The sequence below is a fragment of the Enterobacter sp. SLBN-59 genome (genome assembly GCF_024807915.1).
GTDB lineage: Bacteria > Pseudomonadota > Gammaproteobacteria > Enterobacterales > Enterobacteriaceae > Enterobacter > Enterobacter asburiae_B.
Genome location: NZ_JANUFI010000001.1, coordinates 1,834,424 through 1,947,088, shown reverse-complemented (window position 1 = coordinate 1,947,088; position 112,665 = coordinate 1,834,424). Strand labels below are relative to the sequence as shown.

At 53.0% G+C, this 112,665-nt stretch carries 119 protein-coding genes and 4 tRNA genes (2 of these 123 only partly in view); 79 read left to right on the top strand and 44 right to left on the bottom strand.

The window, feature by feature from the left end:
- Positions 1 to 1,274, top strand: partial view of an inosine/guanosine kinase gene (locus tag M2422_RS09350; protein ID WP_029741032.1) — the 3' portion only. Its footprint begins 31 nt before the window's first position; the window shows 1,274 of its 1,305 coding nt (coding positions 32–1,305); its start codon lies beyond the left edge, outside the window; its stop codon occupies positions 1,272 to 1,274.
- Between the two features lie 119 nt (positions 1,275 to 1,393).
- Here the strand turns inward: M2422_RS09350 and ybaL are convergent, their stop codons facing one another.
- The gene (ybaL, locus tag M2422_RS09345) at positions 1,394 to 3,070 is read right to left on the bottom strand and encodes a YbaL family putative K(+) efflux transporter (RefSeq protein WP_047061258.1); all 1,677 of its coding nucleotides are present in this window, start codon (positions 3,068 to 3,070) and stop codon (positions 1,394 to 1,396) included.
- A gap of 229 nt (positions 3,071 to 3,299) precedes the next feature.
- Positions 3,300 to 4,508: an MFS transporter gene (locus M2422_RS09340; protein ID WP_064673428.1), complete on the bottom strand. Its 1,209-nt coding sequence runs from the start codon at positions 4,506 to 4,508 to the stop codon at positions 3,300 to 3,302.
- Between the two features lie 169 nt (positions 4,509 to 4,677).
- On the opposite strand from M2422_RS09340, the gene ushA reads away from it, so the two are divergent.
- Entirely contained in the window at positions 4,678 to 6,330 is a 1,653-nt protein-coding gene (gene ushA / locus M2422_RS09335) for a bifunctional UDP-sugar hydrolase/5'-nucleotidase UshA (RefSeq protein ID WP_064673427.1), read from the top strand.
- Between the two features lie 121 nt (positions 6,331 to 6,451).
- On the opposite strand, the gene ybaK is transcribed toward ushA, so the two are convergent.
- From ybaK to copA, 3 genes are all read right to left on the bottom strand, one after another.
- On the bottom strand, positions 6,452 to 6,931 hold the full coding sequence (ybaK, locus tag M2422_RS09330) for a Cys-tRNA(Pro)/Cys-tRNA(Cys) deacylase YbaK (protein ID WP_023310615.1): 480 nt from the start codon (positions 6,929 to 6,931) through the stop codon (positions 6,452 to 6,454).
- Between the two features lie 199 nt (positions 6,932 to 7,130).
- On the bottom strand, positions 7,131 to 7,925 hold the full coding sequence (locus tag M2422_RS09325) for a TraB/GumN family protein (RefSeq protein ID WP_064673426.1): 795 nt from the start codon (positions 7,923 to 7,925) through the stop codon (positions 7,131 to 7,133).
- Positions 7,926 to 7,975: 50 nt separating this feature from the next.
- Positions 7,976 to 10,474, bottom strand: a complete 2,499-nt coding sequence (gene copA, locus M2422_RS09320) for a copper-exporting P-type ATPase CopA (RefSeq protein ID WP_064673425.1) — start codon at positions 10,472 to 10,474, stop codon at positions 7,976 to 7,978.
- Positions 10,475 to 10,582: 108 nt separating this feature from the next.
- Between copA and cueR the strand changes: the two genes are divergently transcribed.
- Positions 10,583 to 10,993: a Cu(I)-responsive transcriptional regulator gene (cueR, locus tag M2422_RS09315; protein ID WP_032661458.1), complete on the top strand. Its 411-nt coding sequence runs from the start codon at positions 10,583 to 10,585 to the stop codon at positions 10,991 to 10,993.
- Here cueR and M2422_RS09310 read toward each other — a convergent pair.
- From M2422_RS09310 to M2422_RS09300, 3 genes are read right to left on the bottom strand one after another with little or no spacing between them, the layout of a single operon-like run.
- Complete coding sequence (locus M2422_RS09310; RefSeq protein ID WP_023310619.1) at positions 10,990 to 11,442, bottom strand: NfeD family protein; 453 nt, start codon at positions 11,440 to 11,442, stop codon at positions 10,990 to 10,992. The two genes, cueR and M2422_RS09310, sit on opposite strands and share 4 nt — an antisense overlap.
- The gene (locus M2422_RS09305) at positions 11,439 to 12,353 is read right to left on the bottom strand and encodes an SPFH domain-containing protein (RefSeq protein ID WP_023310620.1); all 915 of its coding nucleotides are present in this window, start codon (positions 12,351 to 12,353) and stop codon (positions 11,439 to 11,441) included. The genes M2422_RS09310 and M2422_RS09305 overlap by 4 nt, the downstream gene beginning before the upstream one ends.
- A 44-nt stretch (positions 12,354 to 12,397) precedes the next feature.
- Positions 12,398 to 13,249: a hypothetical protein gene (locus M2422_RS09300; protein ID WP_033144808.1), complete on the bottom strand. Its 852-nt coding sequence runs from the start codon at positions 13,247 to 13,249 to the stop codon at positions 12,398 to 12,400.
- A 143-nt stretch (positions 13,250 to 13,392) separates the two neighbouring features.
- On the opposite strand from M2422_RS09300, the gene fetA reads away from it, so the two are divergent.
- Both fetA and fetB read left to right on the top strand, forming a co-directional pair.
- Positions 13,393 to 14,064, top strand: coding sequence for an iron efflux ABC transporter ATP-binding subunit FetA (gene fetA / locus M2422_RS09295; protein ID WP_045887951.1), 672 nt, complete (start codon positions 13,393 to 13,395; stop codon positions 14,062 to 14,064).
- Positions 14,057 to 14,839 (top strand): iron efflux ABC transporter permease subunit FetB, encoded by a 783-nt coding sequence (gene fetB, locus M2422_RS09290; RefSeq protein ID WP_064673424.1) that lies wholly within the window; start codon positions 14,057 to 14,059, stop codon positions 14,837 to 14,839. Before fetA ends, fetB begins: the two co-directional genes overlap by 8 nt.
- Before the next feature lie 49 nt (positions 14,840 to 14,888).
- Here fetB and M2422_RS09285 read toward each other — a convergent pair whose 3' ends face one another.
- From M2422_RS09285 to tesA, 3 genes are read right to left on the bottom strand one after another with little or no spacing between them, the layout of a single operon-like run.
- Complete coding sequence (locus M2422_RS09285) at positions 14,889 to 15,743, bottom strand: co-chaperone YbbN (protein ID WP_045887953.1); 855 nt, start codon at positions 15,741 to 15,743, stop codon at positions 14,889 to 14,891.
- Positions 15,744 to 15,801: 58 nt separating this feature from the next.
- Positions 15,802 to 16,572 carry an SDR family oxidoreductase gene (locus tag M2422_RS09280; protein WP_014882827.1) on the bottom strand — a complete coding sequence of 257 codons (771 nt, stop codon included), beginning with the start codon at positions 16,570 to 16,572 and terminating at the stop codon, positions 15,802 to 15,804.
- A 28-nt stretch (positions 16,573 to 16,600) separates the two neighbouring features.
- On the bottom strand, positions 16,601 to 17,224 hold the full coding sequence (gene tesA / locus M2422_RS09275; protein WP_032661743.1) for a multifunctional acyl-CoA thioesterase I/protease I/lysophospholipase L1: 624 nt from the start codon (positions 17,222 to 17,224) through the stop codon (positions 16,601 to 16,603).
- Here tesA and ybbA point away from each other — a divergent pair.
- From ybbA to M2422_RS09260, 3 genes are all read left to right on the top strand, one after another.
- A complete protein-coding gene (ybbA, locus tag M2422_RS09270; protein WP_023617272.1) occupies positions 17,195 to 17,881 on the top strand; it encodes a putative ABC transporter ATP-binding protein YbbA in 687 nt (228 codons plus the stop codon). The two genes, tesA and ybbA, sit on opposite strands and share 30 nt — an antisense overlap.
- Positions 17,878 to 20,292 carry a putative ABC transporter permease subunit YbbP gene (ybbP, locus tag M2422_RS09265; RefSeq protein ID WP_064673423.1) on the top strand — a complete coding sequence of 805 codons (2,415 nt, stop codon included), beginning with the start codon at positions 17,878 to 17,880 and terminating at the stop codon, positions 20,290 to 20,292. The genes ybbA and ybbP overlap by 4 nt, the downstream gene beginning before the upstream one ends.
- Before the next feature lie 183 nt (positions 20,293 to 20,475).
- The gene (locus M2422_RS09260) at positions 20,476 to 21,621 is read left to right on the top strand and encodes a porin (RefSeq protein ID WP_064673422.1); all 1,146 of its coding nucleotides are present in this window, start codon (positions 20,476 to 20,478) and stop codon (positions 21,619 to 21,621) included.
- 125 nt (positions 21,622 to 21,746) lie between these two features.
- Here M2422_RS09260 and mnmH read toward each other — a convergent pair whose 3' ends face one another.
- The 7 genes from mnmH to ppiB form a co-directional block, all read right to left on the bottom strand.
- Complete coding sequence (gene mnmH / locus M2422_RS09255) at positions 21,747 to 22,817, bottom strand: tRNA 2-selenouridine(34) synthase MnmH (protein ID WP_064673421.1); 1,071 nt, start codon at positions 22,815 to 22,817, stop codon at positions 21,747 to 21,749.
- 84 nt (positions 22,818 to 22,901) lie between these two features.
- Entirely contained in the window at positions 22,902 to 23,969 is a 1,068-nt protein-coding gene (gene purK, locus M2422_RS09250; RefSeq protein ID WP_064673420.1) for a 5-(carboxyamino)imidazole ribonucleotide synthase, read from the bottom strand.
- Positions 23,966 to 24,475: a 5-(carboxyamino)imidazole ribonucleotide mutase gene (purE, locus tag M2422_RS09245; RefSeq protein ID WP_023310631.1), complete on the bottom strand. Its 510-nt coding sequence runs from the start codon at positions 24,473 to 24,475 to the stop codon at positions 23,966 to 23,968. Before purE ends, purK begins: the two co-directional genes overlap by 4 nt.
- A gap of 161 nt (positions 24,476 to 24,636) precedes the next feature.
- Positions 24,637 to 24,822: a hypothetical protein gene (locus M2422_RS09240; protein ID WP_064673419.1), complete on the bottom strand. Its 186-nt coding sequence runs from the start codon at positions 24,820 to 24,822 to the stop codon at positions 24,637 to 24,639.
- A gap of 68 nt (positions 24,823 to 24,890) precedes the next feature.
- The gene (locus tag M2422_RS09235) at positions 24,891 to 25,100 is read right to left on the bottom strand and encodes a YdgH/BhsA/McbA-like domain containing protein (RefSeq protein ID WP_023310633.1); all 210 of its coding nucleotides are present in this window, start codon (positions 25,098 to 25,100) and stop codon (positions 24,891 to 24,893) included.
- A 137-nt stretch (positions 25,101 to 25,237) separates the two neighbouring features.
- On the bottom strand, positions 25,238 to 25,960 hold the full coding sequence (gene lpxH / locus M2422_RS09230) for a UDP-2,3-diacylglucosamine diphosphatase (protein WP_045887961.1): 723 nt from the start codon (positions 25,958 to 25,960) through the stop codon (positions 25,238 to 25,240).
- A 3-nt stretch (positions 25,961 to 25,963) separates the two neighbouring features.
- On the bottom strand, positions 25,964 to 26,458 hold the full coding sequence (ppiB, locus tag M2422_RS09225) for a peptidylprolyl isomerase B (RefSeq protein WP_023310635.1): 495 nt from the start codon (positions 26,456 to 26,458) through the stop codon (positions 25,964 to 25,966).
- 174 nt (positions 26,459 to 26,632) lie between these two features.
- Here ppiB and cysS point away from each other — a divergent pair, with 174 nt between their 5' ends.
- Positions 26,633 to 28,018, top strand: coding sequence for a cysteine--tRNA ligase (cysS, locus tag M2422_RS09220; protein WP_029741052.1), 1,386 nt, complete (start codon positions 26,633 to 26,635; stop codon positions 28,016 to 28,018).
- Positions 28,019 to 28,107: 89 nt separating this feature from the next.
- Here the strand turns inward: cysS and M2422_RS09215 are convergent, their stop codons facing one another.
- From M2422_RS09215 to folD, 5 genes are all read right to left on the bottom strand, one after another.
- On the bottom strand, positions 28,108 to 28,635 hold the full coding sequence (locus M2422_RS09215) for a metal-dependent hydrolase (RefSeq protein WP_039263988.1): 528 nt from the start codon (positions 28,633 to 28,635) through the stop codon (positions 28,108 to 28,110).
- 74 nt (positions 28,636 to 28,709) lie between these two features.
- Positions 28,710 to 29,726 carry a Mal regulon transcriptional regulator MalI gene (malI, locus tag M2422_RS09210; protein WP_023310638.1) on the bottom strand — a complete coding sequence of 339 codons (1,017 nt, stop codon included), beginning with the start codon at positions 29,724 to 29,726 and terminating at the stop codon, positions 28,710 to 28,712.
- A gap of 86 nt (positions 29,727 to 29,812) precedes the next feature.
- Positions 29,813 to 31,312, bottom strand: a complete 1,500-nt coding sequence (locus M2422_RS09205) for a PTS transporter subunit EIIC (protein ID WP_029741054.1) — start codon at positions 31,310 to 31,312, stop codon at positions 29,813 to 29,815.
- Between the two features lie 233 nt (positions 31,313 to 31,545).
- Positions 31,546 to 31,758 carry a ribosome-associated protein YbcJ gene (gene ybcJ / locus M2422_RS09200; RefSeq protein WP_023334767.1) on the bottom strand — a complete coding sequence of 71 codons (213 nt, stop codon included), beginning with the start codon at positions 31,756 to 31,758 and terminating at the stop codon, positions 31,546 to 31,548.
- A gap of 1 nt (position 31,759) precedes the next feature.
- Complete coding sequence (gene folD, locus M2422_RS09195; RefSeq protein WP_008499332.1) at positions 31,760 to 32,626, bottom strand: bifunctional methylenetetrahydrofolate dehydrogenase/methenyltetrahydrofolate cyclohydrolase FolD; 867 nt, start codon at positions 32,624 to 32,626, stop codon at positions 31,760 to 31,762.
- Between the two features lie 310 nt (positions 32,627 to 32,936).
- On the opposite strand from folD, the gene fimA reads away from it, so the two are divergent.
- The 6 genes from fimA (at position 32,937) to sfmF (ending at position 38,948) form a co-directional block, all read left to right on the top strand.
- Positions 32,937 to 33,500 (top strand): type 1 fimbrial major subunit FimA, encoded by a 564-nt coding sequence (fimA, locus tag M2422_RS09190; protein WP_023310641.1) that lies wholly within the window; start codon positions 32,937 to 32,939, stop codon positions 33,498 to 33,500.
- Between the two features lie 68 nt (positions 33,501 to 33,568).
- On the top strand, positions 33,569 to 34,114 hold the full coding sequence (gene fimI, locus M2422_RS09185) for a type 1 fimbrial protein subunit FimI (protein WP_023310642.1): 546 nt from the start codon (positions 33,569 to 33,571) through the stop codon (positions 34,112 to 34,114).
- Between the two features lie 34 nt (positions 34,115 to 34,148).
- Positions 34,149 to 34,841 carry a type 1 fimbria chaperone FimC gene (gene fimC, locus M2422_RS09180; RefSeq protein WP_033144824.1) on the top strand — a complete coding sequence of 231 codons (693 nt, stop codon included), beginning with the start codon at positions 34,149 to 34,151 and terminating at the stop codon, positions 34,839 to 34,841.
- Between the two features lie 14 nt (positions 34,842 to 34,855).
- A complete protein-coding gene (locus M2422_RS09175) occupies positions 34,856 to 37,417 on the top strand; it encodes a fimbrial biogenesis usher protein (RefSeq protein WP_064673418.1) in 2,562 nt (853 codons plus the stop codon).
- Positions 37,410 to 38,417, top strand: a complete 1,008-nt coding sequence (gene fimH, locus M2422_RS09170; protein ID WP_064673417.1) for a type 1 fimbria D-mannose specific adhesin FimH — start codon at positions 37,410 to 37,412, stop codon at positions 38,415 to 38,417. The genes M2422_RS09175 and fimH overlap by 8 nt, the downstream gene beginning before the upstream one ends.
- Before the next feature lie 9 nt (positions 38,418 to 38,426).
- Positions 38,427 to 38,948 carry a fimbria assembly protein gene (sfmF, locus tag M2422_RS09165; protein WP_045620360.1) on the top strand — a complete coding sequence of 174 codons (522 nt, stop codon included), beginning with the start codon at positions 38,427 to 38,429 and terminating at the stop codon, positions 38,946 to 38,948.
- A gap of 51 nt (positions 38,949 to 38,999) precedes the next feature.
- Here the strand turns inward: sfmF and fimZ are convergent, their stop codons facing one another.
- From fimZ to M2422_RS09150, 3 genes are all read right to left on the bottom strand, one after another.
- Positions 39,000 to 39,632 (bottom strand): fimbria biosynthesis transcriptional regulator FimZ, encoded by a 633-nt coding sequence (gene fimZ / locus M2422_RS09160; protein ID WP_033144828.1) that lies wholly within the window; start codon positions 39,630 to 39,632, stop codon positions 39,000 to 39,002.
- An 800-nt stretch (positions 39,633 to 40,432) separates the two neighbouring features.
- On the bottom strand, positions 40,433 to 41,161 hold the full coding sequence (locus M2422_RS09155) for a response regulator transcription factor (RefSeq protein WP_048975481.1): 729 nt from the start codon (positions 41,159 to 41,161) through the stop codon (positions 40,433 to 40,435).
- A 24-nt stretch (positions 41,162 to 41,185) separates the two neighbouring features.
- A complete protein-coding gene (locus M2422_RS09150; protein ID WP_048978911.1) occupies positions 41,186 to 41,884 on the bottom strand; it encodes an EAL domain-containing protein in 699 nt (232 codons plus the stop codon).
- A gap of 278 nt (positions 41,885 to 42,162) precedes the next feature.
- On the opposite strand from M2422_RS09150, the gene M2422_RS09145 reads away from it, so the two are divergent.
- The 5 genes from M2422_RS09145 to M2422_RS09125 all read left to right on the top strand — a co-directional run bounded on the left by M2422_RS09145 (position 42,163) and on the right by M2422_RS09125 (position 46,517).
- A tRNA-Arg gene (locus M2422_RS09145) sits at positions 42,163 to 42,239 on the top strand.
- Between the two features lie 164 nt (positions 42,240 to 42,403).
- A complete protein-coding gene (locus M2422_RS09140) occupies positions 42,404 to 43,591 on the top strand; it encodes a phage integrase central domain-containing protein (protein WP_064673416.1) in 1,188 nt (395 codons plus the stop codon).
- Positions 43,592 to 44,530: 939 nt separating this feature from the next.
- On the top strand, positions 44,531 to 45,463 hold the full coding sequence (locus tag M2422_RS09135) for a hypothetical protein (protein WP_064673415.1): 933 nt from the start codon (positions 44,531 to 44,533) through the stop codon (positions 45,461 to 45,463).
- A gap of 155 nt (positions 45,464 to 45,618) precedes the next feature.
- On the top strand, positions 45,619 to 45,816 hold the full coding sequence (locus M2422_RS09130) for an AlpA family transcriptional regulator (RefSeq protein WP_064673414.1): 198 nt from the start codon (positions 45,619 to 45,621) through the stop codon (positions 45,814 to 45,816).
- Between the two features lie 104 nt (positions 45,817 to 45,920).
- Complete coding sequence (locus tag M2422_RS09125) at positions 45,921 to 46,517, top strand: hypothetical protein (RefSeq protein ID WP_064673413.1); 597 nt, start codon at positions 45,921 to 45,923, stop codon at positions 46,515 to 46,517.
- A gap of 70 nt (positions 46,518 to 46,587) precedes the next feature.
- Here M2422_RS09125 and M2422_RS09120 read toward each other — a convergent pair whose 3' ends face one another.
- Positions 46,588 to 46,773 (bottom strand): YlcI/YnfO family protein, encoded by a 186-nt coding sequence (locus M2422_RS09120; RefSeq protein ID WP_064673412.1) that lies wholly within the window; start codon positions 46,771 to 46,773, stop codon positions 46,588 to 46,590.
- Between the two features lie 192 nt (positions 46,774 to 46,965).
- Between M2422_RS09120 and M2422_RS09115 the strand changes: the two genes are divergently transcribed.
- The 7 genes from M2422_RS09115 to M2422_RS09085 all read left to right on the top strand — a co-directional run bounded on the left by M2422_RS09115 (position 46,966) and on the right by M2422_RS09085 (position 52,319).
- Complete coding sequence (locus tag M2422_RS09115; RefSeq protein ID WP_155739953.1) at positions 46,966 to 47,172, top strand: hypothetical protein; 207 nt, start codon at positions 46,966 to 46,968, stop codon at positions 47,170 to 47,172.
- Entirely contained in the window at positions 47,165 to 47,617 is a 453-nt protein-coding gene (locus tag M2422_RS09110) for a hypothetical protein (RefSeq protein WP_141240646.1), read from the top strand. Before M2422_RS09115 ends, M2422_RS09110 begins: the two co-directional genes overlap by 8 nt.
- The gene (locus M2422_RS09105; protein WP_064673411.1) at positions 47,604 to 47,906 is read left to right on the top strand and encodes a hypothetical protein; all 303 of its coding nucleotides are present in this window, start codon (positions 47,604 to 47,606) and stop codon (positions 47,904 to 47,906) included. The genes M2422_RS09110 and M2422_RS09105 overlap by 14 nt, the downstream gene beginning before the upstream one ends.
- Positions 47,907 to 48,081: 175 nt before the next feature.
- Positions 48,082 to 49,047, top strand: coding sequence for a hypothetical protein (locus M2422_RS09100; protein ID WP_064673410.1), 966 nt, complete (start codon positions 48,082 to 48,084; stop codon positions 49,045 to 49,047).
- Positions 49,048 to 49,150: 103 nt separating this feature from the next.
- Positions 49,151 to 51,022, top strand: a complete 1,872-nt coding sequence (locus M2422_RS09095) for a toprim domain-containing protein (protein ID WP_064673409.1) — start codon at positions 49,151 to 49,153, stop codon at positions 51,020 to 51,022.
- A gap of 2 nt (positions 51,023 to 51,024) precedes the next feature.
- Positions 51,025 to 51,885 carry a hypothetical protein gene (locus M2422_RS09090; protein WP_064673408.1) on the top strand — a complete coding sequence of 287 codons (861 nt, stop codon included), beginning with the start codon at positions 51,025 to 51,027 and terminating at the stop codon, positions 51,883 to 51,885.
- A gap of 77 nt (positions 51,886 to 51,962) precedes the next feature.
- On the top strand, positions 51,963 to 52,319 hold the full coding sequence (locus M2422_RS09085) for an antiterminator Q family protein (protein ID WP_064673407.1): 357 nt from the start codon (positions 51,963 to 51,965) through the stop codon (positions 52,317 to 52,319).
- Between the two features lie 39 nt (positions 52,320 to 52,358).
- Here M2422_RS09085 and M2422_RS09080 read toward each other — a convergent pair whose 3' ends face one another.
- A complete protein-coding gene (locus M2422_RS09080; RefSeq protein ID WP_064673406.1) occupies positions 52,359 to 53,150 on the bottom strand; it encodes a bifunctional 2-polyprenyl-6-hydroxyphenol methylase/3-demethylubiquinol 3-O-methyltransferase UbiG in 792 nt (263 codons plus the stop codon).
- 168 nt (positions 53,151 to 53,318) lie between these two features.
- Here M2422_RS09080 and M2422_RS09075 point away from each other — a divergent pair, with 168 nt between their 5' ends.
- The 10 genes from M2422_RS09075 (at position 53,319) to M2422_RS09030 (ending at position 57,405) form a co-directional block, all read left to right on the top strand.
- Positions 53,319 to 53,582, top strand: coding sequence for a hypothetical protein (locus M2422_RS09075; RefSeq protein ID WP_063452749.1), 264 nt, complete (start codon positions 53,319 to 53,321; stop codon positions 53,580 to 53,582).
- Between the two features lie 117 nt (positions 53,583 to 53,699).
- Positions 53,700 to 53,776 (top strand) — tRNA-Ile (locus M2422_RS09070).
- A gap of 77 nt (positions 53,777 to 53,853) precedes the next feature.
- Positions 53,854 to 53,929: transfer RNA gene (locus tag M2422_RS09065), tRNA-Thr, on the top strand.
- A gap of 4 nt (positions 53,930 to 53,933) precedes the next feature.
- Positions 53,934 to 54,008 (top strand) — tRNA-Gly (locus M2422_RS09060).
- Between the two features lie 353 nt (positions 54,009 to 54,361).
- Positions 54,362 to 54,610: a class II holin family protein gene (locus M2422_RS09055; protein WP_058654329.1), complete on the top strand. Its 249-nt coding sequence runs from the start codon at positions 54,362 to 54,364 to the stop codon at positions 54,608 to 54,610.
- Position 54,611: 1 nt separating this feature from the next.
- A complete protein-coding gene (locus M2422_RS09050) occupies positions 54,612 to 55,151 on the top strand; it encodes a lysozyme (RefSeq protein ID WP_064673405.1) in 540 nt (179 codons plus the stop codon).
- Positions 55,148 to 55,615, top strand: coding sequence for a lysis protein (locus tag M2422_RS09045; protein ID WP_064673404.1), 468 nt, complete (start codon positions 55,148 to 55,150; stop codon positions 55,613 to 55,615). The genes M2422_RS09050 and M2422_RS09045 overlap by 4 nt, the downstream gene beginning before the upstream one ends.
- Positions 55,616 to 55,674: 59 nt before the next feature.
- On the top strand, positions 55,675 to 56,055 hold the full coding sequence (locus M2422_RS09040) for a hypothetical protein (RefSeq protein ID WP_064673403.1): 381 nt from the start codon (positions 55,675 to 55,677) through the stop codon (positions 56,053 to 56,055).
- Between the two features lie 497 nt (positions 56,056 to 56,552).
- Positions 56,553 to 56,741, top strand: coding sequence for a hypothetical protein (locus M2422_RS09035; RefSeq protein WP_064673402.1), 189 nt, complete (start codon positions 56,553 to 56,555; stop codon positions 56,739 to 56,741).
- A 496-nt stretch (positions 56,742 to 57,237) separates the two neighbouring features.
- Positions 57,238 to 57,405, top strand: coding sequence for a hypothetical protein (locus M2422_RS09030; RefSeq protein ID WP_231113506.1), 168 nt, complete (start codon positions 57,238 to 57,240; stop codon positions 57,403 to 57,405).
- A gap of 61 nt (positions 57,406 to 57,466) precedes the next feature.
- Here the strand turns inward: M2422_RS09030 and M2422_RS09025 are convergent, their stop codons facing one another.
- On the bottom strand, positions 57,467 to 57,745 hold the full coding sequence (locus M2422_RS09025; RefSeq protein ID WP_064673400.1) for a hypothetical protein: 279 nt from the start codon (positions 57,743 to 57,745) through the stop codon (positions 57,467 to 57,469).
- A gap of 203 nt (positions 57,746 to 57,948) precedes the next feature.
- Here M2422_RS09025 and M2422_RS09020 point away from each other — a divergent pair, with 203 nt between their 5' ends.
- A complete protein-coding gene (locus tag M2422_RS09020) occupies positions 57,949 to 58,149 on the top strand; it encodes a hypothetical protein (RefSeq protein WP_064673399.1) in 201 nt (66 codons plus the stop codon).
- 109 nt (positions 58,150 to 58,258) lie between these two features.
- On the opposite strand, the gene M2422_RS09015 is transcribed toward M2422_RS09020, so the two are convergent.
- Complete coding sequence (locus M2422_RS09015) at positions 58,259 to 58,609, bottom strand: hypothetical protein (protein WP_064673398.1); 351 nt, start codon at positions 58,607 to 58,609, stop codon at positions 58,259 to 58,261.
- A gap of 134 nt (positions 58,610 to 58,743) precedes the next feature.
- On the opposite strand from M2422_RS09015, the gene M2422_RS09010 reads away from it, so the two are divergent.
- Positions 58,744 to 60,201 (top strand): glycosyltransferase family 2 protein, encoded by a 1,458-nt coding sequence (locus M2422_RS09010; RefSeq protein ID WP_064673397.1) that lies wholly within the window; start codon positions 58,744 to 58,746, stop codon positions 60,199 to 60,201.
- 157 nt (positions 60,202 to 60,358) lie between these two features.
- On the opposite strand, the gene M2422_RS09005 is transcribed toward M2422_RS09010, so the two are convergent.
- Positions 60,359 to 60,568, bottom strand: a complete 210-nt coding sequence (locus M2422_RS09005; RefSeq protein WP_064673396.1) for a hypothetical protein — start codon at positions 60,566 to 60,568, stop codon at positions 60,359 to 60,361.
- Positions 60,569 to 60,734: 166 nt separating this feature from the next.
- On the opposite strand from M2422_RS09005, the gene M2422_RS09000 reads away from it, so the two are divergent.
- On the top strand, positions 60,735 to 61,322 hold the full coding sequence (locus M2422_RS09000) for a hypothetical protein (RefSeq protein WP_404997266.1): 588 nt from the start codon (positions 60,735 to 60,737) through the stop codon (positions 61,320 to 61,322).
- 30 nt (positions 61,323 to 61,352) lie between these two features.
- On the opposite strand, the gene M2422_RS08995 is transcribed toward M2422_RS09000, so the two are convergent.
- A complete protein-coding gene (locus M2422_RS08995) occupies positions 61,353 to 61,646 on the bottom strand; it encodes a type V toxin-antitoxin system endoribonuclease antitoxin GhoS (RefSeq protein WP_048026867.1) in 294 nt (97 codons plus the stop codon).
- 77 nt (positions 61,647 to 61,723) lie between these two features.
- Here M2422_RS08995 and M2422_RS08990 point away from each other — a divergent pair, with 77 nt between their 5' ends.
- From M2422_RS08990 to M2422_RS08885, 22 genes are all read left to right on the top strand, one after another.
- Positions 61,724 to 62,062: an HNH endonuclease signature motif containing protein gene (locus M2422_RS08990; RefSeq protein ID WP_064673395.1), complete on the top strand. Its 339-nt coding sequence runs from the start codon at positions 61,724 to 61,726 to the stop codon at positions 62,060 to 62,062.
- Positions 62,062 to 62,265 carry a hypothetical protein gene (locus tag M2422_RS08985; protein WP_064673394.1) on the top strand — a complete coding sequence of 68 codons (204 nt, stop codon included), beginning with the start codon at positions 62,062 to 62,064 and terminating at the stop codon, positions 62,263 to 62,265. Before M2422_RS08990 ends, M2422_RS08985 begins: the two co-directional genes overlap by 1 nt.
- A gap of 182 nt (positions 62,266 to 62,447) precedes the next feature.
- Positions 62,448 to 62,933: a terminase gene (locus M2422_RS08980; protein ID WP_259140474.1), complete on the top strand. Its 486-nt coding sequence runs from the start codon at positions 62,448 to 62,450 to the stop codon at positions 62,931 to 62,933.
- A gap of 6 nt (positions 62,934 to 62,939) precedes the next feature.
- Complete coding sequence (locus tag M2422_RS08975; RefSeq protein ID WP_259140471.1) at positions 62,940 to 64,454, top strand: terminase TerL endonuclease subunit; 1,515 nt, start codon at positions 62,940 to 62,942, stop codon at positions 64,452 to 64,454.
- Positions 64,454 to 65,728, top strand: a complete 1,275-nt coding sequence (locus M2422_RS08970; RefSeq protein WP_032624427.1) for a phage portal protein — start codon at positions 64,454 to 64,456, stop codon at positions 65,726 to 65,728. The genes M2422_RS08975 and M2422_RS08970 overlap by 1 nt, the downstream gene beginning before the upstream one ends.
- 17 nt (positions 65,729 to 65,745) lie before the next feature.
- A complete protein-coding gene (locus M2422_RS08965; protein WP_259140466.1) occupies positions 65,746 to 66,423 on the top strand; it encodes an HK97 family phage prohead protease in 678 nt (225 codons plus the stop codon).
- Positions 66,424 to 66,425: 2 nt separating this feature from the next.
- Positions 66,426 to 67,583, top strand: a complete 1,158-nt coding sequence (locus tag M2422_RS08960; RefSeq protein ID WP_259140464.1) for a phage major capsid protein — start codon at positions 66,426 to 66,428, stop codon at positions 67,581 to 67,583.
- 33 nt (positions 67,584 to 67,616) lie between these two features.
- A complete protein-coding gene (locus M2422_RS08955; protein ID WP_259140462.1) occupies positions 67,617 to 67,943 on the top strand; it encodes a head-tail connector protein in 327 nt (108 codons plus the stop codon).
- On the top strand, positions 67,943 to 68,281 hold the full coding sequence (locus M2422_RS08950) for a phage head closure protein (protein WP_063151828.1): 339 nt from the start codon (positions 67,943 to 67,945) through the stop codon (positions 68,279 to 68,281). The genes M2422_RS08955 and M2422_RS08950 overlap by 1 nt, the downstream gene beginning before the upstream one ends.
- Complete coding sequence (locus M2422_RS08945; RefSeq protein WP_259140460.1) at positions 68,278 to 68,727, top strand: HK97-gp10 family putative phage morphogenesis protein; 450 nt, start codon at positions 68,278 to 68,280, stop codon at positions 68,725 to 68,727. Before M2422_RS08950 ends, M2422_RS08945 begins: the two co-directional genes overlap by 4 nt.
- A complete protein-coding gene (locus tag M2422_RS08940; protein ID WP_064673570.1) occupies positions 68,724 to 69,071 on the top strand; it encodes a DUF3168 domain-containing protein in 348 nt (115 codons plus the stop codon). The genes M2422_RS08945 and M2422_RS08940 overlap by 4 nt, the downstream gene beginning before the upstream one ends.
- A gap of 54 nt (positions 69,072 to 69,125) precedes the next feature.
- On the top strand, positions 69,126 to 69,596 hold the full coding sequence (locus tag M2422_RS08935) for a phage tail tube protein (RefSeq protein ID WP_059290926.1): 471 nt from the start codon (positions 69,126 to 69,128) through the stop codon (positions 69,594 to 69,596).
- A gap of 54 nt (positions 69,597 to 69,650) precedes the next feature.
- Entirely contained in the window at positions 69,651 to 70,052 is a 402-nt protein-coding gene (locus M2422_RS08930; protein ID WP_064673571.1) for a phage tail assembly chaperone, read from the top strand.
- Positions 70,053 to 70,075: 23 nt separating this feature from the next.
- Positions 70,076 to 70,339 (top strand): DUF4035 domain-containing protein, encoded by a 264-nt coding sequence (locus M2422_RS08925; RefSeq protein WP_028019696.1) that lies wholly within the window; start codon positions 70,076 to 70,078, stop codon positions 70,337 to 70,339.
- Between the two features lie 74 nt (positions 70,340 to 70,413).
- Complete coding sequence (locus M2422_RS08920) at positions 70,414 to 70,755, top strand: zinc ribbon domain-containing protein (RefSeq protein ID WP_064673656.1); 342 nt, start codon at positions 70,414 to 70,416, stop codon at positions 70,753 to 70,755.
- A gap of 55 nt (positions 70,756 to 70,810) precedes the next feature.
- Complete coding sequence (locus M2422_RS08915) at positions 70,811 to 74,071, top strand: phage tail tape measure protein (protein WP_064673572.1); 3,261 nt, start codon at positions 70,811 to 70,813, stop codon at positions 74,069 to 74,071.
- Positions 74,072 to 74,084: 13 nt separating this feature from the next.
- Positions 74,085 to 74,678, top strand: coding sequence for a hypothetical protein (locus M2422_RS08910; RefSeq protein ID WP_064673573.1), 594 nt, complete (start codon positions 74,085 to 74,087; stop codon positions 74,676 to 74,678).
- Positions 74,678 to 75,262 (top strand): hypothetical protein, encoded by a 585-nt coding sequence (locus tag M2422_RS08905; RefSeq protein WP_064673574.1) that lies wholly within the window; start codon positions 74,678 to 74,680, stop codon positions 75,260 to 75,262. Before M2422_RS08910 ends, M2422_RS08905 begins: the two co-directional genes overlap by 1 nt.
- Positions 75,263 to 75,268: 6 nt before the next feature.
- On the top strand, positions 75,269 to 75,667 hold the full coding sequence (locus tag M2422_RS08900; RefSeq protein ID WP_064673575.1) for a DUF6950 family protein: 399 nt from the start codon (positions 75,269 to 75,271) through the stop codon (positions 75,665 to 75,667).
- A complete protein-coding gene (locus tag M2422_RS08895; RefSeq protein WP_064673576.1) occupies positions 75,667 to 78,375 on the top strand; it encodes a DUF1983 domain-containing protein in 2,709 nt (902 codons plus the stop codon). The genes M2422_RS08900 and M2422_RS08895 overlap by 1 nt, the downstream gene beginning before the upstream one ends.
- Positions 78,376 to 78,377: 2 nt before the next feature.
- Positions 78,378 to 79,331 carry a DUF6453 family protein gene (locus tag M2422_RS08890; protein WP_064673577.1) on the top strand — a complete coding sequence of 318 codons (954 nt, stop codon included), beginning with the start codon at positions 78,378 to 78,380 and terminating at the stop codon, positions 79,329 to 79,331.
- A gap of 46 nt (positions 79,332 to 79,377) precedes the next feature.
- On the top strand, positions 79,378 to 80,619 hold the full coding sequence (locus tag M2422_RS08885) for a tail fiber domain-containing protein (protein ID WP_081273734.1): 1,242 nt from the start codon (positions 79,378 to 79,380) through the stop codon (positions 80,617 to 80,619).
- 369 nt (positions 80,620 to 80,988) lie between these two features.
- Here M2422_RS08885 and M2422_RS08875 read toward each other — a convergent pair whose 3' ends face one another.
- Complete coding sequence (locus M2422_RS08875; RefSeq protein ID WP_231113510.1) at positions 80,989 to 81,105, bottom strand: AlpA family transcriptional regulator; 117 nt, start codon at positions 81,103 to 81,105, stop codon at positions 80,989 to 80,991.
- A 109-nt stretch (positions 81,106 to 81,214) separates the two neighbouring features.
- Here M2422_RS08875 and xisR point away from each other — a divergent pair, with 109 nt between their 5' ends.
- The 8 genes from xisR to pheP all read left to right on the top strand — a co-directional run bounded on the left by xisR (position 81,215) and on the right by pheP (position 90,852).
- Entirely contained in the window at positions 81,215 to 81,463 is a 249-nt protein-coding gene (gene xisR / locus M2422_RS08870) for an excisionase family protein (protein WP_061715832.1), read from the top strand.
- Positions 81,464 to 81,731: 268 nt separating this feature from the next.
- Positions 81,732 to 82,562: a CPBP family intramembrane glutamic endopeptidase gene (locus M2422_RS08865; RefSeq protein ID WP_064673579.1), complete on the top strand. Its 831-nt coding sequence runs from the start codon at positions 81,732 to 81,734 to the stop codon at positions 82,560 to 82,562.
- Between the two features lie 355 nt (positions 82,563 to 82,917).
- Positions 82,918 to 83,934, top strand: a complete 1,017-nt coding sequence (locus tag M2422_RS08860) for an iron ABC transporter substrate-binding protein (RefSeq protein ID WP_039263996.1) — start codon at positions 82,918 to 82,920, stop codon at positions 83,932 to 83,934.
- 24 nt (positions 83,935 to 83,958) lie between these two features.
- Positions 83,959 to 85,533 carry an iron ABC transporter permease gene (locus tag M2422_RS08855; RefSeq protein ID WP_064673580.1) on the top strand — a complete coding sequence of 525 codons (1,575 nt, stop codon included), beginning with the start codon at positions 83,959 to 83,961 and terminating at the stop codon, positions 85,531 to 85,533.
- 1 nt (position 85,534) lies between these two features.
- Positions 85,535 to 86,566, top strand: a complete 1,032-nt coding sequence (locus M2422_RS08850) for an ABC transporter ATP-binding protein (RefSeq protein WP_064673581.1) — start codon at positions 85,535 to 85,537, stop codon at positions 86,564 to 86,566.
- A 149-nt stretch (positions 86,567 to 86,715) separates the two neighbouring features.
- A complete protein-coding gene (gene yahO, locus M2422_RS08845; RefSeq protein WP_033144835.1) occupies positions 86,716 to 86,991 on the top strand; it encodes a DUF1471 family periplasmic protein YahO in 276 nt (91 codons plus the stop codon).
- A 185-nt stretch (positions 86,992 to 87,176) separates the two neighbouring features.
- The gene (locus M2422_RS08840; RefSeq protein WP_064673582.1) at positions 87,177 to 89,360 is read left to right on the top strand and encodes a TonB-dependent siderophore receptor; all 2,184 of its coding nucleotides are present in this window, start codon (positions 87,177 to 87,179) and stop codon (positions 89,358 to 89,360) included.
- Positions 89,361 to 89,463: 103 nt separating this feature from the next.
- Positions 89,464 to 90,852: a phenylalanine transporter gene (gene pheP / locus M2422_RS08835; protein WP_064673583.1), complete on the top strand. Its 1,389-nt coding sequence runs from the start codon at positions 89,464 to 89,466 to the stop codon at positions 90,850 to 90,852.
- 104 nt (positions 90,853 to 90,956) lie between these two features.
- Here pheP and M2422_RS08830 read toward each other — a convergent pair whose 3' ends face one another.
- Together M2422_RS08830 and M2422_RS08825 are read right to left on the bottom strand one after the other, a co-directional pair.
- Positions 90,957 to 92,201, bottom strand: a complete 1,245-nt coding sequence (locus tag M2422_RS08830) for a mechanosensitive ion channel family protein (protein ID WP_048978906.1) — start codon at positions 92,199 to 92,201, stop codon at positions 90,957 to 90,959.
- A 65-nt stretch (positions 92,202 to 92,266) separates the two neighbouring features.
- Positions 92,267 to 93,703, bottom strand: coding sequence for an MFS transporter (locus M2422_RS08825; RefSeq protein ID WP_064673584.1), 1,437 nt, complete (start codon positions 93,701 to 93,703; stop codon positions 92,267 to 92,269).
- Positions 93,704 to 93,810: 107 nt separating this feature from the next.
- On the opposite strand from M2422_RS08825, the gene M2422_RS08820 reads away from it, so the two are divergent.
- Positions 93,811 to 94,680 (top strand): helix-turn-helix transcriptional regulator, encoded by an 870-nt coding sequence (locus tag M2422_RS08820; RefSeq protein WP_064673585.1) that lies wholly within the window; start codon positions 93,811 to 93,813, stop codon positions 94,678 to 94,680.
- Between the two features lie 15 nt (positions 94,681 to 94,695).
- On the opposite strand, the gene M2422_RS08815 is transcribed toward M2422_RS08820, so the two are convergent.
- The 3 genes from M2422_RS08815 to M2422_RS08805 all read right to left on the bottom strand — a co-directional run bounded on the left by M2422_RS08815 (position 94,696) and on the right by M2422_RS08805 (position 96,849).
- Positions 94,696 to 95,304, bottom strand: a complete 609-nt coding sequence (locus M2422_RS08815) for a helix-turn-helix domain-containing protein (protein WP_158002599.1) — start codon at positions 95,302 to 95,304, stop codon at positions 94,696 to 94,698.
- Positions 95,305 to 95,604: 300 nt separating this feature from the next.
- On the bottom strand, positions 95,605 to 96,162 hold the full coding sequence (locus tag M2422_RS08810) for a fimbrial protein (RefSeq protein ID WP_196767437.1): 558 nt from the start codon (positions 96,160 to 96,162) through the stop codon (positions 95,605 to 95,607).
- Positions 96,163 to 96,174: 12 nt separating this feature from the next.
- The gene (locus tag M2422_RS08805; protein WP_064673586.1) at positions 96,175 to 96,849 is read right to left on the bottom strand and encodes a molecular chaperone; all 675 of its coding nucleotides are present in this window, start codon (positions 96,847 to 96,849) and stop codon (positions 96,175 to 96,177) included.
- A gap of 287 nt (positions 96,850 to 97,136) precedes the next feature.
- On the opposite strand from M2422_RS08805, the gene M2422_RS08800 reads away from it, so the two are divergent.
- The 7 genes from M2422_RS08800 to M2422_RS08770 all read left to right on the top strand — a co-directional run bounded on the left by M2422_RS08800 (position 97,137) and on the right by M2422_RS08770 (position 103,804).
- Positions 97,137 to 97,685: a fimbrial protein gene (locus tag M2422_RS08800; protein ID WP_064673587.1), complete on the top strand. Its 549-nt coding sequence runs from the start codon at positions 97,137 to 97,139 to the stop codon at positions 97,683 to 97,685.
- A gap of 77 nt (positions 97,686 to 97,762) precedes the next feature.
- On the top strand, positions 97,763 to 98,296 hold the full coding sequence (locus M2422_RS08795) for a fimbrial protein (RefSeq protein WP_196767438.1): 534 nt from the start codon (positions 97,763 to 97,765) through the stop codon (positions 98,294 to 98,296).
- A gap of 55 nt (positions 98,297 to 98,351) precedes the next feature.
- Complete coding sequence (locus M2422_RS08790) at positions 98,352 to 99,035, top strand: fimbria/pilus periplasmic chaperone (protein ID WP_064673588.1); 684 nt, start codon at positions 98,352 to 98,354, stop codon at positions 99,033 to 99,035.
- Positions 99,036 to 99,057: 22 nt separating this feature from the next.
- On the top strand, positions 99,058 to 101,694 hold the full coding sequence (locus M2422_RS08785) for a fimbrial biogenesis usher protein (protein WP_074399196.1): 2,637 nt from the start codon (positions 99,058 to 99,060) through the stop codon (positions 101,692 to 101,694).
- 14 nt (positions 101,695 to 101,708) lie between these two features.
- The gene (locus M2422_RS08780) at positions 101,709 to 102,248 is read left to right on the top strand and encodes a fimbrial protein (RefSeq protein WP_064673589.1); all 540 of its coding nucleotides are present in this window, start codon (positions 101,709 to 101,711) and stop codon (positions 102,246 to 102,248) included.
- Positions 102,249 to 102,257: 9 nt separating this feature from the next.
- On the top strand, positions 102,258 to 102,788 hold the full coding sequence (locus tag M2422_RS08775) for a fimbrial protein (RefSeq protein ID WP_081273738.1): 531 nt from the start codon (positions 102,258 to 102,260) through the stop codon (positions 102,786 to 102,788).
- 38 nt (positions 102,789 to 102,826) lie between these two features.
- Positions 102,827 to 103,804 carry a fimbrial protein gene (locus tag M2422_RS08770; RefSeq protein WP_074399197.1) on the top strand — a complete coding sequence of 326 codons (978 nt, stop codon included), beginning with the start codon at positions 102,827 to 102,829 and terminating at the stop codon, positions 103,802 to 103,804.
- Between the two features lie 339 nt (positions 103,805 to 104,143).
- Here M2422_RS08770 and M2422_RS08765 read toward each other — a convergent pair whose 3' ends face one another.
- From M2422_RS08765 to M2422_RS08740, 6 genes are all read right to left on the bottom strand, one after another.
- Complete coding sequence (locus tag M2422_RS08765; RefSeq protein WP_196767439.1) at positions 104,144 to 105,859, bottom strand: O-antigen ligase; 1,716 nt, start codon at positions 105,857 to 105,859, stop codon at positions 104,144 to 104,146.
- An 86-nt stretch (positions 105,860 to 105,945) separates the two neighbouring features.
- The gene (locus M2422_RS08760; RefSeq protein WP_064673591.1) at positions 105,946 to 107,604 is read right to left on the bottom strand and encodes a ShlB/FhaC/HecB family hemolysin secretion/activation protein; all 1,659 of its coding nucleotides are present in this window, start codon (positions 107,602 to 107,604) and stop codon (positions 105,946 to 105,948) included.
- Between the two features lie 93 nt (positions 107,605 to 107,697).
- Positions 107,698 to 110,313, bottom strand: coding sequence for a filamentous hemagglutinin N-terminal domain-containing protein (locus tag M2422_RS08755; RefSeq protein ID WP_064673592.1), 2,616 nt, complete (start codon positions 110,311 to 110,313; stop codon positions 107,698 to 107,700).
- Between the two features lie 404 nt (positions 110,314 to 110,717).
- Positions 110,718 to 111,371 (bottom strand): oxygen-insensitive NAD(P)H nitroreductase, encoded by a 654-nt coding sequence (gene nfsB, locus M2422_RS08750; protein WP_024906901.1) that lies wholly within the window; start codon positions 111,369 to 111,371, stop codon positions 110,718 to 110,720.
- 120 nt (positions 111,372 to 111,491) lie between these two features.
- A complete protein-coding gene (locus M2422_RS08745; protein WP_064673593.1) occupies positions 111,492 to 111,860 on the bottom strand; it encodes an MmcQ/YjbR family DNA-binding protein in 369 nt (122 codons plus the stop codon).
- Positions 111,850 to 112,440 (bottom strand): TetR/AcrR family transcriptional regulator, encoded by a 591-nt coding sequence (locus M2422_RS08740; protein ID WP_039264021.1) that lies wholly within the window; start codon positions 112,438 to 112,440, stop codon positions 111,850 to 111,852. The genes M2422_RS08745 and M2422_RS08740 overlap by 11 nt, the downstream gene beginning before the upstream one ends.
- A gap of 190 nt (positions 112,441 to 112,630) precedes the next feature.
- Between M2422_RS08740 and M2422_RS08735 the strand changes: the two genes are divergently transcribed.
- Positions 112,631 to 112,665, top strand: partial view of an MBL fold metallo-hydrolase gene (locus M2422_RS08735; protein ID WP_064673594.1) — the 5' portion only. Its footprint extends 1,069 nt past the window's final position; only the first 35 of its 1,104 coding nucleotides appear in the window; it begins with the start codon at positions 112,631 to 112,633; the stop codon falls past the right edge of the window.

Sequence of the window (112,665 nt, the reverse complement as noted above, 5' to 3'; positions counted from 1 at the left end):
ACTACTTCCCCGTCGATGCCCGCGATCCGCTCCTGCAGCAAATCCAGCCTGAAAACGAAACCAGCGCGGCATGGGTCGTCGGTATCGATCAGACGCTGGTGGACATTGAAGCGAAAGTGGATGATGCGTTTGTCGCCCGTTACGGTCTGAGCGCCGGTCACTCGCTGGTGATTGAGGACGACGTTGCCGAAGCGCTGTACCAGGAGCTGGTGCGCGAAAACCTGATTACCCATCAGTTCGCCGGTGGCACCATCGGCAATACCATGCATAACTACTCCGTGCTGGCCGACGACCGCTCGGTGCTGCTCGGCGTGATGTGCAGCAATATTGAAATCGGTGGCTATGCCTACCGCTATCTCTGCAACACCTCCAGCCGTACCGATCTGAACTACCTTCAGGGCGTCGACGGGCCTATTGGCCGCTGCTTTACGCTGATTAGCGATTCCGGCGAGCGTACTTTTGCCATCAGCCCGGGTCATATGAATAAGCTGCGCGCCGAGAGTATTCCGGAAGAGGTGATCGCGGGCGCCTCGGCGCTGGTGCTGACTTCCTATCTGGTGCGCTGTAAGCCGGGCGAGCCGATGCCGGAAGCGACCATGAAAGCGATCGAGTACGCGAAGAAATACAACGTGCCTGTCGTTCTGACGCTGGGCACAAAATTCGTTATCGCCGATAACCCGGAGTGGTGGCAGGCGTTCCTGAAAGAGCACGTCTCGATTCTGGCGATGAACGAAGAAGAGGCCGAAGCGCTGACCGGCGAAAGCGATCCGCTGCTGGCGTCTGACAAAGCGCTGGACTGGGTGGATCTGGTGCTCTGCACCGCCGGCCCGGTTGGGCTCTATATGGCGGGCTTCACGGAAGAAGAGAGCAAGCGCAAAACCCAGCACCCGCTGCTGCCCGGTGCGATTGCCGAGTTCAACCAGTACGAGTTCAGCCGCGGCATGCGCTACAAAGATTGCGTGAATCCGCTGCGAATCTACTCTCATATCGCGCCGTATATGGGCGGGCCGGAGAAGATCATGAACACCAACGGTGCGGGCGACGGCGCGCTGGCCGCACTGCTGCACGACATCACCGCTAACGCCTACCATAAAACCAACGTGCCGAACTCCAGCAAGCACAAGTTCAGCTGGCTGACCTATTCCTCGCTGGCGCAGGTGTGTAAATATGCCAACCGCGTGAGCTATCAGGTGCTGAACCAGCATTCTCCGCGCTTAACGCGCGGTCTGCCTGAAAGAGAAGACAGCCTCGAAGAGGCCTACTGGGACAGGTAAAAGAAAACCCCTCACCCTAACCCTCTCCCCATAGGGGAGAGGGGATAGCACGAAGCCGTCTTTTCTCCCTCGCCCCTATGGGGAGAGGGCCGGGGTGAGGGGACCAGACCGCACCAAACTTACCCCGTCACCCCTTCTTCAACCGGCGGTTTCTCCAGCAGCGTCAGCATCGTATTCGCAATCTCGCGCTCGCCCATCACCACCTTATTCGCCCCGCGCTCGGTAATGTACTCGACCTCGTCGTCATAGTGCGCCCGGGCGATAATCTCAATCGTTGGGCACTTCTCGCGCGCGGAGGCCACAATCTCGCCCGCTTCATAGCCGTTAGGTATGGTCAGCAGCAGCCAGCGCGCGCAGTCCAGATGCGCCAGATTCATGATCTCTTCGTTTGCCGCATTGCCCAGCACCGCACGAATCCCGCGCTCGCGCAGCTCGTCGACGCGGGTGCGTGAGGTCTCAATCACCACCAGCGGAATGCCCTGCGCCATCAGCTTCTCACCGAGCAGGCTGCCCACGCGGCCAAAGCCGACCAGCAGGGCGTGGTTGCAAATATCCACTGGGATCTGCTTCTCTTCTTCGATGGCCTCTTCGAGCGTCTGTTCTTCCAGCGTTTCGGTTTTATCGAGGTATTTTTCCAGCAGGGCAAACAGCACCGGGTTCAGCATAATCGACAGGATCGCCCCCGCCAGCACCAGGTTTTGCCCCGCCTGCGGCAGCAGGTTCAGGGCCATGCCCAGACCGGCCAGAATAAAGGCGAACTCACCGATCTGCGCCAGGCTGGCGGCGATGGTCAACGCCGTGCGCGGGGAGTGGCCGAACATTCTCACTAGGAAGAAGGCGGCAAGCGACTTACCAAAGATGATGATCGCCAGCGTGCCCAGCACGGCCAGCGGCTGGTGAATCAGGACCATCGGGTCAAACAGCATCCCGACGGAGACGAAGAACAGCACGGCGAAGGCATCGCGCAGCGGCAGAGTGTCATGCGCCGCGCGGTGGCTCAGCTCGGACTCGTTCAGCACCATCCCGGCGAAGAACGCGCCCAGGGCAAAGGAGACATCAAACAGCTCTACGGCACCAAAAGCGATACCCAGCGCCAGCGCCAGCACGGAGAGGGTGAACAGCTCGCGGGAGCCGGTTGCCGCGCTGCGGGACATGATCCACGGCACCAGACGGCGTCCCACCAGCATCATGATGGCGATAAACGCCACCACCTTACCGATGGTGATACTCATATCCAGCGCCAGCGAGGCAAAACCGACGTTGTCTTTTTCCATCATCCCGGCGACGGCTGGCAGCAGTACCAGCGTCAGGACCATGACCAGGTCTTCAACAATCAGCCAGCCAATCGCGATCTGACCGCGCTGGCTGTCTATCAGCTGTCTCTCTTCAAGCGCGCGCAGCAGCACCACGGTACTGGCGGTTGAGAGACACAGCCCAAATACGATACCGGTCATTAACGACCAGCCCAGCACCGCCGAAAGCGCCATCCCCAGCAGCGTCGCCACCCCAATCTGGGCGATCGCTCCCGGTATGGCGATCGACTTTACCGCCATCAGATCCTTCAGGGAGAAGTGCAGGCCGACGCCAAACATCAGCAGAATCACGCCCAATTCCGCCAGCTCAGGGGCCAGCTTGGTATCCGCCACGAAGCCTGGCGTAAACGGTCCCGCCAGTACACCCGCTAACAGATAGCCGACAAGAGGAGAAATACGCAGCTTATTGGCAATCATGCCGAGGATAAAAGCGAGCACAAGTCCACCAACAATGGTGGTGATAAGCGGTGTGGCGTGGTGCATTCCGTCTCCTTTCGTTGTGGGTGTTCCTTTTTGGCGAAAACCAAAAAACCGAGTAATAGTTTATGACAATTTTTACCCTTATGTTTATGAATTATTGTTGAAGTTTGAATAAAACAGCAATATGCACGTAAAAAAGCGCGCTTTGATAAATTCAGCGAGGGGAAGAAGAAGAAACCCTTATGGCATCAGGGTATCAGGTAGCCAAAGTAAAACTTTGGCTACCCGTAATTTACGCTTTATGACGGTTATCAGGCAGGAATATGGTCAACATCCCAAGAAGTGGCAGGAAAGCGCAGATTTTATAGACCAGGAAGATGCTGGTGTGATCCGCCACCATCCCCAACACCGCCGCGCCAAGCCCGCCCATGCCGAAGGCGAAACCGAAAAAGAGCCCGGAAACCATACCGATACGGCCAGGCAGCAGCTCCTGGGCATAGACCAGAATGGCGGAAAACGCGGATGCGAGAATAAAACCAATAATCACGGTTAAAATCCCCGTCCATTCAAGGCTCGCGTACGGCAAAATAAGGGTAAACGGCGCCACGCCGAGGATAGAGCCCCAAATGACGTATTTACGCCCAATCTTATCACCCACAGGCCCGCCAATGACCGTGCCGGCCGCAACGGCGAACAGGAAGGCAAACAGGTGGATCTGCGCATTCTGTACCGATAATCCGAATTTTTGCATCAGATAAAAGGTGTAATAGCTGCTGATGCTCGCCATATAGAAGTATTTCGAAAAAATCAGTACCAGCAGCACGGAAACCGCCAGGATAACCTTATTGCGCGGAAGGGGATTGATAACCTTCGCTTTAGGTTTACCTTTATTCACGCGATGCTGAGCGGCATACCAGCGGCTGATCTGCGCCAGCACGATGATCGCCAGCAGCGCGGCCAGCACAAACCAGGCCACGTTGCCTTTACCGTAAGGGGCAATAATCACCGCGGCCAGCAGCGGGCCGAGAGAGCTACCAAAGTTACCGCCCACCTGGAAGAGCGACTGCGCCAGACCGTGACGGCCCCCTGAAGCCATACGCGCCACGCGCGAGGACTCCGGATGGAAGACGGACGATCCGGTGCCCACCAGCGCGGCGGCAACCAACACCGCTTCAAAACTCCCCGCCATGGCCAGCAGCACCAGCCCGCTTAAGGTAAAGCACATGCCGATCGGCAGCGACCACGGCATCGGGTATTTATCCGTCCAGTAGCCCACCACCGGCTGCAGCAGTGAGGAAGCCAGCTGGAAGGTCAGGGTGATCATCCCGATCTGCACGAACGTTAACGAAAACTCGGACTGCAGCAGCGGATAAATGGCCAGAATCAACGACTGGATCATGTCGTTGAGCAGGTGCGAGAGACTGATTGCGCCTAAGACTTTAAAGGAGGTGCGCGACGCCGGCGCGCCCGGAACGGGCTGGGTTGATTCACTGATTGCCATAGAGAGAAGTACCACGTTTTTCGTTATTAGAGATGCAGGGTGTAATTATTATCCGACTAACATACCCGTCCGGGACATTTGAAGAAAGTCGCAATTCTGAAAACTTATTTGTCTATTCTTGTTAGTCACTGTAATTTTTGCCTTTGTCTATTGGTCAGGGAGAGAGAAGATGAAGTTTATGAAGCGGGGCGTCGCGCTGGCGCTCATCGCCGCATGGGGCCTGGTAAGCCTGCCCGCGCAGGCGTATGAAAAAGACAAAACCTATAAAATCACCATTCTGCATACCAACGATCACCACGGTCATTTCTGGCGCAGCGAATACGGCGAATATGGCCTGTCGGCGCAAAAAACGCTGGTGGACGGCATTCGTAAAGAGGTGGCTGCCCAGGGCGGCAGCGTGCTGCTGCTGTCGGGTGGCGATATCAATACCGGCGTGCCGGAATCCGATTTACAGGACGCGGAACCTGATTTTCGCGGCATGAACCTGATTGGCTACGACGCGATGGCCGTGGGTAACCACGAGTTCGATAATCCGCTGACCGTGCTGCGTCAGCAGGAAAAATGGGCCAAATTCCCCTTCCTCTCCGCCAATATTTACCAGAAAAGCACCGGCGAACGCCTGTTTAAGCCGTGGGCGCTGTTTAAGCGCCAGGATCTGAAAATTGCGGTCATCGGCTTAACCACTGACGACACGTCGAAAATTGGCAACCCCGAGTTCTTTACCGATATTGAATTCCGCAAACCGGCAGACGAAGCGAAGCTGGTGATTCAGGAGCTGCAGCAAAACGAAAAGCCGGACGTGATTATCGCCACCACGCACATGGGGCACTACGACAACGGCGAGCACGGCTCTAACGCGCCCGGCGATGTGGAGATGGCGCGCAGCCTGCCTGCGGGCTCGCTGGCAATGATTGTGGGCGGTCACTCACAGGATCCGGTGTGTATGGCATCCGAGAACAAAAAGCAGGTGGACTACGTGCCGGGCACGCCGTGCGCGCCGGACCGTCAGAACGGTATCTGGATTGTTCAGGCGCACGAGTGGGGCAAATACGTCGGCCGGGCGGATTTTGAGTTCCGTAACGGCGAGATGAAGCTTGTTCATTATCAGCTCATCCCGGTCAACCTGAAGAAGAAAGTCACCTACCCGGACGGTAAAAGTGAGCGCGTACTCTACACGCCAGAGATCGCTGAAAACCAGCAGATGCTCTCCCTGCTGACGCCGTTCCAGAACAAGGGCAAGGCGCAGCTGGACGTGAAAATCGGCACGCTGAACGGTCGTCTGGAGGGAGACCGCAGTAAAGTTCGCTTCGTGCAGACCAACATGGGCCACCTGGTGCTGGCGGCGCAAATGGCGCGCACCGGCGCCGACTTCGGCGTGATGAGCGGCGGCGGTATTCGTGATTCCATCGAGGGTGGAAACATTACCTATAAGGATGTCCTGAAGGTGCAGCCGTTCGGCAACGTGGTGGTTTATGCGGACATGAGCGGGAAAGAGGTGATTGACTACCTGACCGCCGTGGCGCAGATGAAGCCGGATTCTGGGGCCTATCCGCAGTTTGCCAACGTCAGCTTTGTGGCGAAAGACGGCAAGCTTAACGACCTGAAGATCAAAGGCGAACCGGTTGACCCGGCCAAGACTTACCGTCTGGCGACGTTAAGCTTTAACGCCACCGGCGGCGACGGCTATCCGCATATTGATAACAAACCGGGATACGTGAATACCGGCTTTATCGACGCGGAAGTGCTGAAGCAGTTCATCGAGCAGAATTCGCCGATTGACGTGAATGCGTACGAGCCGAAGGGTGAGGTGAGCTGGCAGTAGTGGTGTGCGGCCTGATGCCCTCACCCCAACCCTCTCCCACCGGGAGAGGGCGCGAACACAAAAAACGGTAACGCCTGTTACCGTTTTGCTTTTACCTCGCAGCCGCCACCGGGCAATTTTCTCAATCCCGGCGCGCAATATCCGCAAACTTCGCGTCCAGCATTTTCGCCAGGTCGCCCGCCGCCAGCTCGATATCCAGCCCGCGTTTGCCGCCGGATATAAAGATGGTTTCAAACTCCTGCGAAGGGGCATCAATCAGCGTCGGCAGGCGTTTTTTCTGCCCGAGCGGACTGATCCCGCCCACCAGATAGCCCGTGGTGCGTTGCGCCACCATCGGATCCGCCATATCCACCTTCTTCGCCCCCAGCGCTTTGGCGACTTTCTTCAGATCCAGCTGTCCCGCCACCGGAGTAACCGCGACGGCGAGGTGTTTCATATCGCCATTCACCGCCACCAGCAGCGTTTTATAAACCTGGTCAGCATTCAGCCCCAGCTTGCGCACCACTTCATCACCAAAGTTAGTTTCATTCGGATCGTGATCGTAAGTGTGGATCCGGAAAGAAATGTTGTTTTTTTCGAGTAATTTAACGGCGGGAGTCATAGCTATCCTTCTTACGACAGACAAATCATGCCATCAGCATACGCCTGACGTTTGTCTAAAAAATAGCACCATCTTGCGCAATAGTATTGGCAGTGATGGTCACTTTGAGCGACAATCGGCTCAACCGAAGGTCTCCTTCGGCATAATAAAAACGATGAAATTCCTCTTTGACGGGCCAATAGAAATATTGGCCATTTTTTTATTTCAACAGTGACGGCAAATTCCCTTCTCCGTACAAATGTAACGCCCCAACCGCCACCACGTAATGCCCCGCGGGCAAAGCATGCAGCGTCTGCCGCCAGGCTTTGTTGCGCGCATTCATCAGCACATCATACAGCGATTCGCTGAAGGTCGACGGTAACGCCAGCTTACCGTCCTCAGGCGGCGCGTCCAGCCACCAGCCAATCATGGTCTGCAGCAGGCGCGCGTTGGTGTGCCAGTGGGTCAACGTATCATCCAGCAGCATCAGGCCGTCGTCGGGAAGCTGGCGCAGAAGCGCAATCTGGCTGTCCGTCCCTTCCAGCTCGATGATGGGCAGGCTGCGCGCCCTTGCCGCGTTCAGCAGCTGGTAATCAATGCCGTAGTCACCGCGCAGTCCCAGACGCTGCGCCTGCGTAGCCTGCAGCACCATCGCAATTTGCCAGAGCGGCAGGGTGTCAATCATGGAGAGCGACACGCCGGTTTCATCCGCGACGCGCGTCAGTTCGGCAAGCCGGGGATCATCCAGACGTTCCGCCAGAGTGAGATCGCTTTCCAGCCCGACAAACGGCGACTCCTGACCCGAAATGTCCGCCTCAACGACCAGCGCGTCGGCGCGTTTCAGCAGTTTAATCAGCCCGGGTGGCAGGGGAGACATATCCTGCGTACCCATATGAATACTGCCGACCAGATGCAGGTGCTGCCCGCCGGGGAGAGAGATATCCAGACCGGGCCAGGCATAACGGCGAGGAAAGAGGGCGCGAAACGATGCTTTTATACGATTAAACAGACCCATACGCGCTCCATGAATGGAAAGGTTCATGCTAGCGCGTACGGGTACAAGGTTCAATCCTTCGGTTTAAAGCGCAGCAGGCGGTTGGCGTTGCTCACCACGGTAATGGAGGAGAGCGCCATCGCCGCACCCGCGACCACCGGGTTAAGCAGCGTGCCGGTCAGCGGCCACAGAATACCGGCCGCGATTGGGATACCGAGGGTGTTATAGACGAACGCTCCCAGTAAGTTCTGCTTCATGTTGCGCAGCGTGGCTTTTGAAATGGCCAGCGCGTCGGCAACGCCCATCAGGCTATGGCGCATCAGCGTAATGGCGGCGGTTTCGATGGCGACATCGCTCCCGCCGCCCATGGCAATCCCCACGTCCGCCTGGGCCAGCGCCGGGGCATCGTTGATGCCGTCGCCGACCATCGCCACCTGACGGCCCTGACTTTGCAGTTTCTTGATGGCGTCCGCTTTACCGTCCGGCAGTACGCCTGCAATGACCTCATCAATTCCGGCTTCTTTCGCGATGGCGTTGGCCGTTGTCGGATTGTCCCCGGTCAGCATCACCAGACGATAGCCGGCACGGTGCAGACGCTGCAGGGCGTCCACGCTGTCCTGGCGAAGCGGATCGCGCACGGCCAGAAGCGCGGCGGCTTTGCCATCCACCGCCAGCAGAACCGGCGTAGCGCCCTGAGACGCCTGCGCTTTCAGCTCGCTTTCCAGCGCGGCGGTATCAATACCGTTTTCATTAAGCAATGCCTGGTTGCCCAGCAGCAGCGCGTGGCCTTCTGCTTCACCGCTGACGCCGAGCCCGCGCAGGGTGCGGAAATTGCTGACCTGCGGCAGGGCAGAAGCATTCGCTTTATCGAGAATGGCGCGCGCCAGCGGATGGCTGGATCCTTGCTCCAGCGCGGCGGCGAGGCGCAGCGCCTCCTCTTGCGCAATGCCTGCGGTAGTGACGGCCACCACCTGCGGTTTGCCTTCGGTCAGCGTCCCGGTTTTATCAAACACCAGCGTGTCGAGGGTGCTGGCCCGCTGCAGCGCATCTGCATCCCGTACCAGTACGCCAAATTCGGCCGCGCGGCCTACGCCGGAGATAATCGACATTGGGGTCGCCAGGCCAAGGGCGCAAGGACAGGCGATGATCAGCACCGTAGTGGCAATCACCAGGGTGTAAACAATCTGCGGTGCGGGGCCGAAGAAATACCAGATCGCCGCGCTCAGCAGGGCAATGCCGACCACTACTGGAACAAAAACGGCGGAGATCCTGTCAGCAAGCTGGCCAATTTCCGGCTTGCTGCTCTGCGCCTGGCGCACCATGCGGATGATACGCGACAGCGTCGTGTGGCTGCCGACGGCGCTGGCGGTAAACAGCACGCTGCCGTCCTGCACCACCGTGCCGGCATGAACGGCGTCGCCGTCTGATTTCTGCTGAGGGATAGGCTCGCCGGTCAGCATCGCTTCATCCAGCCAGGCTTCGCCCTGGGTTATCTTGCCGTCAACGGGAACGCGATCGCCCGTCGTCAGGCGCAGCGTCATGCCGGGCTGAACTTCCGCCAGCGGGACGCTTTTCTCCCCCTCGTCCGTGACCACGCGGGCCGTCGGCGGGGTTAAATCAAGCAATCTTTCCAGCGCTTTCGAGGAGCGCTGGCGGGCGCGGGCTTCCAGCATGTGGCCCAGGTTAATCAGGCCGATAATCATCGCGCTGGCTTCGTAATAGAGATGACGCGCCTCCATCGGGAACCACTGGGGCCAGACGTTCACGCTCATCGAATAGAGCCACGCCGCGCCGGTACCGAGCGCCACCAGCGTATCCATCGTCGCGGTGCGGTTTTTCAGGCTCTTCCAGGCGCTGGTATAGAAATGCCCGCCTGCAAACACCATCACCGCAAGGGTAATCAGACCAATCACCAGCCACAGCGTGCGGTTGTCAGCGGTGACCATCATGTTGTCACCCATCATGCCCCACACCATCACCGGAATACCCACCAGCAGGGCGACAATCGCCTGCCAGCGGAAGCGCTTCATGGTGGCGATAGCCGTTTCCTGCTGACGCTCGCGGCGCTCGGCATCATCTTCGATGGCCTCCGCCCCGTAGCCCGCTTTCTCAACGGCCTGCACTAAATCTGCGGCGGAGGCGCTGCCCATCACCAGCGCAGTGCGCTCCGCGAGGTTTACCCGTGCCTGCGCGACGCCCGGTACGGCCTGCAAGGCGTTTTGTACCCGGGAGACGCAGCTGGCGCAGCTCATGCCGTTGATCAGCAGCTGTTGGCTGTCGTCAATATCATCAGCTGCCGGAAGCTCAGGAGTGGCCGCTGTCAGTGCTTCCGACGGGGATGATGACTCTGCCAGCGGTTTAGCCTTTGGGTGGCTTAACTCCGCCCCGTAACCGGCCTGCTTGATGGTATCGATCAGCGCATCCGCGCTGGCGCTGCCGGTGACGGCGGCATGATCGATAGTCACGTCAGCGCTTTCAACGTCAGGGCGCTGTTCCAGGCTTTCTTTAACGCGTTTGACGCAGTGGCCGCAGGAGAGGCCGTCCAGCGTCAGGTCGATAGTGTGAGACATAGTAAAACTCCCGTATAATGATCTGGTCAGTTGTTGACCGATACAGTGCTTTTCACTGACTGCTATAAAGGTTAAACCTTCCATCAAGGGGAAGGTCAAGGGGGAAATGTGAATATCAGTGACGTGGCAAAAAAAACTGGCTTAACCAGCAAGGCAATCCGCTTTTATGAAGAGAAGGGGCTGGTAACTCCACCGCTGCGCAGTGAAAACGGCTACCGCAGCTATACGAAACTGCATATTGATGAGCTGACGCTACTGCGCCAGGCAAGACAGGTGGGGTTTAATCTGGAAGAGTGCGGCGAGCTGGTGAACCTCTTTAACGATCCGAAGCGTCACAGCGCCGACGTGAAAAAACGCACGCTGGAAAAAGTGGCCGAGATCGAACGCCACATCATCGAGCTGCAGGCGATGCGCGAACAGCTGCTGCAGCTCGCGGAATCCTGTCCGGGGGATGACAGCGCCGACTGCCCGATTATCGACAATCTTGCCGGCTGCTGTCATCGTAAGGCTTCTGCTTAGCAGGCTTTCACCCGCAGGGTAATGCCTTCCACCGCGATGACCTCAACCCGCGTGCCGGCGCTGAGGTCGTCGTCTGCGACCACCGGCCACGAGCTGTCGCCCACGCGCATATGCCCGCGCCCGTTCACCAGCGCGGTGTCGAGCGTAAAACGCTTGCCGACAATCTGCTGCCCGCGCTGGTTAAGGTGCGCGTCCAGCGGTTTTTGCTCGTTAACCCGCCGGTTTAGCCAGCGCCACCACAGCCACGCGGCCACCAGCGTCAGCACGGCAAATAGCGCACCCTGCCACGCCCAGTCCAGGGGAAGGATCCAGACCAGAAGGCCCGTAATGACGGCGGCAACACCGCTCCAGAGCAGGTAGCCGTTGCCGCCCAGCATCTCCGCCGCCAGCAATAAGCCGCCGAGGCTTAGCCAGAAGGCATGAGGATGTGCAGCGATCAGCTCAATCATTTTTTACGCTCGTTTCCGCTGTCTTTAATCAGTTCGGCAATACCGGCGATAGAGCCCATCAGGCTGCTGGCCTCCAGCGGCATCATCACCACTTTGCTGTTGTTCGCCGAGCCGATCTGTTTTAGCGCGTCGGTATATTTTTGCGCGACAAAGTAGTTCACGGCCTGGATATCACCGGCGGCAATCGCCTCGGACACCATCTGGGTGGCGCGGGCTTCCGCTTCTGCCGAACGTTCACGTGCTTCCGCCTGTAAGAATGCGGACTGACGATCGCCTTCCGCTTTCAGGATCTGCGACTGTTTTTCCCCTTCCGCTTTGAGGATCTCCGCCTGACGCACCCCTTCGGCTTCCAGAATGTAGGCGCGCTTGGTTCGCTCGGCCTTCATCTGGGCGTTCATGGAGGCGATCAGCTCCGCCGGCGGGCGCACGTCGCGGATCTCGATACGGGTGACCTTGATCCCCCACGGATTCGTTGCCTCATCGACAATGTGCAGCAGGCGGGTATTGATGCTGTCGCGCTGGGAAAGCATCTCGTCCAGCTCCATTGAGCCGAGCACGGTACGGATGTTGGTCATCGTCAGGTTGACGATCGCCAGCTCCAGATTGCTGACCTCATAGGCCGCTTTCGGTGCATCAATCACCTGAATAAAGCAGACGGCGTCGATGGTGACGTTGGCGTTATCCTTGGAGATGATCTCCTGAGAAGGAATGTCCAGCACCTGTTCCATCATGTTGATCTTGCGACCAATCCGGTCCATGAACGGAACAATCAGGCTTAAGCCTGGCTGGAGGGTATTGGTGTAGCGACCGAAACGCTCGACGGTCCACTGATAGCCCTGAGGGACAATTTTGACGCCTGCGCCCACAATAACCAGCGCAACGAAAATAAGGACAGGAACAACGATAAGCATAAAAACCTCCTGTTTTGCATGCTGTGATGAGTGAATGTGTGTGTTTATTGCTCGTAAGTATAGGTAAAGTCAGAGATGAATCCATCACCCGCTTCGGCAATGGCTTTGGATAATCCCTGGTAGTACTTCTCCAGCCCCAGCGCTTCGATACGCTGGATCTGTTCGCGAATGGGGGCGCAGAACAGAACGGCATTCCCCGCTTCAACGCGCTTGTTATTAGGGGGAAGGTCGCCCGCGATGGCCTTGAACCATGTTCTGATACCCTGCTTTAAATTATGCGGCGCTTTAGTCAGGTTATCCATGCCCGTCAGGACCTGCAGGGTGGGAAACTCATCGGCCAGCACGGCGGTTTTCATGCGCGCAAAGAACTGGCTGAACAATTCAAACGATCCCAGATCGGTGACGCGCGGTTTGGTCGTTTTACCGTTTTTATTGCCGATTTTCCCTGCGGCTGACGCTGGGGCCGGAACCGCATTCACCTTTTCCAGCTCCAGCCCGAATAACAAATTACAGTGCGCACGGCGCTCTTTCAGCGGATAGGACATCAGCACGTCAATGAATTGGGTGGCCTTTACATCCGCAAGATCGTGGTTGATAAGCCACTGGGTACGAGAAAATTCAGCCGGAGAGACGAACCAGTCGGGTACCTCATTGAAACGTTTGGATTTTCCCTTGCCGTCAAATTCCAGGAAGTGTGTCCCGTTGTCGAAGGCGAAATAGCAATTTTTGAAACTGCCGATCGTGGTGTTCACGATGAGCGCCTTCTTAACAAAATCCACCACCTCTGCGCCAATGACAAAACGCGTGAGTTCCGACGATTTGATGACTTCCATTAATGTTTCGACATCAGGAACACCAGGCTTCAGGGAAGGAAACTCATAAAAGATATGTGCCATGCTGCTTACTTCCTGTAGTGATGGTGGAGACAAATAACAAACAAAAAGTTTAACACTTGCTTTAGCGTGAGGCTATTCGCTCTGTGCGCACGAAAGGATTATGCTACAGGCGGTTATTACACGAAGCGGTTAACGGAAGCGTAATGAACGATAAAAAAGAACTATTACATCTCAGGGATATCGGATTTCGTGTTGGAGAAAATATTATTCTTCAGCACGTCGGGTTTAGCCTGTCGCCGGGCGAGTTTAAATTAATCACGGGACCTTCGGGCTGCGGTAAAAGCACGCTGCTGAAAATTGTGGCCTCACTCCTCAGCCCGACGGAGGGCACCATTCTGTTTGAAGGACAGGATATCTCAACCCTGTCCCCGGAAAACTATCGCCAGCAGGTCTCCTACTGCGTGCAAACCCCCGCGCTGTTTGGCGATACGGTTTATGACAACCTGATTTTCCCGTGGCAAATCCGCAATAAAACGCCGGAGCCGGAAAAGTTTATCAGCGATCTGGCCCGCTTTGGCCTGGCGCAGGAGACGTTAACCAAATCCATCACTGCGCTGTCGGGCGGAGAAAAGCAGCGCGTCTCGCTGATCCGCAACCTGCAGTTTTTACCGAAGGTGCTTTTGCTGGATGAAATTACCAGCGCGCTCGATGACGTCAACAAGCGCAACGTTAACGAGATTATTCATCGCTACGCCCGGGAGCAGAACATTGCCGTGCTGTGGGTGACGCACGACGCTAATGAAATAACCCATGCGGATGACGTGATTACGCTTCAGCCGCACGGCGGGAAAATGCAGGAGGCTAACCGTGGGTGAGCATAACATTACCAATGAATCACTGGCGTTTTCGATGGTGCTGGTGCTGATTGCGATTGTAGTCAGCTATCGGGAAAAGCTGGGGCTGGAAAAAGATATTTTGTGGAGTATCTGCCGCGCGGTGGTTCAGCTCATCATAGTCGGCTATGTGCTGAAGTATATATTTAACGTCAACCACGCTGTGCTGACGCTGCTGATGGTGCTCTTTATCTGTTTCAACGCGGCGTGGAATGCGAAAAAGCGCAGTAAATACATTGATAAGGCGTTTATCTCGTCGTTTATCGCTATTACCACCGGGACGGCGCTCACGCTGGCGGTGCTGGTGCTCTCCGGCTCGATTGCCTTTACGCCGATGCAGGTTATCCCTATCTCCGGGATGATTGCGGGGAACGCCATGGTGGCCGTTGGGCTCTGTTATAACAATCTCGGCCAGCGCTTCAGCAGTGAACAGCAGCAGCTTCAGGAGAAATTAAGCCTGGGGGCGACGCCTAAAGTGGCCTCGGCGCGGCTGATCCGTGAGAGCATTCGCTCATCGCTGATCCCAACGGTCGATTCAGCCAAAACGGTGGGGCTGGTGAGCCTGCCTGGCATGATGTCGGGGCTGATTTTTGCCGGTATCGATCCGGTCAAAGCGATTAAGTATCAGATCATGGTGACGTTTATGCTGCTTTCCACGGCAAGCCTGTCAACCATCATTGCCTGTTACCTGACCTATCGGAAGTTCTACAACGCGCGTCACCAGCTGGTGGTGACGCAATTAAAGAAAACGGGTTAAGCCTGTTTTGTAGGCCCGGTAAGCGTTAGCGCCACCGGGCATTTTTTTGTTAGTAGAGCAACGCGTACAGCTGACGACGATACTTCGATGCCAGCGCGTCTCCGGTGCCCAGCGCGGCCAGAATTTCCTGGAACATCTTGCGCGCCTGACCGTCTGCGGCTGCCAGGTCTTTTTGCAGGTGGCTGAACAGCAGCTCCAGCGCCTCTTCGTTACGCCCCACCTGGTGCAGCTGCAGCGCCAGCTGGCTTGCCAGCGCGGCGTCGGCCGGGTTGTCGGCAACCTGCTGCTGCAGCTGCTGAATTTCCGGGGTGTCCGCGGCCTGTTTTAGCAGCTCAATCTGCGCGATCAGACCCTGATAGCGGGTGTCCTGATCCTGCAGCGGAACCGTCTTGAGTACGGCTTCCGCGTCTTCTGAACGGTGCAGGGCGATCTGCGTTTCCGCCAGCAGCAGGCCAATCTGGCTGTTCTGATTCGACAGCTGCCACGCCTCTTTGAGCAGCGGCAGCGCCTCGTCGTATTTACCTTCCTGCATCAGCGCCATGCCTTCCTGCGCCTTCAGCTCTTCTTCACGCGGCAGCACTTTATCCAGCAGGGCGCGGATAGCCTCTTCCGGCTGCGGCCCCTGGAAACCGTCAACGGGCTGGCCGTTCTGGAACAGATAGACGGTTGGGATGGCGCGCAGACCAAACTGAGACGCCACCATCGGCTCGGCGTCGCAGTCCAGCTTAGCGAGAATGAACTGACCGTTGTACTGCGCGGCAAGGCTTTCCAGCACCGGCGTCAGCTGCAGGCAGTGTTGGCTGCGTTCAGACCAGAAGTAGAACAGGACCGGTTTGGTCATCGACTGTTCAAGGGTCTGTTGCAGGTTAGCTTCTGTAATATTGACGATATTCTGTACGGACATGCGGCTTTCTCTTTTGTCGGTTTGTTCTTTACATGGGGATGAGCGTCGTCGCTTCAACTCAACCGTGCAAAATTTTGTCCATCATCCGGCCCGGCAGCAGGCGTTTTAACCAGCCTACGGCATGGGTGACCAGCGTCACCGGATAGCGCATTTTAGGATGTTCGCTCTCAAAAGCATGGCGCACTTTGGCTACCACCGCCTCTGGCCCGAGGGTAAAACGTGCGGCAATGCCGGGGTTCTCGACCGGCTTATCCGCCTGGGTCTGGTTCACGTTTTCGGTAAAGCGGGTGCGGATCGGGCCGGGCTCAATCAGGCTGACCTTGATGCCGCTGTGGCGCAGCTCCATGCGCAGGGCGTCGGACCAGGCCTCCAGCGCATATTTGCTGGCGGCGTAGGCGCCGCGGCCCGGGGTGGAAATCAGCCCCATCACTGACGATGTCATCACGATGCGCCCTTCACCGTGCGGCAGCATCGCGGGGAGCAGGCGCATGGTGAGCTGATGCACGCCGAAGAAGTTGGTCGAAAACTGTTTCTCCAGCGTTTCGCGGGAGAGCGTATCCAGCGGGCCATACACGCCGTAGCCGGCATTGTTAAAGAGCCCGTAGAGACGATTGTCGGTCAGCGCGATCACCTCATCGGCGGCGCGTTCAACGCTCTCCGGCGAGTCCATATCCAGCAGCACGCCGGTAAAGCCCAGCCCGTTCATGCGTTCGACATCGTCGGGTTTGCGACACGCCGCCAGCACCCGAAACCCCTGGCGCTTCAGTTCGAGCGCGCTTTCCAGGCCGATTCCACTGGAACATCCTGTAATTAAGACCGATTTTTGCATAACTTTACCTGTCAGGATCTCCGCTTAATCAGGAGTCATGTTTAACTAAAGGAGCCAGCCGCGTTGCCATCCAGTCGGCAATAAACGGCTGAGCATCGCGATTGGGGTGGATCCCGTCGTCTTGCATCCACTGGGGTTTGAGATAGACCTCTTCCATGAAAAATGGCAGCAGCGGAATATCAAACTCTTTGGCAAGCTTAGGGTAGATCGCGCTAAAGGCTTCATTATACCGACGACCGTAGTTAGCGGGCAGGCGAATTTGCATCAGCAGCGGCTGGGCGTTTGCCGCTTTGATATCCTGCAAAATGGTGCGCAACGTTTGCTCGGTTTGCTGAGGCTGAAAACCGCGCAATCCATCGTTACCGCCAAGCTCCACCAGCACCCAGCGCGGCTGATGCTGTTTGAGCAGTGCAGGCAGGCGCGACAGGCCCTGCTGCGAGGTATCACCGCTGATGCTGGCGTTGATTACCGACGTCTTGCTCTGCCATTTGTCGTTGAGCAGCGCGGGCCAGGCCGCGCTGGCCGCCATGCGATAGCCTGCGCTCAGGCTGTCGCCGAGAACCAGTAACGTGTCCGCTGCCGCCGCGCGGAAGGTCATCAGAATCAAAAACAGGAAGGGCAAATGCCAGCGGAAAACAGTGTTGAAGTTCATCATCTTAAGAAGTCCGTCGGTCAGGGGGAACACGAGCTTTCCATCCTTACTGGAGTTGAACTCGTTGTCAAACGCGCTGAAACCATCGCGCTGATTGGCGAATCCGGCTCTGGCAAGTCCACGCTGCTGGCGATTTTGGCCGGTCTGGACGACGGCAGCAGCGGCGAGGTCCATCTTGTCGGGCAACCGCTGCATCAGCTTGATGAAGAGGCGCGGGCCGCGCTGCGCGCGCGTCACGTTGGTTTTGTCTTCCAGTCCTTCATGCTGATCCCCACCCTGAACGCGCTGGAAAACGTCGAACTCCCGGCGCTGTTGCGCGGTGAAAACAGCCGTGAAAGCCGGGCGCACGCGAAGGCGCTGCTGGAGCAGCTCGGTCTGGGCAAGCGTCTCGACCACCTTCCCGCACAGCTTTCCGGCGGTGAGCAGCAGCGCGTGGCGCTGGCGCGGGCGTTTAACGGTCGTCCCGAAGTCCTGTTTGCCGATGAGCCCACAGGTAACCTTGACCGTAAAACCGGTGACCGGATTGCCGACCTGCTGTTTTCGCTCAACCGCGAGCACGGCACCACGCTGATCCTCGTCACCCACGATCCGCAGCTCGCCGCCCGCTGCGACCGTCGCCTGCGGCTGGTGAACGGTATTCTTCAGGAGGAGGCATGATTACCCGCTGGTTCTGGCGCGAGTGGCGCTCGCCCTCGCTGCTTATCGTCTGGCTGGCGCTAAGCCTGGCGGTGGCCTGCGTGCTGGCGCTCGGCAGCGTCAGCGACCGCATGGAAAAAGGGCTTAGCCAGCAGAGCCGGGAGTTTATGGCGGGTGACCGGGCGCTGCAAAGCTCCCGCCCGGTGCCGTCGGGCTGGATTGACGAAGCGCGTAAACAAGGGCTGAAGGTGGGGGAGCAGATAAGCTTTCAGACCATGACGTTTGCGGGCGACACGCCGCAACTCGCCAGCGTTAAAGCCGTCGATGATATCTACCCGATGTACGGCGAACTGCAGACCAACCCGCCAGGGCTGAAGCCAAAGCCCGGCACGGTGCTGCTGGCATCACGTCTGATGGCGCTTCTGAACCTGAAACCCGGCGATAGCATCGACGTCGGCGACGCCACCCTCAACATTGCCGGGGAAGTGGTGCAGGAGCCCGATTCCGGCTTTAACCCCTTCCAGCTCGCGCCGCGCCTGCTGATGAACACCGCGGATGTCGCGGCAACCCATGCTGTACAGCCGGGCAGCCGCGTCACCTGGCGCTATAAGTTTGGCGGCACGCCTGCCCAGCTTGACGCGTACGAAAAATGGCTTCTGCCGCAGCTCAAGCCGGAGCACCGCTGGTACGGGCTGGAGCAGGACGAAGGGGCGCTCGGTAAATCACTTGAACGTTCTCAGCAGTTCCTGCTGCTTTCGGCACTGTTGACCCTGCTGCTGGCGGTGGCGGCGGTTGCCGTGGCGATGGGGCACTACTGCCGCAGCCGTTACGACCTGGTGGCGATCCTCAAAACCCTGGGGGCGGGCAGGGCGCAGCTGCGCAAGCTGATTGTCGGCCAGTGGCTGATGCTGCTGGTTCTGTCCGCGCTGACTGGCGGAATAATCGGGCTGCTGTTTGAAAAACTGCTGATGGTGATGCTGAAGCCGGTGCTCCCGGCCGCCTTGCCGCCGGCCAGCCTCTGGCCGTGGCTGTGGGCGATGGGCGCGATGACGGTGATTTCGCTGCTGGTGGGGCTACGCCCGTACCGCCTGCTGCTCGCGACGCAGCCGCTGCGCGTGCTTCGCAACGATGTGGTGGCGAACGTCTGGCCGCTGAAGTTCTACCTTCCGGTGATTATTGCCGTGGCGGTGGGGCTGCTGGCGTGGCTGATGGGGGGCAGCACGCTGCTGTGGGCGGTGCTGGCCGGGGCGGTTGTGCTGGCGCTGCTGTGCGGCGTGCTGGGCTGGATACTGCTCAACGTCCTGAAGCGGCTCACGGTGAAATCGCTGCCCGTGCGCCTGGCGGTCAACCGCCTGCTGCATCAGCCGTGGTCAACGCTCAGCCAGCTGTCGGCGTTTTCGCTGTCGTTTATGCTGCTGGCGCTGCTGTTAGTGCTGCGCGGCGATCTGCTCGATCGCTGGCAGCAGCAGCTTCCCCCGGAAAGCCCGAACTATTTCCTGATCAACATTTCCCCTGAGCAGGTCACGCCGCTGAAGGGCTTCCTGTCGGAGCATCACATTATCCCTGAGTCGTTCTATCCCATCGTGCGCGCGCGTCTGACGCAGATCAACGGCCAGCCAGCGGACGGAAACAAGGACGAGTCGCTGAACCGCGAGCTGAACCTGACCTGGCAGGAGAAACGCCCTGACCACAACCCGATAACCGCGGGCACCTGGCCGCCGAAAGCGGGGGAAGTGTCGCTGGAAGAGGGGCTGGCGACGCGGCTGAACGTGAAGCTCGGGGACAGCGTGACCTTTACCGGCGATACCCAGGATTTCACGGCGAAAGTCACCAGCCTGCGCAAGGTGGACTGGGAAAGCCTGCGGCCCAACTTCTTCTTTATCTTCCCGCCGGGCGCGCTGGACGGTCAGCCGCAGAGCTGGCTGACCAGCTTCCGCTGGGAAAACGGCAACGGCATGCTGACCCAGCTCAACCGGGAGTTTCCGACGGTCAGCCTGCTGGATATTGGCGCGATCCTGAAGCAGGTGGGGCAGGTGCTGGAGCAGGTGAGCCGCGCGCTGGAGGTGATGGTGGTGCTGGTGACGATCTGCGGCGTGCTGTTGCTGCTGGCCCAGGTGCAGGTGGGCATGCGCCAGCGCCATCAGGAGCTGGTGGTCTACCGCACGCTGGGGGCTGGAAAGCGGCTGCTGCGGATGACGCTCTGGAGCGAGTTTGCGCTGCTGGGGCTGGTGGCGGGTCTGGTAGCGGCCATTGGCGCGGAAACGGCGCTGGCGGTGCTGCAGACAAAGGTCTTCGACTTCCCGTGGGAGCCTGACTGGCGCCTCTGGTTGATCCTGCCTCTCAGCGGCGCGGTGCTGCTTTCTCTTTGCGGAGGCTGGCTCGGCACGCGGCTGTTAAAGGGGAAAGCCCTGTTCCGTCAGTTTGCGAGTTGATTTAGAGCCGTGATAGTTGCGCACCGGGTTTTAATGCCGGTGCGCAGCGTTTAAATAGCACAAAGTGATAATACCCACTCATTTAGTAGCACAAAACATTAAAAACCCGACCACACAGCCCGATTATTTCCAGTTAATATTCACCCGCTAAATATTTAGCAGCGTGTCTATTAAGGAAAAATAATGACTATAAAAAAATCAGCGCTGGCGGTAACGATCGGCGCGGCAGTGGCATTGACTACCTTCGCTTCTCAGGCGGAAATCACCGTTCTTAAGCAGGATCCTCAGGCGGGTAACCCGCTGAGCCGTCTGAACTTCACCGTTGGCGGCAGTATTCGTCCTCAGTTCCAGAACATGACCGGCGACGACGGTAAAAACAGCTACAAGCGTAACGGCTTTGACGGCGGCACCCGTTTCCGTTTCGCGGCTGATTACTACCTGTTTGATGACATCAGCTGGATCAGCTACTACGAGCTGGGTGTGAATATTCCTGCACAGTTCAACTGGGATCACCACTACGCCGACGGCGCACACGACACCACGCGTCGTATGCTCTACACCGGTCTGAAGAGCGACACCTGGGGTACGCTGACCTTCGGTCAACAGAACAGCGTTTACTATGATGTGGTGGGCGCGAAAACCGATATCTGGGACTACGACATGATCGGTCAGGCGCCAGGTAACGGGATCAACGGCGATTACGACGGTTCTTACCGTTCACGCCAGATGCTGAAATATAAGAAAACCGTGGGTGATGCCGACATTTATGCATCCTACCTGTTTGAAGACAGCGAATACCTGCCGGGCAACGGCCTGCGCTACAAGCGTAAAGGCGGCGGCTCGCTGGGTCTGGATTACCACCTGACCACCGACCTGACCTGGGGCGCCGCGTGGAACTACACCCGTGCGGACATGCGTAACCCGGATAACGGCGACAGCAAAACCTACGACCAGAACATCCTCGGTACCGCGCTGAGCTGGACCCCGGACAACTGGACCTTCTCCGCTGGCGGCGGCTGGTACCAGAACTTCCTGACCACCAAAAAGGTGTCGGTTAACGACTACTTCGCCGGTGATGCATGGGGTATTGAATACTTTGCGGGCTATAAGTTCCCAATCGGTCAGTACGCGGTTAAATCCATCCAGCCATACTTCATGGGCGACCGCATTCAGTACGTGAACGGCCGTAACTACCAGCGCATCGACAACGGCGTGGGTATCAGCTTCCAGCTGGATTACGGCTTCCGCGTGGATTACGAACACGTGTTCACCTCCAGCACCGACAACCTGGGCGACATGAACCTGGTGCGTCTGCGTTACGACTTCTAAGTCGTCTTGTAGGGTGCGGCCTGATGCCCTCACCCTGACCCTCTCCCACGGGGAGAGGGAACAAACATTAAAAACGGCAACCCTGGTTGCCGTTTTGCTTTTACCTCGCCACCCGGCTTTATTTTTCAGCGATCAAGCCACTCAGCAATTTCTTCGTACGTCCCGCGATACACAATCTTCTCCGCCTTTTTCTCCAGCTGATAGCCGTACATCGGGTCGTAATAGTCCTTCAGCAGCGGCGCAAGCCAGCTGAAGTGCGCGTCCGTGCTGCCGGAGCGTTGCTGTTCCAGCAGCGCGGAATCTAACAGCGCGGTGAATTCTGCATACCGCTGCAGCCCCAGACGGCGGCGAATGGCGAACAGGCCGTGGTGCAGATACTCGCTGTATTCTTTCCAGCCCGCTTCCTCGCCGTATGCGGCAGAAAAGTCCGCCCACATATGGTCGAAATACTCTTCGCGCAGGCGCTCAAGGCGGACGTCAAACGGGTCTTCGACGACAACGATAGGGGCTTCAGCCATGCGGTCGCGCAGGCACTCCGGCAGGTGGTTGGAGCCAATCATCCGGCCCTCGTCTTCCAGCACCCAGCGCGCGGCGTCTTTTTTCAATAGCTCAACCGCAAGGTGGTTTTCAAAGCTGGCCTGGGAAAGCTGCGGCGTGAGCGTGCGGCCAAACGACGAACCTCGGTGGTGCGCCAGCCCTTCCAGATCGATACCCTGCGCGTGCTGCTTCACCAGCAGGGTTTTACCGTTTCCGGTGCAGCCGCCAATAAGCACCATCGGCTTTTGTGACTGCTCGATGGTCACCTGAATCGCCGTCTGACGCAGGGCTTTGTAGCCGCCGCGGATCAGCGGGTAGTCGACGCCCGCCTCTTTCAGCCAGGCCTGCGAGATATGCGAGCGCTGGCCGCCGCGCGCGCAGCAGAGATAGCCCTCAGGATGGGCAAGGCTGGCTTCCCGCCAGGCGTTGATGCGTGCCTCACGCGTCTCGCCGCTTACCAGCTGATGGCCGAGCGCCAGCGCGGCCTCGGGGCCCTGGCGTTTATAGCAGGTACCGACGGCGGCGCGCTCGTCGTCGTTCATTAAGGGCAGGTTGATCGCCGCAGGCATCGTGCCCTGGGCAAATTCGATCGGCGCGCGAACGTCGATTAAAGGGGTATCAGACGCGAGGATCGCGCGATAGTCCGTTCCATCGTTCATGGTTATTCCAGAAGAAAACTCAGCAGCAATGGGCGGGGATTGTACGCCGGGGAAGGGGAAGATCAACTCCCCGGCGCAGATGTCTTACTTGAGCTTAGACTGTGCCCAGACAATACCGCTCGCATATTCCGGCGGCAGGAGCGGGATCATCGCTTCCAGGGTGGCGCTCAGGCGGCCCGTGTCGCTGTCGTTCAGGTTCAGGTGACCGACCTTACGACCCGCGCGTACCTCTTTGTCATACCAGTGCAGATGCACGAGCGGCAGCTTCAGCCAGTCGTAGTTCAGATCGGTGCCGATCAGGTTGATCATCACCGACGGGCTGTTCACCACCGGCAGCGGCAGCGGCAGGTCGGCGATCGCGCGCAGGTGCAGTTCGAACTGGCTGATGGACGCGCCGTTTTGCGTCCAGTGGCCGCTATTGTGCACGCGCGGCGCAAGTTCGTTGATCAGCAGACCGGACGGGGTGATAAAGCACTCCATCGCCATGACGCCCACATACCCGAGTTCGTGCATGATGGCAGAGAGCATATCTTCCGCCTGCGCCTGCTGGTCAGCATTGGCGTGCGGGAAGGCGACGCTGGTGCGCAGAATGCCGTCCTGATGCAGGTTATGCGTCAGCGGATAAAAGACGGTATGCCCGTCGTGCCCGCGCGCGCCAACCAGCGACACTTCACCGCTGAAGTTAATGCCCTGCTCAACGATGCACTCGCCGTAGCAGTCGTCCGGCAGTTCTGCCGTTTCATCTGCACGCAGGCGCCACTGGCCGCGGCCGTCATAGCCGCCCACGCGGCGCTTCACGATTGCCAGCTCGCCCAGCATCGCGAAAACGTCATTCCACTCGCTTTTATCGGAAAGGAGCTGCCACGGCGCGGTCGGCAGACCGAGCTTGTCGAACAGCTGCTTTTGCGTCAGACGGTCGGCGATGATCGGGAACACGTCGCGGTTAACGAAGGCGTTATGACGCGCCAGCTCGCGCGTCAGAGCCGTTTCCGGCCAGCGTTCGATCTCGGCGGTGATCACGCTCTGGTGGAACGGTACGGCTTCCGGTTCGGCGTCCAGCCCGACGGGCCAGACGGCAATACCCAGCGGCTCACCGGCCTGACGCAGCATGCGGCCTAGCTGGCCGTTACCGAGGACGCAAACCTGCTTCATGCCGCACCCCGCGGGTCCGGATTGTCCAGCACCTCGTCGGTCTGGGCTTTACGCCACTCCGCCAGACGCTGGTGTAATGCTTTATCGTGCGTCGCAAGAATTTGCGCCGCCAGCAGGGCTGCGTTCGCCGCACCCGCTTTACCAATCGCCAGCGTGCCGACAGGAATACCGCGCGGCATCTGGACGATGGAGTAGAGGCTATCCACACCGCTTAACGCGGCGCTTTGGACCGGAACGCCCAGTACCGGCACCAGGGTTTTAGCGGCAATCATGCCTGGCAGATGTGCTGCGCCGCCCGCGCCGGCAACGATCACCTCATAACCGTTCTCTTCGGCGCTTTCGGCGAAGCTGAACAGTTTGTCCGGTGTACGGTGCGCGGAGACCACTTCAACGTGGTGCGGAACATTCAGGATTTCAAAGATTTCGGCGGCGAACTGCATGGTAGCCCAGTCGCTTTTGGACCCCATCACGATGGCGACACGCGCCGGATTATTGCGGGAAGACATGCGTCTTAAAACTCCTGTGGTGCGAAACACACTGCTTTCGAGGGCACAGAGAATAGCATGTTATACGGGCAAGGAAAACGGTTGCGCGGTTAAAAGGCGAGCAGTTATGGCGAGAAAGCGATAACAAAAAAGACCGCACGACGGCGGTCTTTTATGTGATGTTACTGAAGATCCCCTCCGGACAGGTTCTCGTTGTCGAACGCGCGGCTGACATCGATATGATTCACCATGCTGGTGTCGGCATTCGAGCCCGATTTTGGCACGGAGAAGCGATTCTCCGCGGCCTGTGCGCCAGTGGACACCACGACTGCCAGCAGCAGGGTACTTACGATGCTGATGTTTTTCATTCTCTGTTCCTTCCTCATCGTATTGTCGCTGTCGCACGTCTTCGCTGGCGGCACGGCAATCAGGGTTTTTATTTAGTCAGTTCTGCGGTCATGTACACGCGGTTGTTGACCTTCGCGCTCGTGATTTTATAAGAGGCATTCTGCTCGGCGGCCTGCGCGGCAATTTTCGCTTCTGCGCGGTCAAGGGTAGAGGCGGTTGCGCTCACGCTTTGAGCGAAAGAACCGAAAGAAACCAGGGAAAGAGCGGCAACTGCAACGAAAGTTTTGATAGATTTCATGGTCGTATTCCTTAAGTATTTTATCTGGGATAGGGCGTATTGCCCTGATGTGATAAATAATAGGCCGACCACGGGCTGATTAAAATCGAAACAATTTGCCGATATTGTTCAAAAAAATAGAATGATGGTGCGAGGGGTTAAAACGGAAAGGCGATCGGCTCCACGCCCTCTGGCGTGACTTTGACCATGGAGCCTTCGGTGTGCCAGGCACCTAATACCACGCGATGGGCCGGTTCGCCGTTGGCGATAAGGGAATGGACGTCAGGACGATGGGTATGACCGTGGATCAACCACTGAACGCCATGCTTTTCCATCACGCTCACCACGGCCTGCGGGTTCACGTCCATGATGGTCATGGATTTGCTGCTGTTGGCGGCTTTACTGCCCGCGCGCATTCTGGCAGCTATGCGGTTACGGATAAACAGCGGCAGCGCAAGGAACACCTTTTGGATCCACGGGGTGTGGACTTTGGCGCGAAACGCCAGGTAGCCGGTATCGTCGGTGCAGAGCGTGTCGCCGTGCATGATCAGAACCCTGCGGCCATAGAGGTCGAGCACCTGCTCTTCCGGCAGCAGCGTCATGCCGCTTTCGCGGGCGTAGCGCTTGCCGATCAGGAAATCACGGTTGCCATGAATGAAGTAGCAGGGGACGCCGGAATCCACGAGCGCGTGAATGGCGGCGGCCATTTCACGGTGCAGCGGGTTAGGGTCGTCGTCGCCAATCCAGGCTTCAAAGAGGTCGCCCAGGATGTACAGCGCATCGGCGCTTTTCGCTTCACCGCGTAAAAAACGCAGAAAACCGGCGGTTATCGCCGGTTCTTCTGTTTGCAGATGCAGATCCGCAATAAAGAGTGTCGCCACGAATTACTCGCTGACGGTCACGCTTGTAATCACAACGTCTTCTTTAGGAACGTCCTGGTGCATACCGCTGCGGCCAGTAGCGACGGCTTTGATCTTGTCAACCACGTCCATACCTTCAACCACTTCTGCGAATACGCAGTAGCCCCAACCCTGCAGGCTTTCGCCGGAGAAGTTCAGGAAGTCGTTGTCCGCCACGTTGATGAAGAACTGCGCGGTGGCAGAGTGTGGCGCCTGAGTACGGGCCATTGCCAGCGTACCGCGGGTGTTTTTCAGACCGTTGTTCGCTTCGTTTTTAATCGCTTCTTTGGTCTCTTTCTGGTTCATGCCAGGTTCGAAACCGCCGCCCTGGATCATAAAACCGTTGATCACGCGGTGGAAAATGGTGTTGTTGTAGAAACCTTCGCGGCAGTAGTCCAGGAAGTTTTTAACTGTTTCAGGCGCTTTGTCATCAAAGGTTTTGATTACGATATCGCCATGATTAGTGTGGAAAGTAACCATTTTTGCATCCTGTTCCGTTATTGTGGTACGTCGACCCGCGTTCGGGTCATCTATAGGGGCTTGTTATAGCATAACCACAGGATGCGATCACCTTGCATTGTGTGCTGCTTCGGGTTTGAATTACGGGTAGAATAGCCGGTTTTCAACCACACACGTGTTTACATGGAATCTTCGATGTTAAAAATCTTTAATACAATGACGCGCCAGAAAGAGGAATTTAAACCTATCCATGCCGGGGAAGTCGGCATGTACGTGTGTGGTATTACGGTTTACGATCTCTGTCACATTGGCCATGGCCGTACCTTTGTCGCTTTTGATGTGGTGTCACGCTACCTGCGTTTTCTGGGCTACACCCTGAAATACGTGCGTAATATCACCGACATCGACGACAAAATCATCAAGCGCGCTAATGAAAACGGCGAAAGCTTCGTTGCGCTGGTCGATCGCATGATTGTCGAAATGCACAAAGATTTCGACGCCCTGAATATTCAGCGCCCGGACAGCGAGCCGCGCGCGACCCACCATATTCACGAAATCATCGAGATCACCGAAAAGCTGATCGCTCGCGGTCATGCCTACGTTGCGGACAACGGTGACGTGATGTTCTCGGTGCCGACGGACCCAACCTACGGTTCGCTTTCCCGTCAGGATCTGGACCAGCTCCAGGCCGGCGCGCGCGTTGACGTGGTTGACGTGAAGCGTAACCCGATGGACTTCGTGCTGTGGAAAATGTCCAAAGAGGGCGAGCCAAGCTGGCCATCACCGTGGGGCGAAGGCCGTCCGGGCTGGCACATTGAATGTTCCGCGATGAACTGCAAGCAGCTGGGCAAGCACTTCGATATCCACGGCGGCGGTTCAGACCTGATGTTCCCGCACCACGAAAACGAAATCGCGCAGTCCACCTGCGCCCACGGCGGCGAGTACGTTAACTACTGGATGCACTCCGGCATGGTAATGGTTGACCGCGAGAAGATGTCTAAATCGCTGGGTAACTTCTTCACCGTGCGCGATGTGCTGAAGTATTACGACGCGGAAACCGTGCGCTACTTCCTGATGTCCGGCCACTATCGTAGCCAGCTGAACTACAGCGAAGAGAACCTGAAACAGGCGCGCTCGGCGCTGGAGCGCCTGTATACCGCGCTGCGCGGAACCGACAGGTCTGTTCCTGCTGCAGGCGGCGAAGCGTTTGAAGCCCGCTTCGTTGAGGTGATGAACGATGACTTCAACACCCCGGAAGCGTACTCCGTGCTGTTCGACATGGCGCGCGAAGTGAACCGCCTGAAGTCAGAAGATATGGCCGCGGCGAATGCGCTGGCGTCCCATCTGCGTAAGCTCTCCTCCGTGCTCGGCCTGCTGGAGCAGGATCCGGACGCGTTCCTGCAGAGCGGTGCGCAGGCGGACGACGGTGAAGTGGCGGAAATTGAAGCGTTGATCAAAGCGCGTCTGGAAGCGCGTCAGGCAAAAGACTGGGCGGCGGCAGATGCGGCGCGCAATCGTCTGACCGAGATGGGCATCATTCTGGAAGATGGCCCGCAGGGCACCACCTGGCGCCGTAAGTAATTTTCCCCTCACCCTAACCCTCTCCCAAAGGGAGAGGGAATTATTAGGTTTTCTCCCTCTCCCCGTGGGAGAGGGCCGGGGTGAGGGCATCAGCGCCCACGTTTTCTCCACCACAGCAACCCCATCAGCACGACTCCCGGCAGCCACACCCACAGCAGCTCCGACACGATCACCTGATGCCCGTACGGCGTGGTGTAGCGCGACAGCGCAAACGGCGCGACCTTAATCACCTGCCACGGCGCAAAGAAGCGTTCATCTGACCACGGCCACAGCCAGCCGACGCCTTTCCCGCCCGTGGTAATCGAATCCAGCAGGCTGTGCGATAGCAATGACACGGTTAAAAACAGCCAGCACCGCGTCAGGCTGGCCCGGAACCACCGTCGTCCAGTCAGCACGCAGAGTATCGGCACCACAAAGGCGAACAGCAGGGAGTGGGTAAAGCCGCGATGGCCGAAAACATTGCCGTACGCGACGCCGAACTTGAACGCCAGCACGTCGGCATCCGGCAGCATGGCGAGGACAATCCCGGCAAACAGCAGGCGGGGAGGAATCACTTTGGTTCCCAGGCCTAAGCCCAGACAAAGCGGAACAGCAGCGTGTGTAATAACGGTAGGCATTGCGATTATCCATGGCAAATCATGGAAATATAGCAGCAATCCCGCGCCGGCAGACCCGCGTCAAATTCTTATTTTTACGCCGACTCGCGCGCGATAAGCTGTCCGGAAAGCGTAATGCGCTGGGTTTGCAGCGTCGGCTCCTTCAGCGTGCGAATAATCAGCCCGGCAGCCTGACGCCCCGTCTCTTCGCTGGCTGACGAGACGTAGGTAAAGGACGGCGAGGTGAGGTTAACGTGGAGCATATCTTCGAAACCGACCAGCGCGACCTGCTGCGTCAAAAACACATCTTTACCCACCGTTCGTCCAACCTGATGAATACCGGAGATGGAGCCGATCATGGCATCCGGCGAGTGGCAGAGCAGGGCGGTGATGGTATTGTTTTTTTCCAGCAGCTGGCGGGTGGCGAAACCCGCTGCCAGGGTGTCATCGCTGCAGGCCGGAGAGTATTCATCGCGCCAGACCAGCCCGTTCTGCGTCATCGCGCTGCGAAAACCGAGCAGGCGCTGCTCGCGGATAAGGCAGCCTTCACGCCCGCCAATGTAGGCAATATTGCGATGGCCGCGCTCGATAAGATAACGCACCGCCAGATTTGCCGCCTGGCGGTTATCGCGCATTACCAGATTGCATTTTTCATCCAGCAGCGACTGAGAAACCACCACCAGCGGCAGCGGGCAGCGGCGAATTTGCTCCGGCAGGGTGGAGGTGCGGGTATCCGAGGCCAGATAGATAACCCCGGCGACGCCCTGCTGCTTAAACGACAGCAGGCAGCGCTCAAGATGGTCATGGTCGTTCTGGGGCTGGCCGAGAAAAACCATATACCCCTGTTTTTCAAGATCCTGGACGATGCTCGCCATCACCTTGATGGAGAAACTGTCGCTAAAGTCGCGGAGGATCAGGCCAATCAGATTGGACGTATTGGCGCGGAGATTGGCAGCGGCAACGTTATGAACATAGCCCAGCGTATTGATGGCAGCGTTGACCTTCTCGATCGTTGCCTCTGAGATTTTCCCTTTCTGGCGCAAAACCAGCGAGACGGTTGAGACCGATACGCCCGCGTGCTTTGCGACATCAATAATGCTGACTTTCTTCAAAACCGCTCCCTGAAATTCACCGATTATCAGTCAGATACGACAATGCGTCTCCCAGACTACAGGAGACGCGTCGTTCAGGCATCTTATTATTTGCCGATCATGGTGGACATGGTCTGGGCGATAAACTGTGCTCTGGCACCGAAAATCACCTGAATACCGTTGTCGCCGACGAAGACCACGCCGCGCGCGCCGAGTCCGTTCAGGCCGTCCTTATCGACCACCTCGCTTTTTGCCACTTCCAGGCGAAGGCGGGTGATACAGGCGCCGACGGAGTCGATGTTGTGCGCCCCGCCCAGCAGGGTGATGATCTCGGTCGCGAGTTCTGAATCAGACTTATCATCCGCGTTGGCGGTCACTTCAGTGCGGCCCGGCGTTTTCACGTCGAAACGACGGATCACAAAGCGGAACGTGAAGTAATAAATCAGACCCATTGGAATGCCGATGATAATCGCATTCAGGAAGTTGGTCTTGTAGCCGTTAAAGGACGGCAGGATCCCGAATGACAGATAGTCGATAAAGCCTGCGGAGAACGACTTGGCGATATGCGCATGCAGTAGATACATGGTCATGTAGGCCAGGCCCGCCATGATGGCGTTAAAGACGTACAGGATCGGCGCCACAAAGATAAAGGTAAACTCGACCGGTTCGGTGATCCCCGTCAGGAAGCAGGTCAGCGCCGCAGAGAACAGAATACCGGCCGCGATTTTCTTATTCTTCGTATGGGCTTCGTGATACATCGCCAGGCACGCGGCGGGCAGCGCGAACAGCATCAGCGGGAATTCGCCCTGCATGAATTTACCGGCATTCTGGTAGGTGTCGCTGCTGAAGGACTTCACTCCTTCTTCCAGCATCTTGAACCAGATCGTCTGGTCGCCGTGGATCACCTGTCCAGCCTGGGTGGTGTAATCCCCGAACGAGTACCAGAAGGACGGATACCAGATGTGGTGCAGGCCGAGCGGGATCAGCGCGCGCTCTACCAGACCGAAGATAAAGGTCGACGCCGCCTGATTATCGCCGTTCACCACCACGGAGAGCGCGTCGATACCGGCCTGAATATGCTGCCACACGTACGGCAGCAGCAGCCCCATCAGGAACGACAGAAACGCCGTTGCAATGGCCACGAAGCGCTTGCCGGAGAAGAAGCCCAGGAACTCCGGCAGCTGCATGGTGTGGAAGCGGTTATAGCACCAGGCCGCGAGAATACCGCAGATCAGGCCGCCGAAGACGCCCATCTGCAGCGTCGGGATGCCGACCACCATGGCGTATTTCCCACCCTGGGAGGCCATTTCCGGCGTGATGCTCAGCACGGTGCTGATGGTGATATTCGTGACAAACACCGACACCGCCGCAGACAGCGCCGCGATGCCGGATTCTGACGCCAGACCCACGGCGGAGCCAATGGCAAACAGCATCGGCAGGTTATCAAAGATAACCCCGCCCGCGTTCATCATCAGCGGCAGATGGAACTTATCGCCGAAGGCCAGCAGCAGGCCCGCAGCGGGAAGCAGTGAAATTGGCAGCATTAAGGCGCGACCAATCATCGATAACTTAGACAGCGATTTAACAAACCCTGATATCAGACTCATGCTGATTTCCCCCGAGTAGCGCTTTTTTGGCGCTGTTATTGTAAGTAGAACGTTTTAGTAGAACGTTCTACTTATCGTGGGCAAAGAGTGAAAAACGCGCAACAGAATTTTCATGTTTCAACAGATGAAATAGTGATTATTTGAAGTTGATCGATAAATAACCGCGATGGGTGTAAGGGATTTTATATCCCCTCTCCCTGTGGGAGAGGGTTAGGGTGAGGGCATAATACGGCTCAGGCCGTAACGGTTACGCTCTGTCCTTCAAAGCTCACGGTCTGACCCGCGACGATCTTGCAGCGCTTGCGCGTTTCTACCACGCCGTCGACTTTTACCAGCCCGTCGGCGATAACGATTTTCGCCTGCGCGCCGCTTTCGCTCCAGCCTTCCAGCTTCAGCAGGTCGCACAGCTCAACGTGCGGGTGTTTACCTAATGAAAAAGTCGCCATCTTACGCGTCCTCTACGTCGTGATATTCTTCGCACGCCTGCAGCGTATTCTGAATCAGCGTTGCTACGGTCATCGGGCCTACGCCGCCCGGTACGGGGGTAATGTAAGACGCGCGCGCGGCGGCATCTTCGTACACCACGTCGCCGACCACTTTGCCGTTTTCCAGACGGTTAATCCCGACGTCCACGACAATCGCGCCCTCTTTGATCCACTCGCCCGGAATAAAGCCCGGCTTGCCGACCGCGACGATCAGCAGATCGGCGTTTTCGACGTGGTGACGCAGGTTTTTGGTGAAGCGGTGGGTCACGGTGGTGGTGCAGCCCGCCAGCAGCAGCTCCATGCTCATCGGGCGGCCCACGATGTTGGACGCACCGATAACCACGGCGTTCAGACCGTAGGTGTCGATGTTATAGCGCTCCAGCAGCGTCACAATGCCGCGCGGCGTGCACGGGCGCAGACGCGGCGCGCGCTGGCACAGGCGGCCAACGTTGTACGGATGGAAACCGTCCACGTCTTTATCCGGCGCGATACGCTCCAGCACCTTCACGTTGTCGATACCCGCCGGCAGCGGCAGCTGAACCAGAATACCGTCGATCTCTTTATCGGCATTCAGGGTGTCAATAAGTTCCAGCAGTTCTGCTTCGCTGGTGGTTTCCGGCAAATCGTAAGAGCGGGAGACGAAGCCCACCTCTTCACACGCTTTGCGCTTGCTGCCGACATAAATTTGCGATGCCGGGTTGCTGCCAACCAGCACAACGGCCAGCCCGGGGGCGCGTTTTCCGGCAGCTTTACGCGCCTTCACTTTTTCCGCGACCTCAGAGCGCACCTGCTGCGCAATCGTTTTACCGTCAATAATCTTTGCTGCCATCAGAGAGAAGATTCCGTCTGTAACGTTTGAAAGGGGGGATGGCGTGTATTTTGTCAGAAGCGAGCGTCGCTGTCAGTCACCCTTTACGCGTTTTTATCAGTGAGACGCAAAAACCCTTCTTAAGGGATGGTCAATTTCTTAGGCGGGATTAGGATGTGACCTGGCGAAATAGCAGCGTTTTGACATATTTAAAAAACGCGTCCTGAGCTACTTTGTCTCCTCCGAAATAAGCTTTCAATTAATCAATTGAACGTATTTCTTATTCCCGATTATTCGCGGGAAGGGTTATTTACATTTTAAAGGAATAGACATGAAACTCAGCAACATTGCTTCTACTGTTATTGCTACTTTGGCCCTGGTTGCAGGTGCCGCAAATGCAGCAGATCCTGCTGCGCCGGTTTCCGTAAATGGCGGTACCGTACATTTTAAAGGTGAGCTGGTTAATGCGGCTTGTTCAGTAAATACTGATTCTTCCGAGCAGACCGTTAATCTGGGTCAGTATCGTACCGCGAAATTTACCAAAGTGGGCGACACCACCTCTAATATTCCATTCAACATTGAACTGAATGATTGCGATCCGCTGGTTGCCAAAACTGCCGCTGTTGCGTTCACCGGTCAGATCGACCCAACCGACAAAACCCTGCTGGCCGTGACCTCCGGTAACAACGACAACACCGCGAAAGGCGTGGGTATCGAGATCCTCGACAGCAAATCCAGCGTTCTGACCCCAGACGGCGCGACCTTCTCTGCTGCGCAGACGCTGATCGAAGGGACCAACACCCTGAAGTTCACCGCACGTTACAAATCAACGGCTGCCACCACTGAGCCAGGCCAGGCAAACGCTGACGCCACCTTCGTAATGAAATACGAGTAATTCCTCCGCACAGGGATGTTCAGGCCTCACGGACGAGGCCCGTCATACGCTAATGCCAGGAACGAAGGATGACAAGGACTGGAACACTACTGCTGTTAACCCTTGCGATGGCTTGCCCGGCATCGGCGCATACCGTGGTGATCGAAGGTGGCAAGGTTCATCTCAGAGGTGAACTGGTGAACGGCGGCTGCGCCGTGGCGCCCGACAGCCAGAATATGCGCATCGACATGGGGCAGTACCGAACCAATTCATTTTCCGGTGTGGGCAGTTTTTCCACGGTTAACGTGCCTTTTACCGTGCGGCTGCTGGACTGCAGCGTTGATGTTTCGCGCACCGTGGGGATCCAGTTTCAGGGCGTGACGCCCGCAGAAGATCCGCAGGTCTTTCTGGCGACCTCGCGGCCGGGTGAAACGCCCGTCAGCAGCGGCGTGGGGCTGGCGCTTTTTGACGAACAGCAGCGTCAGATTATCCCAAACGCCACGGCCGTCAGCTGGCTGCCGATCGATACCCGCGAGCTCGCGTTCCATTTTAGCGCCCGCTATCGGGCTATTTCCGAACACCTCGAGCCAGGCAAAATTCAGTCGGATGTCTGGTTTACGTTGATTTATCCATAACACCTGCGAACACATTATTAAAGGTACGGTTGTGATGAATACCCTAATTAAACCAGGACTTTTTTTATCGTTTATTTTGATGATGGTTTCTGCCTGCGCAAATGCTTCCGGCGGTATTGCGCTGGGGGCCACGCGCGTTATTTATCCCGCAGAGGCGAAGCAAACGTCGCTGGCGATCACTAACAGCAACAAACAGGAACGCTATTTAATTAACGCGTGGATCGAAAATGCGAGCGGGCAAAAAGAAAAAACCTTTGCCGTCACTCCGCCCCTGTTTGTCAGCGAGCCTAACAGTGAAAACACGCTGCGTATTATTTACGCCGGGCCAGCGCTGCCAGCCGATCGTGAATCGCTCTTTTACATGAACGTGAAGGCGATCCCGTCGGTGAACAAAGCGAAAACGGAAAACAATAACGTGCTGCAGCTGGCGATCCTCTCACGCATCAAGCTGTTTGTGCGCCCGAACAACCTGGCGATGCAGCCGGAAGAGGCGCTTTCCCAGCTGCGGTTTGAGCGCGCGGGCAGCCATCTCAAAGTCAGCAACGCTTCTCCGTATTACATCACCCTCGTCAATCTAAAGCTGGGCGGGCAGCAGCTGGATAACCTGATGGTTGCACCGAAAAGCTCGGCTCAGCAGGTGCTGCCAGCCGGTGCCAGCGGCACGCTTTCCTGGCAGAGCGTGAATGACTACGGTGCCATCACTCCGGCGCGTAGCGTCAACCTGTGAGCAGAGTCAGGGCGATGAAAAACCACCAGAGACGTTACTGCCCGGTTGCACTGGCGCTGATGGCTGCGCTCTGGCCGCAGGCTGGCTGGAGCGAAAGTTATTTCAACCCGGCCTTCTTGTCCGACGACACCGCCAGCGTGGCGGATTTGTCGCGTTTTGAACAAGGACACCAGCAGGCACCCGGCGTTTATCGCGTGGATATCTGGCGTAACGATGAGTTTATCGGTACCCAGGACGTGCGTTTCGAGCAGGCCAAGAACACGCCGCCGGTGGCGGGCGGTTTGTCGGCGTGCATTACGCGCGCGATGCTCGATCGCTTTGGCGTCAATGTCGCGGCGTTTCCCGAGCTGGCTAAGGTGCAGGGCGACACCTGCGTTCCGTTGACCACGGCCATACCCGGCAGCGAAACGGTATTCAATTTTGCCTCTCAGCGTCTGGACGTCAGCCTGCCGCAGGTGGCGTTGCAAAACAGCGCCAGGGGCTACATTCCGCCTGAACAGTGGGATGAAGGCATTCCCGCCGCGCTGGTGAACTACAGCTTCACCGGTAACCGGGGAAGCGAAGACGACAGCTATTATCTGAACCTGCAGAGCGGGTTGAACTATGGCGCCTGGCGTTTACGTAACAACGGCGCATGGCGGTACACGCAGAATAACGGGCAGCGGCACAGCGAGTGGCAGAATATTGGCACCTGGGCGCAGCGCACCGTCATCCCGCTCAAAAGCGAACTGGTGCTGGGCGACAGCAATACCGGGAATGACGTCTTCGACAGCATGGGTTTTCGCGGTGGGCGGCTCTTCTCGTCTGACAGCATGTACCCGGACAGCCAGCAGGGCTACGCGCCGACCGTGCGGGGGATCGCCCGTACGCCCGCCAAAGTGATGGTTCGCCAGAACGGCTACGTTATCTATCAAAGCTATGTGCAGCCGGGCGCATTTGCCATTACCGATCTTAACCCGACCTCCTCAAGCGGTGACCTGGAAGTCACGGTCGAAGAGAAAGACGGCACCCAGCAGCGATATACCGTGCCGTACTCCACCGTGCCGCTCCTGCAGCGTGAAGGGCGCTGGAAGTATGACCTCGTCGCGGGGGATTACCGCAGCGGGAACAGCGATCAGGATACGCCGTTCTTCACTCAGGGCACCCTGATTACCGGTCTTGCCAACGGTTACACGCTCTACGGCGGGACGCAGCTGGCGTCACGCTATACCGCGGTGGCCGTCGGGGCCGGGAAAAACCTGGGCGACTGGGGCGCGGTCTCGCTCGATATCACCCACGCCCGCAGCCAGCTCGCGGACGACAGCAGGCACGAAGGGCAGTCTCTGCGCTTCCTCTACGCGAAATCCCTTAACGGCTTCGGCACTAACTTCCAGCTGCTGGGCTACCGCTACTCCACAAAAGGGTTTTACACCCTCGACGATGTCGCCTGGCGCTCAATGGAGGGCTATCAGTATGCCGATAGCCAGAACGATAACGATGTGCCGGACGTGCAGAGCTATCACAACCTGACGTGGAATAAAAAAGGCCGCTTCCAGCTCAACGTGTCTCAGTCGCTGGGGGACTACGGCTCGGTCTATATCTCCGGTAGCGAGCAGACCTACTGGGGAACAGACGAGACGAACCTCTGGTACCAGCTGGGCTACGCGGGAGGCGTGAAGGGGATCAACTACTCCGTCTCGTGGTCGTGGAACAAATCCGTGGGGATAGACGGCACCGATCGGATCGCGTCATTTAACGTTTCCGTGCCGTTCAGCCTCTTTACCCGTCAGGGCTATCGCCGGGACAGCGCGATTGACCGCGCCTACGCGACGGCATCCGCCAGTCGAAACAGCGATGGCGATACAAGCTGGCAAACCGGCGTCAGCGGAACGCTGCTGGAGGACCGCAACCTGAACTACAGCGTGACCCAGGGGCACGCCAGCACCAACGGCGCAAGCGGAAGCGCCAGCGCCAACTGGCAGGCGACCTACGGCACGCTGGGCGTGGGCTACAACTACTCCCGCGATCAGCACGATCTCAACTGGCAGCTCTCCGGCGGGGTAGTCGGCCACGCCGACGGCGTGACCTTCAGCCAGCCGCTGGGCGACACCAACGTGCTGATCAAAGCGCCGGGGGCATCGGGCGTCAGTATTGAAAACCAAACCGGCGTGAAAACCGACTGGCGAGGCTACGCGGTGATGCCGTATGCCACCGTCTATCGCTACAACCGCGTGGCGCTGGATACCAACACCATGAGCAATAACACCGATATCGAAAACAACGTGAGCAGCGTGGTGCCGACCAAAGGTGCGCTGGTGCGCGCCAGCTTTGATACCCGCATTGGCGTGCGCGCCCTGCTGACGGTAACGCGCGGCAACCAGCCGGTGCCGTTCGGCGCGGTGGTGCGCGAGACCAAAAGCGGCGTCACCAGCATGGTGGGGGATGACGGGCAAATTTACCTGAGTGGGCTGCCGCTGGAGGGAGAACTGCTGATCCAGTGGGGCGACGGGGCGCAGTCCCAGTGTCGCGCACCTTACAGCTTGTCTGAACAGAGCCTGCAACAGGCAATCACACTTAAGGGGATCGGCTGTGATTAAAACTCAACTCTTTGCCTTGTCGCTGCTGGCGCTACTGCCCGCGACAAACGCATTAGCGACCGTGTGCGTCAATGAAAAAGGCGTGCCGACGGAAGTGCATTACGACCTGACGGATAAATTCAACAGCTCGAATAACCAGATTGGGCAGGTCGTGACGCTCAACGAGAAATCGCAGTGGGTAGGGGTGAATGCCGTCTGCCCGAAGGGCACGATCGGGAATACCACCAAGCGCAGCTATGTGACCGATTATACGGTAACGGGGACCAGCGATGGCTACCAGTATCTGAAGCTTAACGACTATCTGGACGGGGCGATGAAAATCACGGACAGCTTTGCTGGCGTATTTTATCCGCCAAAAAGCTATATCCAGATGGGGAGCCATCCTAACGTCTCCAAAAACAAACCGTTTGGCGTTCAGGACTCCAGCCTGGTCTTCCGTCTTAAGGTGACCCGGCGTTTTATCAACATGGTGGTGATCCCGCGTGCCACCATGTTCCGCGTTTACGTCACCACTACCTCTTCCGATCCGTTAACCACGCCGGTCTATACCATCAGCTACAGCGGAACCATTCAGGTGCCGCAAAGCTGCGCCATCAATGCCGGTAACGTGGTGGAGTTTGATTTCGGCGACATTGGCGCCTCCTTGTTCAGCAAGGCGGGCGTGGGTAACAAGCCGGAGGGAGTCTCATCGCAAAGCAAAACCATCGCCATTAAATGCACCAACGTGGAGGCGAACGCCATGCTGACGATGCGGGTCGAGGCGGAAAAAGTCTCTGATAATGTGCTGGTGTCGGATAACCCGGATGTGGGGTTCATCATCGCCAACGAGAGCGGGGCGCCGCTGACGCCCAACAACCTGACAAGCAAAATTCCGTTCCGCCTCGACGACAGCGCGCAGGCGCAGGTGGGGATCCGGGTCTGGCCGGTGAGCGTGACGGGCAATAAGCCAGCGGAAGGGCGCTTCACCTCGCGCGGGTATTTGCGCGTGGATTACGACTAAGGAGCCGATATGCGAAACGGGATCCGTTTTATCACCGTAGCGCTCTTTGCGCTTTGCACGCAGGCTCAGGCGGACACCGCGTTGGGCGAGATTAACATTCGGCTCTACGGCAATATCGTCGATTTTACCTGCGTTGCCGAGGGCAGCGACAGCGACAAGGCCGTCCCGCTGGGCACCTGGCCCACGAAACAGCTCAGCACCACCGGGAGCCGCACGCAGCCGATGCCGTTTACGCTGAAGCTGACCGGCTGCCCGCCGGGCGCGGCGTCCATTACGTTTTCGGGTAAAGCTGATGGGAGCAATAGCGGCCTGCTGGCGCTGAATGACGCCAGTACTGCAAGCCATGTCGCCGTTGAGATCAGGGATGCAGATAAAACGCGGCTGGCGCTTCAGCAGGCCAGCCAGCCGGTCTCGGTTGATGCGCAGGGAAATGCGATTCTGTCATTTTATGCCAATTATATTGCCACTGCCGATAACCCTCAGCCCGGACGGGCTGATGCGGATGCCACCTTCATGATTAATTATAATTAGCACTGACCGCACTCCCTGCAGCTCAGATAAGCTGCAGGGAGTGAATTCAGGTTATAGCAGCTCGTGGGCTTTAGCGTAATCAATTAATTCCACGATGCTTTGCACACCCAGCTTGGAATAAATATTGGATTTGTGCGCGCTAATGGTCTTGTTGCTTAATAGTAGCTGTTCAGCAATTTCCTTGTTGGATAATCCATTCGCCAGATACCGTAATACCGTGACCTCGCGATTCGATAATGGCATATCTACTGCCATCCCTTTCCCTGAACCCAGGTGGTTTATAAAGTTCAACGTCTCTGACGGGAAAAAGGAATAGCCCATCAGAATCATTTCTACGGCGTTGTAGATCTCCCCTAAATCTTTTCGTTTACTGACGAAGCCATTTGCCCCGGCGCGAATGGCGCGACCCGCGTAAAATAACTCTGATTTAGACGAGAGGAACAGAACCTTAATGTTCTTGTTTAAGTTTCTGATTCTTTTAAGTAAAGCGAAAGCATCCGTGCCCGTGAGTTCAATGTCAAGGATCACCAGATCGATAGGGTGATTGCGGATACAGTCAAGGACTTCATGGCTATCGCCAGACTTGAGCTTGACTGTGATATTCTTATTTTTCTGTAGCAGGACTTCTATCGACATTCTGACGATAGGATGTTCGTCCATAATGATAACGGATGCCGGTTTCATTTTTAATGCCTCAGATTGTTAAAAGCGTTATGCAGAGTTTGGTAAAACTCTCGAAATGCCGGAAGGATATAATGTGCAGATCCCTATACCGTAGTATTTCCCTGGAAAGAGCGAAAGCATCCTTGTTTACGTAATGAAAAGAACTATGCCTCAGCGCGGTCATCTCATTAGGCTGGTGTTGGCAAAAAGGTTTTTCTTATTCATATTTGATACGCATCTTATTATACAGGGTAAGTTTTTTCCGAAAACCCTGTAAATTAATATGAGGGTATTGGTTTGTATTATCTTCTGGATCTGAATCGCTATTTTTTTAAATTTAGCGGAAATATCCTGTTATCTCATTTACCGCATATTTTCATCTTTATGTAATAACAAAAAATAACAGATATCTCTGTATGTTGATTAATTGTTAACAAAAATACGCCTCTTTGAAAGGGACGAACCCGCAAAAGTGAGGTTAAAAATTGCCCTCGCAGGCCGTCTGACCTTCATCTGAAAGTGCTTACGCCGATCCGGATAACGGCATCTGGTGCACAGGAGAACGTGCTGCCCGCTTTGCTTTTTACTCCTGGCAGTTGTCGCTAAGCTGCTTGTTTTTACATCATTATCATCTTGTTAACGCCTTCTGCATTCGCTTAACGGATGGAGGAAAGTGCTGCCGTTCCGCTAATCTGTGGCATTTCACAAGGTTCACGCCCATGAATTAGGAATAGTTATAAATTCGATTTTATTGTTAAAAATTAACATTTACGCAACGCAAGTGGTAAGTAAATTCTTAAACCGCTTTAGGAAATAAGGGGTTAGGAGGTGAGTGAAAACGTGCAGTCTGAGAGGTTATTAAGAAGATGCAGCAATTCCTGGCGATGGCTTAGCCCCAGCTTCAGCAGGATGCAGCTGAGACGATAGATAATGCGGCTATAGGGGCGATTCTGCATAAGGGCAATCTGACGCAATGTCTTGCCCCGGGATAGCTCCTGCAGAATGGGCCATTCGTTGCGCGAGAACCAGTCTTTCTCGGTTCCCGGCGGAGGGAGGGGATCCTGCAGGCTGTGCTGGAGCGCGGCGGCGTTCAGCTGACGTTCGAGTACATGAAAGGGACCTGCCGCTTTGCAGAAGAGGCGGGTGTCGTAATTATCGGCCCGGACCAACAGCCAGGGCGTCAGGAACGGAGGAAACAGGCTATGCCGTCTCAACTGATCCAGTTTCTCCAGAAGCCCCGTGGATCGGCTTTCAATATCCACGACCAGACGGGCTGAGGGCCACTGCGTCTGAGCGATAAGGGCGTCGTCCAGCGTGGCGTAGTCGCAGCAGCTGCTCAGGGGAAACTGCCCGTGGAGAAAACCGGTGCGCAGGTAGTGATCCTCCGTCACCAGAAGGATAAACGGGGCGTCGGTTTTGCGGGGCTGGCTGATGGACTGGCTCAAAAATTCGAGCCGGTCGAAAAAGGGGGGAGCAAAAGGTGAGCGCGTAAATCCCAGTGCATCACTTCCTGTACGCCGCCGCCGGTAACGGCGCACTGTCATTCGCATGGTCTCCCTCCTGGAAATGGCTTTTTAATCCTCCGGCCATGTCCAGGACGGCCAGTAATATCCCTGGCCGAGGTCTGCGCCTGCCTGCAGTGCCCAGGTACGATCGCGTTCAGTCTCAATACCTTCAATAAGCACTTTCCCGGCAAGCTGAAAGCAAAGGGAAACCAGTTGCCTCAGCGCAGGGGTGTCGCGTAAACGCCAGAATGCTTCCTTATCTATTTTGATGCCGCTTAACGGGAGTCGGCAGGATAAAAACGACTGCACTGTGACGTCATCCACGTCATCAAGCCAGATTGCGTGTCCCTGTCTGCAAAGTTGCCGCAAATTTTGAACGACATGCTGCTTCTCTACGAGGGAAAGCGCCAAAAAGGACGCGAGGTCGACAATCTCAATATTGAGCGGCACGCCTGTTAACCGGATAAGTCGCTGAAAAGACGCGGGCTCTGTCAGGACGGTTATCGGCAGATTAATAAAAAGATTATGACCGTGCGGCGTATTTTTTAACGCGGCAAGCTGCGCTTCAAGCAGCGTTATCGACCACTCTGCGGAGCGATCGCAAAAAAAGTTCTCGCTGTCCCGCGTGTCGGACAGAACGCTAAGGACCTCCACGCCAACCTGGCGCAAGGAGGAAAGGGCGACGATGGGCTCAAGCTTAATGCCGACGATGTCCTGAGAAATGTACTGTAACCGGGGGGGCGTATCGATCAGGTTTTGCGCTGTCACTCCATTGTCCTGTTGTCTGTCAGCCTCCAGGCGGCCGGGATACCTGACTCTAGTGTGACGAGCTGACGGTCAGGAAAACAGCAGGCGTTACTTAAATGCAACTAAGCCTTTTCGCAGCGCTAAATTTTACGGTGAAACAGGGCGAAATGTTGAGAAAATAGCCGTATTTACAATCGGCTAGCGGTAATTGGCCCTGAAAACGGAAAAGGCATTGACTCACCTGCCATTGACCGTATAATTCTTCGCGTTTCACCACCGCGAAGTACACGCATATCAGTGCGCCCTTAGCTCAGTTGGATAGAGCAACGGCCTTCTAAGCCGTAGGTCGTAGGTTCGAATCCTACAGGGCGTGCCATTCTCACTTCTACTAACGTCTCTCAAAGTCTACTTAACCCAGTAATACCAAGCCATTCAGCTAAATTTCGCTCTCCCTACGTCTACTAAATTATATTGAAATCTACACCAATGTGGGGGTACATTCGGGGGTATATGCAGGTTCAATGAAAAGAGATACCCCCAATGAAGTTAACGGCACGCCAGATAAGCGCAGCTAAGCCTCAGGACAAGCCCTACAAACTGGCGGATGGCGGTGGCCTGTACCTGCTAGTTAACCCGAATGGTTCCAGATACTGGCGTCTGAAGTACCGCCTGGCAGGAAAAGAAAAGCTCCTGTCTATTGGCGTTTTCCCTGATGTAACCCTCGCTGAGGCGAGAGATAAGCGAAATGAAGCCAAGCGATTACTCGCTAATGGTGAAGATCCGTCTGAGGTTAAGCAGGCGGAGAAGCAAGCCAGAATACTCGCGGTGAATAACAGTTTTGAGTCTCTTGCACTTGAATGGCATGAACATAAGAAACCGAATTGGTCTTCCGGTTATGCTGACGACATTCTCGAATATCTGCGAAAAGATATTTTCCCTTATATCGGTAGAAAGGCGATAACCGATATTAAACCCATGGACATGCTTTCTGTTCTAAAGAAGATGGAGGAACGCGGTGTCCTGGATAAGCTCAAGAAAACGAGACAGGCTTGCCGCCAGATATTCACTTATGCTGTCATCACCGGAAGGGCCGAGTACAATCCAGTTACGGATTTGGCAGGTGCTTTGAAATCACCTAGGCAGCAACATTTCCCTCATCTCTCACCAGCTCAACTTGGTCCTTTCAGAAAAGCTGTCGACGCATATAGCGGTAGTAAAATTACCCGTATCGCGACATTACTTCTCATGTACCTTAGTGTCCGAACCATCGAACTTCGTGCTGCTGAGTGGCATGAATTTGATTTGAGCAAAGATCTCTGGCTAATCCCAAAAGAGCGCATGAAGATGCGTCGGCCACACCTCGTTCCTATTCCGAGACAAGCCAAGGAGCTGTTGCTCGAACTCAAAGAGATTACGGGCAGAGGAAAATATGTTTTCCCGGGGCGTAATGATGCAGGGAAGCCGATGAGCGAAGCCAGCATTAACCAGGTGATTAAACGTATTGGCTATGCTGGTCAAGCTACTGGCCATGGCTTCAGGCACACCATGAGCACTGTGTTACATGAACAGGGATTCAATTCTGCCTGGATAGAGGCGCAACTGGCGCATTCTGACAGAAACACGATACGTGGTACTTACAATCATGCTCAGTACATTTATGGGCGGCGCGAGATGCTTCAGTGGTATGCAGACTACCTAGATGGGTTGACTGTAAAAGTGGTGGGTTAGCCAGCTTTCTTCATGTCGAGTAAAAGTAGTTGTTCCGGTCATTTCAGTTGTTCCATAACTATGTTTACAAGATAACTTATTGTTTTTAATTACACGCGTTCTCTTTAGCTGGATCAACTTTCTGCTGTTTTGGAACAATCATAATGAGTCAGCATTCATAGTTTATTATGAGGAAAGTGCTGGACATGTAGACAGTGGTGATCTATCTTGTACTTGTATAGACAATGATTGCTATCGCAATCTACGTCGCTGAAAAGCGAGTTACCATAGCGTTTTTTACACGTTGCTCTTTAAAATGAATGGGTTGGCCTACCGAAATGTAGGCTGCACAGTATTCAAAACTCGTTCATGAGTTTCTCCCAGAAAAAACTGGAAGAAGCTAAGCGATAGTACCGATAGTTCTTTTAAATTTGGATTCGTATTCTTATTAAGGATACAAGTGGGCTGTGTATTGCGGCTTCGTGAATCCATTTGGTTAGGGATGTTTCGTCCCTCTCTGAAGTTAAAACCAACTTCAGCAGTATTTTGGTTATTCGATTTTTATATCATATATCAATGTTTTTATCTTAAAACTTTGGCTATTATTTGAAATACATCTCTCTATAAAATTTAAATCATTGATCAAACCTGTCATTCGTGACTAGGTCTTTTTGTCATGTCTGTAACTTATACAAATTCATCGAAATTAAATTTAATGAATGGAGAAGCCAGCAAATTCGTGAGTCGTATGGTTAGGCTGGCATAGCGTTAATTTTGTATCAGATAATAGCCACCCATGATTTTCATAATGCTGTATTTGGGTATGGTTTGGGATGGACATGTTTACCTCAGTAGACGATAATATATTTAAACTAAATGGCTTCCTCTAGTTAGCTTTGTGAAAAAACATTACCCTAATGGGTAATATAGTTGCTAAAGTCAGGATTGTGAGGGGTATTAATGGTGAACGCAGATTCTCTAAAAAAATGTTTTGAAATTATAAAAAAAATTGATAATAGCAACCCGTTATGGATTCCTTCTTTTTCCGAAGCGAAAAATCTAAGCTTTATATCTGGCAAATATGATTTTCGAGGTTGGGTTGATGAAAGAAATAAAATGGATGCTATTTATAGTAATATTGAGACGCATGAGGATTTTGACGAGCTTCTACGCCATCTAGAGAAAAAACATGAAACTATCTGCTCACATGAAGAAATCATTTTTTGTAATGACATCTTATCTAAAATATTGAATGACAAATACATCGCGAGAGCGTTGTTAGATGGGGGGGTGGTTATTCTCCCTGTGATTGATCCTAATAGGTATATAAAATTTAAGGCCTTGAATAGAGTTATATCTGGGGTGCATACGGCTGATATGTTTGCATATTGGCAGCAGATTAATGATTTCACTGACAAGGAGCGTGAATTATTCAATGGCAGACCATATAAATTTCATAAAAGATTAGTATATATTATGTATGGTTATGCATCAGGAGAAATAAGACAAGCTTATGCGGATGGAATTGAAACACTTGATAAGTATAAACAGCTTTTAAAAGGAATTTGCGAGCTCGAAAAAAATAGTTTGTTTAGTTACCTACCTGAGTGGCATGGAAGAGTATTTCATGGTGAAGATGATAGTCTTATAAGAGTCCTTGCCGAAATAGATAAAGCAAGAGCTGGGGTAATTTCTACCAGAAATGATAATTCTCTTGCTGAAAGAGCCTTCGTTACTGAATTGCTTAAGCTTTTTTATAAACATGGTGGTTCTAATCCTGCATCGGCTGTTTATAGATTTACTCGATCAAATTTTATGCAGAATGACATTGAAAGAAAAACAATACAAAGATGTTGGGATTCATTATCCTCATCTGTGGACAAAAACAGATGATTATTGTCCATTTTTGTCCTGACGTAATTTAGATTGGTTCGCGTTTTTTTGTCTAGTCAAAACAAGTCATTAATAGAGTGCTTTTGGTATTTCAAATGGCTTTCAACCTTCTTAGTATTCTTCTGTGCACTACATTGGAATACTAAGGAGTTATCATGTCTCAATCTTTAATTCGGCTTTCTGAAGTTCAGCGCCGAACCGGCTACTCCAAGGCTTGGTTATACCGCCTTATGAGTCAGGGTAAATTCCCATCTTCCATCAAAATTGGCTCCCGCTCCATTGCCTTTGTCGAAAGTGAAATCGATGACTGGATTAACCAGCGCATCGAAGAGTCTCGGAAGGAGGTAGCCTGATAAAGAATCCCCTATGTGCATTTGTTGCGTGTCGTTTAATTAGTATCTGGTTAAGATCTAATTGTTGCGACAGCTATCAGCTAATTAAAGATAGGTAAACCATCATGAATAAATTATATGCCCCTATTGGGGAGGACCTCTCTCAACCTAAAATCGGCCTGCATGGCATTTCTACGCCGACTATGAGTAGCTTAGAAATGGTCGATTACATCAATACCGAACGTCAGGTGAAAGCGGAAGAGGAGGGGATGTCCTTCCCATGTAAAAAATATCGTAAGCTTCGCCACGACAGTTTTATGGCGAAAGTGCCAAAAGTCTTGGGTGAAACTCAATCTCCAAAATTTTCTGGAGATTACATTGATGGCAAAGGGCGAGCCCAGTCTTGCTACAACTTCCCCAAACGCGAGGCCTGCCTGATGGCAATGAGTTATAGCTACGAGCTGCAGGCTAAGGTTTACGATTACATGGAAGAGTTAGATCGTCAGGCCCATGGCTACCTCAATTACTCAGTTCAAGAACTGCAGGCGATTGTGGCTGGAGCTCGTAAGGTATCGGATGAAGACTCAAGTGATGCTGGCCGCCGTTTACGTAAACGCCAGGACGATTTGGTACTGCTTGAAAAAGCAGAAACACTGGTTGAAAGCCTCAGTCAGTTGAAGCTGGATTTAATTGGTGGTGGCAAATTTCTAGAGGTTCGCTGATGCTTCCTGCCAGTTTTGTCCATGGTGACGGCAGCGTTGTTAGGAACGCTGCCTTATTGAACCTCAAAGATCACTGGTCATTTGTGCTTTTGTGTTTCTTTCTCTCGCGAAATTTTATTTCACGTTCCAGAGCAGTTACAACAAATTGGCCAGTGCTTTCACCTTGTTCTTTTAATGCTTCGACTGCATCCGCAACTTCATGCGGTACTCGTACGTCGAATCGCTTTGATTTTGCATTGATGCCTTTGGTTGCCATGACATTTCCATTATTGGGTAGGTGTCCGACATCATACATTAAAATTTCAACTGAAAAAAGCATTGACGTGTCGGACACCTTGGTATTACATTGTGTCCGACACCTAGTGTTGATTCAGGTGAAAATGCGAAACCCGGCAGTGCTACCAACACTTACCGGGTCTCTAACCACAACGTAAGTGAGGCTTACACTATGGCACATTCACATAGTAACCAAACTCGCCCTGAAAAAAAATATCATTGGCGATTTCTGGTATTAAACCAAACTGATTTTTTAGCAAACTTTTGCTGCTTGATTGTCAAGGCATCATCTGGTTTTGATGCTGGTACGGCATCTATGCAGTTTTACGTTTTCTCTTCCACTGGTCGCGTTCGTATTCAGGAGGTGGCTAATGTCTAAATCAACTCAACTCAAGTTTCACAAAAATCGCTGCTCTATTTGGGCAAGACTTCCTTTTGTAGACCGAATTGAGGGTAAGCCAGGTTACAACTCTTGGTGCGTTCCGCGAGATGGTGGCTATTTTGGCGGTTGTGAGTCAGGAAAGGCTCTTGGAATGATTTATCTCAAATATTTACGTGAGAATGGGAGAGGGTTAGGAGGCAATCTACAGTTTGTTGTCATGGATATGTGTGGCTTAGGTTTTTCTGCCGGGAGACTCACTGACGAACAGGATGCGCTTAAAGGACAGATTGTTGGTTTTTTCACACTGTTAGAAGATTGGCTGGAACAAGCTGTAAAGCATGGAGGCCATAAGCTAGACAATCTTGAAGAGCCAAAATTGCTCAAGTACGCAAACCATTGGCTGTCAGTGAAGGACGCGGAGGTTAATCATGAGTCAGATTGAACAAATTCTCACTAGGTCCTGTTCAAGGAATGAATCACCGGATGAACTCAATAAAATAAGTTCAAACTCTCATGATGCCTTTGATGGAATTATGTCTGGTCTCAGCTCCATGGGGAACGTGATTTTCTGGGCATGTGATAATGCAGATTACGATGATAAATCTGCTAGGGAAGATCTCCGCAATATCGGTGAAATGCTTATGTATCTCCCCGGTATAGCCGCTGCATTGAAATTCAACGCTGGTGAAGCTGATTCAGTTTTGAGAGAAGTCAGACGCAAGAAAAACTGAACCAGTAATTTATTACCCGCTATTAGAAAAAATACAGCCATCAGGTTGGGGAATTCTTCGGCCTGAGAAAGGAGAAACGTAATTATGAAACCTGAAAAGCAGAGCTTCATAAAAAAGAGACGATACTTCGTGGTCTATTACATGGTCCTTTCTTTCCATTCTGAAAGGGGGAGCTATGGCGCGCATTAGAACAATTAAACCCGAATTCTTCCTGCATGATGAGTTATTCGAACTTGAGAAAGAAACAGGGTTGCCAGTTCGCCTGACCTTTATAGGTCTTTGGACTCAATGCGACCGGGAAGGTCGCTTTAAATGGCGGCCTTTAAGGCTTAAAGCTGCGATTCTTCCTTACGACGAAGTTGATATGTCACGCGTACTTCACGCGTTAAATACGCGTGGTTTTCTCGTTAAGTACGCTAATAACACGGGTGAGTATGGCGTGATTCCTTCGTTCAAAAACCACCAAGTTATTAACAATAAAGAGTCAAAATCTGAGCTTCCGGCCATTTCTGGCTGTGAAATTCTGAAACCCTTATCTGATGCGGGTTGTGGCGCGATAAGCACGTGTGAACCACGCGATGATGACGCGTACCAAGGGGAAAGGAAGGAAGGAAAGGAAGGGAAAGGAAAGGAACTAAATACAATGTCCGATTTTCCTCGGACAAATTGTGATGCTCCAGATGAACAGAAAAGTTTACCTGCACAGGAAAAGTCAGGACCAAAGAATGGGGACGACAGTGGTGATCCAGTTGAAGCAGCATTTGAAAATATCTTTTGGATGGCTGGACTTCGTAAGGATGCAAAGGTCAAGGCTAGGTCTGCTTTTCAAACAAAATTTAAGGAATGGAAAAAATCTAACCATGGCACACCAGAGGACTTCGCCACACTGCTAGCTGATGACATTCGAATAAGAGCTAGGGCGCAGCAACTTGGGTTCGACAAGTTACTTCCTGCTACGTATTTGAACGGTGAGCGCTGGAATGATGAGAAACCAGTCGTAACGTCGAATTCTTCAGGAGCCTCCACTCCGGGAGGCTCAGCATCAAACTCATGGTTCACTCCGTCAAATGACGGTTCATCTGAGATTTTTATTAATCAGGCTGCTATTGAGCGTTTGAGTCGTGGCGGACAACGCAAATGAAAACACTCATCAAAAGGCTGCTTGTGGCCGGATACAACCATGGTGTTTTGCGCAAGGACTTTGTGTCGTGGTGTTTTGTTAAATTGGATTTGAGGAGTGTGTAATGACCCCTGCTGAACTCTCAGAAAAATTATGGGATAACGCCGAGCGCGTAGCTAAATTTCTCCTTCCGAAAGGACATCTGGAGGGGAAAGAGTGGTGTGCCGGCAATACTAACGGTGACTCAGGTAAAAGCCTCAAGGTTAATATCGGTGGTAAAAAGTCATGGGCTGATTTCGCCAGCGGAGACAGTGGTGACCTGCTGGATCTCTGGGTGCTGGTGCGTAATTGCCAACTGCACGATGCAATGCGAGAGGCGAAAGAGTTTCTTGGCCTGAAAGATGACGATCACCACTTCGAAGCGAAGAAAAAAACGTTCTCTCGCCCGACGAAGAAGGGCGTTAAATCGGCCAGCAAATGCTACGACTACCTTGCTTCGCGTGGCATTACCCGAGAAACAGCCGATCGTTTTAAAGTGACAGACGCGGTGGTCTGGTACCACGACGAAAACCGCGAGGTGCCTGCAGTGGCATTCCCGTACATTCGGAACGGCGAACTGCTGCAGGTAAAACGTATTGGTACCGAACGGCCAAACGGCAAAAAGCTGATCATGGCTGAAGCTGATTGTGAACCATGCCTATTTGGCTGGCAGGCACTGGATAAAAACACCCGTCTGGTAGTGCTGTGTGAGGGTGAGATTGACTGCTTGACCTTTACGCAGCTTGGCTATGATGCCCTGTCTGTTCCATTTGGCGGTGGGAAGGGTGCCAAGCAGCAGTGGATTGAATATGAATACCACAACCTCGATCGCTTTCAGGAAATCTGGCTGTGCCTGGACAACGATGATGTGGGCCGTGAAGCTGCAAAAGAAATCGCCAGACGTCTTGGTGAACATCGTTGCCGCATGGTTGAGCTTCCGCACAAAGATATCAACGATTGCCTGATGAACGGCATGGACAGCGACTCCATTCTGGAATACATGGAGCGCGCTAAATTCTTCGATCCCGATGAGCTTTGCTCAGCAGGGGATTTGCTTCAGGAAACTATCGAGGCATTCGAACATCGGGATACTGGCCTGTTTACAAGCCCATGGGCTTCGCTGAACAACAACTTTAAGTTCCGTGCCGGTGAGCTGACCCTCGTCAATGGCGTGAATGGGCATGGCAAAACAGAGCTCGTTGGGCATATTGCGATTGATGCGATGAGTCAGGGCGTCAGGACCTGTATTGCTTCTCTGGAGCTTAAACCAGGCAAGATGCTTGCCCGACTCACGCGGCAAACTATCTGTACTTCCTCACCGAAGCGGGAAGAAATCATTATGACTAACGAATGGTTTTCTGACCGCCTTTGGGTATTCAAACTCACCGGAACGGCCAAAGCAGACCGGCTGCTGGAGATTTTTGCCTATGCTCGGCGTCGTTATGGCATTGAGCTTTTCGTCATAGATAACCTAGCTAAATGTGGTTTAGACGAAGAAGACTACACAGGTCAGAAAGACTTCATCGATACCCTTTGCGACTTCAAGAACGAACATAACTGTCACGTCCTGCTGGTTACCCATGCCAGAAAAACAAACGACTCCGCTCCGACCGGAAAGATGGATGTAAAAGGCACCGGTGCGTTAACGGATATGCCCGACAACGTGATGGCCGTCTGGCGCAACATTCCGCGCGAGCTGGCGCAGAGAAAAGCGGATCGTATGGGTTATGAGAGCCTCGACAAAGACGAACAAGCCGCAATCAATCTTCCCGCCTCAATGATTCGTTTGTTGAAGCAACGAGAAGGGGAAGGGTGGATCGGTGACATCGGAGCTAATTTCGACTCTCGCTCTCACCAGTTCCTGGAAGGCGAGAAAAAACCATTTAACTACCTGGTCGGTAAGCCGCAAAGCGAGCTTGATCTCGAGTGGGAAGCCAGCAACGTGACGAGGGTATAACGATGCGCAAAGACAATAATGACCATAAGACACTTTTCACCATTCCGACGGAAACGCACAGCACCGCCCTCGCAAACATCAAGCCTCTGCCCGAGCAACGGAGAATCACCGGGCATAAGCAGACTGACGCTTATCTTTGGGTGCTGGAGGTTATCCGTCTGAACGAACCCGAACATTTGGACGCAGCCGAAGCCGCGCTGGAGAAAATTAAAATCTCCCCAAAAGAGGCCGAGGAACGTTACGCGCGTTATCTGCTGGCGAATGGTGGCGATCCTTTCCAGGTTGCTTTCGGTACCATCGGCATGGATAACCCGGCACAGGCAATCAAGAACGCCCGGGAGAACATCAAAAAAGCAGCATCAGTCAGGGCCACGTTCGGCAGCTATGAGGCAGCACTCGAAGATGTGGAAGCCGAGCGCGTAATCAAGTCTTCCCTGAAATTTATCGACGATCTCCGTTGGGGCTGGACTTTGAGCGAGAGGAAAGCTGGCAGCATTAGCGGCGGACGTATTAACGAAATTGACGATCAGCGCCGGGAATTTGTCGATGGTTATCGTGATGTTTTGCCAGAGCCACACACGCTTTCGGATGTAGTCCGTGAGCTGATTTATTGGGACTGGCTTTACTGGGCGCGCAACACTGCCGGGAACGAGCTCGAACACGAATACGGCTACTCCGATCATCATGAATCCGTACATGACCGTGAGCGTTACCTTGAAAAATTGCTGGCAACCATCAAACCCGTGACGCGAGCTGAAGCTATCGAGGTATGTCGCTGGTTCCTTGAAAGTGAAAAGGGCCAATACATGGAGAACCACGGCGCAGCGGTGATTCTTAACCTGGTCGGGGAGTGTGAAGAATGAAACTGGAAGCACCACTCAAACATTCCAGCCCTCAGGGGACACACATCAGCGAAAAAGAACAAGTGAAGGAAAAACTTATGCGTGATATGTACGACGTTATGGATCGCTGGGGAGCCTGGGCCGCTGCTGATAGTAGCGGGGTAGACTGGCAACCAATCGCAGCCGGATTCAAAGGACTTTTGCCACACGGTAAGAAATCACGCCTTCAGTGCGATGATGATGAAGGGATTATGATTGACGGTTGTGTGGCGCGTTTGAGGAAGTATAAGCCAGATGAATATGAACTTATTATCGCCCATTTTGTGATTGGAATTTCACTGAGAACGATAGCCAAAAAGCGGAAGTGTTGTGATGGGACGATCAGAAAGGAGTTGCAGACTGCTATGGGGTTTATTGATGGCGTAAGAAGTATTTTATTTACAAACAATCATTAATAAGTTCACAAGGCAGGCCACGAGCCTGCCATGAAACTACTAGATGGTTGCAATTACAATTAATGGCGTTCCTAATCGCTTATTAAACGAGCCATCGTTGATATAATTAAGTTTGGAGGATGAAATTGTTTGTAACGCTTGGTTTTTTCTTGTTTGAACTGTTATAACCGTTTCTGGTACATTTAATCTTCTGGCTAAATCAGTTAGATAAAAACCCCTAACCTCCTTTGCTTGGTACCCTTGATCTTGATGGATTCTATCAACAATGATTAACTTGCATTGAGCATTACACATTTTTTTAATTTCAAATGCCCTAGTGGTTCCCATTTCACGATAGTTAGATGCAAATTTGTTATCCAATAGCGCAACTGTAGTGTTTAGTCCTTTTGCAGCATGTGCTGGGGCTGCACCAAAGAAAGAAAATAAAACATGGTCGAAATTAATACTTTGAAATAGCGAGTCTAAATTTTTATCGAAGATATCTGCTTCAACGAGGTAGCATTGAATGTCTGAGTCGATGTTGATGGTATTTATTTGAGATAGGTTGATTTTTTTTACTTTATAACCTGATTGGTTAAGATTACTAGCAGCGACGTTGAGTAAGTCTGTATTGATTTCGATACTAACGACTACAGCTCCCAATGCTAACACTTCCTGCGTACCATATCCCACACCGCAACCAATCTCTAATACAGTTTTAGGATTGATGATATGAGAGGCTATCCATTTATAGTCAGAAAACCGTTTGTGGTCTGAACTAGATTTCCCCCATTCATTGGCATATTGTTGGGGGGTCATTGCTGTCCTAGTCTGAGATAAAGGGGTGCTCATAAATACTCCATTTTTTTGTGATAATTTCTTACATAATAGCTAACGCGTACGCAAAAATTATCATATCCTGATAAGAGTAGTCACTTCGACACACAGCTTAATCATCGAAACCCTGCTAGAAATAGTGGGGTTTTGTCGTATCTGGAGGCCAACTATGAAAGATAAAAAATGCTGGTAAGAGTCTCTGCAGATCCCAGCATTCTGAAAGAGAAGGTTGATGCTTTACTTGAAATGTTTCCCGAGCATATCCCTGACCAGTTTCTCTGCATGATCTCGAGCCTGCTTAGTGATATCGTTTTTGTGAATGGTCCTCCCGCAGTTAGTACAGGTGGTGCCTTCAATATCGTCTACGCTCTTGATTTCAACACCGCTGCGTACAGTCAAGTTATGGCCGCAGCCAGGACACTTAAAATTAACCTTACTCATGAATAGCTTCCTTTTCTGATATGGTTACTTTTGGCGATTTAACGATACCAGACAGGATGCAAGTCAACCATAAAAACCACTGATATTGCGTGGTTATTTTGACTTATGTATCATCTCGCTCCCGGCCCTTTAGCTCAGTTGGTTAGAGCGTGCGACCTATAATCGCCCGGTCGCTTGTTCAAGTCCAGCAAGGGCCACCAGACCGCCACTAGCTCATCGGGAAGAGCGGCAACTAAATGTTGTAGTACGAGGTTCGAGGCCCCGGTGGCGGACCAATGCCGACTTAGCTCAGTAGGTAGAGCAACTGACTTGTAATCAGTAGGTCACCAGTTCGATTCCGGTAGTCGGCACCATAATGCGGGCATCGTATAATGGCTATTACCTCAGCCTTCCAAGCTGATGATGCGGGTTCGATTCACGCTGCCCGCTCCAGTTAAAGCTTTTCGGTCTGCGATGATGGGTTACCCGGAGTGGCTGAGAAGCTACCCCGTTTTGAATGGGCGCTGCTTTTCGCAAAATTGCTGTGTGAAAATACTGACCCTTGGGTTCAGCGCTCATCCAAAAGCATCTCGTCAAAATCCAATTAGCCTCGGGTGGTTTGTTGGATGAGGTGCCTCAAACTCAAATAGCCTCGCTTCGGCGAGGTTTTCTTTTCTAAGGCTGCCATTTGGTGGCCTTTTTCTATTTCAGGCTCCGGGAACCATCAGCGACACGCCTACTTGTTAAATCGTCCCGAGAGCCTGACCTCTTACACACAGCTCCCGCCATTACGCGAGGAGATAGAGATGATCCGATATATGCCTGACAAAATTGCATCCGCAGTCTCGTATTGCGTGTCCGGCAGTCTTATTTGTGGAGGCGGCATTTTGCAATGGTTGCACGACCTCGACTGGAACAAGGTTGCAGTGGTAGGCGGTTTTCTTATCGGTATAGCCACATACCTTACCAACCTTTACTTCAAAAGACGCCAGACCAAGGCATACGAGAAGGCCCTTAAGAAGGGCTACATTACCGCTCCACCACAGGATAACTGACATGGCATCGACAAGAGCAAAACTAAGCGCAGCCATGCTATCCCTGATCGCCGCTGGTGCTTCAGCTCCTGTGCTGTTTGACCAGTTCATCAGTGAGAAGGAAGGAAACGCCCTTGTGGCTGTCGTGGATCCCGGTGGCGTCTGGTCACTTTGCCATGGCGTGACAGTTATCGACGGAAAACGTGTTGTAAAGGGCATGACCGCCACCGAGGCACAATGTAAGAAGGTCAACGCTATCGAGCGTGATAAAGCGCTTACCTGGGTCGACAAGAACATCAAGATCCCGCTCACTGCACCGCAAAAGGTAGGAATTGCATCGTTCTGCCCGTACAACATTGGTCCCGGTAAATGCTATCCATCGACCTTCTACCAGCGAATCAATGCCGGAGACCGGAAAGGGGCTTGTGAAGCTATCCGCTGGTGGATTAAAGATGGTGGCCGGGATTGCCGCCTGACTAAAGGCCAGAAGAACGGCTGTTATGGTCAGGTTGAGCGCCGCGACCAGGAAAGCGCGCTGGTGTGCTGGGGTATAGATCATTGAGCCGACTAACAGCAATCATCTGTTCTGTCGTTATCTGCCTGCTGGTTTCCATGGCCTGGGCGATTAACCAGTATCGCGACAACGCCATCACCTACAAATACCAGCGCGATAAAATCACTGAGAAGCTTAACTTGGCGAACGCCACCATCAAAGACATGCAGACCCGCCAGCGCGATGTCGCTGTGCTGGATGCCAAATACACGAAGGAGTTGACCGATGCGAAAGCTGAAAATAATGCTCTGCAGCGCAAGCTTGATAATGGTGGCAGGGTGCTCGTCAAAGGGCGCTGCCCTGTGTCAGCTAAAATTGAAGCCTCCAGTCCCTGCAGCGTGGGCAATGATGCCACCATCGAACTCTCAGACGTTGCTGGACGAAACGTTCTCGGTATCCGGACCGGAATTCTCAGCGACCAAACCAAAATAAAATACCTCCAACAATACATCTCTGAACAATGTCTGAAATAACTCTTTTTAAACTGGGTTGATAGGAATAGAGTTGAAATCTCAGTTTAAAGGAGATGAGAATGAATAAAAACTATGCAGGCATGGCTGAGCCAAAAAATGGCGATTGTGTTATGTTGGGTTTGGAAATTGGTCCGCATGCAACAGTGAAGTACTTAGGCGATTTTTCGGGAGGGAAGGCTGGGTTTACCGATGGTCGTTCTGGATTTAATGCGACCTATAAGCTAGTTGGTGAGCCTGGTGAAAATGAGATTCGTCTCTATTCTGGCGATAAGCTTGAATACTGCTTACATGGTAGTAGGGCTGCGCAGCCGCAAAAAGATTCAAATGGGTTTTCATTTTATCCGGACCTTCCGCTAGCTGTCGGACAAACCTTAAGGCTAACTCATGTCTCGAACACTTTTGTATCTATAGAATTGAGGCTTAACAGCCTGTACAATTAGACTATAGCTTTATTTTCAAGCCACTGACTCACTGGTGGCTTTTAGTCCCATCACCATGGGCCAGCTCATCATAATGGCAATATACCCATAAGCGGATAACCAACCAAATATCCCCGGATGGGATGGTAAGGCTCCCAATGTCTGACATCTACCAAATCACGCTAACCACCCTAACAGGCGACACCTTCAAGGGCAAAAGAGGTCTCGACCCAGACTGAGTTGGTAGACGGTTTCGTTATGCTCGGTGCAGTAACGATAGAGGGGATGGGGCGACAAGGTAAAACCAATCTACCTGACTGAACATGACAAAGACGTTATGCATCGTGGAAAGAAGAAAGACGTTATGATGCATAACAAGCCTTGGGAAAGAAGTTGTTCAAAAACGGTAACAAACAGTGGAGCATCTATAGGTATCAAGTGCGGATGTGCTTGCAACCGACAAAATAGTTTTCTAATATTACCTCTCAGGTAAACGTAATGTTTACTAGGGAGGAAAAATGGAACTAAACATTATCACTTTGATGAAGGCTATCATTGGCGGCGCAAGCTTGGGTTTCGCTTTGCCCGGTGGACTGTCTTTCCTGATCCCTGCATTTACTGTTACTGGTGGCATTGCATACGGGTTTGCTGTCGCAGGTGCTGTTACTCTTCCTGCAATTTACGCAGCCAGGAAGTTAGCTAACTAAGATGAGCCATCTTGCTTGGTTAGCGCCTCAAAACGCTCAAGAGTTAACCAGATTTTACTTCATCCTTTGCGTTCTGTACCTTGTTATTCATCTGGTATGGGACGCATTCTGTAAAGAAACGCCTAAGTTTTCACTGGAACGACTTCAATATAAGATGAATGAAGTTTACTCATCGTCGACTTTCGCAACAAGTGCGTTTTTTATTGTCATTTTATTTGATGTCAAAAACCCTCTCCGTACATCTGATGCATTCGTGTTTCCCTTGATTATTGCTGCACTGACTGGATTTATGATTTCCATATCAGCAATAGCGCCAAAAAAAGTAAACATCTAAATTTGACTGCATAAGCAAGGGTTGTAAGGTCGCTACGGCGGCCTTTTTTATTGCGTATCGCACGCATGTACCGAAGAGAATCTTTCAGAAATGAGCCTGGGTTTTACCTTATCTCTCGGCGACTTTGTCGTGCGACAGGCTCAAGCCCAAAAGGAAAATCAAATGCAGGTCAACATTGATGGTATCCCGTTTGTGCCTCCCTGCGCTTCAGCGTCACAGATTGGCATTGCGATGACTACCCACAACCGGACAGCCATTTTAAAGCGCGCTATTGAGCAGCACCAGAAGCATCTGCCAACCGGTATGCTGGTGGTGGTTAAGGTATGCTGAGAAGGCAAGAGCCAGCCAATAAAGGCACTTCAGTAGTTCTTCATTGAGTGCCCTAGATTTCTCATCCAATTTCGGCAATTAGTTGTGTAAATCGGGCCTCAGCCTCTTCGAGGGTAGAGCAAGTAATATTGCCCTCAAATTTTAGTTTTGTCCCATCGCTACGAACCCAGATATTCGCAACATCATGTTTGAGGATATCGCCGATATCAAACTCAACATCCTCTGGTGCGCGTGCAGCAGAAAAATACCTGCCTCCATCGCTCTCGAAGAGATAAACGACTAAATATGCGTGGTCAATCGCATGTTTCTTGATAACAACGTAATGCATTACATCAATCATTAATCCTCCTTGGTAAAGATGTGATTTCCTTGACAGGAATGATTTCTCTGTTGTGGCTACCACGGTTAGTTGAAGAAACACGGTTAGTTGAAGAAACAATATCAGCCATCAAACGACTAAAAACCAGAGGAAATTATGCCAACACCGGACTGGGATGCCATCGAGACGGCGTATCGGGCTGGAGTAATGTTTCTCTGAAAAATTTGTTGATTGCAAGTTGCGAGGAACGTGGCCCCCCGGTAGTGGTTGATACCGCCTGCGACTGGGTAAAGCCAACCTACCTGACGGATCGCGACATTGACGTTATGGACCGCCAGACGAAGCGCGACATCCTGGCACATAACAAAGCGTGGCAGGCGAACTGTCAGAACACCAAAGAGATGCATAGAACTGGATTTAACTAGTTCGTCGAGTTATCAATCAGCGGCGAAATGACCAAGTCAAATCGCGCGCCTATTAATGTTTTCACTATACCAACACTGTCAGCCACGCTGTGAAGCGTTGCGAAGCTGGTCAGTTGTTTTGTGAATTTTTCAGGAAGGACGTAACAAGACCTTCAAGGAATTGATAAACAGTCGATGCATTTGCAAAAGCTGATAAATATTCAAATAAACCAGACTTTGAAATGGCTTGTTTTTTCTGTTCAGGCTTAGCTTCACTGTAAACTTTTACTAGTTGATTCAGTTCTTCTGGCTTTGTGATCAATTTATCTAAAAGTAGCTGCCACTCTTGCTCGCTACCGTGCTGCAAAAAGCCGATTCGGCATGAGTGAGCATTTGTATTGATGAGTTCGGCATTAACTCCTTTACCGAACACAAATCCAACCCCACAGTCTACGGCGCTACAACCTGTCATTTTGATCATTTAACCCTCCGATCTGACATACCTTTTGTTTAATCAGATTAATCCTAACATATAACACTTAATGAATAATTAGGCGTTAATCACACTGACAGAAGCTACTGACTTCCGCTAATGTCTTTTTAATTGGAGTAAATATGCAGGTCACTATTGAGGGTGTCCCGTATGCACCCGTCTGCGCAATTTCATCGAAGATCGGGATTGCAATAACGACACACCAGCGCGCCGACGTTCTGAAACGAACGCTAGAACAGCACATGAAGCACCTGCCAGCCGGTGCGCTGATGGTGGTTATCGATGACGGTTCAAGGCCTGCAGCGGTAGTTCCCGGAGGCGTGCAGCTGCTTCGCCATGAAACATCACTCGGCATTGTTGCTTCGAAGAACGCCAGCCTGTCGGCCCTGACAGATGCCGGGTGCGAGCATCTTTTTTTATGGGATGATGATGCCTGGCCGATCGCCGATAACTGGCACCTGCCATATATCGAATCTCCAGAGCCGCACCTGGCTTATCAGTTTCTCGATCTGGCTGGTCCGCGAAAGATTAACGATATGACCGTTCTGCACCGGGATGATAAGCATATTGCTTACACTGGGCAGCGTGGCGTGATGTTGTACTACCACCGCAGCGCCATCGAGCAGGTGGGTGGGTTCGATCCAGTGTATGGCCGGGGCATGTATGAGCATCCTGATCTGGCGCTCCGGATTCACAACGCTGGTTTAACGTCGTGGGCGTTCGCTGATGTGATTGGCTCTGAAAAGCTGATTCACTCAATGGACGAGTATGAAGAAGGTGCACGCAGCATACCGAGGCCAGAACGTGAAGCGCTCGATAAAAAGAACGCTGTGATTTACGGGCAACGCCGGGATTCAGGATATACAGGCTATGCCGAGTATCGTTCTCAGCGCGACGTGGTAATAACAACGTTGCTTACCAGCCAGCCTGACCCGCAGCGCGGTACGAAAATGGCGGCCGCACCTGACATGCTGACCAAGTGGGCTGCCTCGCTTCGAAATTGTGGCCGTATTGCGCTGGTGGATGAACTGCAGACGGCACTGGCAGACGTTGAGCTGTATCGCGTTCCTGACGTGAAGATGAACGTCTACTTCCGGCGCTGGCTTCACATCTGGCAGCATCTACGCGATCACCCTGAATACCGGTTCGTCTGGTGTACCGATGGTACCGATGTCGAAATGCTTCGCGCGCCATGGGATGAAATGCAGCCCGGGAATGTTTACGTCGGTTCCGAACCGAAGACCTACGCCGACACCTGGGCAAAGCAGAATCATCCTGAGCGTATCTATCAGGAGTTCATTGAAGCGCACCGCAACGATGTGATGCTTAATGCTGGCCTGCTGGGTGGCACCCGCGCAGATGTAATGGAGTTCACTCACTGCATCATCCGTCTTTACTACCGGATCGAGAGTTATCGTTTCTGGAAGAAAGAACAGGCTGGCGCCGCGGTGGGTGACATGCTGGCGTTCGGTATTGTCGCGCAGTCATTCGCTGACAGGCTGGTCACCGGCCCTCAGGTACATACCGTGTTTAAAACTGATGGCATCGGCACAGAGTGCGCCTGGTGGAAACATAAATGAGAGGAAGATGTTATGACCCTTGAACGACGAGTTGCGACACTGGAAGAAGCTGTTGCGTTATTGAAAAAGCAGGTAAGCGAGAAAGATGCTCATATTACCCACTTTGAAAATTTACTTCGAAACCGGATTAATGAATTCAGCGCCTATTTAGACACAGTTAATTCATTCTCTTCTGATACTCCTCGATAGCGAGTTTTTCCAGGTCCTCGATTGTTGACTTCTTGATATCAATGCTTCCTGGGTCAAAAGATATTGAGGTGTATCCCGCCGGAGTATTCAGGCCAACAGTGATGTTGCAATTACCCGGCCGAGAAGGGTCTGATTGCCAGTCAATGTCGCGAATCGAAGTGATAGAAAACTTTCCCATTCTTTTTTCCTTATCCAGAGGTAATCAGCCATCCCTCTGCGCTTAGTGCGCCAGTGTCCCACCACTGACGGGCTGAATGCTTACCTTAACCAGGGTTAAAGCGAAGCAACACCCTGATATACAGACAGTAGCCGCCATCGTGCGGCTTTTTTATGGAGATTTGCTGGTGGCTGAAGACATAAAGTTTGTGGTGGTCGGCCATCACATCCGCTTAGGGCAAGCGCAACGGCTTGCTGCGTTGCTGGATGCTCACTTACTGGTTGATGATGGTCATCACGGCGCAAACTGGAATCACCGACGCGCTATTGAATGGGCTGCAGAGCAACCTTGCCGGGTAGTTGTGCTGGAAGACGACGCGCTTCCTGTGCAGGGTTTCACCGATAAGGTAACTGACTGGCTGGTGCGTTTCCCTGAAGACATGCTGAGCTTTTATCTCGGTACCGGCCGACCGCCGCAGTATCAGAAAGAGATTGCCGGAATACTGGTGGAATCAGACAGAGTAAACGCTGATTACCTTGTTCTAAGCAAACTGATTCACGGCGTATGTTACAGCCCTCCTCAGGCCAGGCTGGCGTGCATGCTTAACGCCTGGAATAAAACGCTTGCAGCTGATTACGCTGTCGGTGAGGCATTCGGTGGCCGGGTAATTTACCCGTGTTACTCGCTGGTGGACCACGCTGACCTCCCGACGGTTGAACGTCACCCTGACAACGAGCCGAGGACGGAACGTCGCCGGGCATGGAGGCTGGCTTAAACATGCCCGACGACTTTCGGGCCTTGGTTTTTATTTGTTAATTCGTTCAAGTCCGGAGAATACTCGCACTTTAGGCGAGCCCGTCACTAGTATCGATGGCTCTGGTTCTGGTTGTACCTTATTAGCAGCGGCCTGAGCTTTGCTTAATACTTGTTGGGGGGTTATATCAGCCACCATTGAATATTCAGCGGAAGGTAATTTCCATCGAACGCCGTCTATGCCTAGTGAACGTGAGAACCCTTTGGCGCTCATCGCCTTATGTAAATCTTCATAATCACCATCATCTGCATCATGCAGCTCAACGCGCACAGTGTAATTAGTCATATCTCAACTCCTGTAGAAAGGGAGTAAATAAGATAATTCCCAGTGAGCGAAGCGACAATTGATTTCTTGGATACTCTATGAAAGAACCACGCATCTATGGTACCCGATGGGATAAAGCCCGTCTGCGTTTCCTGCAGCAGCGCCCACTATGTGTGATGTGCGAACAGCAGGGACGCATTACCCCGGCAACGGTGGTTGACCATATCGAACCCCACAAACTCAAAGATGCGCTTAAGTCAGGTAACCCGCTGGCCATATCGAAAGCACAGCTCCTGTTCTGGAGTAAAGAGAACTGGCAGCCACTGTGCAAAGCGCATCATGACTCAACGAAACAGAGAATGGAGAAGAGCGGCGCAGTAATAGGCTGTGATGCCAACGGCTACCCGCTCGATCCTGCGTCTCACTGGAGTACGTAATGAAAGACCTCAGCATTGAATATCGCGATGGAAAATTCGTTCTCCTAGTGATTGATGGCGTGGAGATGAAGGACGTGACATCCATTCAGTTCTTGCACGCTGTAGGGCAGGAGGTGCCGACGGTGGCTATTTCAGGGCATGTTGTCTCCGGGCACAGGAAAGGCGATCAGAAACTCGAACAGGTAGACAAACATTCGGCATAGCGCGGCGGCGGCAAGTCGATTACCTATCATATGAAATCATTTCAAATGCAACGATATCAAATGAGAATGAATCGCATCAGGGCAGGGGGGGATCAAATCTTCAAAACCTTTGCCCCAAATGACCGCCGCCAAAGTTTGATTTTAACGCTAACCCGATTTTTTTAGTTTTAAGGTGTTGACATATGGCAGATAAACGAACCCGTTCCGACAGTTCGGCGGCAGCGGTTCAGGCCATGAAAAATGCAGCAGTGGACACCATCGATCCTCCGTCCCATGCAGGTTTGGAAAAAAAAGCCGAACCATTCTGGCATGACAATATCAGATCGAAAGCTCTGGACAGCTGGACGCCAGCCGACCTTCTGGCCGCTGTAGAACTGGCAAATAATCAGCTCTATATCACCGTTTTACGCAAGGAATTACGCAAAGAAGAGCGAATTCGCGGAGAAGAGCGAGACGAAGGGATAATCAAAGACCTTCGCAAGCAGATTGTTGAGCTGCAGCGAACCATCCTAGCTCAGCGCCGTGACCTGCAGATCCATTCCCACGCAACCAACGGCGAAAGCCGCGACCAGAAGAAACGCAATCAGAATGATCGTGATGCACGAAACACGAAAAACGAGCATCAGGGCCAGGACGACAACCTGATCGCCTTTCCCAAGCACGGATAAAAGACTATGACGCGAGGTGAGCGTGTAATAGCGTTCATCGAGCGCTATTGCATCGTGCCGGAAGGCAAGCTTATCGGCCAGCCAATGAGGCTGGACCCCTTTCAGAAAGAATTCATCCTGGCGGTTTACGACAATCCAGCCGGAACGGATATGGCGATCCTCAGCATCGCACGAAAAAATGGGAAGACAGGCTTAATCGCCGGAATCCTGCTGGCACACCTGGTGGGGCCAGAAGCGGTGCAGAACACGCAAATTGTCAGCGGTGCACTTAGCCGGGAACAGGCGGCCATCGTTTTTAACCTCGCAGTGAAGATGGTTAACCTGAGCCCCAGTCTGCAGGAGATAGTGCACATAACGCCAAGCGGCAAAAAGCTGATCGGCCTGCCGTGTAACGTCGAATACAAGGCTTTATCCGCAGAAGGTAAGACGACGCACGGCCTTTCCCCCATTCTGGCCATTCTCGATGAAACCGGGCAGGTTAGGGGGCCGCAGGATGATTTTATCGATGCAATAACTACCGCGCAGGGTGCCCATGAAAACCCGCTGCTGATTGTTATCAGTACGCAGGCAGCAAACGATGCTGACCTGCTGAGCATCTGGATTGATGATGCTGTCAAATCGAAAGATCCGCACATCGTGTGCCACGTTTATGAAGCGCCAAAGGACGCTGATATCAGTAAACGCGAGTCCTGGCTGGCTGCGAACCCGGCGCTGGGAACATTCAGGTCAGAAAAAGACATGGCGCGCCAGGCCGAGAAAGCAGGACGAATGCCAAGCTTCGAAAACACCTTCCGAAACCTCAATCTCAATCAGCGCGTTTCTACCGTATCGCCGTTTATCTCCCGCAGCGTGTGGGAGCTTTGCGGAGAGATGCCGATTAACACCCCGAGGAAGTGGTACGCGGGGCTGGATCTGTCAGCCAGGAACGACTTAACGGCGCTGGTTATGGCTGGTGAAGCAGATGATGGTGTCTGGGATGTTTTCCCCTTCTTCTGGACACCGCAAAAGACTCTTGAAGAGCGAACCAAAACGGACCGCGCACCCTATGACGTTTGGGTGAGAGAGGGGCTGCTGCGCACCACGCCAGGCGCTTCGGTGGATTACTCATTCGTCGTTGCGGATATCGCTGAAATTATCGGTGATTTCGACCTTACCTCGATGGCTTTTGACCGCTGGCGCATTGACCAGTTCAGGAAGGATGCCGATGCCATTGGGCTGAGCCTCCCGCTGGTCGAGTTCGGCCAGGGCTTTAAGGATATGGGGCCAGCTGTAGACACGCTGGAGTCTCTAATGCTTAACGGGCGCGTGAGGCATGGCATGCACCCCGTATTAACGATGTGTGCTGTGAATGCGGTGGTGGTGAAAGATGCTGCTGGTAACCGCAAGCTCGATAAGTCCAAAGCAACAGGCCGTATTGATGGCATGGTCGCAATGACAATGTCCGTTGGTGCTGCTAATGGGGAAGTTACCGAACAGGGTGGTGACTTCGATGACTTCATTTTCCGACCGCTGAGCATGTGATGGAAGAACCTAAATACACGATTGACCTGCGAACCAATAACGGCTGGTGGGCAAGGCTGCAGTCCTGGTTTGTCGGCGGGCGTTTAGTCACCCCAAATCAGGGCTCACAGACGGGGCCTGTTTCGGCCCACGGACACCTGGGCGATTCATCCATTAACGATGAACGGATACTGCAAATTTCGACGGTTTGGCGCTGCGTGAGCCTGATTTCAACGCTCACGGCATGCTTACCGCTTGATGTCTTCGAAACCGACCAGAATGACAACCGCAAAAAAGTGGGTTTGAGCAATCCGCTGGCGCGACTGCTGCGCTACTCACCGAATCAGTACATGACCGCCCAGGAATTCAGGGAGGCCATGACGATGCAGCTCTGTTTCTACGGTAACGCGTATGCACTGGTGGACCGCAACAGCGCGGGTGACGTGATAAGCCTTCTCCCGCTTCAGTCTGCCAATATGGATGTGAAACTCGTCGGAAAAAAAGTGGTTTATCGCTATCAGCGCGACAGCGAATACGCCGACTTTTCGCAGAGAGAGATTTTTCACCTTAAAGGCTTCGGATTCACCGGGCTGGTCGGCCTGTCCCCCATTGCTTTTGCCTGTAAATCGGCAGGTGTGGCAGTTGCGATGGAGGACCAGCAGCGAGATTTCTTTGCCAACGGCGCCAAGTCTCCGCAAATCCTCTCAACCGGCGAAAAAGTGCTAACTGAACAGCAGCGCTCGCAGGTCGAAGAGAACTTCAAAGAGATCGCCGGCGGTCCGGTTAAAAAACGCCTCTGGATACTGGAAGCGGGCTTTTCCACATCGGCAATTGGCGTAACGCCGCAGGATGCCGAAATGATGGCGTCCCGAAAATTTCAGGTAAGTGAACTGGCGCGATTCTTTGGCGTACCGCCTCACCTTGTCGGCGACGTCGAGAAATCAACGAGCTGGGGATCGGGCATCGAGCAGCAGAATCTCGGCTTCCTGCAGTACACCCTGCAGCCCTATATCTCCCGGTGGGAAAACAGCATTCAGCGGTGGCTTATTCCTGCTAAGGATGTCGGCCGCATTCATGCTGAGCACAACCTCGACGGCCTGCTGAGGGGCGATTCGGCATCCCGCGCTGCCTTTATGAAGGCAATGGGAGAGGCAGGGCTACGCACCATCAACGAGATGCGACGAACGGACAACCTCCCGCCATTGCCGGGTGGCGATGTGGCAATGCGCCAGTCGCAATACGTGCCGATCACCGATTTAGGAACCAACAAAGAGCCCCGTAATAACGGGGCTTAATTTTTATGGGGGCCGTAATGCCTGAGATCGTAAAAACGCTGTCCTTCGACGAGACAGAAATCAAATTCACCGGTGACGGTAAACAGGGGATTTTTGAAGGCTACGCCTCTGTTTTTAATAACACCGATTCCGATGGCGACATCATTCTGCCCGGGGCGTTTAAAAACGCGCTGGCGAACCAGACCCGCAAAGTGGCGATGTTTTTCAACCACAAGACGTGGGAGCTGCCGGTTGGTAAATGGGACAGCCTGGCAGAAGACGAAAAAGGCCTGTATGTGCGCGGTCAACTTACCCCAGGGCACAGCGGCGCCGCCGACCTGAAAGCGGCAATGCAGCACGGTACGGTTGAAGGTATGTCGGTTGGCTTTTCCGTTGCGAAAGACGATTACACCATCATTCCAACAGGCCGCATTTTTAAGAATATCCAGGCTCTGCGCGAAATCAGCGTCTGCACTTTCCCCGCCAACGAACAGGCTGGCATCGCAGCCATGAAAAGTGTCGACGGCATTGAAACAATTCGTGATGTGGAGAACTGGCTGAGGGATTCAGTCGGGCTCACCAAATCACAGGCAGTTGGGCTAATAGCCCGGTTTAAGTCAGCGATTCGGAGCGAGTCCGAGGGCGACGGAAACGAAGCAAAAATCAACGCTCTGCTTCAGAGCATTAAATCTTTCCCTTCTAATTTAGGTAATTAATTATGTCTGAACTCGCTCTCATTCAAAAAGCTATCGAAGAGTCCCAGCAGAAAATGTCTCAGCTTTTCGATGCGCAGAAAGCAGAAATCGAAAGCACGGGTAAGGTATCCAAACAGCTGCAGGCCGACCTGGTGAAGGTACAGGAAGAACTGACCAAATCCGGTACCCGCCTCTTCGATCTTGAACAGAAACTGGCATCCGGCGCTGAGAATCCGGGTGAGAAGAAATCCTTCTCTGAACGAGCTGCCGAAGAGCTCATTAAGTCATGGGACGGTAAACAGGGCACCTTCGATGCGAAGACGTTCAATAAGTCGCTCGGCAGTGACGCTGACTCTGCTGGCGCACTGATCCAGCCTATGCAGATCCCAGGCATTATCATGCCGGGCCTGCGCCGTCTGACCATCCGTGACCTGCTGGCTCAGGGCCGCATTTCCAGTAACGCTCTGGAATATGTGCGTGAAGAGGTGTTTACCAATAACGCCGATGTGGTGGCTGAGAAAGCGCTTAAGCCAGAATCGGATATCACATTCAGCAAGCAGACCGCGAACGTGAAGACCATCGCGCACTGGGTGCAGGCGTCACGTCAGGTTATGGACGATGCGCCAATGCTGCAGTCATACGTCAACGGCCGTCTGATGTATGGCCTGGCACTGAAGGAAGAAGGCCAGCTGCTGAACGGCGACGGCACCGGGGATAACCTGGAAGGTCTGAACAAAGTGGCTACCGCCTACGACACCTCGCTGAATGCCACTGGCGACACTCGCGCTGACATTATCGCTCACGCTATTTACCAGGTGACAGAGTCTGAGTTTAGCGCTTCCGGTATCGTCCTGAACCCGCGCGACTGGCACAACATTGCGCTGCTGAAAGACAACGAAGGCCGCTATATCTTCGGTGGTCCTCAGGCGTTTACCAGCAACATCATGTGGGGCCTGCCAGTGGTTCCGACTAAGGCGCAGGCCGCCGGCACCTTTACGGTGGGCGGTTTTGATATGGCCTCACAGGTGTGGGATCGCATGGATGCCACCGTGGAAGTCAGCCGTGAAGACCGCGACAACTTCGTGAAAAACATGCTGACCATCCTGTGCGAAGAACGCCTGGCGCTGGCGCACTATCGCCCGACGGCAATCATCAAGGGCGCTTTCTCTTCTGGCTCATGATGGAGGGGGCGGGGTGACCCGCCCTTTTAACGTATGGCGATAGATGTTCTGGATGTCATAGGCCTCCGCCTGTTTAAGCAGCAGATTGAGTTTGAGGAAGACGACAGGGACGAGCTGATCACCCTGTACGCTCAGGCCGCTTTTGAATACTGCATACGCTGGTGCGATGAACCAGCATGGAAGGTTGCAGCTGATATTCCTGCAGCCGTTAAGGGCGCCGTTCTTCTTGTCTTTGCTGACATGTTTGAACACCGCACCGCGCAAAGCGAAGTACAGCTTTATGAGAACGCTGCAGCCGAACGCATGATGTTCATCTATCGCAACTGGCGCGGTAAATCTGAACCTGAGGAGGGCTCCTGATGGAACCTGGACGATTCAGGCACAGGGTAAAAATTCTCACCTTCACGACTTCGCGCGATCCATCTGGTCAGCCGGTTGAATCGTGGAGTGGTGGCAACCCGGTCCCGGCTGAGGTGAAGGGGATCAGCGGCAGAGAGCAGATGTCTGGCGGTGCGGAAACGGCGCAGGCAACCATTCGCGTCTGGATGCGCTTCAGGGATGAGCTGAATGCCTCTTCTCGTCTGGAAGTGCTCAGCGGCCCGTATAAAGGTCAGGTGCTAAATATCATCGGTCCTCCTGTAGCAAATGCGACCGGCACTCGCCTGGAAATTCTTTGCAAAACGGGAGCCGAAAAATGATTGAGACGAGCCTCGATTTTTCCGGGCTGAATGACATCGCAAAGGATCTGGAGGCGCTTAGCCGCGCTGAAAACAACAAGGTTCTGCGTGATGCCACGCGCGCTGGCGCCGAAGTGCTTAAGGAAGAAGTGATCGCCCGCGCGCCGGTGCGCACCGGGAAACTGAAAAAAAACGTGGTGGTGGTGACCCAAAAAAGCCGCCGCCACGGGGAAATTTCTTCCGGCGTCCATATTCGTGGTGTTAACCCGCGCACCGGGAACAGCGATAACACGATGAAGGCGAGTAACCCGAGAAACGCCTTTTATTGGCGATTCGTTGAAATGGGAACCGTTAACATGCCACCGCACCCTTTCATTCGTCCCGCGTTCGATGTTCGCCAGGAGCAGGCGACGGAGGTTGCGATCAGGCGCATGAACCAGGCCATTGACGAGGCATTAAGCAAATGACGGAAGACGATCTCTATCCTCTGCTGGCGCCGCTGGCCGGAGGGCAGGTTTATCCCTACGTTGCGCCGCTCGGCAGTGACGGGAAGCCTTCAGTCTCGCCGCCCTGGGTAATTTTCTCGATTATTACCGACGTGGCCGCTGACGTTCTCTGCGGTCAGGCTGAATCAGCCGTTTCTGTGCAGGTTGATGTTTATTCCAGCACCATCACTGAAGCGCGCACGATCAGAAATATGGCGCTTGATGCCCTGCAGGTGCTGAAACCGGAAAGCATTGTTAAAACGCCAGGATATGAGCCTGATCTGCGTTATCACCGGGCGACGCTCGAATTCCAGATAACCGTTTAACCTTACCCACCATAACAGACCGCTCCGGCGGTCTTTTTTTTAACTGGAGAAACCATGACCAGTAAGTATGAAGTTACAAAGGGGATGACCTTTGCCGTCTCCGACGCACCCGTAACCGCTGATGATTTTAACTCGCCAACTTTCCCGGGGGCTGGTATTACCTGGCTGGAAGCGGCCTGTGCAACAAAGGAGATCACCTTCACAGGCGGTCAAAAAGGGGATATCGACGTAACCACGCTTTGCTCAACTGAACAGGAGCAAACCAACGGCCTCGCCGCGCCAGCTGAAATGAGCATTACCCGTAACTGGGTTGGCGATGAAGCAGCACAGGAGGCACTGCAGACCGCTTACGAAAATGACGAACTGCGCGCGCTGCGCGTGGTATTCCCGTCTGGCAACGGTTTTTACGTGCTGGTGGAGGTACGCCAGAGCTCATGGTCTGCTGCAACATCTTCCGTTGTTGGCGCTACCTATTCTCTGCGTGTACGCGGTAAACCTAAACGCATCTACGCGTCTGGTTCCTGAGCGGCTTCGGCCGCTTTTTTTATCCCTCCGATCATATAACAAGAGAAAAATGAAATGCCGCAAAAAACATCACAGAATTCATTACGCAACGTGGCGCTTACAGCATCGAAAGCCTATCGCACCAAAGACGGTATCACGGTCCCTGAATGGGATGGCGCAAAGGTAACGCTGCGTGAACCCTCTGGCGATGCTTGGGTGAAATTCCGGGAGATCGTTAATCCTCAGCTCGCCGATGGCGAAGAGGCACCGACGCTGACGGAGGCGGAAAAGTTTCTGCGTAACAAAATGGCTGATGTGGTTCTGTTTATTGACGTTCTGCTGGATGAAAACGGCGAGCGCGTATTCAGCGATGAAGATCAGGAGCAGGTATCAAAAATTTATGGTCCTGTGCATGCTCGCCTTTTGGCTCAGGCCCTCAACCTTGGAATGAGTCAGGAAGAAGCGGGAAAGCCGTAAAGCAGCCGCTGACCTTCTTCATGATGTCGCTGGCGCTAAGGATGGGGCGCACTCTTCACGAGCTGCGCCAGACCATGACCGCCAGTGAACTCAAAATGTGGATCGAGTTCGACCGCATTAGTCCAGTTGGTGACTGGCGCGCCGATGCACAGGCGGCGCAGATCTCCGTTGCAATGCTAAACTCTCAGGGCGGGAAATTCACTATCCCTGACGTGATGCTGAAATGGGGTGAACAGGAAGAAGACAGGGAGATCAGCGAGCTGGAGGAATGGATGTCTGCTTTATAAATCTTCATTAATTGGTGACAATATTCGTTCCAATTATTAGGATTGCCATCGGAACTTTAAACTTGGGGGCAGTCATGGAATTATTACTGGTAGCTATAGTAATTGGTCTCATCCCTGCGTTAATAGCGCAAAGTAAAGGGAGGTCATTTTTTGCTTGGTGGGTTTACGGAGCGTTGCTATTTATTATTGCGCTAGTGCATTCAATTATTATAAAGAAAGATCCACACTTCGAAGAAAAAACTATGTTGGATGATGGCATGAAAAAATGCCCTTTTTGCGCAGAGCTAATCAAGAGTGAGGCAGTGAAATGTAAACACTGTGGTAGCGATCTCACATCTTCTTCTGAAGACTGTCGTCCTGTGAAAACCGAAGAAGAATATCTTGAAGAGGCCAGAAAAAAGGCTGGGCAGTCATAGATAAGTTTAATTAAAACAAACCTCGCAACTGCGGGGTTTTTTTTATGGGTGAAATATGGCAACACTCCGTGAATTGATCATAAAAATTTCTGCCAATTCCTCCACCTTCCAGACAGAGATTTCCCGCGCATCTCGTATGGGAACGGATTACTACCGCACTATGGAGCAGGGCGGGAAAAAAGCTGCAGCGGCAACGCGTGAAACTCAGCGTTCTTTGGCTGACCTGAATTCTCAGCTTGCAACCGTGCGATCTTCTGCTGCCGGGCTTGCCGGTGCGTGGGCCGGTGCATTTGCCACGCATCAGCTGGTTCAGTTTGCCGATACATGGAACCAAATGAATGGACGCTTGCGGCTGGCGTCCACATCGACTGAAGATTTTGCTGCGGCACAGCGCACCCTGATGGAGATAAGCCAGCGTACAGGCACATCGCTTACTGCCAACTCGAATCTATATAGCCGTATTGCTCAGTCCATGCGATCAGCTGGTTACGCTTCTGCAGAAGTAGCGAAAGTAACCGAAACTGTTGCTACATCCCTGAAGTTATCAGGTGCCAGTACAGAAGAAGCCAGCTCCGTTATCACTCAGCTCAGCCAGGCGTTAGCGTCTGGTGTTTTGCGTGGTGAGGAATTCAACTCCATCATGGAGAACGGGGGAAGGCTGGTAAAACTGCTGGCTGATGGCCTGGGTACCACTGTTGGCGGTTTGCGTAATATGGCCAACAATGGCGAGTTGACTACAGATAAGATCGTCCCGTTGCTGACCAACGTCGAGATTCTGCGCAAAGAGTTCGACACTCTCCCGGCATCAATCAGCGGATCTGCACAGAAAGTACAAAACGCCTTTCTCGCTTGGGTGGGCGGTGCGAACGATGCCGTTGGTGCATCCTCCGCGCTTTCCGGCGTGCTGGATGGGCTGGCAAATAACATAGATGATGTGGCTAACACCGCAGGCATTCTGGTTGGTGTTGGGCTGGCCCGTTATTTTGGGAATATGGTCGGCAGTGTTGGAGAGTCCACACGGGCTGTCCTCGCTAATACAGCTGCCGAAGTCGCACTGGCGCAGGCGCAGGTTCGCGGTGCACAGGTTAGCGTTGCTGCTGGTCGCCAGGCTGTTTACCGCGCTCAACAGGCACGCGCAGCGGCGACGAGTATTGAGGCTCAGATTGTCGCTGAGCGTAATCTTGCAGCAGCTCAGGCATCACTGAATACGGCGCTTGCTGGTAGGGCCTCTGCAGTTAACAACCTCACCAATACAGCCTCGGTCATGTCACGGCTGGGTAGTGGGGTGCTGGGTATTCTCGGTGGATGGCCTGGAGTTATTATCGGTGCCGGTGCGGCGATGTATGGTTTGTATCAGCACACCCAGCAGGTGCACAAGGAGGCGGTTGGCTTTGCCAATAATCTGGACGAAATAAACGGTAAGCTGCAGCAGATGTCGGTGCTGGGGCTGCGCTCTACTGCTGCCGATGCCCGTACATCGTTACAGGCACAAATGCAGGACCTGGCCGCTCTCGATTCACAAATTGCGAAAGTGAAAGACAGCTTGAAGGCGGTTGACCAAATCCAGCAGGACTACAACCGTCACCCGACGCTGACTCAGATCAATACCTTCATGGATCAGGCCGATATCACGGCCAAAAACGTTGAGCTTACCGACAAGCTGAACCAGCTGGAGTACCAGCGGGAACAGGCAGCGTCAAAGGTTGAGCAAACGCAGAAGCTGGTTAACGATGCCAGCGATAAGGCAACACAAAAGGCTATTGAGCAGGCTGGTGCCGTTTCAATCCTGAAAGGTGCTTATGACCTGCTTAACCGCTCAATGTCAGCTACCGCTGGTGCCAAGCCGCCTCAATATGCCGGGCCCGTCGTTTCAATGGCGAACGCAACACCTCAGCAGCAAACGGCACTGGAGCGCTCACGCCGAGATAACGAGCTGGCCAGCCTAAGCGGTTTAGAGAAGCTCCATCAGCAGCACGTCTATGAAGCAGAAGACCTGAAGCTGACGGGGGCGCTTTACACCCAGTACATCTACAACAAGGATCAGGCAGCCAAAAAGGATGCAGCAGCTGCGGAGGCAAAAAAAACCTCCACCGCTGCCTCAAATGCGCAGAGTAAAGCCGAGCGCGAAGCGGCCAGCACCGCCGAACAGTATTCGCGGAAAATGGCCGATCTGAGCGTGGCTATCGACGTGCAGCGCGTGCGGGCAACGGAGGGAGAAAAAGCCTCCGACCTTTATGCGGCTTCACACCAGGCCGGCACTAAATGGACGGATGAGCAGCGCAGGGCTATTCAGGCATCGTCTACAGAACTGGCGAAGTGGACTCAAAAAGCTGATGAGAACGTGCGCAAGCAGCGCGAACAGGCTGATGCCCTGAAGGATTTAACTGAAGCGACCAGGAAGTTCAGGGACGAGGCAACGCTGACAACTGAAACCAGAGGAATGAGCGATCGCCAGCGCAGCCGGTTCGATGAAACGCAGCAGATTGACCGTGTTTTCGCCAAAACTGACGGCGGTACCGAAGCAATCGCACAGCGTGCGGCGGCTCTCGATGCGCTGGACAAAAAATATAAAGCAATCGCTGCTTCTGAGGCTGACTGGACTGCAGGCGCCGAGAAGGGATTTAAAAACTGGTTTGATACCGCTTCTGATTATTCCTCGCAGACAGCAGACCTTGTGAACAACTCAATGACAGGTCTTATCGGAAATATTTCCGATGCTTTATCAGGCAATAAAGTTGACTGGGAGGATTGGTCGAAATCGGTACTGGCTTCTATGCAAAAAATTATCCTCAACGCAATGTTGGTCAATTCGTTGAAGTCTGCAGGAGGCGGGGGACTGTTCGGTTCTCTTGGTGGTCTTTTTGGTGGGGGTGATGCAACCTCTGTAGGAAGTACACCATCAGGCGCATATTCCGGCGCGGCCAGCGGACTGAAGTTTGCCAAAGGCGGCGTCTTTGATTCCCCAAATCTTAGCCATTTCAGTAATTCGATCATTTCCAGCCCGACGATGTTCAAATTTGCCAAAGGCGATGGATTGATGGGTGAAGCTGGCCCCGAGGCTGTGATGCCACTAACCAGGACACCGAATGGCACTCTTGGCGTCAGGATGGTCGGCACAACAGCTGCTGGTGGTGGAGGTGGTGAAATCCATATAACCCAGCATATAAATGTTTCTGGTAACGGTGACGCCGCGCTTAATCGTGCCATGCAGGAGGCTGCGCGTCAGGGAGCTGCCGATGGTGCTAAAAAAGCACGTCAGGACATGCTGAGTGATTTTCAGACCAACGGTCAGGCCAGGAGGATGCTTGGCGTTTAAATAAGGAGTGACTATGTCTGTGCTTGAATGGCCTGAAGATGTATGTCCGGCGTCGCTGACGTGGCGGCCGGAAAGTAACACAAAAACATTTCGTTCCCCGTTTAATGGTGCATCACAGACCGTCCGTTTCCCCGGCACCCGCTGGATCTGCTCCCTGACGTTTAGCAACCTTACAGATGATAAATCCCGGCGCATCGATGCGCTGGTGGCCGATCTGGATGGTGAATATGGCAGGGTGAAGATCAGAGACTGGGGGAGAAGGGGCAGGACGCCAGCCGGAAATCCGGTGGTTTCTGACGCGAACCAGACCGGTACGCAGCTCGGCAGTAAGGGCTGGACACCAGGTACACTGGTACTGCGCACCGGTGATTACTTTACCGTTAATGACGAGCTGAAGATGGTCACCGCCGATGTGACCAGCACTGCTGCAGGAACTGCCGTTATTCCCTTTGCGCCTATGCTGCGCGCCTCTCCCCCTGCCAACGGAAAAATCGAAGTCGCTAAGCCATACGGCATTTTCAAGCTGAAGGATAACCAGCAGGGGGCAGGTAACCGCGTGCCGGGCATTTTTACCAGCTACACGCTGGAGTTTGAGGAGGCTTTCTGATGCTGTATTCACCGTTTTCTGATTCGATGGTGGACTGGCTATCCCGCGACAGGGTTACCGCCGTGCTGGCGGCCAATGTCCAGTTTGAATCCGGTACCGCCTACGTGCATTCCGGTACCGGCACGCTGGTGCTGGGCGGTTATGTCTATTACGGCATGGGAACAATGGGCGCCATCGACGATGTGGGCGAAACCAACACGACAAGCCCGACGCAGCTCAGGATGACGCTCTCAGGGCTGGATATGTCGCTGTTTGCTAAAACGCTCAATGAGCGCTGTGTGGGAAGGCCAGCGGAGCTGTATCTGGTGGCGATGGATGATAACGGCGTCGTTCAAGTTGCAGACCTGATTTTTAAGGGGAAGGTTTCCGGCACCGGGGCAACGGCGGGTGAAACGAATGCCCTGCAGTACACCGTCAGTAATATTTTTGAGGACTGGCAGCGACCGTTCCCGGACCGCTATACCGACGAGTCACACCAGTCCACTCAGCCAGGCGACCGCATATTTCGTTACGTCGCGCAGATGGCAGAACGTTCAATTTACTGGGGCAGCAAAAAAGATGCGCCAGGGTTTACCTATTCGTGAGGAAGCATGAAGCATCCAGACTGGCATAACAGATTAATCGCCGTGATAAGGGCCGCTGAAAAGCGGCCTTTTTTATGGGGCGAACATGACTGCTGCTTGTTTGCGGCAGATTGTGCGGAAGCGATGACCGGGGATAATTTCGCCGATGGCTGGCGCGGGACCTACGACAGCGAAACGGGCGCAAAAAAGGCGCTGCTGCGCGGTGGCGGCTCACTTGAAAAGGTGCTGGATAAATACCTCGATGAAGTGCCGGTGAAGATGGCTCAGCGCGGAGATATCGCGATAGTTGAAAACGCGGGTACCCGATGCGCCGGGGTAATTTACGGTGGTGCAGTGTGGGTGCCGGGAGAAACGGGGCTGGTTTGCCTTCGGATTAAGCCCCTGAGTACGTGGAGGGTTCGCTGATGCCTGCTGCAATCCCTATCATCGCGACGGTAGCCGCTGGCGCCGCGGCAGCCAATGGAGCCTACGCTATCGCAATGGCAATCACCATTGCCGCTCAGGTCGCCACACAGATGATGACGAAGAAGCCATCACTGGGGTCTTACCGGGACACTGCAGAACGTAAGCAGGTGCTGCGCGCGGCGGCCAGCCCTAAAACGGTTGTTTATGGCAGGACCGTATCTGCAGGCACTCTGTTTTTCGCTGAAGAACAGTCTGGCGAGCAGACTGATGGTGAATGGGTTCACCTTGCCATTACTCTGGCGGGACACCCAATATCAGGCACGGGCACCATTTACCTGGGTGATGATGATATTGGCTCGTATGGCGAGAGTGCCACGTATGAAGTGCATATCGATCGCCAGACAGCAGATCCGTTTATGCTGGCAAATTGCCCGTCGTGGAAAGATGACATGATCGGCAAGGGGATTTCCTGGCTGCGTCTGTCTCTGAAATACAATGCTGAGAAATTCCCGTCAGGCATCCCGAACGTGAAGGTTGAGAAGACGGGCCGGAAAATATACGACCCGCGCACCGGCCGCACGGAGTACAGCAACAATCTGGCGCTGTGCGTGCTGGACTATTACCGGAGTTACCTGAAAGTCGCTGATGCTGATATTAACTGGGATCAGTTTCAGGAGGCGGCCAACATCTGCGACGAGCTGGTGACTAACGGCGACGGCACGACGGAAAAGCGTTACACGCTGAACGGGGAATTTGACCTTAGCGAAAATAAGGCGAGCATTCTTGAGGCGATGCTGACAGCTGGCGCAGCAGAGCCAACCTACATCGCCGGTAAACATGGCATCCTCGTTGGCGCGTATTATGGCCCCGCAACCGAAGTTATTACCGAGAGTCAGCTGGCCGGTGATATCGAGATCATGCCTGAAGTGTCACAGTCAGAGCGCGTTAACACCATCAGCGGTACGTTTGTCGATCCTAAACAGACATACTCTGAAGCCGATTTCCCCTCAGTATCTGTGAGCGAGTGGGTAATCGAAGACGGCGTGGAGATATCGCAGGATCTTAAGCTGCGTTTCGTTACGTCTGAATTTCAGGCCCAGCGCCTGGCAGACATCAAGCTCAAGCGGACCCGCATTTCCCGCACAATGAATCTCACGCTGAACCTCAGTGGGTACCGGTACCGCCCCGGTATGTACGTAAAAGTTAATTTTCCCTCGCTTGGGATCGTTAACGTTGAGATGCGCGTGACTGACTGGAAATTTGGCGTGCAGAACGGCGTGCAGATCACACTGAAGCAGGAAACTGCTGACGTGTGGGGGGACGCCATCGGTAAACCCATCGATCGCCCACCGTTTACCCAGCTTCCCCCTGGTGGGGTGGCTCAGCCTCAGAATCTGAAGTACACCGTAGAGGAAATTGGTCAGGTGGTGCAGGGCGTTCTCTCCTGGCAGAACATCGGGCAGTTTGTCTATAACCAGGTTGTCATTCGCAGGAATGGCCAGCCGGTGCTCACAGCCCAGGTTCCCGGCTCCTTCACGCGATTAACCGGTCTGCTGCAGGATACCTATACAGCCCACGTTACCGCCGTTAATCAGATGGGGGCATCATCACCTGAGGCTTACCTCGAATTCAGCATTGAGGCACCGCCTCCGCCGTCGGGTGTTACGGTTGAGCAGGCATTTTTTGCCGTGATGCTCATTCCTCGCCTCGCAGCCGTGACGAACGTCTCCACCCAGTTCGATTTCTGGACATCCGGGGAACAACCTCTGGCCAACGCTGATACGGCGACAGTGGAGTCTGGAGCTACGCGCGCGGGCATGGGCACGACATGGACCAGCCACAACCTGAAAAACGGGCATACCTATTACTGGTATATCAGAACCATCAACGCGTTTGGTGCGTCTGCCTTCGTCGAGGTGGCCGCGCTGTGCCAGACAGATACCGGTGAACTCATCGACATCATTGATGAGTCCGTTCGCGATTCTGACGCTTTCAAAAACGTTTCTGAAGGCGTGGACACCAATCTTGAAGCAGCTATGCAGAATGCCCTGGCAAATCACGGCACGGTTGAACACCAGTTTCAGCAGTTAGGCGAAGTACGCGCTGATGTTCTGGTTGTTAAAACGACAGTGGCTGAAGTGGATCACGCTCTTGCTGATTTGTCAGAGTACGTTCAGGCGCAGGTCGGGGATTTAACCGCCGCGGTTAACCAGAAAATGACGGCAGAGGTGAACAGTGATGGAACCGCAAAGGCATCGTATACGCTGAACCTTGGGATCGTTCGTAATGGCGTTAAATACAACACTGGTTTTGGCATGTCGATTGAGCCATCCGGCGGTACCTATAAATCTACAGTGGTCTTTGCTGCCGATCAGTTTGGTATCTACTCGGGAAGCGATCCGGGAAATTACCAGGCTGCATTTTTTGTCTATAACGGTCAGGTGTTCATCCGTGATGCCTTTATCCAGGATGGCAGCATAACTAACGCAAAAATTGGGAATTACATCCGATCAGCAAACTATGTCGCTGGTCCCGGAGGTGCAGGCTGGAACATTGATAAATCAGGGAACTGCGAGATGCACGGCGCGCTGTATGCCGCCAGCGGTAATTTCGCGTTCACCGGGAACGGTAATGGCGTCACGATTGACGGGAAGGGCGTAAAAATTGATCTCGGCGGCGGTAACCTGATTGTTCTTGGAGAGTGGTAACTATGCCAAAGGGTTTACGTATTACCTATGCGGACGGTGGCCCGGCAATGGAAATAACTGCCGGGCTCCGCTGCCCTTCGTTTTGCCAGAACGTCAGCGAAGCATGGGATGTTAATCAGTACACGATTAATCAGCGCGTGGATGGCAGCCAGATCGTCGTTATCCCGCGTAATACCGTTTACAAACTTAACAGGGGTACAAACCTCATTCCCACGATCGGCATGCTGGATGGATTTACCGTATCAGGTAACACCATCACCATGAATACATGGTGGAGTGATAACTGGGGGCGCGCAAAAACCTTTGGCGCGTCTATCTGGCAAATACTTCCTGCCTCGTCCGGGAGAGGGCTGCTGATTCAGGACAGCACAGATTTCCTCTCAATCACTGATGCCACGATGTCGGGCTACTGCGTCTGGCGCGGCACTGTCACCTTCACCGGGAGCTGGGCGACGCCGACGACAAATATCTCACGCGACCGCTATATGGTATTTGCAAAATGGAGTGCTGATAACGTCACCATCGAATTCGACGGCTCAAATATCATTGCGACAATCGACCATGCAGGTCTCGATCAGGATGCGACCGTTACCATGCAGATAGCTATTTTTGCCAGTGGCGTAAGCCCGACCCCGGGAAGAGGCCTGAATATCATAAAGGGAGGCGTCTGCGTGTTCTCCACCACGCGCCGGCCGTTTGTCTACCGGAACCAGACCTACGCGCCGTCATGGGGAAATACAGACATCGGCGATCGCATGATACTGCTTGGCCGCTATGGCTATAACAGTGAGGTCTACACTGGCTGGGACTACCTGAAATGGGCTGGCTTGATCCGCAGCGGCAATCTGGTGCGTGCCGGCAGAGGAAGAAATGCCGCTTCATGGACATCGCAATACAGTGTGGTAGGGCGACGGCTGACAAGCCTCTCTATCCCCATCATTGATGCAATTTACTGACAACCCGCTTCGGCGGGTTTTTTATATCTGAATTCAGGAGTCCATTATGTCAGCAGGCACCATCACCCTGACGAACGGATCCGCTGTTGTCGGCGGTTCCGGAACCTCATTCTCAACAGAACTTGCTGCCGGTGATTTTATTGTCTCCACTGTCGGCGGCGTTGATTATACGCTCCCCGTTAAATCGGTTGAGAGTAATGCGCAACTTACACTGGTCAGCAACTTCACCGGGCCAACGCAATCCGGCGCGGCATGGTCAGCGGTGCCCCGCGTGGCGCTGAACATGGTCACTGCTGCGCTGGTGGCGCAAACTGCTGAAGCGCTGCGTGGACTGAATTACGACAAACAGAACTGGCAAAGCATTTTTTCCGGAACCGGAAATGTAACGGTAACTTTGCCGGATGGAACGACATGGACGGGACCAGCCTGGAATAGCATTACCACATCACTTTCAGGCAAGGCGGCAAAAGGTTCAAACAGTGACATCACCTCTCTAAGCGGACTCACTACAGCGCTATCTGTAGCACAGGGCGGTACCGGTTCGACAACCGCATCAGGCGCTCGCACAAACCTAGGTTTAGGAAACAGCGCTACGAGGAACGTCGGCGCAGCGGCGGGAACGGTCGCCGCCGGCGATGACTCGCGCCTTAATTCTGTTGACGGAAAATCAGGAGGCACGATTTCATCTTCGTTAAATGCCACTGGTGCAGTAAATGTCATTACTCAATCCAGTAGTTTCGGAGTGTTTGCGTTCAAGTATCCGGGCTCCCTGGATACTATGTCCTACTCCTTCTGCGAAAATTTTGGTGATCTGGTATTTGTCACAACCCAGGCAGCCAAACCCGGAACAGAAAAATATTTCTCAATGCGGGGGGACAGATTTACCACTCCTGGAAATATCACCTGCGTATCGCTGACCCAGACTTCAGACGCCGATAAAAAAGACGATATCAAGCGCATTGAGGGTGCTCTTGAAAAAGTTATGGCTTTAGAAGGGGTAACATTCAACTGGAAGGACAGCGGCCTTCCATCTGCTGGGATTATTGCCCAGGAACTCATCAAAGTTCTGCCGGAGGCTGTCGGGTCAGTATTTGAAGATCATGATCAGTATGAGTCAGTTGAAGAAGTTAATGAGGCTGGTGAGGTGACAATCACCCAGCAGCTGATAAGAAAAAAAGATGACAGTAAGCGCAGCTACACAGTGGAATATTCTGGCGTCATCGCGCTATGCCTTCAGGCGATCAAAGAGTTGAATAATAAGGTTGAAAGTCTGCAATCAGGAAGCTGAAGAAGCCGCCGCCTGTCGTATGCAAGAACAGGCGGCGGCTGGTTGCTCAGTGTTCATGCCAAGCTACCGAGTTGCATTTTACTTCAAATGCATTTTGGTGTCCCTTTTCGCAATATGTCTGGCTTTCCATTCAGAATAATCTTTGAGTAACCATCTCGAACTTCTTCCAAGCTTTACCGGAGCAGGGAATTCTCCCCGCTTTATAATTGAGTAAAAGTATTTTGCTGTGAACCCCGAATCGTTAGTTATGTATTTGAGGTCAATGAATGAATCATCAGAAAGGTTAGTGCGAGCTTTTGGCATCATGCATATATTTCCTTTAGTCGTGTACTTGTTGAAAATGTGCGAAGTTAAAAATTAACTTTACCGCTACTTATCCTCCCTACATGCTCGAACTTTTTCAGTGATCCATGCTTCCACGTCTGTTGATACCCACCTTACGGAACTACCTATCTTGATAGAGTTTGGGAACTCACCCGTGTTCATCCACTTGTAAATAGCCGTTTTTTGAACCCAACAGTGCGGCAAACCTCTTTCAGGTCCATCAAATACATGTTCAACTGTCATCCTCCTCGTCAAAAATTGTGTGTAGGTTATGGAATATCAAACAGTTCGAATAGAGCCTAATAAATGGGTTACAGAGTCTTTACTGATGGCGATCACGGGCCTCACAAAGAACGCTATCAGATCTGCACGGGAAAAATCATGGATGGAGGGAAGGGAGTATCGACACTATTCAGGCGATTGTCAGCCTAAGGATAACAGTCCGATAATGTATAATCGGTTAGAAGTCGATGCCTGGGTTGAGAGACAAAAACCTGCCGTTCCACGTCAACGTAAATGACGTTGGTTGGACAGGAAACACTCTACTGAAAGTGCGAATGTTTCTGGTATAGCTTTGCTCGTTTGCATTTGGGGGTATTATTGGGGGTATGTCTCATTTCCTTAAATTGGTTTTATATTTAAAATCATAAGATTGTACACTTAGTTTCAATCCTACAGGGGTGCCATTTCATTTCATAGAGTTACGCCTCTTTCACATCCTCCTGATTTCCGCTGTGGGACATATTTGGGACATCGCCCCTAAAATTTACCGGTCAAGAAGGACATTTATGTGGTATCTACTCGCAACTTCGCTTGCCGCACTCTCCCTTAATAAAAGCCTGGCTTATCTAATGCTGGGATTAACGGCATTTCTCGGCTGGAAACAGGGCATTCTTGACGCCCCGGCGCTGCTGGTTATTGCATCAATCGTTGTTGGCTGGTCTGCTGTTGAATGGCTACGTAATAAAAATAATAAATATACCTATCTGGTCGAAGGCCTGTGCGTGGTCATCGCCGTTGCCCTGGTTTTGCATGTGATTCCGGGCTTCCATAACCCCAAAGTGCTGGATGCTGTCGTCGTTGGTCCGCAAAGCATACCGTTCAGTATGTACTTTAATATGGACAAGGCAGTGGTGCCGTTCTTTTTAATTACGTGCATGCCAACGTTATTCGTCGCAAAACCCCTCTATAAAGCGGGCAAGGTCGGCTGGGGAATATTGGTTCTTGCGATACCCGTGCTGTTACTTCTGGCTGTTGCGTTGGGCGGACTTAGAATTGAGCCGCATGCGCCTGAATGGTTCGCTCAATTTGCCCTTGCGAATATTTTTTTCGTCTCTTTGGCTGAGGAAGCCTTGTTCAGAGGCTACCTGCAGCAACGCTTGTCCCGGATTATTCATCCTGTTGTCGCGCTGTTGATTGCCTCAGTCATCTTTGGACTGATGCATTATAGCGGCGGTTTACTACTGATTATTTTTGCCAGCCTCTCCGGCATTATTTACGGCCTGGCGTGGATGTGGAGCGGCAGGCTCTGGGTTGCAACGTTATTCCATTTTGGGCTGAACTGCGTGCATTTATTGTTCTTCACCTATCCTATGTATGCCCCTCATGCGGCGATGTGATGCTTTTTAAATGAGTAGTCTTATAAACTTAGCTACCTCCAGATAAGCATAAAAAGCCCCGCAAGATCGGGGCTTTTATATCTGCCGGGCGCATGAATAACAGATTTACCTTCGCGTCATAATGAATAGAAGGCTAATGAATTTCACTGTAGGCAGGCTTAAGGTTTTCTTAATCTAAAAATTATCTCTCATTAAAATTTGGATTTTTATCATTCTAAAATCTGCTAAAAAGAAATTTTACACTTTTACGACTAAACTCGATTGATACTAATTATCATTAGCGTTGTTGTATGCTTTAATCCTGTCCCACAAAGCTATGAGTCGTTAATCCCGTTGGTCTATAAAGGATATGTTCATGAATTCTCGCCTGCTGTCCTGCTTCTCGCTTGCCTTGTTGTCTTCATCCCTTTTCCTTTCCACACAAGCGGTTGCCGCCGATAACAACGAAGGTATCGTTGTTTATAACGCGCAGCACGAAAACCTGGTGAAGTCGTGGGTTGACGGTTTTACCAAAGAAACCGGCATTAAAGTCACTCTGCGTAATGGCGATGACAGCGAGCTGGGTAACCAGCTGGTTCAGGAAGGCAGCGCGTCCCCGGCAGACGTATTCCTGACGGAGAACTCGCCTTCAATGGTGCTGGTGGATAACGCCAACCTGTTTGCGCCATTGGATGCAGACACCCTGAAGCAGGTACCGGCAGAATATCGTCCGGCGCACGGCCGCTGGATTGGCATCGCGGCCCGCAGCACGGTGTTTGTGTATAACCCGGAAAAGCTGAACGAAAAGCAGCTGCCTGAATCGCTGATGGATCTGGCAAAACCCGAGTGGAAAGGGCGCTGGGCGGCATCACCGTCAGGCGCGGATTTCCAGGCCATCGTGAGCGCGATGCTGGCGCTGAAAGGCGAAAAGGCCACGCTGGAATGGCTCAAGGCGATGAAAGCCAATTTCGTTGCCTATAAAGGCAACAGCACCGTGATGAAAGCGGTCAATGCCGGTCAGATTGATGGCGGCGTGATTTATCACTACTACCGTTTTGTCGATCAGTCCAAAACCGGTGAAAACAGCAAAAACACCCAGCTTTACTACTTCAAACACCAGGATCCGGGCGCGTTCGTGAGCCTCTCTGGCGGCGGCGTGCTGGCGTCCAGCAAACACAAAGCGCAGGCTCAGGCCTTCATCAAGTACATTACCGGTAAAGAAGGCCAGGAAAGCCTGCGGACCAACAACGCCTTTGAATATGCCGTGGGCGTGAACGCGGCCTCAAACCCGAAACTGGTCCCGCTGAAAGATCTTGATGCGCCGAAAGTTGAACCTTCAACGCTCAACAGTAAAAAAGTTATCGAGCTGATGACGCAAGCCGGCCTGCTGTGATCCTGAGAGTGAAGTGAACGTCTTATGTCTGGTCTGAGTCTCGACATCGGAAAAAACAGAGTGCAGGAGCCTGCCCGCAGGCGTCCTGCACTGCCGATGGTTGCGTTAGCTGTATTGTTTTCATTGATGGCGCTTCTGCCTTTGGGTTTTATCATTGCCATTGGCATTGAGACCGGCTGGGAAACCATTAAGGCGCTGGTGTTTCGCCCGCGTGTTGCTGAGTTGCTCAGCAACACGCTGTGGCTGACGGCTTTAGCGGTTCCGCTGTGTATCATGACGGGCGTGGCAATCGCCTGGCTCACGGAGCGCACGCAGCTTGCCGGGCGAGGGATCTGGTCCGCACTGGCGGTCGCCCCGCTGGCGATCCCCGCGTTTGTGCAAAGCTACGCCTGGGTGAGCGCTGTCCCGTCCATGCACGGGCTCTCCGCGGGCGTGTTCCTCTCGGTTCTTGCCTACTATCCGTTTATCTATATGCCGGTTGCGGCGGTGCTGCGTCGCCTTGACCCGACGCTGGAAGATGTCGCCGCTTCGCTGGGTACGCCGCCGTGGCGGGTCTTTTTCCGCGTGGTGCTTCCCCAGCTCAAGCTCGCTATCTGCGGCGGCGCGCTGCTGGTGGCGCTGCACCTGCTGGCGGAATATGGCCTGTACGTGATGATCCGCTTTGATACCTTCACCACGGCAATTTATGACCAGTTCCAGTCTACCTTCAGCGGCCCGGCGGCGAACATGCTGGCGGGCGTGCTGGCCTTGTGCTGTCTGGCTATATTAATGCTGGAAGGCGTGACGCGCGGAAAAGCACGCTACGCGCGCATTGGCGCCGGGGCCGCGCGCGAGCAGAAATGCTGGCCGCTGAAGCCTGCGGCCGCCGCGCTGGGCCAGCTGTTTTTCATCGTGCTGATTGTTCTGGCGCTGGGCGTGCCGTTAATTGTCCTGTGTCGCTGGATTTGGCTCGGCGGCGTGCAAAACTGGATGAGTGCCGATCTCTGGCATTCCCTGCGCCAGACGCTGATGCTCGGCGTGGGCGGTGCGCTTCTGACGACGGCGTGCGTGATCCCCATCGCGTGGCTGGGTATTCGCTATCCGCACCGCATCTTCCGGATGCTGGAAGGGTGCATCTATATCACCAGCTCGCTGCCGGGCATCGTCACGGCGCTGGCGCTGGTCACCGTCACCATTCACTACGCCCGTCCCATTTACCAGACGGAAATTACCCTATTCCTTGCCTACCTGCTGATGTTTATGCCCCGTGCGCTCATCAACCTGCGGGCGGGGATTGCGCAGGCGCCGGTCGAGCTGGAGAACGTGGCGCGCAGCCTGGGCAGCACGCCCGCGAAGGCGCTCTGGAGCGTCACGATGCGGCTGGCCGCGCCGGGTGCGGCGGCGGGGGCCGCGCTGGTTTTCCTCGGCGTCAGCAACGAGTTGACCGCCACGCTGCTGCTCTCTCCGCTGGGCACGCGCACGCTCTCCACCGGATTCTGGGCGCTGACCAGTGAAATTGACTATGTTGCCGCCGCGCCTTACGCGATGCTGATGATCCTGATTTCACTCCCGCTCACCGCCATTCTCTATATGCAGTCGAAAAAAATTGCAGGGCTATGACATGCTTGAATTAACCGCCATTTCTAAATCGTTTTCTGATGTGCAGGTGCTCGACAGCTTAAACCTGAGCGTGGCGCCGGGGAGCAGGACGGCGATTGTCGGGCCGTCCGGGTCGGGGAAAACCACGCTGCTGCGTATTCTGGCCGGGTTCGAAACGCCTGACACCGGGCGCATTGTCATGCAGGGGAGAACGCTGTTCGACGAAAACAGTTTTGTTCCCGCCCACCTGCGCCGGATTGGTTTTGTTCCTCAGGAGGGCGCGCTGTTCCCGCACCTCAATGTGGCAGACAACATTGCCTGGGGGCTGGACGGCACCCGCCACGAAAAGCGCCAGCGCGTTGAGGCGCTGATGGAGATGGTTTCTCTGGACAGGCAGCTCGCAACGCACTGGCCCCACGAGATTTCCGGCGGACAGCAGCAGCGCGTGGCGCTGGCCCGTGCGCTGGCCCAGCGACCTTCACTGATGCTGCTGGATGAACCGTTCTCGGCTCTGGATACCGGCCTTCGCGCCATGACGCGTAAGGCAACGGCCGATCTGCTGGCCGAAGCGGGCGTGGCCTCGATTCTGGTCACCCACGATCAGAACGAAGCGTTGTCCTTTGCCACGCAGGTTGCCGTCATGCGCTCCGGGCGCTTCACGCAGGTCGGGACGCCTTATGACGTTTACACCCGTCCCGTTGACGAAGAGACGGCGCTGTTTCTTGGCGATGCCGTGATCCTGCCTGCTCAGCTCGCTGCCGGGTATGCCGTGTGCGCGCTGGGTGAAGTGCCGACGGACAACGCGCAGGCGACAGGACAGGGCAGGGTAATGATGCGTCCTGAACAATTACGCGTGACGGCATGTGCAGGGCATGAAAGCCCTATCTCGATTCTCGACGTGGACTTCACCGGCCAGCTGTCAACGCTCACCCTGGGATTAGCCGGGCAGCAGCAGCCCGTAATTCTGAAGACCGTAAGCCAGCCAGGATGGAACCCGGGCACGGCGGTACGCATTGATATTGCTGGCACCGCGCGGGTATTCGAATATTCTTAATATTCGTTAGTAATTTCATGCAACGGGTTGTTATAAAAGATTTTTCCCGAACGCATGGCAATTCCTGAGATTCTCTACCATGCTCATAAAACCTCACCACAATGCGTGAGGTTTTTCGTAGTTGCTGATTAATCTCAAGGAAAAAGGTTATGAAAAAGACGACTGCTATTTTGTTGGGAACGGCGTTACTGTTTACGACCAATGCTTTTGCTGCCCAGCTACTCACTAAAAGCGAGTTCAAGAAAGTTGCATCTCAATATAAAAAAATCGGTACGGTAAACACCTCGAATGAAGTATCGGTGGATGATGCGAAAAAAGAACTGATTGAGAAAGCCGATAAGCAAGGTGCGGATGTCCTGGTGCTCACTTCAGGGAACACCAACAATAAAATTCACGGTACGGCCAATATCTACAAGAAAAAATAATGTTATTGCAGCCATCCCCGAAACGGGGTGGCTGTTCCCCCTCTTTTCTCGCCAAATCTCCTTATGAACGCGGTTACGCTTGCTAACGCATGGATAATGCGTATAGTTCTCATTTGCATTGCATTCAATACATTCTAAGGCCCGACAACGGGTCATTTTTGCGCGCACTTTAAAATGAGTTAACGATGAACAACACCATCATGCACAAAACGCTGCTGGCGCTCGCCGTTGGCGCGGCGACACATTCCGCCTTCGCGGCGGACAATCAAAAAGAGGACACCCTTGTTGTCCAGGCTGCTCCAGCCAGCGATTTCAAACCCGGTGGCGACCAGCTGGTACCGGCCTTCCTTGACGGACAGGTGGCGAACGGCGGGCGCATGGGGATGCTGGGCCAGCAGAACGCCATGGACGTGCCGTTCAACATCATTAGCTACACCTCGAAGCTGGTGGAAGATCAGCAGGCGAAAACCATTGCCGATGTCGTCGCGAACGACGCGGGCGTGCAGTTCGTTCAGGGGTACGGCAACAGCGCGGAGACCTACCGCATCCGTGGCCTGAAGTTCGACGGCGACGACATGACCTTTGGCGGCCTGTCCGGCGTGCTGCCGCGCCAGGTGGTGGATACCCAGATGGTCGACCGCATCGAGATCTTCAAAGGGGCCAACTCGCTGATGAACGGCGCGGCAAGCTCCGGCGTGGGCGGGATGATCAACCTTGAGCCAAAACACGCGGGCGAACTCCCGCAGGCCAAAGTCGGCGTGGACTACACCTCGGATTCCCAGATTGGCACCACGCTGGATGCGGGCCGTCGCTACGGTGACAGCGACCAGCTCGGCGCGCGGGTGAACCTGGTTCATCGCGAAGGGGAAACCGGCATACCGAATGACCGCCGACGCACCACGCTGCTCTCTACCGGCCTGGATTACACGGGTGACCGCTTCCGCACCTCGCTGGATCTGGGCTATCAGAAGAAAACCTTCCACGGCAGCCCGACCAGCGTCAATATTTCCGCGGTGGATTTCGTTCCGGAGCCGCCGAAAAACGATCGCAACTTCTCGCAGAAGTGGGCCTACAGCAATATCGAAAACGAATTTGGGATGTGGCGCAGCGAGTACGACATCACCGACGGCTGGACCGCCTATACCGGTCTTGGCGCGCAGCACGCGCACGAGGAAGGCATCTACAGCGCGCCGAAGCTGGTGGATAAAAGCGGCAAGGCAACGGTCAGCCGTCTCGACACCAACCGCATCAGCGATTCCGTCAGCGGCATGGCGGGCGTTCGCGGTAATTTCAATACAGGCTTCGTCTCGCACAAGGTCAACGTTGGCTATTCGGCGATGACCAAAAACGAAAAAATCGCGTGGAAAATGTCGGCGGCGAAAGATAACCCGACCACCAACATCTACCACAACACCGGCGTCGATATGCCGGACAGCACCAACTTCAATGGTTCCGGCGGAAAGTACAGCGATCCGCTGACCAGCGGGCGCACCCGTACCCAGGGCTGGCTGCTGAGCGATACGCTGGGCGTGCTGGACGACAAGCTGCTGTTCACCGCAGGCGCCCGCCATCAGAAGGTGGTCATTCGCGGGTATAACAAAGTCACCGGGGCGGAAAACGCGGCGGACGGTTTCGACGGCAGCCGCTGGATGCCCACCTACGGCGTGGTCTACAAGCCGTGGGAGGAAATTTCCCTTTATGCAAACCACACCGAAGCGCTGCAGCCGGGCAAAACCGCACCTAACACCGCCACCAACTACGGCCAGAGCACCGGTATCGTTCACTCTAAGCAGAACGAAGTGGGCGTGAAGGCGGACTTCGGCCGCGTGGGCGGATCGCTTGCGCTGTTCGAAATCAAAATGCCGTCGGCGATCCTCGACGACAGCGGCCACTACGGCCTGGACGCCGAGCAGCGTAACCGTGGCGTGGAGCTGAACGTCTTCGGCGAGCCAATGCTGGGGATGCGTCTGAACGCCAGCGCCACCTGGCTGCAGGCCGAACTGACCAAAACCAAAAATGGCGTGAATCAGGGCAACGATGCGATCGGGATCCCGAACTTTTACGCCGTGCTGGGCGCTGAGTACGACATCAAGCCGATTGACGGCCTGACCGCCACCGCCCGCGTGAACCACTCCGGCGCGCAGTACGCTGACCTGGCAAACACCAAAAAGCTGGACAGCTACACCACGCTGGATCTGGGGATGCGTTATCGCTTCGCGGTGAACCACAATGAAAACCAGATGACGGTTCGTGCGGGCATCGACAACGTGACCAATGAAAACTACTGGGCCAGCGTGGATGATTCCGGTACCTATATTACGCAGGGCGAACCGCGCACCTTTAAGGTTTCGGTTGGCTACGCGTTTTAAGCGTTCCATCTCGTTATCCGGGGCAGGGATGCCCCAATCCCTTGCTACCTCCAGCATGAAGTGTTAAAACGTGCCCCTTCTAAAAAAGAGACAGGGGTAGGACGTGAAAGACGCGTCATTCGCTTCAGGCCATGGTAGCGCTGAAGCCTCGTCGGATCAGAATCCGACGCTGCAACGTGGTTTGCAAAATCGACATATTCAGTTAATTGCCCTTGGCGGCGCGATCGGTACCGGGCTGTTTCTCGGCATCGGCCCCGCTATTCAGATGGCTGGCCCGGCGGTGCTGCTGGGTTACGGTATCGCAGGGATTATCGCCTTCCTGATCATGCGCCAGCTTGGCGAAATGGTCGTTGAAGAGCCGGTTTCAGGCTCCTTCGCGCACTTTGCTTATAAATACTGGGGCCCGTTTGCAGGCTTCCTGTCCGGCTGGAACTACTGGGTAATGTTCGTGCTGGTGGGGATGGCGGAGCTGACCGCCGCGGGCATTTACATGCAGTACTGGCTGCCGGATGTTCCGACGTGGATCTGGGCGGCGGCCTTCTTCATCATTATTAACGCCGTTAACCTCGTCAACGTGCGCCTGTATGGCGAAACCGAGTTCTGGTTTGCGCTGATCAAGGTGCTGGCGATTATCGGGATGATCGGCTTTGGCCTGTGGCTGCTCTTCTCCGGACACGGCGGCGAGCGCGCCACGATCGACAACCTGTGGCAGCACGGCGGCTTCCTGGCGACCGGCTGGAAAGGGCTGATCCTCTCCCTGGCAGTGATCATGTTCTCCTTCGGTGGACTAGAGCTGATCGGCATTACCGCCGCGGAAGCGCGCGACCCGCATAAAAGCATTCCCAAAGCGGTCAACCAGGTGGTGTACCGGATTCTGCTGTTCTACATCGGCTCGCTGGTGGTGCTGCTGGCGCTCTATCCGTGGGTGGAAGTGAAGTCCGACAGCAGCCCGTTCGTGATGATTTTCCACGATCTGAACAGCAACGTGGTGGCCTCGGCGCTGAACTTCGTCATTCTGGTTGCATCTCTGTCGGTCTATAACAGCGGCGTTTACTCCAACAGCCGCATGCTGTTCGGCCTCTCCGTGCAGGGCAACGCGCCGAAGTTCCTCACCCGCGTCAGCCGTCGCGGCGTGCCGGTGAATTCCTTGTTACTTTCCGGCGCCATTACGTCGCTGGTGGTGCTGATCAACTATCTCCTGCCGAAAGAGGCCTTTGGCCTGCTGATGGCGCTGGTTGTTGCCACGCTGCTGCTGAACTGGATCATGATCTGCCTTGCGCACCTGCGCTTTCGCGCCGCGATGCGCCGCAAGGGACGCGAGACGCAGTTCAAAGCGCTGCTTTACCCGGCGGGGAACTATATCTGTATCGCTTTCCTCGGGCTGATTCTGGTGCTGATGTGCACCATGGATGAGATGCGTCTTTCGGCGATGCTGCTGCCGGTGTGGGTTATCTTCCTGTTTGTGGCGTTTAAGCTTTCCCGCAAAAAGTGATCTGCTTTTCTCCCTCTCCCCGTGGGAGAGGGCCGGGGTGAGGGCACCAGACTGCACCTGCCTTCACGCCCGGTGGCGCTTCGCTTACCGGGCCTACAAACGGATTATCTGGCGATAACGCCCGCCAGGGATCGAATATCGTTCCCGGTCGGGGACTGGTGAATACGCAGCCCAAATTCATCCACCACCGCGAATATATGGTCGAAGATGTCGGCCTGAATCTCCTCATATTCTGCCCAGACCACCGTGTTGGTGAAGGCATATATTTCAATCGGCAAACCATTCGCATCAGGCGCTAGCTGGCGCACCATCAGCGTCATATCTTTGCGAATACGCGGATGGTTGCGCAGATATTCATTCAGGTAGGCGCGGAAGGTCCCAATATTGGTCATCTTACGCAGATTTAATACTGACTCCCCTTCACCGTTCTTCTGATTCCACAGGCTAATTTCCTCATGTCGCGCGGCCAGATAGGGCTTCAGCAGCTTCGCCTGAATAAGTTTCTGCTGCTCCTGCTCGTCGAGAAAATGAATGCTGGTGGTATCAATATTCAGGCTGCGCTTAATGCGTCGCCCGCCGGAGGCGGACATGCCGCTCCAGTTGATAAAGGCGTCGGAGACCAGCGCCCACGTCGGAATGGTTGTAATCGTATTATCGAAGTTGCGTACTTTAACGGTGGTCAGACCGATGTCCGTTACCGTGCCGTTGGCACCGTATTTGGGCATCTCCAGCCAGTCGCCGAGCTTGAGCATGTCGTTGGCAGAAAGCTGAATCCCTGCCACAAGTCCGAGTATCGGGTCTTTAAACACCAGCATCAGCACGGCGGCCATGGCGCCCAGACCGCTGATCAGAATCGCCGGGGACTGGCCGATCAGCAGGGAGATAATCAATATCCCCACCAGGATGGCGCTCACCAGCTTGATGCCCTGGAAGATCCCCTTCAGCGGGAGCTGTGATGCGGTGGCCATTTTCTGCGACAGATTAAAAATCACGTCCAGCAGCGAGAAGAAGGAGAGCAGGGCATACACCATGACCCACAGCTTTGCGCAGGTAGTGAGAATTTCCGCCGCTTCGCTGCCTTTTTGCAGCCACAGTACCGCCTGGACATTGACGATTATCCCCTGAAGGGTAAAGGCCAGACGGTGAAATAATTTATTCTGGGTAATGATCTGCAGCCATAAATGGCTGCTGGCCTGCGCGCGTTTTTCGAACGCGCGAAGCACCACTTTGTGCAGAATAAAATGAACGATGATGGCGGTAAGAAAAATAATACCAAAGATAATCACTAAAGAGGTGGTGTGATTAATTTCAATGCCTAACTCTTCAACCTGAGCAATTAATTCCTGCATAACGTCTCCTGTATTGATGCAGCCCCATAATGGCGGCTGCGGATCTATTATGCAAATTCCCAGGCTTATTTGGTGGCCTGGCAGACCTTCACCACCGGCAGGCACAGGCTATGGCGGATGCGCAGCGTCGCCAGGGCAAGCACCACCATCATCGCCGTTTCCACCATCAGGAAGACGTTAACCGCATGGGTGTAATCCCCGTGATGGTTTTGCAGCGCGTGCAGCAAAATCGCGCCAAAAATGGCCGGGCCAAGCCCCAGCGCGGCCTGCTGCAGCGTGCTGAGAATGGCGCTCGCAGCCCCCGCGTCGTCAGGCTGAATATCGCGCATCCCGATGCGGTAGAAGCTGTTCACGATCAGCGCCTGCCCGTAGCCGACCAGCCCGGTCGCGGGTGCCAGCGTCAGGGCGGTATTCTCCATTCCCCAGACGCGGAACGTGGCGATCAGCGCCAGCAGGCCGGCAATCTGGATCGCCAGACCCGTCAGCAGAATGGTACTGGTGCTGTAGCGAGCAATCAGACGCGGCGCGAACCACGCCGAAATAAAGTAAGTTACGCCCAGCGCGATAAAACTGTTTCCGGACTGCCACGGTGCCATCCCCAGACCGGTTTGCATGGTCAGCGCCATACAGAACATAAACCCGGACCAGACGCTGAAAAAGAGCATCGCAATCAGAATGCCAAAGCGAACGCTGCGAAGCTGCAGCAGGCGCGGCGGGATCAGCGGATGGGCATTCTCACGCTCCTTTTTGCGCGCATTCAGCGCCGTCAGCCAACCCAGCGGAATAATGGCGAGAAGCATAACCTTCAGCGGCCACGACCAGTGCCACTGGGGGCCGAGCGCCATCGGGAACAGCAGGCAGCAAAGAATGATCGCCAGCAGCACGGTTCCGGTCCAGTCGATGCGTGACGGCGTCTCGCGACGGGTTTCGGGTACGAAATGGCGACTCAGCGCCAGCACCACCAGACAGATCGGCACGTTGATAAAGAAGGCGTTACGCCAGCCCAGCCCGGCGATATCCGCCGACACCAGCCAGCCGCCGCCCATCTGGCCGACGATAAACGCAATCCCACCGATGCCGCCAAACAGGCTGATGGCCTTAGCGTGCGCCGTACCTTTCAGCGTCACGTGCAGCGTGGCAAGAATTTGCGGCACGATCAGCGCGGCTCCCGCCCCCTGGACGATGCGCGCGGTCAGCAGCTGTTCAATGTTCCCCGCCATCCCGCACAGCAGCGAGGCCAGGCCAAAGCTCGCGACGCCCCACATGAACAGATGCCGACGGCCAAAGTTGTCCCCCAGCTTGCTGCCGAGCGCGAGGCAGACGGCGAAGGCCACGCCGTAGAGGGCGACAATCAGCTCCAGCTCGGTGGCGGTGGCGTTCAGCGAATGGGTGATGGCGTCCAGCGCGACGTTGGTGATTGAGGTATCAATCATCGGCAGCATCTGGCCGGTTAGCAGCAATATCAGGCCAGCGCGGCCCGGTGAAACAACTGACGTATTCATGGTAACTCCATTGCGTCATTCAACAGATGGTCGTAGCATCATCCATCTGATAAACGGGTACCAGTTCTTGCTTATACTGGTACTGGCACTACCATGCAGGGGGATTTATGGCCTTGATGTCTGAACCCGTCGTCTCACTTCAGGATGACACCCGAAAACAGCTGGGGGCATTTTTACGCGCACGACGTGAAAGCCTCGATCCGCAGCGTCTTGGCCTGCCGCGCAGCGGTCGTCGCCGCACGCCGGGTCTGCGCCGGGAAGAGGTGGCGATGCTCGCGGACGTGGGCGTGACCTGGTACACCTGGCTTGAGCAGGGCAGGGACGTCAATCCGTCCAGCGCGGTGATGGCGGCTGTGGCAAAAGCGCTGCAATGCACCCCGACCGAGGCCCGACACCTTTTCGTGTTAGCCGGGCTGCCGCCGGGTGAAGCCCCGCAGGCGGTCTGCTGCGAGGGTATCAGCGAGGGCACGCGCCGCCTGCTGGATACGCTGATGCCTAAACCCGCCAGCATTCAGAAACCGAATTTCGACATCGTGGCGTGGAACGACAGCTTTGGGCACCTTATGGGCGTCGATTTCAATGAAATTCCGCCGGAAGACCGCAACTGTATTTACCTGTTCCTCACCCATCCGGCGTGGCGCGCTCGTCTCGGCAGACGTGACGATGTGCTGCCCATATTTGTCTCCTATTTCCGGGCGGCGATGGCCGAGCACCGGGGCGATCCGCTGTGGGAGGCCAAACTGGCGCGCTTCTTTGCGGTGTCGGAAGAGTTTAAAACCCTGTGGCACCAGCGCAACGACGTGCGCGGCGTGGAGAACCAGCTCAAGCTGTTTACCCATCCCGAGCTGGGGGATTTTACGCTGCAGCAGATGTACTGGTACTCCGCGCCGCGAAACGGATCGCGGCTGCTGGTGTATTTACCGGTGGATGAGGCGGGAGAAAGGGCAATGGCATGGTTGGCGGAGCAGAACAAATAAACCTGGTTTACCGGGTCAGTAGTTATCCGGAAGCCTGTTTATTGCCATTAAGAGCCCACGTTCAATTTTAATATAGTTGCCTGTTTTCAAATCGCTCAGGATCTTCATAATTCGACTGCGCGAAAGATGAGTCTTTTCCTGTATGTAGTCACAGGCATTAACAGACAGACGAAGGTCTTCCTTCTCTGTCATCAGTGACACAAGATTAAGGCGAATTAACTCATAAGTAGACAACCCAACCGAAGTTTCATGAGCTTCCAGTAATCGTTTAATGGCGTACATATACGAATAGGCGGCCTCCTGCCAAAGATTGCGATTGTTAATAATTGCAAATGTAGATTTTAGCGGTTTGATTTCATATCTAATTTCACCGCAGGCCTGCATATAAAATCCCGCATTGGTATCAATAAGATTATTCATACCAACGATCATCGGGGCTTCGATAAACTTCAGCAGAAGCCGGTCTCTCGTGCGGTAGACGGCGACGATGCCGGAATGGAGTATGAATGTCATTGGTTTTTCATGCTGATCCAATGAAATGATTTGCCGTTGGTGTCCTACCCTGACGCGCTCCGGTTCAGAGAGTTCATGTATAAGTTTTATAATATAATTTTCAGGTTTCATAGCGTACAACATACCCAGAGAAATATCACTACGAGTATTTCAGAGGTTGATAAAAGTGATGGAAGTGAGAACAAGGTTATGAATGACACCATGGGCTACACGCAACATATAACACGTTATCTTAATAGAGGCTGAAAGGATGAAGGATGTTTAACGTAAAGGCGATGGGGAGAACGCGTGAATACAGAAAGCAAAGACGCAAAGCGAGAGAAAATCATGATATCCCTTTCAGCACCCTACAATGAAAAAATGACCGGAAACGGCCATCCTTGAGCCGTATCCGGGAGAAAAACCCGTTTATTAGTTATACGTGAATGACATCGTGATAACGGAGCTGATTTTTCCCGGTGTCGCGCCACCGTCTTTACTGAAAGCGCGAGTATGCATCTTAAAGGTGGGGGTCGCGCCTGCGGAGGCAATATCAATAGTCGCCGTTTTACCGTTGCCGTAAGCTTCATTAGCCAAACCTTCAAGCTGAACAGCGATATTTTTGGCCGCTTTGTTTTCACCCGCATCTACTGCCGTGTTGCTGTACAGTGTATTCGGGTCCCCAGCATCGGCTGTGCCATGGAATGTTGCGGTTATGGTTGACGTACCCGCCGGGCAGCTTTTGAAAACGACGTTAATTGGTACCCATGCAGAACCGCTTCCTGCTGCGTTCAGATCGGCGCTTTGCAGTTGATCGCCTAAAGAGATATTTAACGACTCACTTCCCGTATCGATTACGCAAGGTGAGGCGACAATATTGCCCGTTACGGTAATTTGTACTGGGTCTGCGGCAAACGCGGAGTGAGCCGAGCCGACAGTAAGAAAAATACAGGCTGTTGATGATAAAAAGAATTTTTTTACATTGAACATAGTAATGGCCATTTAAGCAGATTTTGAGTGCATCTTGCCCACAGCGCCGAAGTCGCTAATGACGCTGAATTGAATATCTCCGGAATTAACTCCCGCAGGGAGCGTAAACGAGGTTGTTTTGCCCGGTGATGCATAGGAGACATTCGCAAGTTTTTTTCCGGCAACACTTATTTCATTGAAATTAATGTAGCAGGGCGTCGGATTGTTGATATTCAGTTGGTTGCCGGAAATATGCCAGCTGAGTTTGTCGCTTTCTTTCTCTACGTCCAGGTTTTTCAGCGAGTCCGGGCGATAAATCAGTTTAATGCTGGTTGATACCGCAATTTGTAGCGTATTTTTTTCACGTGGCGCTGAAGGGATCGCCTTAACACGTAGCCAGAACATGGACTCTTTATCTTGTGGAAGATTGCCTGACTGGATAACGCGCATTAGGTTTTCTTTCCCTCCATCAAGGCGATAAAGCGGAGGGGTGATGATGAAGGGCGGTTTTTGCTGACTACTATCAAGATTATCGATAACTGTCTGAATAAGATAAGGACTACTGTCTGGATTACGAACGCTGAGTGACACTTCTTTTTTTGCACCTGCATAGACGAGGCGTGTTCCGCCAATATTGACCGTTGCGTGAGCCATCTGGCAGGTGGCGGCGACAGTGCAGCCAAGCAGTAAAATAGTAATAATTTTCACGGTAAAACTCCGAGAGATAATATATGTCTCCTTAATGGGAAAGACAGTTTTCCATGCTGATGCTGTAATTCTAAGTGCCGCTATGGGTATTGTCTTTCTAAATAATATCCTATTTAGGATCCAAGAAAGGATCGTATTTCATTTTGACTAAAAAGTTGATTTTGTAAAAATACCCTTGTAAATAAAATATTGTTACAACATGCTGAGTGTTTTTTTTCGCTGAAAAATAATGTTTTATTTGTGAGAACAGGATTTTTCTTTCTTATTATAGGTATCTGGAGTTTTAAATGAAGAAGCATATGTTAGCTGTAGTTATGGCATCTATTATGGCAAGCGCTACCTGTGCACAGGCGGCAAGCACTACGACCGTTAACGGTGGTAATATTAAGTTTATGGGTTCTGTGGTAGACGCACCGTGCGCTGTTGCCCTGGAATCTGAAGACCAGGTTGTCCATATTGATCAAATTACGTTGAAAAGCCTCGGCGCTAAAGATGCCGTTTCTGGCCAGTCTAAGCCGTTCTACGTGACCCTGACTAACTGCGATGTCAGCACCTATACCAATGCGGCTATCACCTTCAGCGGCCAGTCTGACGCTGCTTCCGCAGGTGCGCTGGCTAACACCGCAGGTTCCGGTGCAGCAACGGGTGTTGCTCTGCGCCTGTTCGGGCCAGATGGTAAGCAGATGGACGTTAACTCTGGTACCGCATCTGACACCATTCCGCTGTCAAAAGGCGACAACACCATTCCTATGAGTGTTGATTATCTGACAACTGGCGATAAACCAACTGCGGGTGCTGTTGAAGCTGTTGCAACATTCCAGATCATCTATTCCTGATTGCTTTATTTATCCCCTCTGGAATGCCGGGGGGGATATTTCTGGCGCTTCATCATAATTTTTTTATTGAGATAAACATGTTTCGTCTGATAGCACTGATAATTTTCGTTCAACTGCTATTGATTCAGCCAGGTATTAGTAGCGATATATCAACCGTGGGAAAAGTGCATTTCTATGGTGCTGTGGTTAATAGCTCATGTTCAATTGATACGCAGAGTTTTGACCAGAGTGTCATGATGGGTCAAGTCCGCACCGGTTCATTTTTAGGGCCAGGAAGTTGGGCTGAACCGGTCACCTTCTGGATTAAGCTTGAAAATTGTGCCACTTCAACCAGCGAGTCGGCAAGCGTCACCTTCAACGGACTGGCTGATCTTAAGGATCCACAGGTCTTTCAGGCAGGTTTTGGCTCTGGTGCTGCAAAGGGCGTCGGAATTGGTATTTTTGATATGAGAGGCAACCAGGTGATCCCTGATAGCCAACCTCTCGCAAAAATGCCGCTGATTGCCGGAGAGAACACATTACTGTTTACCGCTCGATATCGCTCTGTATCGATGCCCGTTACGGCGGGGGATGCCAGTGCGGCCGTCACTTTCTCGGTGATTTATCAGTAAGTAAAAATGGATAAGTACTCACCAGGATGCTTTTTATTTTTTTTGGATTTTTAAAATGAAAACCTTTATTTCAACGTTGCTCTTATTAATGATCTGCCTGGGAAATAGTCATTTAGTTTATGCAGAAGGGATCGCGCTGGGGGCCACCCGAATCATTTATCCGCTGGGTGAAAAACAAACCAGCATCAATGTTGTTAACACCAATAAGAAAGAGACGTTTTTGGTGCAATCTTGGGTGTCCGATCTCCAGGGTAATAAATCCACACAGTTTACCGTGACGCCGCCATTGTTTGTGATGAAGCCTGAAAAAGCGAACGTTCTGCGCATCATGTACGTAGGCCCAAAACTTCCGGAAGATCGCGAGTCAGTATTTTACTTCAATAACAAAGCAATACCTTCACTCGATAAAAAACAACTCCAGGGTAATACCTTACAGATCGCTACGCAAAGTGTGATCAAATTATTTGTTCGCCCTGCGCATTTAAAAATGAAATCAATGGATGCACCTGCAACGCTGCGTTGCCAGCGTAGTGGAAAAAGCATCACCATTACAAACCCTTCTCCCTATTTTGTTTCGCTGGTGAAATTCAGCGTTGGAGGGAAAGCATTGCCGAACAACATGGTTCCCCCAATGGGTAACCTTCAGGTAACGGCGCCGGATAATGCCCAGGGCAGTATTTCTTTCCAGACCATGAATGACTATGGCGCAGTAACCCCAGCACTAACATGCAATGCGTAATGCAGACAGGTCATAAGTTGTTATGAAACTTCGAAAACAAGCTCGAATGATTAATGCAGTCCGCTGGCGGTTATCTCCATTAGCGTTAGTTATTGGAACGGGTTTATTTTCCAGTGTTTTGCATGCAGAGAACTATTTTAATCCGGCTTTTTTAGCGGATGGCAAAAATCAGGTTGCCGATCTATCCCGCTTTGAAAACGACGGCAGCCAGGCCCCTGGGGTATATCGCGTAGACATTTATCTCAATAATGATTTTATCACCAGTCATGATGTCGAGTTTCAGGCCCGGCAAACGCAGAATTCCAGCGCCCCGTCATCCTCCGATGATACAGGTTTAACCGCCTGTTTATCCGGAAAAGTATTGGATGGTCTGGGTATCGATCTAAGTATTCCGCAAGACCGAAAACAGTCTGTAGACGGGCAGTGTATCGACATCGCGACTTTGATTGAGGGGGCTAAAGCCAGTTTTGATTTTAGCAAGCAGCGCCTGGATCTCAGTGTGCCACAGGTTGCGCTTAAAAATAGCGCACGGGGCTACATTCCTCCGGAAAAATGGGATCAGGGGATCAACGCCCTGCTTCTGAACTACAACCTGAATGGCTCGAGACGAAAAGACAGCAGCGGCGAAGGTAGCAGCAATTTTCTGGGGCTAAACGGCGGTGTTAACCTGGGAGCATGGCGTTATCGTGACTATTCTACATTTAACCGTAGCACCAGTAGTAATGGAGAGACAACCAGCCAGTGGCAACACATTAGTGGTTTTCTGGAACGCACGATCATCTCGCTGAAAAGTGAACTGACGGTGGGGGACAGTTATACCAGTGGTGACGTGTTTGACAGCGTTAGCTTCCGTGGTGTTCAGCTGGCCTCAGACGACAATATGTTGCCGGACAGCCTGAAAGGCTTCGCCCCAACGGTGCGCGGTATTGCAAAAAGCAACGCTCAGGTGACGATCAAACAAAACGGATACGTTATTTATCAGACTTACGTAGCGCCTGGCGCCTTTGCAATAGACGATCTCTTTCCGACATCCTCAAGCGGGGATTTGACGGTAGAAGTAAAAGAGCAGGATGGTGCTATTACCTCCTATTCTGTCCCTTATTCCGCCGTCCCGTTACTACAGCGCGAAGGTCGTCTGAAATATTCTGCCACGGCCGCGAAGTACCGCACCAGCAACGAACAGCAAGATCAAGTCTCTTTCGCACAAGGAACATTAAGCTGTGGCTTGCCGCATGGTTTTACGCTGTATGGCGGCGCACAGCTGTCTGACAATTACAAGGCAATGGCGATCGGGACGGGGGTCAATATGGGCCACTGGGGCGCGCTGTCTGCGGATGTCACTCACGCCCAAAGTACGCTTATTGATGAGACCGAGCATAGCGGTCAGTCATTGCGTTTGCTTTATGCAAAATCGTTAAACGAAATAGGAACTAACTTCCAGTTATTAGGCTATCGCTATTCAACGTCAGGCTATTACACCTTTACGGATACTACGTACAAGCACATGGATGGCTATAACAGCAATCCGCTGAACGAGGATGATGATGATAACAACGATGTGCCGCACTGGTTCGACTACTACAACCTCTATTACACCAAGCGCGGAAAGTTGCAGGTCAATATTTCTCAACAACTGGGTGGTTTTGGCTCCATTTATCTCAGCGGAAGCCAGCAGAGTTACTGGCATAGCGATGGTAAGGATACGCTGGTGCAATTTGGTTATAACACCACCTGGAAGGATATTAATATCGGTGTGAGTTATAACTACAGCCAGATGTCCGGCCAACCCGTAGCCGACAAAATGATTGCATTCAACCTGTCATTACCGATCGGTAAATGGCTTTCTCCACAGGGTGCCACGTCGCCAAATAATACGTTTGCGACATACAGCTTGAACCAGGATAACGACGGTAGCGTCACCCAGAATGCCGGGATCAGCGGTACCCTGCTGGAAGGCAATAACCTGAGCTACAGCGTTCAGCAGGGCTACGGTAATCAGGGTACAGGTAATAGCGGTAATGCCAGCCTTGCTTATCAGGGCGGGTACGGGAACGCTAACGTGGGTTACAACTATACCGATAACGGCGATTTTCAGCAGGTGACCTATGGCGTTGCCGGGGGCATCGTGGCGCATCGCCAGGGTATTACCCTGAGCCAACCGTTGGGCGAGACGAACGTTCTGATAGAAGCGCCGGGTGCGGATAACGTTAAAGTTGAAAACTCCACTGGCGTGAAAACCGACTGGCGTGGTTTCGCTGTTGTTCCTTTCGCGAATACCTATCGTAAAAACCGGATAGGCCTGGACACCACGACTTTAGGTGACAGCGTTGATCTTGATAACGCTGTGGTAGACGTTGTGCCTACGCGCGGCGCGCTGGTTAGGGCAACATTTAAAGCGCATGTCGGTATCCGGGCGTTATTAACACTAATGAACAATAACAAACCGGTTCCGTTTGGGGCGACAGTGACACGTAATGATGATGGCGCGGGCAGTATTGTCGGAGATGACGGGCAGGTCTATTTATCCGGGTTGGCTCCGAAAGGTGAGTTGCAGGTTCAGTGGGGGGAAGGGGCCGAGCAAACGTGCCGGGTGAAATATCAGTTCCCTGCTTATGCAGAGAATTCCGCCATTACTCAGATGAACGAGCTTTGTCATTAAAGAGGATGCAAACGATGAAACTATATTTGAAATATCTTAACGTCGTGACGCTGACGCTTTTGGGTAATCTTTTTTTTGTTCCACTTGCATTGACAGCCGATTCGACGCTATCGATTGCGGGTAGTATTACTGCCAGTGGTTGTACTGTTCGATCTCCGGATCAATCTATAATGATCGGTGCATTTTCTGGGAAAGATTTTCCTACGGTAGGAAGCACCTCTTCATTCAAAGCGATGAATATTGATTTAGAAAATTGCTATCCAAAATTAAAGAATGTCCAGGTGAGTTTTTCAGGTAAAACGGACAGTGATAATCCTACACTATTGGCAATAACCGATACTGGGAAGGGCAAACTGTTAGCAACGGGATTAGGAATAGAGTTACTGGATAACAGTTTTAAAATATTGCCTTTTGATAGTGTGAAACCTTTAATCTATGAACTGGATGGGGAAACAAATACGCTGTCATTTTTAATGAGATACAAGTCTACTAAAGCCGTGGTAACTCCTGGAGAAGCCTCTGCTGTTATGTATTTTGATTTGACTTATCAGTGAGTGTTAATCATGTTAAACCTGAAGGTTTTTTATCTATTTGCATTTTTGTTTTGTGGGGTATGTTTTTGCAATGCAAATGCACATGATGGAGTAGTGAGTATATCAGGCACAATTGAGGATAACACCTGTGAAATTTCCAGTGAATCACAAGATAAAGTTGTTTACATGGGAGCTGTACCTGTCAAAGAATTCACGATTGCAGGTACGCGATCTAATGCAATTCCTTTTATCATCAATCTTAAAAATTGTGGCCCTGCAGCGAGTGAGGTAAGTATAACTTTTTCTGGAGAGGTAAATTCTCTTAATGCTGATTATTTTTCGGTTGATTCAGAAACAGAATCATCAAAAGGAATCGCTTTAGGTATTTATGATGATAAAGATGTTTTAATACCGCCAAATAAAAAAAGCAATGGATATCTAATTCATCCGGAGCAAGATTCTATTGATTTAAATTTCTCGGCTCGTTATATATCTGTTTCCAATGTTGTTTCTGGAGGTAGTGCCAATGTTATTGCAACCTTTGTTTTGAACTATTCTTAACGCAATACCTCACTATGTGTAAATTTAATTGGTGTGTTATGAGTATATATCTAAAATCTCTGGCGTTACTTTTAATCATGATATCAACATATTCATATGGTTGTAGCGCATACGTAGCTAGTAGTCCGAATGAAACCATAAAATTTAACCCTACGATTACAGTTCAACGTGATACTCCCGTTGGAAGTGTAATTACTTCTGCGAAAGGAACATTGACGGGCGATCCACATTACTTTTTAAGTAAAGATTGTAGTGTGTATGTGGTAATGCTCTATAATGGTGCACAAGCTTCTGGAGTTGATAACGTTTATAAAACAAATGTTCCAGGGGTAGGTATTCGTATAAGAATAAATAGTTGGAATCATGGCGGAGCTTACGCAGCACCATCCCCAGGCGGTTTCGTGTTCACTGCCTCTAGCGACACCGGGGGTTTTGGTTTTTCTGAAGCCAACGCTGAATTAATTAAAACTGAAAATATAACATCTGGTGTATTGCTTACCGGAGAGGCAGTTAAATATGAAGCTGCTGATAATGAAAATACTGATGCAAACTCTCATGTAACATGGAGCATTGTTTCATCATCTACTATTAACCAAGTTGCATGCTCTATTGTCTCCGGAGAATCACTTGCATTTCCAATAGGTGATGTTATGGCTGGCCAATTTATTGCTCCAGGCACTGTTTCAAAGGAAGCAAGGACTGTAAATCTTGGGCTTGATTGTGATGCTGGAGCTAATGTTAACATTACTTTAAACGGCGTACAGTCCAATGAAACAAGTGATAGTAGTGTATTGAGTCTCACAACGGATGGTGGACAAGAGGGTATTGCCGAAGGTGTTGGAGTTCAACTTCTATACAATAACGAGCCATTAAAATTAAATAGTAGAATTGTGCTCAAGCAATCCCAGGGAGGACAAGAAAGCTTCCCTATCACCGCGCGTTATATTCAGACTAAAGATAAGGTTAAACCGGGCATTGCAAATGCTACTGCGGTACTTAACCTGACGTACCAGTAATGTTGAGCCGGGCAGGAAGCCCGGTCTCGCTCTTTCACTCACGCTTCTCCTCATTTATCTGAACATCAGTTATAATATTCCTCAACGGGCATCGTTTATTTATTGCTTAGTCAGTACTTCCAACACCCTTTTCTCATTGATCTCAATCTCCAGCGGCGTGTCGATTTGCAGCCTACGATCAGGAGCCCCTTGGTTTTTATTTATTAACATGCAAACTGCATAGCATCTTGATTTTCCTTGGCAATTTTTCACAGGATGGATTACGGAAAATTCTGTTTAAGTCTTTTCTTTCCGTATAAAAAACAAGGTGACAAGCGCGGCTGAATATATTTTTACCCTCTATGGTTTAAAACGATCGTCCCACGGCATTAACCGATGCGCCTGTTTTTTTAATTTATCTGCCTCAATCTTACGATCTAAAAATAATAAGATATTAACCTCATCGTTCCAGGCATCTTCTTCCATATGCCATCTAATCCACTCGCCATTTTCTGTGGCATATCTTTCCAGTTCATCAATATCGCCCGCCTGGTTGAAATGCCACAAATGAAGTTGGCTAAGGTCACGCTGATAGCGCATCTGCATGAGTCCCGGCACGTGTAAACCGGTAATGCTCTCAGGGAAAGCAAGTCTGCCCGTCTCAAAATTACCCAGCACAACGCTGGCGAAAAAAAGCTGTGCAGAAAGCACTAAGCCATACAGTGCGATGAACACCAGCGGCCAACGCAATCGCGAACTGCGAACCTGAAGTGTGCGGAGTTCTCCGTCTGCCGAGGCCATTAAAATCAGAATGGCAAAATAGTGCGCCACGGAATAATAGAGTGGAAACTCCACCTGAGTGTGCAGCAGAATCGGCAAGGTGGTGAGCAGTGCCGCCCACTGCCACAGGCTTTTTCGCCTCAGGAAAAGAATTATCCAGCCCCACAGGAGACACAGCCCGCCCGCCAGCGCCATCACGCCGCCCTCCGCCCAGATATACAGCGTCTCATTGTGCGGGTGTTGCATCATTTCGCGGCTCGGGTTGTCACCGGGTAATGCGGCCATAAAGTGCTGAAATGCTGATTCGAACATCCCCAGCCCCCAGCCCTGCCAGGGGTGGACGCCGATCATGCGCAGCGTGTACGCCAGGGTCAGCCAGCGCTGTTGGTTAGAGCCTTCATGCAGGAGCGATGCCACAACCGACTGCTGAAGTATCGCCGTGCCGAGCAGACCGCCGAGCACCGGCTGCAGGATTATCAGCGTGCGCCGCCAGCGTGTAGTGCGGTGTCGAAAACGTGCCTGTGCGAACAGCACCGATGCGCAGACTATCGACGTTAACCCGCCAATCCAGCCAATACGGGAATGGAAGAGCACCAGCGTCGCCGTTATCACGATAATGGCGACGCTGATAGCCACGAACCGCACACGCTCGGCTTGCGGCAGATAAAGCGCGCGCCGCGTATCGGCAAGAAGATAGAGCAGGGCGGCAAGCCCGGTCGCGAGAAACGAGGCGGTCACGTTGAGCTGTTGAAAGACGCCGGGCGCGTACCCGTCATATATTTCCGCCAGCGAATTGAGGGGAAAAGGCAAATATTGCGGACAGTAAAACCCGGCCAGAGAGAGGGTGCACTCAATAACGGCTGCGGCGGCCAACAGGTAAAAGAGGGCAACGGTTTCATTTTCGCGAATGGGTTGCTGCAGAAGCGTGATATAAACCAACGCTCCGCCCCAGATGCCGACAAGCCTCGGTAGAGCGATGGGTAAGGCCTCGTGCGGTGACCAGAAAGCCGGAACGGTAAACAGCATCGCGCTAGCCAGCATCAGCAAACCGGTAGGGGTGAAGCGCACCGTTTTTTCCCGCTGTAATAGCCAAACCATCAAACCCAGCAGTGAGATAATGCCCCAGCTCAGCAGGTTCATCGGCAGGTTCATGCCGTAATCTCCGTTGTTAGGCCAGGGGATATGTAGTAGCACCAGCCAGTAAAGGCTGAAAGTGGACAGTATCAGCACGCGTATCGTGCGGGCTTTTAGCAATATATTTGCCAGCGTAATCAAAGAGGATGTCAGCGTGTTCATTAGAGCCTGAAGAGGGTAAATCATGATTGTATTTACCCCCTCCGACAGGGGCTAACGCTCCTGCGTCCATTCTTAGACTTTCAGTGTCAGTACTGCCATTGCACCGAAAATCCAAGCGTGACGGGACTGGTATGCATCTCATCCGGTTTTGCCAGTGGCACACCCGCAAAAAGGTCATAACCCAGGTGGCCTTTTACCCCACGTATGCCTGCGACCGCACCGGCAATGTGCTCCCCGCTCCAGTAATCATTTTCTGAGCCGCTGACTTCGCCATAGTCTGCGCCAATATACGGCTGCATTCCCCATACCGGCAGATTTAGATTGATATCATTACGCAGATACCAGCCTTTGTCGGCATACAACGAGGACTCTCCGTCAAAGCCGCGCACCGTCCAGCGGTTGCCGATGGTGAACTTATCGGGCTGGGTCAGCCTGTCCGGAGTGGTCTGTTGCTTGAAATGCGGTTCATAGCTGAGGGCGAACTTGCCCAGTTTGAACGGGAAAGTACCGTCTGCACTCAGCGTAATAATGCGCGCCTGCGCGTCGGCACTGCCCACCATCTCTTCAGCATCGGGTTCTTCACCAAACCACGGTGCGGCATGTTGATAACCGAGGCTTGCCGTAAGCTGACCGAAGGGAAGATAGGCTAAATGTTCCAGGCTAAGCTGCCAGCTGCTGGTGTCCCGGTGCTGAACCTCCACCTCCACGTCGTTAAGATCGTAGCGGGAATCCCGCTTGATCCCTTTAAAGCCCAGCGTGGTTTTCTGGCTCGCGCTGCGGTAAACCACGCGCTTAAGCGCGGCGGTCATTAACTTTTCATCGCTACTGTACCGGTAGTTAAAATCACCGCTATGGAGAGTCTGCGTCGTTCTGTACTGGCTGGCATAAAGTTCCAGCGCCCAGTATCCCCAGGGAACGGAGTAAAACGCCGAGGTATTATCGTTACGCTTGCCGTTTTCATTCTTGAAACCACCGCCATACGCGGCATAAAACATATCGTTGAGCGAGGTGGGGTTATCCAGATACAGCGCCAGGCCCCCCTGATACCGTCCGGTGTATTTACTACCGGAATCATCAAACCAGCTGCCCAGTCGCCAGGCTTTACGCTGGTCGCGCTTGATCTCAACGCGGGTATCGCCAGGATTTTCCCCCGGCACCAGACGAATACTGGCCTGCGAACCGGGAATACGCTGCAGGTTTTCCAGCCCCTGTTCCAGACCGCGTAAATCGAGGAGATCGTCCGGCCCTTGTGGGACGTTATTCCAGCGATGAACGGGGAGGCCGCTTTCATCCTGAATAATGACATCACTGACGCGTCCAGGCAGAATTCGCAGGGTTAACGTTCCCTTGTGCAAATTTTGCTCCGGTATTAATACGCGGGTAGTAATAAATCCGTGGGATATTAATCGATTCTGCACGGCCGTATGTATGGCTTTAATTCCCTTCACGCCGATACAGTTATTCTCAGCCTGACGAATGATATCGCGAAAAGTGAGCCAGTGAGGAAGCGACTGCGTATTGTCGATGTTCAGATGCTGAATGTCGTAGCACACTGTCTCATGTGGCAGAGCAAGCGCATCAGTTGCGAGCATGCCTTCTGATGAAAGGACTGACTTCCCAGGCGGTGCAAGCTGTTCGTGCCTCGCCTGATCCTGCTGCTGAGTGGTGGCCGGTTCAGCATGTACAGTGTCGGGAAGTGACGCGAGCAGTGATAGCAGAACGAGGCCAGATCGATAATTAGTCATGTAAATAACTTTATGGACCGCGAAGGATCCTGAATATAGCGAAAAAATAGATAGCCCCATTCCAGGAATGGGGCTTTGGTTTACATCAAATGATTACGCGGTATAAATGGAGTAACCGCCAGGGTAATAAACGATATCCTGAATGACATACCCGTAATACAGATCGCCCGGATAATAGACAACGCCGTTTTCCCAAACGCCATTACCTTCAGGTGTCCCGTTTGGCTTAACAGTGGTATTTCCACTATTATCCGCTGTGGTATCTGAATCTGGTTTGGTATTGTTGTCATCAGCAGTGTTATTGTTATTACCGTTGTCTTGATTTGCTGCACCGGTCTCGTTAATTACGCCCATGTTATTAACATAACCTGTGGTGGAAACGCGATCGCCGGTAATATTACCGCTGGCTTCGTTGTTAATACCGCTGGCAGTATTCAGCGTAATATCACTTGCACTGGTGATGTTACCGCTGTTGGTCAGGTAGTTGCTGACCAGGGTAATACCGTTATCAGCAGACAGCGTACCGCCGTTAATGAGGTTGACACGGTCCATCTGTGCGTTGAGTTTATTACCCGCAGTCATCGTGCCGTAGTTATAGGCGGTACTCTGAGACCAGCCGTAGCTGCCCATTACGTCGAGATTAATGTCATGCGCCGCGCGGATGTCACCGCTGTTGTCCAGATTGTTCATGACAAACAGCATGGCATCAGAACCGGCAGCAATCTGGCTGCCTGCATCGGTCATCAGATAAGAGGCGGTAATGTTGATGTTATGGTCTGCGACGAGCGTACCGTTACCCCGGTTTTCCAGGCTAGTGGTGTTCAGGTTGATGTCATTCTTGCTGGCGATCGAGCCGCTGTTGGACAGGTCTGCCAGCTGAAGATCCATCTGATTAGCGGTGATGTCGCCGCTGTTGTCGAACTGACTGCTGTTCATCTGCAGCGCCAGGCGACCGCCAGCCGCGATGGAACCGCTGTTCTGCGCCGGGCCGCCATAGCTATTCCAGCCATTAGAACCGATGGTTAACATCATATCCTGACCCGCCTTGAGGGTTCCGGCGTTCTGGAACGTACCGGTCACGGTCATGTCGATATTGCCGCCTGCTTCCATCTTACTGGCAAGGTCAGAATAGTAAGACGTGCCGTACATAAAGAGGTCTTTTTCGGCTGCGATGGTGCCGGACATATTATCCAGCGCGCCATTGATTGAAACAGAGCCGTCGCTGTGGATTGAACCATTGCGGTTAGAGAGCATGTTGTTGCCGCTCACCTGAAGCTGGCTGTCAGACCCCAGAGACTGAATCACACCGTTATCGTTATTCAGCATGGAGGCGTTGATCATGTTCCAGCCGTTCCCGGCGGAAATAAGACCGTTGTCGTTCGTCAGCGTGTCGACATTGACGCTCATCGCACCGTTGGTTTCTACGCGGCCAGCGGAGTTGTTCAGGCTGGCAGCATCTACGTTGAGGGCATCTTTAGCAACAATGCGGCCATGGGTATTATTCACGCCCTGCGCGTTGTAATTCCAGGAGGCGCGGCCGATCGTCAAATCGCCATTGCTGAGAATTTCACCGTCGCGGTTGTCCAGCGAGTCAGCGGTAATAAAGGTATTCTGGCTGCCCTGAATGGAACCATGGCTGTTAACGGTATTTTTGCCGGAAACATTCACCATCGCGGCTTTAATGACGCCGTTAGTGTTGTCCAGGGTGTTGTCTGCGGTAACGGACACCATACCCTCAGAGGTAATCTGACCGTTATGGTTCAGGACATCACTTCCCATTACGGTAGCTGCATTTTTACCGCTGATATGTCCCCCGTTGTTTTCGACCACACCATCAACGTTGATTGACAGCGTGTCGGATGCCGTCAGGTCAGCACGATCGATATGCACGCCAACGCCGGCGTCAGTGCCTTCCATATAGATTTTATTCGCGTACATGGAGCCCAGCGCAGACACATCCAGCGCTACGTCAGGGGCATTGCTGCTGTCATACTTCTTCTGCACGCGACCATATTTATCGATGTGGTTGTTACCCGTGACGATATTCAGCTCGTTAGCCTGAACTTTCGCATTGACCTTCACTGAACGGGCAATAATGTCGGTGTACTGCGTAGAGCGGGTATCCATCCCTTTACCGGTGATGGTCACCTGGCCTTTGCTCACATCCAGACCGCTAACATCACCCTTGTTGTCGTAGGTGGCGGTACCGGTGGTCAGCGTAGCGTGGTTGGTATTGATAAAGCCGCAACCGTCACAGGTGATGCCTGATGGGTTGGCGATAATCACCTGCGCGGACTGGCCTGCCACTTCGACCATGCCGTTCAGCTGGCTCGGATCCGATGAACGCACTTCGTTCAGGATCACTTTAGCGCTGCCGCCGGCCATATTAGCGTTGCCATCGATCTGGCCTGCTAATTGGGTGTTGGTTGCCGTGCCGCTGTTATTCAGGATCACGCCGTTGCTGTCGACGTTAAATTCGGAATAAACGTTATGGGAAACTCCACCTGCGCTCGCCTTGTTGATATCAACAATGGTTGCGCCACTTGCATCCGTATGAATGGCCGGTTTATCGGTATTACCTGCCACGATGGCAGCCTGAGCTGGCATGATCATGCCCAGTGCAAGCATGGTCGCAAAACAGGTCGGCGCCAGTTTAGCGTGTAATACCTTTGTATTAGGCTGAGTGCTCACTGCACTTTTATTTTTCATATATCTATCCTTGTAATTCCTTGAAAAAGTGTTTCCATTTCTTTTAATGCGAAATGGGTGCATATAAAAACATGCAAAACCCCGATTCCAAAAATGGACATGTAACAATTCATACAAAATGCGCATTAATTAATGCGGCACCAGAAGGGAATAATTAACGTGAATGTGACAAAAAATAAATGGATATATTTTTGAGGGTTATTGATTGGAGTGCTGAGAGACTGTAACTGGTTGATATCACATAAAAGAACGTAATTATTAATTATAAAATTGTATGCGAAATTTCCGATATAGGTATTTCTATGCTGTTACAAATAATTTGCCTGCTAACGGATGCATCTATACACAACGGGAGTATGCGGTATTGAAAACAGGCACGCCGGATCCCAGCGTGCCAGAGGAGATCAGCACTCAGTGACAATCGTGCTCAGCGGCAGGCGAGACTTCGGCAGCGTGGCGTTAAAATCTTCCACGCTGTGGTGCCCAACCGGTACTACCACAAGGCTGGTAAAGCCTTTCTCTTTCAGGCCAAACTCTTCGTCGAGAATAGCGGCGTCGAAACCTTCAATTGGTACCGCGTCCAGACCCATCGCGCCCACGCCGAGCAGGAAGTTGCCGACGTTCAGGTAAACCTGCTTCGCCATCCACTGGTCGTCATCTTTCAGATCCACGCGGTGCATGTCGGCGAAGTAGGTGCGGCCCTTATGGTTTGCGGCTTTGGCTTCCGGCGTGTTGAAACGGCCATCGGCCTCTTCCTGATCCACAACGCGCTCCAGCCAGGCGTCATCCATCGCGGTTTTCGCGCAAAACACCACCACGTGGGAAGCATCCAGCATTTTGCGTTCGTTGAATACATAGGTGCCCGCAGCGGATTTCGCCACGCGCGCTTTTCCTTCCTCGGTGCTGGCTACAATGAAGTGCCACGGCTGGGAGTTGGTGCTGGACGGGCTGTACTGCAGCAGGGTTTTGATTTTTTCCGCTTCTTCCGCGGTCAGTTTTTTGCTTGCGTCGAACGCCTTGGTAGAGTGGCGTTTCAGGGCGACAGAAATGATATCCATAACAACTCCTGGTGATGAAATTCGCCCGCTCGCGGGCGCGAAAGGAAAGCAGATTACAGCGGGACGCGGAAAAAGATAAGTGCAATTCGAGCGCTTAATCTGTTCGTCTCAGACGAACAATCAGACCGGACGGATCCACTTCTGGTCTTTTTTCGGCAGCTTATCCACCACCAGATTCCAGGAATCACGGATGAGGTCGGTAACCAGTTCCGGCGTCACGTCGTCGGTGCCGTAAAGGGAAATCCAGTGCTTTTTACTCAGATGGTAGCCTGGCTCGATCCCGCGATAGATCTGCTGATTTAACAGCGATTTCTCCGGGTCTGACTTCAGGCTGACGTGCGGTCGCCCGTGCGCGACCGCGGCGATCATGAAAATCTTTCCGCCCACTTTAAACACGTCAAACTCCGGCCCAAACGGCCAGCAGTGTTCGGTGAAGGGCAACTCAAGGGCCACGCGCATTGCGTGCTCCTGCAAGGATTTACTGTCCATCGCTCTCTTCCTGGGCCAGCCCGCGCCACATCACTTCAAAACCGAGCGCTTTAAAATCAACGGCGCGGGAAGGGTCGCGAGTGGCAAATTCCATCGTGGATTCGGCCAGCGATAAGAAAAGCGCATCGCCAAAGGTTTTAAATTCATCTGACATAAACACCTGACGCACCGAGCGGCGGCACAGCTCATGGAGCTCCGGGAACATCTCTTTCACCGCCTGTTCCGTTTCGGCGCTCAACTTTTCACTGACGCCAATCTGGCGGATAGCCGCATGAGAAACGGGGTTACGAATACCCCAGTCCACGTAGCTGTTCCAGATATTGCGGGTATGTTCTTTGGGCAGCGTGATGGTGCGATCGAGGTTTGCCAGCATGGCCTGGCAGAGATCCTGCTTCAGGTGCAGATAGAGGGCATTCAGCAGATCGTCTTTAGTGGGAAAGTAGCGAAACAGGGTCCCTTCGGCGACGCCCGCGTTACGGGCGATTAACGACGTTGAGGCGGCAATACCTGACTGTGCAAACGCCACCGTTGCGGCTTCCAGTAAGGCCTGTTTTTTATCTTCACTCTTCGGACGTGCCACTAAATTTTTCCCCCTGTCAATTATAAAAACCCTGATTGAAACACGTGCTTTGACACGCTGCAACGCGGAATGTCAAAGATCGAAAACGTCTTGACGACTTTATCATCATATCTATAATGAGTGCTTACTCACTCATAATCAAGTTTACCCCGCGCAAACTATCGGATGGGGCGCGTTTTCGGGTCTGGATATGAAAAAACCTCTCTTCATCTGCGTGGTGTTAAT

Bases quoted from the DNA above. Each gene is read 5' to 3' on its own strand.
- ybaL (WP_047061258.1), bottom strand. From the start codon at position 3,070: ATGCACCACGCCACACCGCTTATCACCACCATTGTTGGTGGACTTGTG.
- M2422_RS09340 (WP_064673428.1), bottom strand. From the start codon at position 4,508: ATGGCAATCAGTGAATCAACCCAGCCCGTTCCGGGCGCGCCGGCGTCG.
- ushA (WP_064673427.1), top strand. From the start codon at position 4,678: ATGAAGTTTATGAAGCGGGGCGTCGCGCTGGCGCTCATCGCCGCATGG.
- ybaK (WP_023310615.1), bottom strand. From the start codon at position 6,931: ATGACTCCCGCCGTTAAATTACTCGAAAAAAACAACATTTCTTTCCGG.
- M2422_RS09325 (WP_064673426.1), bottom strand. From the start codon at position 7,925: ATGGGTCTGTTTAATCGTATAAAAGCATCGTTTCGCGCCCTCTTTCCT.
- copA (WP_064673425.1), bottom strand. From the start codon at position 10,474: ATGTCTCACACTATCGACCTGACGCTGGACGGCCTCTCCTGCGGCCAC.
- M2422_RS09310 (WP_023310619.1), bottom strand. From the start codon at position 11,442: ATGATTGAGCTGATCGCTGCACATCCTCATGCCTTCTGGCTAAGCCTC.
- M2422_RS09305 (WP_023310620.1), bottom strand. From the start codon at position 12,353: ATGCTTATCGTTGTTCCTGTCCTTATTTTCGTTGCGCTGGTTATTGTG.
- M2422_RS09300 (WP_033144808.1), bottom strand. From the start codon at position 13,249: ATGGCACATATCTTTTATGAGTTTCCTTCCCTGAAGCCTGGTGTTCCT.
- fetA (WP_045887951.1), top strand. From the start codon at position 13,393: ATGAACGATAAAAAAGAACTATTACATCTCAGGGATATCGGATTTCGT.
- M2422_RS09285 (WP_045887953.1), bottom strand. From the start codon at position 15,743: ATGTCCGTACAGAATATCGTCAATATTACAGAAGCTAACCTGCAACAG.
- M2422_RS09280 (WP_014882827.1), bottom strand. From the start codon at position 16,572: ATGCAAAAATCGGTCTTAATTACAGGATGTTCCAGTGGAATCGGCCTG.
- ybbA (WP_023617272.1), top strand. From the start codon at position 17,195: ATGCCAGCGGAAAACAGTGTTGAAGTTCATCATCTTAAGAAGTCCGTC.
- tesA (WP_032661743.1), bottom strand. From the start codon at position 17,224: ATGAACTTCAACACTGTTTTCCGCTGGCATTTGCCCTTCCTGTTTTTG.
- ybbP (WP_064673423.1), top strand. From the start codon at position 17,878: ATGATTACCCGCTGGTTCTGGCGCGAGTGGCGCTCGCCCTCGCTGCTT.
- M2422_RS09260 (WP_064673422.1), top strand. From the start codon at position 20,476: ATGACTATAAAAAAATCAGCGCTGGCGGTAACGATCGGCGCGGCAGTG.
- mnmH (WP_064673421.1), bottom strand. From the start codon at position 22,817: ATGAACGATGGAACGGACTATCGCGCGATCCTCGCGTCTGATACCCCT.
- purK (WP_064673420.1), bottom strand. From the start codon at position 23,969: ATGAAGCAGGTTTGCGTCCTCGGTAACGGCCAGCTAGGCCGCATGCTG.
- purE (WP_023310631.1), bottom strand. From the start codon at position 24,475: ATGTCTTCCCGCAATAATCCGGCGCGTGTCGCCATCGTGATGGGGTCC.
- M2422_RS09240 (WP_064673419.1), bottom strand. From the start codon at position 24,822: ATGAAAAACATCAGCATCGTAAGTACCCTGCTGCTGGCAGTCGTGGTG.
- M2422_RS09235 (WP_023310633.1), bottom strand. From the start codon at position 25,100: ATGAAATCTATCAAAACTTTCGTTGCAGTTGCCGCTCTTTCCCTGGTT.
- ppiB (WP_023310635.1), bottom strand. From the start codon at position 26,458: ATGGTTACTTTCCACACTAATCATGGCGATATCGTAATCAAAACCTTT.
- cysS (WP_029741052.1), top strand. From the start codon at position 26,633: ATGTTAAAAATCTTTAATACAATGACGCGCCAGAAAGAGGAATTTAAA.
- M2422_RS09215 (WP_039263988.1), bottom strand. From the start codon at position 28,635: ATGCCTACCGTTATTACACACGCTGCTGTTCCGCTTTGTCTGGGCTTA.
- M2422_RS09205 (WP_029741054.1), bottom strand. From the start codon at position 31,312: ATGAGTCTGATATCAGGGTTTGTTAAATCGCTGTCTAAGTTATCGATG.
- ybcJ (WP_023334767.1), bottom strand. From the start codon at position 31,758: ATGGCGACTTTTTCATTAGGTAAACACCCGCACGTTGAGCTGTGCGAC.
- folD (WP_008499332.1), bottom strand. From the start codon at position 32,626: ATGGCAGCAAAGATTATTGACGGTAAAACGATTGCGCAGCAGGTGCGC.
- fimA (WP_023310641.1), top strand. From the start codon at position 32,937: ATGAAACTCAGCAACATTGCTTCTACTGTTATTGCTACTTTGGCCCTG.
- fimI (WP_023310642.1), top strand. From the start codon at position 33,569: ATGACAAGGACTGGAACACTACTGCTGTTAACCCTTGCGATGGCTTGC.
- fimC (WP_033144824.1), top strand. From the start codon at position 34,149: ATGAATACCCTAATTAAACCAGGACTTTTTTTATCGTTTATTTTGATG.
- M2422_RS09175 (WP_064673418.1), top strand. From the start codon at position 34,856: ATGAAAAACCACCAGAGACGTTACTGCCCGGTTGCACTGGCGCTGATG.
- sfmF (WP_045620360.1), top strand. From the start codon at position 38,427: ATGCGAAACGGGATCCGTTTTATCACCGTAGCGCTCTTTGCGCTTTGC.
- fimZ (WP_033144828.1), bottom strand. From the start codon at position 39,632: ATGAAACCGGCATCCGTTATCATTATGGACGAACATCCTATCGTCAGA.
- M2422_RS09155 (WP_048975481.1), bottom strand. From the start codon at position 41,161: ATGCGAATGACAGTGCGCCGTTACCGGCGGCGGCGTACAGGAAGTGAT.
- M2422_RS09140 (WP_064673416.1), top strand. From the start codon at position 42,404: ATGAAGTTAACGGCACGCCAGATAAGCGCAGCTAAGCCTCAGGACAAG.
- M2422_RS09135 (WP_064673415.1), top strand. From the start codon at position 44,531: ATGGTGAACGCAGATTCTCTAAAAAAATGTTTTGAAATTATAAAAAAA.
- M2422_RS09130 (WP_064673414.1), top strand. From the start codon at position 45,619: ATGTCTCAATCTTTAATTCGGCTTTCTGAAGTTCAGCGCCGAACCGGC.
- M2422_RS09125 (WP_064673413.1), top strand. From the start codon at position 45,921: ATGAATAAATTATATGCCCCTATTGGGGAGGACCTCTCTCAACCTAAA.
- M2422_RS09120 (WP_064673412.1), bottom strand. From the start codon at position 46,773: ATGGCAACCAAAGGCATCAATGCAAAATCAAAGCGATTCGACGTACGA.
- M2422_RS09115 (WP_155739953.1), top strand. From the start codon at position 46,966: ATGGCACATTCACATAGTAACCAAACTCGCCCTGAAAAAAAATATCAT.
- M2422_RS09110 (WP_141240646.1), top strand. From the start codon at position 47,165: ATGTCTAAATCAACTCAACTCAAGTTTCACAAAAATCGCTGCTCTATT.
- M2422_RS09105 (WP_064673411.1), top strand. From the start codon at position 47,604: ATGAGTCAGATTGAACAAATTCTCACTAGGTCCTGTTCAAGGAATGAA.
- M2422_RS09100 (WP_064673410.1), top strand. From the start codon at position 48,082: ATGGCGCGCATTAGAACAATTAAACCCGAATTCTTCCTGCATGATGAG.
- M2422_RS09095 (WP_064673409.1), top strand. From the start codon at position 49,151: ATGACCCCTGCTGAACTCTCAGAAAAATTATGGGATAACGCCGAGCGC.
- M2422_RS09090 (WP_064673408.1), top strand. From the start codon at position 51,025: ATGCGCAAAGACAATAATGACCATAAGACACTTTTCACCATTCCGACG.
- M2422_RS09085 (WP_064673407.1), top strand. From the start codon at position 51,963: ATGCGTGATATGTACGACGTTATGGATCGCTGGGGAGCCTGGGCCGCT.
- M2422_RS09080 (WP_064673406.1), bottom strand. From the start codon at position 53,150: ATGAGCACCCCTTTATCTCAGACTAGGACAGCAATGACCCCCCAACAA.
- M2422_RS09075 (WP_063452749.1), top strand. From the start codon at position 53,319: ATGCTGGTAAGAGTCTCTGCAGATCCCAGCATTCTGAAAGAGAAGGTT.
- M2422_RS09055 (WP_058654329.1), top strand. From the start codon at position 54,362: ATGATCCGATATATGCCTGACAAAATTGCATCCGCAGTCTCGTATTGC.
- M2422_RS09050 (WP_064673405.1), top strand. From the start codon at position 54,612: ATGGCATCGACAAGAGCAAAACTAAGCGCAGCCATGCTATCCCTGATC.
- M2422_RS09040 (WP_064673403.1), top strand. From the start codon at position 55,675: ATGAATAAAAACTATGCAGGCATGGCTGAGCCAAAAAATGGCGATTGT.
- M2422_RS09035 (WP_064673402.1), top strand. From the start codon at position 56,553: ATGGAACTAAACATTATCACTTTGATGAAGGCTATCATTGGCGGCGCA.
- M2422_RS09030 (WP_231113506.1), top strand. From the start codon at position 57,238: ATGCAGGTCAACATTGATGGTATCCCGTTTGTGCCTCCCTGCGCTTCA.
- M2422_RS09025 (WP_064673400.1), bottom strand. From the start codon at position 57,745: ATGATTGATGTAATGCATTACGTTGTTATCAAGAAACATGCGATTGAC.
- M2422_RS09015 (WP_064673398.1), bottom strand. From the start codon at position 58,609: ATGATCAAAATGACAGGTTGTAGCGCCGTAGACTGTGGGGTTGGATTT.
- M2422_RS09010 (WP_064673397.1), top strand. From the start codon at position 58,744: ATGCAGGTCACTATTGAGGGTGTCCCGTATGCACCCGTCTGCGCAATT.
- M2422_RS09005 (WP_064673396.1), bottom strand. From the start codon at position 60,568: ATGGGAAAGTTTTCTATCACTTCGATTCGCGACATTGACTGGCAATCA.
- M2422_RS08995 (WP_048026867.1), bottom strand. From the start codon at position 61,646: ATGACTAATTACACTGTGCGCGTTGAGCTGCATGATGCAGATGATGGT.
- M2422_RS08990 (WP_064673395.1), top strand. From the start codon at position 61,724: ATGAAAGAACCACGCATCTATGGTACCCGATGGGATAAAGCCCGTCTG.
- M2422_RS08985 (WP_064673394.1), top strand. From the start codon at position 62,062: ATGAAAGACCTCAGCATTGAATATCGCGATGGAAAATTCGTTCTCCTA.
- M2422_RS08980 (WP_259140474.1), top strand. From the start codon at position 62,448: ATGGCAGATAAACGAACCCGTTCCGACAGTTCGGCGGCAGCGGTTCAG.
- M2422_RS08975 (WP_259140471.1), top strand. From the start codon at position 62,940: ATGACGCGAGGTGAGCGTGTAATAGCGTTCATCGAGCGCTATTGCATC.
- M2422_RS08970 (WP_032624427.1), top strand. From the start codon at position 64,454: ATGGAAGAACCTAAATACACGATTGACCTGCGAACCAATAACGGCTGG.
- M2422_RS08965 (WP_259140466.1), top strand. From the start codon at position 65,746: ATGCCTGAGATCGTAAAAACGCTGTCCTTCGACGAGACAGAAATCAAA.
- M2422_RS08960 (WP_259140464.1), top strand. From the start codon at position 66,426: ATGTCTGAACTCGCTCTCATTCAAAAAGCTATCGAAGAGTCCCAGCAG.
- M2422_RS08955 (WP_259140462.1), top strand. From the start codon at position 67,617: ATGGCGATAGATGTTCTGGATGTCATAGGCCTCCGCCTGTTTAAGCAG.
- M2422_RS08950 (WP_063151828.1), top strand. From the start codon at position 67,943: ATGGAACCTGGACGATTCAGGCACAGGGTAAAAATTCTCACCTTCACG.
- M2422_RS08945 (WP_259140460.1), top strand. From the start codon at position 68,278: ATGATTGAGACGAGCCTCGATTTTTCCGGGCTGAATGACATCGCAAAG.
- M2422_RS08940 (WP_064673570.1), top strand. From the start codon at position 68,724: ATGACGGAAGACGATCTCTATCCTCTGCTGGCGCCGCTGGCCGGAGGG.
- M2422_RS08935 (WP_059290926.1), top strand. From the start codon at position 69,126: ATGACCAGTAAGTATGAAGTTACAAAGGGGATGACCTTTGCCGTCTCC.
- M2422_RS08930 (WP_064673571.1), top strand. From the start codon at position 69,651: ATGCCGCAAAAAACATCACAGAATTCATTACGCAACGTGGCGCTTACA.
- M2422_RS08925 (WP_028019696.1), top strand. From the start codon at position 70,076: ATGTCGCTGGCGCTAAGGATGGGGCGCACTCTTCACGAGCTGCGCCAG.
- M2422_RS08920 (WP_064673656.1), top strand. From the start codon at position 70,414: ATGGAATTATTACTGGTAGCTATAGTAATTGGTCTCATCCCTGCGTTA.
- M2422_RS08915 (WP_064673572.1), top strand. From the start codon at position 70,811: ATGGCAACACTCCGTGAATTGATCATAAAAATTTCTGCCAATTCCTCC.
- M2422_RS08910 (WP_064673573.1), top strand. From the start codon at position 74,085: ATGTCTGTGCTTGAATGGCCTGAAGATGTATGTCCGGCGTCGCTGACG.
- M2422_RS08905 (WP_064673574.1), top strand. From the start codon at position 74,678: ATGCTGTATTCACCGTTTTCTGATTCGATGGTGGACTGGCTATCCCGC.
- M2422_RS08900 (WP_064673575.1), top strand. From the start codon at position 75,269: ATGAAGCATCCAGACTGGCATAACAGATTAATCGCCGTGATAAGGGCC.
- M2422_RS08895 (WP_064673576.1), top strand. From the start codon at position 75,667: ATGCCTGCTGCAATCCCTATCATCGCGACGGTAGCCGCTGGCGCCGCG.
- M2422_RS08890 (WP_064673577.1), top strand. From the start codon at position 78,378: ATGCCAAAGGGTTTACGTATTACCTATGCGGACGGTGGCCCGGCAATG.
- M2422_RS08885 (WP_081273734.1), top strand. From the start codon at position 79,378: ATGTCAGCAGGCACCATCACCCTGACGAACGGATCCGCTGTTGTCGGC.
- M2422_RS08875 (WP_231113510.1), bottom strand. From the start codon at position 81,105: ATGAACACGGGTGAGTTCCCAAACTCTATCAAGATAGGTAGTTCCGTA.
- xisR (WP_061715832.1), top strand. From the start codon at position 81,215: ATGGAATATCAAACAGTTCGAATAGAGCCTAATAAATGGGTTACAGAG.
- M2422_RS08865 (WP_064673579.1), top strand. From the start codon at position 81,732: ATGTGGTATCTACTCGCAACTTCGCTTGCCGCACTCTCCCTTAATAAA.
- M2422_RS08860 (WP_039263996.1), top strand. From the start codon at position 82,918: ATGAATTCTCGCCTGCTGTCCTGCTTCTCGCTTGCCTTGTTGTCTTCA.
- M2422_RS08855 (WP_064673580.1), top strand. From the start codon at position 83,959: ATGTCTGGTCTGAGTCTCGACATCGGAAAAAACAGAGTGCAGGAGCCT.
- M2422_RS08850 (WP_064673581.1), top strand. From the start codon at position 85,535: ATGCTTGAATTAACCGCCATTTCTAAATCGTTTTCTGATGTGCAGGTG.
- yahO (WP_033144835.1), top strand. From the start codon at position 86,716: ATGAAAAAGACGACTGCTATTTTGTTGGGAACGGCGTTACTGTTTACG.
- M2422_RS08840 (WP_064673582.1), top strand. From the start codon at position 87,177: ATGAACAACACCATCATGCACAAAACGCTGCTGGCGCTCGCCGTTGGC.
- M2422_RS08830 (WP_048978906.1), bottom strand. From the start codon at position 92,201: ATGCAGGAATTAATTGCTCAGGTTGAAGAGTTAGGCATTGAAATTAAT.
- M2422_RS08825 (WP_064673584.1), bottom strand. From the start codon at position 93,703: ATGAATACGTCAGTTGTTTCACCGGGCCGCGCTGGCCTGATATTGCTG.
- M2422_RS08820 (WP_064673585.1), top strand. From the start codon at position 93,811: ATGGCCTTGATGTCTGAACCCGTCGTCTCACTTCAGGATGACACCCGA.
- M2422_RS08815 (WP_158002599.1), bottom strand. From the start codon at position 95,304: ATGAAACCTGAAAATTATATTATAAAACTTATACATGAACTCTCTGAA.
- M2422_RS08810 (WP_196767437.1), bottom strand. From the start codon at position 96,162: ATGTTCAATGTAAAAAAATTCTTTTTATCATCAACAGCCTGTATTTTT.
- M2422_RS08800 (WP_064673587.1), top strand. From the start codon at position 97,137: ATGAAGAAGCATATGTTAGCTGTAGTTATGGCATCTATTATGGCAAGC.
- M2422_RS08795 (WP_196767438.1), top strand. From the start codon at position 97,763: ATGTTTCGTCTGATAGCACTGATAATTTTCGTTCAACTGCTATTGATT.
- M2422_RS08790 (WP_064673588.1), top strand. From the start codon at position 98,352: ATGAAAACCTTTATTTCAACGTTGCTCTTATTAATGATCTGCCTGGGA.
- M2422_RS08785 (WP_074399196.1), top strand. From the start codon at position 99,058: ATGAAACTTCGAAAACAAGCTCGAATGATTAATGCAGTCCGCTGGCGG.
- M2422_RS08780 (WP_064673589.1), top strand. From the start codon at position 101,709: ATGAAACTATATTTGAAATATCTTAACGTCGTGACGCTGACGCTTTTG.
- M2422_RS08775 (WP_081273738.1), top strand. From the start codon at position 102,258: ATGTTAAACCTGAAGGTTTTTTATCTATTTGCATTTTTGTTTTGTGGG.
- M2422_RS08770 (WP_074399197.1), top strand. From the start codon at position 102,827: ATGAGTATATATCTAAAATCTCTGGCGTTACTTTTAATCATGATATCA.
- M2422_RS08765 (WP_196767439.1), bottom strand. From the start codon at position 105,859: ATGAACACGCTGACATCCTCTTTGATTACGCTGGCAAATATATTGCTA.
- M2422_RS08760 (WP_064673591.1), bottom strand. From the start codon at position 107,604: ATGACTAATTATCGATCTGGCCTCGTTCTGCTATCACTGCTCGCGTCA.
- M2422_RS08755 (WP_064673592.1), bottom strand. From the start codon at position 110,313: ATGAAAAATAAAAGTGCAGTGAGCACTCAGCCTAATACAAAGGTATTA.
- nfsB (WP_024906901.1), bottom strand. From the start codon at position 111,371: ATGGATATCATTTCTGTCGCCCTGAAACGCCACTCTACCAAGGCGTTC.
- M2422_RS08745 (WP_064673593.1), bottom strand. From the start codon at position 111,860: ATGGACAGTAAATCCTTGCAGGAGCACGCAATGCGCGTGGCCCTTGAG.